This is a genomic window from Streptomyces lienomycini (assembly GCF_027947595.1).
In the GTDB taxonomy this organism is placed as follows: domain Bacteria; phylum Actinomycetota; class Actinomycetes; order Streptomycetales; family Streptomycetaceae; genus Streptomyces; species Streptomyces lienomycini.
In genome coordinates this window covers 1,936,247-2,048,691 of the sequence record NZ_CP116257.1, presented here as the reverse complement: position 1 = coordinate 2,048,691, position 112,445 = coordinate 1,936,247, and the positions used below count along the sequence as shown (strand labels likewise).

The 112,445-nt window shown below is 71.6% G+C and carries 107 protein-coding genes, 3 pseudogenes and 1 riboswitch (2 of these 111 running past the window's edge); of the genes and pseudogenes, 49 read left to right on the top strand and 61 right to left on the bottom strand.

Going from position 1 to position 112,445, the window contains the following annotated elements; genetic code table 11:
* The 11 genes in view from BJ961_RS09480 to BJ961_RS09430 are tightly spaced (at most 7 nt apart) and all read left to right on the top strand, a layout consistent with a single transcriptional unit that may run on beyond the window.
* Positions 1-382, top strand: partial view of a glycosyltransferase gene (locus tag BJ961_RS09480; RefSeq protein WP_271320864.1) — the 3' end only. 860 nt of this gene lie to the left of the window's left edge; only the last 382 of its 1,242 coding nucleotides appear in the window; its start codon lies beyond the left edge, outside the window; its stop codon occupies positions 380-382.
* The gene (locus tag BJ961_RS09475) at positions 379-1,614 is read left to right on the top strand and encodes a class I SAM-dependent methyltransferase (protein WP_271320863.1); all 1,236 of its coding nucleotides are present in this window, start codon (positions 379-381) and stop codon (positions 1,612-1,614) included. Before BJ961_RS09480 ends, BJ961_RS09475 begins: the two co-directional genes overlap by 4 nt.
* Positions 1,611-2,420, top strand: coding sequence for a glycosyltransferase family protein (locus tag BJ961_RS09470; RefSeq protein WP_271320862.1), 810 nt, complete (start codon positions 1,611-1,613; stop codon positions 2,418-2,420). The genes BJ961_RS09475 and BJ961_RS09470 overlap by 4 nt, the downstream gene beginning before the upstream one ends.
* Entirely contained in the window at positions 2,417-3,064 is a 648-nt protein-coding gene (locus BJ961_RS09465) for a PIG-L deacetylase family protein (RefSeq protein WP_271320861.1), read from the top strand. Before BJ961_RS09470 ends, BJ961_RS09465 begins: the two co-directional genes overlap by 4 nt.
* Before the next feature lie 3 nt (positions 3,065-3,067).
* Entirely contained in the window at positions 3,068-4,093 is a 1,026-nt protein-coding gene (locus BJ961_RS09460; RefSeq protein ID WP_271320860.1) for an NAD-dependent epimerase/dehydratase family protein, read from the top strand.
* On the top strand, positions 4,081-5,364 hold the full coding sequence (locus BJ961_RS09455) for a DUF4910 domain-containing protein (protein ID WP_271320859.1): 1,284 nt from the start codon (positions 4,081-4,083) through the stop codon (positions 5,362-5,364). Before BJ961_RS09460 ends, BJ961_RS09455 begins: the two co-directional genes overlap by 13 nt.
* Positions 5,365-5,369: 5 nt before the next feature.
* Positions 5,370-6,680, top strand: a complete 1,311-nt coding sequence (locus BJ961_RS09450) for an MATE family efflux transporter (protein ID WP_271320858.1) — start codon at positions 5,370-5,372, stop codon at positions 6,678-6,680.
* Positions 6,677-7,624, top strand: coding sequence for a glycosyltransferase family 2 protein (locus BJ961_RS09445; RefSeq protein ID WP_271320857.1), 948 nt, complete (start codon positions 6,677-6,679; stop codon positions 7,622-7,624). The genes BJ961_RS09450 and BJ961_RS09445 overlap by 4 nt, the downstream gene beginning before the upstream one ends.
* Complete coding sequence (locus tag BJ961_RS09440; protein WP_271320856.1) at positions 7,621-8,862, top strand: polysaccharide pyruvyl transferase family protein; 1,242 nt, start codon at positions 7,621-7,623, stop codon at positions 8,860-8,862. The genes BJ961_RS09445 and BJ961_RS09440 overlap by 4 nt, the downstream gene beginning before the upstream one ends.
* Positions 8,859-9,410: a dTDP-4-dehydrorhamnose 3,5-epimerase gene (gene rfbC / locus BJ961_RS09435; RefSeq protein ID WP_271320855.1), complete on the top strand. Its 552-nt coding sequence runs from the start codon at positions 8,859-8,861 to the stop codon at positions 9,408-9,410. The genes BJ961_RS09440 and rfbC overlap by 4 nt, the downstream gene beginning before the upstream one ends.
* A gap of 7 nt (positions 9,411-9,417) precedes the next feature.
* A complete protein-coding gene (locus BJ961_RS09430) occupies positions 9,418-10,770 on the top strand; it encodes a glutamate-1-semialdehyde 2,1-aminomutase (RefSeq protein WP_271320854.1) in 1,353 nt (450 codons plus the stop codon).
* Positions 10,771-10,782: 12 nt separating this feature from the next.
* Here BJ961_RS09430 and BJ961_RS09425 read toward each other — a convergent pair whose 3' ends face one another.
* The 7 genes from BJ961_RS09425 to BJ961_RS09395 form a co-directional block, all read right to left on the bottom strand.
* Positions 10,783-11,457: a phosphatase PAP2 family protein gene (locus tag BJ961_RS09425; RefSeq protein ID WP_271320853.1), complete on the bottom strand. Its 675-nt coding sequence runs from the start codon at positions 11,455-11,457 to the stop codon at positions 10,783-10,785.
* Between the two features lie 173 nt (positions 11,458-11,630).
* A complete protein-coding gene (locus BJ961_RS09420; RefSeq protein ID WP_271320852.1) occupies positions 11,631-12,137 on the bottom strand; it encodes a nuclear transport factor 2 family protein in 507 nt (168 codons plus the stop codon).
* On the bottom strand, positions 12,134-13,600 hold the full coding sequence (locus BJ961_RS09415; protein WP_271320851.1) for an FAD-dependent oxidoreductase: 1,467 nt from the start codon (positions 13,598-13,600) through the stop codon (positions 12,134-12,136). Before BJ961_RS09415 ends, BJ961_RS09420 begins: the two co-directional genes overlap by 4 nt.
* Positions 13,593-14,426 (bottom strand): SDR family NAD(P)-dependent oxidoreductase, encoded by an 834-nt coding sequence (locus BJ961_RS09410; protein WP_271320850.1) that lies wholly within the window; start codon positions 14,424-14,426, stop codon positions 13,593-13,595. Before BJ961_RS09410 ends, BJ961_RS09415 begins: the two co-directional genes overlap by 8 nt.
* Positions 14,427-14,569: 143 nt before the next feature.
* Positions 14,570-15,385: an SDR family NAD(P)-dependent oxidoreductase gene (locus tag BJ961_RS09405; RefSeq protein WP_271320849.1), complete on the bottom strand. Its 816-nt coding sequence runs from the start codon at positions 15,383-15,385 to the stop codon at positions 14,570-14,572.
* Positions 15,382-16,725, bottom strand: a complete 1,344-nt coding sequence (locus BJ961_RS09400) for an MFS transporter (RefSeq protein ID WP_271320848.1) — start codon at positions 16,723-16,725, stop codon at positions 15,382-15,384. Before BJ961_RS09400 ends, BJ961_RS09405 begins: the two co-directional genes overlap by 4 nt.
* A gap of 71 nt (positions 16,726-16,796) precedes the next feature.
* Positions 16,797-17,252, bottom strand: coding sequence for a nuclear transport factor 2 family protein (locus BJ961_RS09395; RefSeq protein WP_271320847.1), 456 nt, complete (start codon positions 17,250-17,252; stop codon positions 16,797-16,799).
* 209 nt (positions 17,253-17,461) lie between these two features.
* Here BJ961_RS09395 and BJ961_RS09390 point away from each other — a divergent pair, with 209 nt between their 5' ends.
* Positions 17,462-18,124 carry an IclR family transcriptional regulator gene (locus tag BJ961_RS09390; RefSeq protein ID WP_328661532.1) on the top strand — a complete coding sequence of 221 codons (663 nt, stop codon included), beginning with the start codon at positions 17,462-17,464 and terminating at the stop codon, positions 18,122-18,124.
* A gap of 20 nt (positions 18,125-18,144) precedes the next feature.
* Here BJ961_RS09390 and BJ961_RS09385 read toward each other — a convergent pair whose 3' ends face one another.
* Positions 18,145-18,816, bottom strand: coding sequence for an IclR family transcriptional regulator (locus tag BJ961_RS09385; protein WP_271320845.1), 672 nt, complete (start codon positions 18,814-18,816; stop codon positions 18,145-18,147).
* Positions 18,817-19,166: 350 nt separating this feature from the next.
* Between BJ961_RS09385 and BJ961_RS09380 the strand changes: the two genes are divergently transcribed.
* The 5 genes from BJ961_RS09380 to BJ961_RS09360 are packed head-to-tail and all read left to right on the top strand — an operon-like array spanning position 19,167 to position 23,884.
* The gene (locus tag BJ961_RS09380) at positions 19,167-20,369 is read left to right on the top strand and encodes a homogentisate 1,2-dioxygenase (protein WP_271320844.1); all 1,203 of its coding nucleotides are present in this window, start codon (positions 19,167-19,169) and stop codon (positions 20,367-20,369) included.
* A complete protein-coding gene (locus BJ961_RS09375; protein ID WP_381157117.1) occupies positions 20,366-21,283 on the top strand; it encodes a hypothetical protein in 918 nt (305 codons plus the stop codon). Before BJ961_RS09380 ends, BJ961_RS09375 begins: the two co-directional genes overlap by 4 nt.
* Entirely contained in the window at positions 21,280-22,485 is a 1,206-nt protein-coding gene (fahA, locus tag BJ961_RS09370) for a fumarylacetoacetase (protein WP_271320843.1), read from the top strand. Before BJ961_RS09375 ends, fahA begins: the two co-directional genes overlap by 4 nt.
* Positions 22,485-23,237, top strand: a complete 753-nt coding sequence (locus tag BJ961_RS09365; RefSeq protein WP_271320842.1) for a CoA transferase subunit A — start codon at positions 22,485-22,487, stop codon at positions 23,235-23,237. The genes fahA and BJ961_RS09365 overlap by 1 nt, the downstream gene beginning before the upstream one ends.
* Complete coding sequence (locus tag BJ961_RS09360) at positions 23,234-23,884, top strand: CoA transferase subunit B (protein WP_271320841.1); 651 nt, start codon at positions 23,234-23,236, stop codon at positions 23,882-23,884. The genes BJ961_RS09365 and BJ961_RS09360 overlap by 4 nt, the downstream gene beginning before the upstream one ends.
* Before the next feature lie 38 nt (positions 23,885-23,922).
* Here BJ961_RS09360 and BJ961_RS09355 read toward each other — a convergent pair whose 3' ends face one another.
* Positions 23,923-25,485 (bottom strand): MFS transporter, encoded by a 1,563-nt coding sequence (locus tag BJ961_RS09355; protein ID WP_271417004.1) that lies wholly within the window; start codon positions 25,483-25,485, stop codon positions 23,923-23,925.
* 190 nt (positions 25,486-25,675) lie between these two features.
* Here BJ961_RS09355 and BJ961_RS09350 point away from each other — a divergent pair, with 190 nt between their 5' ends.
* Positions 25,676-26,668 carry an Lrp/AsnC family transcriptional regulator gene (locus BJ961_RS09350; RefSeq protein ID WP_271320840.1) on the top strand — a complete coding sequence of 331 codons (993 nt, stop codon included), beginning with the start codon at positions 25,676-25,678 and terminating at the stop codon, positions 26,666-26,668.
* Between the two features lie 36 nt (positions 26,669-26,704).
* On the opposite strand, the gene BJ961_RS09345 is transcribed toward BJ961_RS09350, so the two are convergent.
* A complete protein-coding gene (locus BJ961_RS09345) occupies positions 26,705-27,418 on the bottom strand; it encodes an SDR family NAD(P)-dependent oxidoreductase (RefSeq protein ID WP_271320839.1) in 714 nt (237 codons plus the stop codon).
* Positions 27,419-27,573: 155 nt separating this feature from the next.
* Between BJ961_RS09345 and BJ961_RS09340 the strand changes: the two genes are divergently transcribed.
* The gene (locus tag BJ961_RS09340) at positions 27,574-28,206 is read left to right on the top strand and encodes a TetR/AcrR family transcriptional regulator (protein WP_271320838.1); all 633 of its coding nucleotides are present in this window, start codon (positions 27,574-27,576) and stop codon (positions 28,204-28,206) included.
* Between the two features lie 40 nt (positions 28,207-28,246).
* Here the strand turns inward: BJ961_RS09340 and BJ961_RS09335 are convergent, their stop codons facing one another.
* Complete coding sequence (locus BJ961_RS09335; RefSeq protein ID WP_271320837.1) at positions 28,247-29,305, bottom strand: hypothetical protein; 1,059 nt, start codon at positions 29,303-29,305, stop codon at positions 28,247-28,249.
* Between the two features lie 171 nt (positions 29,306-29,476).
* Here BJ961_RS09335 and BJ961_RS09330 point away from each other — a divergent pair, with 171 nt between their 5' ends.
* Positions 29,477-30,112, top strand: a complete 636-nt coding sequence (locus tag BJ961_RS09330; protein ID WP_271320836.1) for a TetR/AcrR family transcriptional regulator — start codon at positions 29,477-29,479, stop codon at positions 30,110-30,112.
* 62 nt (positions 30,113-30,174) lie between these two features.
* Here BJ961_RS09330 and BJ961_RS09325 read toward each other — a convergent pair whose 3' ends face one another.
* Positions 30,175-31,053 (bottom strand): helix-turn-helix transcriptional regulator, encoded by an 879-nt coding sequence (locus BJ961_RS09325; protein WP_271320835.1) that lies wholly within the window; start codon positions 31,051-31,053, stop codon positions 30,175-30,177.
* 282 nt (positions 31,054-31,335) lie between these two features.
* Here BJ961_RS09325 and BJ961_RS09320 point away from each other — a divergent pair, with 282 nt between their 5' ends.
* Together BJ961_RS09320 and BJ961_RS09315 are read left to right on the top strand one after the other, a co-directional pair.
* The gene (locus BJ961_RS09320) at positions 31,336-32,193 is read left to right on the top strand and encodes an SDR family NAD(P)-dependent oxidoreductase (RefSeq protein WP_271320834.1); all 858 of its coding nucleotides are present in this window, start codon (positions 31,336-31,338) and stop codon (positions 32,191-32,193) included.
* Positions 32,194-32,292: 99 nt separating this feature from the next.
* Positions 32,293-33,120, top strand: a complete 828-nt coding sequence (locus BJ961_RS09315) for a FadR/GntR family transcriptional regulator (protein WP_271320833.1) — start codon at positions 32,293-32,295, stop codon at positions 33,118-33,120.
* A 134-nt stretch (positions 33,121-33,254) separates the two neighbouring features.
* On the opposite strand, the gene BJ961_RS09310 is transcribed toward BJ961_RS09315, so the two are convergent.
* Entirely contained in the window at positions 33,255-33,479 is a 225-nt protein-coding gene (locus tag BJ961_RS09310; protein ID WP_271320832.1) for a hypothetical protein, read from the bottom strand.
* On the opposite strand from BJ961_RS09310, the gene BJ961_RS09305 reads away from it, so the two are divergent.
* From BJ961_RS09305 to manD, 4 genes are read left to right on the top strand one after another with little or no spacing between them, the layout of a single operon-like run.
* On the top strand, positions 33,478-34,653 hold the full coding sequence (locus BJ961_RS09305; RefSeq protein ID WP_271320831.1) for an ABC transporter substrate-binding protein: 1,176 nt from the start codon (positions 33,478-33,480) through the stop codon (positions 34,651-34,653). The genes BJ961_RS09310 and BJ961_RS09305 overlap by 2 nt on opposite strands.
* Positions 34,653-35,612, top strand: coding sequence for a carbohydrate ABC transporter permease (locus BJ961_RS09300; protein ID WP_271320830.1), 960 nt, complete (start codon positions 34,653-34,655; stop codon positions 35,610-35,612). The genes BJ961_RS09305 and BJ961_RS09300 overlap by 1 nt, the downstream gene beginning before the upstream one ends.
* A complete protein-coding gene (locus tag BJ961_RS09295) occupies positions 35,609-36,478 on the top strand; it encodes a carbohydrate ABC transporter permease (protein WP_271320829.1) in 870 nt (289 codons plus the stop codon). Before BJ961_RS09300 ends, BJ961_RS09295 begins: the two co-directional genes overlap by 4 nt.
* Before the next feature lie 46 nt (positions 36,479-36,524).
* Entirely contained in the window at positions 36,525-37,739 is a 1,215-nt protein-coding gene (gene manD, locus BJ961_RS09290; protein WP_271320828.1) for a D-mannonate dehydratase ManD, read from the top strand.
* A 73-nt stretch (positions 37,740-37,812) separates the two neighbouring features.
* Here manD and BJ961_RS09285 read toward each other — a convergent pair whose 3' ends face one another.
* From BJ961_RS09285 to BJ961_RS09265, 4 genes are all read right to left on the bottom strand, one after another.
* The gene (locus tag BJ961_RS09285) at positions 37,813-38,298 is read right to left on the bottom strand and encodes a rhodanese-like domain-containing protein (RefSeq protein ID WP_271320827.1); all 486 of its coding nucleotides are present in this window, start codon (positions 38,296-38,298) and stop codon (positions 37,813-37,815) included.
* A 148-nt stretch (positions 38,299-38,446) separates the two neighbouring features.
* Complete coding sequence (locus BJ961_RS09280) at positions 38,447-39,211, bottom strand: helix-turn-helix domain-containing protein (protein ID WP_333782078.1); 765 nt, start codon at positions 39,209-39,211, stop codon at positions 38,447-38,449.
* Positions 39,212-39,638: 427 nt separating this feature from the next.
* On the bottom strand, positions 39,639-40,658 hold the full coding sequence (locus tag BJ961_RS09270; protein ID WP_271320826.1) for a hemolysin family protein: 1,020 nt from the start codon (positions 40,656-40,658) through the stop codon (positions 39,639-39,641).
* Positions 40,655-41,992, bottom strand: coding sequence for a hemolysin family protein (locus BJ961_RS09265; RefSeq protein ID WP_271320825.1), 1,338 nt, complete (start codon positions 41,990-41,992; stop codon positions 40,655-40,657). The genes BJ961_RS09270 and BJ961_RS09265 overlap by 4 nt, the downstream gene beginning before the upstream one ends.
* 382 nt (positions 41,993-42,374) lie before the next feature.
* On the opposite strand from BJ961_RS09265, the gene BJ961_RS09260 reads away from it, so the two are divergent.
* Positions 42,375-42,593 (top strand): hypothetical protein, encoded by a 219-nt coding sequence (locus BJ961_RS09260; RefSeq protein ID WP_271320824.1) that lies wholly within the window; start codon positions 42,375-42,377, stop codon positions 42,591-42,593.
* A 98-nt stretch (positions 42,594-42,691) separates the two neighbouring features.
* Positions 42,692-43,678: a sporulation protein gene (locus tag BJ961_RS09255; protein WP_271320823.1), complete on the top strand. Its 987-nt coding sequence runs from the start codon at positions 42,692-42,694 to the stop codon at positions 43,676-43,678.
* A 12-nt stretch (positions 43,679-43,690) separates the two neighbouring features.
* On the opposite strand, the gene BJ961_RS09250 is transcribed toward BJ961_RS09255, so the two are convergent.
* The 3 genes from BJ961_RS09250 to BJ961_RS09240 form a co-directional block, all read right to left on the bottom strand.
* Positions 43,691-45,067, bottom strand: coding sequence for an LCP family protein (locus tag BJ961_RS09250; protein WP_456300676.1), 1,377 nt, complete (start codon positions 45,065-45,067; stop codon positions 43,691-43,693).
* A 118-nt stretch (positions 45,068-45,185) separates the two neighbouring features.
* A complete protein-coding gene (locus BJ961_RS09245; RefSeq protein ID WP_271320821.1) occupies positions 45,186-46,118 on the bottom strand; it encodes a M56 family metallopeptidase in 933 nt (310 codons plus the stop codon).
* 6 nt (positions 46,119-46,124) lie between these two features.
* Complete coding sequence (locus tag BJ961_RS09240; RefSeq protein ID WP_271320820.1) at positions 46,125-46,511, bottom strand: BlaI/MecI/CopY family transcriptional regulator; 387 nt, start codon at positions 46,509-46,511, stop codon at positions 46,125-46,127.
* 149 nt (positions 46,512-46,660) lie between these two features.
* On the opposite strand from BJ961_RS09240, the gene BJ961_RS09235 reads away from it, so the two are divergent.
* On the top strand, positions 46,661-46,927 hold the full coding sequence (locus BJ961_RS09235) for a GlsB/YeaQ/YmgE family stress response membrane protein (RefSeq protein WP_271320819.1): 267 nt from the start codon (positions 46,661-46,663) through the stop codon (positions 46,925-46,927).
* A gap of 34 nt (positions 46,928-46,961) precedes the next feature.
* Here BJ961_RS09235 and BJ961_RS09230 read toward each other — a convergent pair whose 3' ends face one another.
* The 4 genes from BJ961_RS09230 to BJ961_RS09215 form a co-directional block, all read right to left on the bottom strand.
* Positions 46,962-47,453, bottom strand: coding sequence for a hypothetical protein (locus BJ961_RS09230; RefSeq protein WP_271320818.1), 492 nt, complete (start codon positions 47,451-47,453; stop codon positions 46,962-46,964).
* Between the two features lie 22 nt (positions 47,454-47,475).
* Entirely contained in the window at positions 47,476-48,618 is a 1,143-nt protein-coding gene (locus BJ961_RS09225; RefSeq protein WP_271320817.1) for a ferritin-like domain-containing protein, read from the bottom strand.
* A 75-nt stretch (positions 48,619-48,693) separates the two neighbouring features.
* Complete coding sequence (locus BJ961_RS09220; RefSeq protein WP_271320816.1) at positions 48,694-50,607, bottom strand: GMC family oxidoreductase; 1,914 nt, start codon at positions 50,605-50,607, stop codon at positions 48,694-48,696.
* Between the two features lie 544 nt (positions 50,608-51,151).
* Positions 51,152-52,579 carry a non-reducing end alpha-L-arabinofuranosidase family hydrolase gene (locus tag BJ961_RS09215; RefSeq protein ID WP_271320815.1) on the bottom strand — a complete coding sequence of 476 codons (1,428 nt, stop codon included), beginning with the start codon at positions 52,577-52,579 and terminating at the stop codon, positions 51,152-51,154.
* Between the two features lie 494 nt (positions 52,580-53,073).
* Here BJ961_RS09215 and BJ961_RS09210 point away from each other — a divergent pair, with 494 nt between their 5' ends.
* The 8 genes and pseudogenes from BJ961_RS09210 (at position 53,074) to BJ961_RS09180 (ending at position 62,951) form a co-directional block, all read left to right on the top strand.
* Entirely contained in the window at positions 53,074-54,507 is a 1,434-nt protein-coding gene (locus tag BJ961_RS09210) for an endo-1,4-beta-xylanase (protein ID WP_271320814.1), read from the top strand.
* Positions 54,508-54,833: 326 nt separating this feature from the next.
* Complete coding sequence (locus BJ961_RS35975; protein WP_328659670.1) at positions 54,834-55,034, top strand: transcriptional regulator; 201 nt, start codon at positions 54,834-54,836, stop codon at positions 55,032-55,034.
* 5 nt (positions 55,035-55,039) lie between these two features.
* Positions 55,040-55,332: pseudogene (locus BJ961_RS35970) on the top strand (hypothetical protein); the annotation flags it as partial.
* Positions 55,333-55,347: 15 nt separating this feature from the next.
* On the top strand, positions 55,348-56,871 hold the full coding sequence (locus BJ961_RS09200; RefSeq protein WP_333782100.1) for a gamma-glutamyltransferase: 1,524 nt from the start codon (positions 55,348-55,350) through the stop codon (positions 56,869-56,871).
* Between the two features lie 965 nt (positions 56,872-57,836).
* On the top strand, positions 57,837-59,147 hold the full coding sequence (locus BJ961_RS09195; RefSeq protein WP_271320811.1) for a helix-turn-helix domain-containing protein: 1,311 nt from the start codon (positions 57,837-57,839) through the stop codon (positions 59,145-59,147).
* Entirely contained in the window at positions 59,144-59,896 is a 753-nt protein-coding gene (locus BJ961_RS09190) for a toll/interleukin-1 receptor domain-containing protein (RefSeq protein WP_271320810.1), read from the top strand. Before BJ961_RS09195 ends, BJ961_RS09190 begins: the two co-directional genes overlap by 4 nt.
* On the top strand, positions 59,893-61,887 hold the full coding sequence (locus tag BJ961_RS09185; RefSeq protein ID WP_271320809.1) for a hypothetical protein: 1,995 nt from the start codon (positions 59,893-59,895) through the stop codon (positions 61,885-61,887). Before BJ961_RS09190 ends, BJ961_RS09185 begins: the two co-directional genes overlap by 4 nt.
* A complete protein-coding gene (locus BJ961_RS09180; RefSeq protein ID WP_271320808.1) occupies positions 61,884-62,951 on the top strand; it encodes a hypothetical protein in 1,068 nt (355 codons plus the stop codon). The genes BJ961_RS09185 and BJ961_RS09180 overlap by 4 nt, the downstream gene beginning before the upstream one ends.
* Before the next feature lie 362 nt (positions 62,952-63,313).
* On the opposite strand, the pseudogene BJ961_RS09175 reads toward BJ961_RS09180, so the two are convergent.
* From BJ961_RS09175 to BJ961_RS09160, 4 genes and pseudogenes are all read right to left on the bottom strand, one after another.
* Positions 63,314-63,469 (bottom strand): annotated as a pseudogene (locus tag BJ961_RS09175) (type II toxin-antitoxin system death-on-curing family toxin); the annotation flags it as partial.
* Between the two features lie 300 nt (positions 63,470-63,769).
* Positions 63,770-64,384, bottom strand: a complete 615-nt coding sequence (locus tag BJ961_RS09170; RefSeq protein ID WP_271320807.1) for a TetR/AcrR family transcriptional regulator — start codon at positions 64,382-64,384, stop codon at positions 63,770-63,772.
* Between the two features lie 156 nt (positions 64,385-64,540).
* Entirely contained in the window at positions 64,541-65,932 is a 1,392-nt protein-coding gene (locus BJ961_RS09165; protein ID WP_271320806.1) for an amidase, read from the bottom strand.
* Positions 65,919-66,125: a hypothetical protein gene (locus tag BJ961_RS09160; RefSeq protein WP_271320805.1), complete on the bottom strand. Its 207-nt coding sequence runs from the start codon at positions 66,123-66,125 to the stop codon at positions 65,919-65,921. Before BJ961_RS09160 ends, BJ961_RS09165 begins: the two co-directional genes overlap by 14 nt.
* A 148-nt stretch (positions 66,126-66,273) precedes the next feature.
* Between BJ961_RS09160 and BJ961_RS09155 the strand changes: the two genes are divergently transcribed.
* The 3 genes and pseudogenes from BJ961_RS09155 to BJ961_RS09145 form a co-directional block, all read left to right on the top strand.
* Positions 66,274-67,599, top strand: a complete 1,326-nt coding sequence (locus tag BJ961_RS09155) for an MFS transporter (RefSeq protein ID WP_271320804.1) — start codon at positions 66,274-66,276, stop codon at positions 67,597-67,599.
* A 65-nt stretch (positions 67,600-67,664) separates the two neighbouring features.
* Positions 67,665-68,543: an MBL fold metallo-hydrolase gene (locus BJ961_RS09150; RefSeq protein WP_271320803.1), complete on the top strand. Its 879-nt coding sequence runs from the start codon at positions 67,665-67,667 to the stop codon at positions 68,541-68,543.
* Between the two features lie 43 nt (positions 68,544-68,586).
* Positions 68,587-68,724: pseudogene (locus tag BJ961_RS09145) on the top strand (acyl-CoA desaturase); the annotation flags it as partial.
* Between the two features lie 700 nt (positions 68,725-69,424).
* On the opposite strand, the gene BJ961_RS09140 reads toward BJ961_RS09145, so the two are convergent.
* From BJ961_RS09140 to BJ961_RS09125, 4 genes are all read right to left on the bottom strand, one after another.
* On the bottom strand, positions 69,425-69,817 hold the full coding sequence (locus tag BJ961_RS09140) for a type II toxin-antitoxin system death-on-curing family toxin (RefSeq protein WP_271320802.1): 393 nt from the start codon (positions 69,815-69,817) through the stop codon (positions 69,425-69,427).
* On the bottom strand, positions 69,814-70,008 hold the full coding sequence (locus BJ961_RS09135; protein WP_007445201.1) for a ribbon-helix-helix protein, CopG family: 195 nt from the start codon (positions 70,006-70,008) through the stop codon (positions 69,814-69,816). The genes BJ961_RS09140 and BJ961_RS09135 overlap by 4 nt, the downstream gene beginning before the upstream one ends.
* A 267-nt stretch (positions 70,009-70,275) precedes the next feature.
* Positions 70,276-71,652, bottom strand: coding sequence for a class I SAM-dependent RNA methyltransferase (locus BJ961_RS09130; RefSeq protein ID WP_271320801.1), 1,377 nt, complete (start codon positions 71,650-71,652; stop codon positions 70,276-70,278).
* A gap of 60 nt (positions 71,653-71,712) precedes the next feature.
* A complete protein-coding gene (locus BJ961_RS09125; protein ID WP_271320800.1) occupies positions 71,713-73,785 on the bottom strand; it encodes an APC family permease in 2,073 nt (690 codons plus the stop codon).
* 529 nt (positions 73,786-74,314) lie between these two features.
* On the opposite strand from BJ961_RS09125, the gene BJ961_RS09120 reads away from it, so the two are divergent.
* Both BJ961_RS09120 and BJ961_RS09115 read left to right on the top strand, forming a co-directional pair.
* Positions 74,315-74,986 carry a potassium channel family protein gene (locus tag BJ961_RS09120; RefSeq protein ID WP_271320799.1) on the top strand — a complete coding sequence of 224 codons (672 nt, stop codon included), beginning with the start codon at positions 74,315-74,317 and terminating at the stop codon, positions 74,984-74,986.
* Complete coding sequence (locus BJ961_RS09115) at positions 74,986-75,666, top strand: potassium channel family protein (protein WP_031035218.1); 681 nt, start codon at positions 74,986-74,988, stop codon at positions 75,664-75,666. Before BJ961_RS09120 ends, BJ961_RS09115 begins: the two co-directional genes overlap by 1 nt.
* A 132-nt stretch (positions 75,667-75,798) precedes the next feature.
* On the opposite strand, the gene BJ961_RS09110 is transcribed toward BJ961_RS09115, so the two are convergent.
* From BJ961_RS09110 to BJ961_RS09075, 8 genes are all read right to left on the bottom strand, one after another.
* Positions 75,799-76,608, bottom strand: coding sequence for a DUF3159 domain-containing protein (locus BJ961_RS09110; protein WP_271320798.1), 810 nt, complete (start codon positions 76,606-76,608; stop codon positions 75,799-75,801).
* A gap of 3 nt (positions 76,609-76,611) precedes the next feature.
* Entirely contained in the window at positions 76,612-77,010 is a 399-nt protein-coding gene (locus BJ961_RS09105; protein ID WP_271320797.1) for an OB-fold nucleic acid binding domain-containing protein, read from the bottom strand.
* A 62-nt stretch (positions 77,011-77,072) separates the two neighbouring features.
* Complete coding sequence (locus BJ961_RS09100; protein WP_271320796.1) at positions 77,073-77,756, bottom strand: response regulator; 684 nt, start codon at positions 77,754-77,756, stop codon at positions 77,073-77,075.
* Entirely contained in the window at positions 77,753-80,299 is a 2,547-nt protein-coding gene (locus tag BJ961_RS09095) for a sensor histidine kinase (protein ID WP_271320795.1), read from the bottom strand. Before BJ961_RS09095 ends, BJ961_RS09100 begins: the two co-directional genes overlap by 4 nt.
* A 121-nt stretch (positions 80,300-80,420) precedes the next feature.
* Complete coding sequence (locus BJ961_RS09090; protein ID WP_271320794.1) at positions 80,421-81,113, bottom strand: ABC transporter ATP-binding protein; 693 nt, start codon at positions 81,111-81,113, stop codon at positions 80,421-80,423.
* A 205-nt stretch (positions 81,114-81,318) separates the two neighbouring features.
* The gene (locus BJ961_RS09085) at positions 81,319-82,071 is read right to left on the bottom strand and encodes a DUF3710 domain-containing protein (RefSeq protein ID WP_271320793.1); all 753 of its coding nucleotides are present in this window, start codon (positions 82,069-82,071) and stop codon (positions 81,319-81,321) included.
* 1 nt (position 82,072) lies between these two features.
* The gene (gene dut, locus BJ961_RS09080; protein ID WP_271320792.1) at positions 82,073-82,624 is read right to left on the bottom strand and encodes a dUTP diphosphatase; all 552 of its coding nucleotides are present in this window, start codon (positions 82,622-82,624) and stop codon (positions 82,073-82,075) included.
* Positions 82,621-83,205 (bottom strand): PaaI family thioesterase, encoded by a 585-nt coding sequence (locus BJ961_RS09075; protein ID WP_271320791.1) that lies wholly within the window; start codon positions 83,203-83,205, stop codon positions 82,621-82,623. The genes dut and BJ961_RS09075 overlap by 4 nt, the downstream gene beginning before the upstream one ends.
* A gap of 57 nt (positions 83,206-83,262) precedes the next feature.
* On the opposite strand from BJ961_RS09075, the gene BJ961_RS09070 reads away from it, so the two are divergent.
* Positions 83,263-83,727: a DUF3093 domain-containing protein gene (locus BJ961_RS09070; protein ID WP_271320790.1), complete on the top strand. Its 465-nt coding sequence runs from the start codon at positions 83,263-83,265 to the stop codon at positions 83,725-83,727.
* A gap of 31 nt (positions 83,728-83,758) precedes the next feature.
* Here BJ961_RS09070 and BJ961_RS09065 read toward each other — a convergent pair whose 3' ends face one another.
* The 4 genes from BJ961_RS09065 to BJ961_RS09050 form a co-directional block, all read right to left on the bottom strand.
* The gene (locus BJ961_RS09065) at positions 83,759-84,712 is read right to left on the bottom strand and encodes a hypothetical protein (RefSeq protein ID WP_271320789.1); all 954 of its coding nucleotides are present in this window, start codon (positions 84,710-84,712) and stop codon (positions 83,759-83,761) included.
* A gap of 13 nt (positions 84,713-84,725) precedes the next feature.
* The gene (locus BJ961_RS09060) at positions 84,726-85,022 is read right to left on the bottom strand and encodes a DUF4193 domain-containing protein (protein WP_003993510.1); all 297 of its coding nucleotides are present in this window, start codon (positions 85,020-85,022) and stop codon (positions 84,726-84,728) included.
* 405 nt (positions 85,023-85,427) lie between these two features.
* Positions 85,428-86,672 (bottom strand): sensor histidine kinase, encoded by a 1,245-nt coding sequence (locus BJ961_RS09055; protein ID WP_271320788.1) that lies wholly within the window; start codon positions 86,670-86,672, stop codon positions 85,428-85,430.
* Between the two features lie 6 nt (positions 86,673-86,678).
* Positions 86,679-87,332: a response regulator transcription factor gene (locus BJ961_RS09050; RefSeq protein WP_271320787.1), complete on the bottom strand. Its 654-nt coding sequence runs from the start codon at positions 87,330-87,332 to the stop codon at positions 86,679-86,681.
* Positions 87,333-87,758: 426 nt separating this feature from the next.
* Here BJ961_RS09050 and BJ961_RS09045 point away from each other — a divergent pair, with 426 nt between their 5' ends.
* Positions 87,759-87,932: a hypothetical protein gene (locus tag BJ961_RS09045; RefSeq protein WP_179235413.1), complete on the top strand. Its 174-nt coding sequence runs from the start codon at positions 87,759-87,761 to the stop codon at positions 87,930-87,932.
* A 99-nt stretch (positions 87,933-88,031) separates the two neighbouring features.
* On the opposite strand, the gene BJ961_RS09040 is transcribed toward BJ961_RS09045, so the two are convergent.
* Together BJ961_RS09040 and BJ961_RS09035 are read right to left on the bottom strand one after the other, a co-directional pair.
* Entirely contained in the window at positions 88,032-88,850 is an 819-nt protein-coding gene (locus BJ961_RS09040) for an inositol monophosphatase family protein (RefSeq protein ID WP_271320786.1), read from the bottom strand.
* A gap of 11 nt (positions 88,851-88,861) precedes the next feature.
* Positions 88,862-89,989 (bottom strand): ferrochelatase, encoded by a 1,128-nt coding sequence (locus BJ961_RS09035; protein WP_271320785.1) that lies wholly within the window; start codon positions 89,987-89,989, stop codon positions 88,862-88,864.
* A gap of 162 nt (positions 89,990-90,151) precedes the next feature.
* On the opposite strand from BJ961_RS09035, the gene BJ961_RS09030 reads away from it, so the two are divergent.
* Positions 90,152-91,420: an MFS transporter gene (locus BJ961_RS09030; protein ID WP_271320784.1), complete on the top strand. Its 1,269-nt coding sequence runs from the start codon at positions 90,152-90,154 to the stop codon at positions 91,418-91,420.
* Positions 91,350-92,699, top strand: coding sequence for a D-arabinono-1,4-lactone oxidase (locus BJ961_RS09025; RefSeq protein ID WP_271320783.1), 1,350 nt, complete (start codon positions 91,350-91,352; stop codon positions 92,697-92,699). The genes BJ961_RS09030 and BJ961_RS09025 overlap by 71 nt, the downstream gene beginning before the upstream one ends.
* Here the strand turns inward: BJ961_RS09025 and BJ961_RS09020 are convergent.
* Positions 92,623-93,495, bottom strand: a complete 873-nt coding sequence (locus BJ961_RS09020; RefSeq protein ID WP_271320782.1) for a hypothetical protein — start codon at positions 93,493-93,495, stop codon at positions 92,623-92,625. The two genes, BJ961_RS09025 and BJ961_RS09020, sit on opposite strands and share 77 nt — an antisense overlap.
* 472 nt (positions 93,496-93,967) lie before the next feature.
* Here BJ961_RS09020 and sepH point away from each other — a divergent pair, with 472 nt between their 5' ends.
* Positions 93,968-95,026, top strand: coding sequence for a septation protein SepH (gene sepH, locus BJ961_RS09015; RefSeq protein ID WP_271320781.1), 1,059 nt, complete (start codon positions 93,968-93,970; stop codon positions 95,024-95,026).
* A gap of 75 nt (positions 95,027-95,101) precedes the next feature.
* On the opposite strand, the gene BJ961_RS09010 is transcribed toward sepH, so the two are convergent.
* A complete protein-coding gene (locus BJ961_RS09010; protein ID WP_271320780.1) occupies positions 95,102-95,953 on the bottom strand; it encodes a sulfurtransferase in 852 nt (283 codons plus the stop codon).
* Positions 95,954-96,195: 242 nt separating this feature from the next.
* On the opposite strand from BJ961_RS09010, the gene BJ961_RS09005 reads away from it, so the two are divergent.
* Positions 96,196-96,999 carry a VOC family protein gene (locus BJ961_RS09005; RefSeq protein ID WP_271320779.1) on the top strand — a complete coding sequence of 268 codons (804 nt, stop codon included), beginning with the start codon at positions 96,196-96,198 and terminating at the stop codon, positions 96,997-96,999.
* Between the two features lie 30 nt (positions 97,000-97,029).
* On the opposite strand, the gene BJ961_RS09000 is transcribed toward BJ961_RS09005, so the two are convergent.
* The 9 genes from BJ961_RS09000 to BJ961_RS08960 all read right to left on the bottom strand — a co-directional run bounded on the left by BJ961_RS09000 (position 97,030) and on the right by BJ961_RS08960 (position 108,445).
* Positions 97,030-99,603, bottom strand: coding sequence for an ABC transporter permease (locus BJ961_RS09000; RefSeq protein WP_271320778.1), 2,574 nt, complete (start codon positions 99,601-99,603; stop codon positions 97,030-97,032).
* A complete protein-coding gene (locus tag BJ961_RS08995) occupies positions 99,600-100,367 on the bottom strand; it encodes an ABC transporter ATP-binding protein (protein WP_271320777.1) in 768 nt (255 codons plus the stop codon). Before BJ961_RS08995 ends, BJ961_RS09000 begins: the two co-directional genes overlap by 4 nt.
* Positions 100,368-100,390: 23 nt before the next feature.
* Entirely contained in the window at positions 100,391-100,822 is a 432-nt protein-coding gene (locus tag BJ961_RS08990) for a hypothetical protein (RefSeq protein WP_271320776.1), read from the bottom strand.
* 170 nt (positions 100,823-100,992) lie between these two features.
* A complete protein-coding gene (locus tag BJ961_RS08985; RefSeq protein ID WP_271320775.1) occupies positions 100,993-101,667 on the bottom strand; it encodes a response regulator in 675 nt (224 codons plus the stop codon).
* Entirely contained in the window at positions 101,667-102,929 is a 1,263-nt protein-coding gene (locus tag BJ961_RS08980) for a sensor histidine kinase (RefSeq protein ID WP_271320774.1), read from the bottom strand. Before BJ961_RS08980 ends, BJ961_RS08985 begins: the two co-directional genes overlap by 1 nt.
* A gap of 95 nt (positions 102,930-103,024) precedes the next feature.
* Entirely contained in the window at positions 103,025-103,675 is a 651-nt protein-coding gene (locus tag BJ961_RS08975; protein ID WP_153177578.1) for a thymidine kinase, read from the bottom strand.
* Positions 103,676-103,717: 42 nt separating this feature from the next.
* Complete coding sequence (locus tag BJ961_RS08970; RefSeq protein ID WP_271320773.1) at positions 103,718-104,911, bottom strand: alkaline phosphatase family protein; 1,194 nt, start codon at positions 104,909-104,911, stop codon at positions 103,718-103,720.
* Positions 104,911-105,507, bottom strand: coding sequence for a DUF5998 family protein (locus BJ961_RS08965; RefSeq protein WP_271320772.1), 597 nt, complete (start codon positions 105,505-105,507; stop codon positions 104,911-104,913). The genes BJ961_RS08970 and BJ961_RS08965 overlap by 1 nt, the downstream gene beginning before the upstream one ends.
* A 118-nt stretch (positions 105,508-105,625) precedes the next feature.
* Complete coding sequence (locus tag BJ961_RS08960) at positions 105,626-108,445, bottom strand: bifunctional acetate--CoA ligase family protein/GNAT family N-acetyltransferase (protein ID WP_271320771.1); 2,820 nt, start codon at positions 108,443-108,445, stop codon at positions 105,626-105,628.
* Between the two features lie 203 nt (positions 108,446-108,648).
* Between BJ961_RS08960 and BJ961_RS08955 the strand changes: the two genes are divergently transcribed.
* On the top strand, positions 108,649-108,930 hold the full coding sequence (locus BJ961_RS08955; protein ID WP_003973180.1) for an HPr family phosphocarrier protein: 282 nt from the start codon (positions 108,649-108,651) through the stop codon (positions 108,928-108,930).
* 149 nt (positions 108,931-109,079) lie between these two features.
* Here the strand turns inward: BJ961_RS08955 and BJ961_RS08950 are convergent, their stop codons facing one another.
* The 4 genes from BJ961_RS08950 to BJ961_RS08935 all read right to left on the bottom strand — a co-directional run.
* Positions 109,080-109,775 carry a GntR family transcriptional regulator gene (locus BJ961_RS08950; RefSeq protein ID WP_271320770.1) on the bottom strand — a complete coding sequence of 232 codons (696 nt, stop codon included), beginning with the start codon at positions 109,773-109,775 and terminating at the stop codon, positions 109,080-109,082.
* Between the two features lie 146 nt (positions 109,776-109,921).
* Positions 109,922-110,686, bottom strand: coding sequence for a M23 family metallopeptidase (locus tag BJ961_RS08945; RefSeq protein WP_271320769.1), 765 nt, complete (start codon positions 110,684-110,686; stop codon positions 109,922-109,924).
* A 12-nt stretch (positions 110,687-110,698) separates the two neighbouring features.
* Positions 110,699-110,863, bottom strand: a riboswitch (cyclic di-AMP (ydaO/yuaA leader).
* Between the two features lie 191 nt (positions 110,864-111,054).
* Positions 111,055-112,443: a M16 family metallopeptidase gene (locus BJ961_RS08940; protein ID WP_271320768.1), complete on the bottom strand. Its 1,389-nt coding sequence runs from the start codon at positions 112,441-112,443 to the stop codon at positions 111,055-111,057.
* Positions 112,440-112,445, bottom strand: partial view of a M16 family metallopeptidase gene (locus BJ961_RS08935; protein WP_271320767.1) — the 3' end only. Its footprint extends 1,383 nt past the window's final position; the window shows 6 of its 1,389 coding nt (coding positions 1,384-1,389); its start codon lies beyond the right edge, outside the window; it ends in the stop codon at positions 112,440-112,442. Before BJ961_RS08935 ends, BJ961_RS08940 begins: the two co-directional genes overlap by 4 nt.

Below are 112,445 nucleotides of genomic sequence, written 5' to 3'. Positions count from 1 at the left end.
GCGGTCGGTGGCCGTGGTGGCTCCCTCGACGTGGCTGGAGGCGTTCGGCCTGGTGGTCGTGGAGGCGATGGCGGCGGAGGTCCCGGCCGTCGCCGCCGGTCACGGCGCCTTCGTCGAACTGGTCGAGGACGGGGTGAGCGGGCTGCTGCACCGGCCGGGCGAGGCCGCCTCGCTCGCGGCCTGTCTGCGCCGGATCACGGCCGCTCCCGGCCTCGGCCGGGAGATGGGAGAGGCGGCCCGGCGCCGTTACGAGCGGGACTTCAGCCCGGCCGTCGGGCTGGAGCGTCTCGTGGAGGGGTACCGCACCGCGATCGCGGGGCGGTCGGCCATGGCTCGCGGCGGGGACACCCGCGTGGGCAGGGGGGATGGGGACAGCACATGACACGATGCCGACTCTGCGGCTCCGATGCGATGGCGAGCGTCGTCGACCTGGGGGCGACGCCGCCGTGCGAGAGTTTCCTCGCCGCGGACCAACTGGACCGGCCGGAGCCGACATACCCGCTGCACCTGCGGGTCTGCACCGACTGCTGGCTCGCGCAGATACCGCCGCTGATCACGCCGGAGGAGACCTTCACGCAGTACGCGTACTTCTCCTCCTACTCGACGTCCTGGGTGGAGCACGCGCGTACGTTCGTCACCGACGCCGTGGACCGGCTGGGCCTGGACTCCGACGCCTTCGTGGTCGAGGTGGCGAGCAACGACGGCTACCTGCTGAAGCACCTGGTGGACCGCGGGGTGCGCTGCCTGGGCGTCGAGCCGTCGGTGAACGTGGGGGCGGCGGCGCGGGAGGCGGGGGTGCCGACGCTCACCGCGTTCCTGGACCCGGCGACCGGCTCGGCCGTCCGCGCGGAGCACGGACCTGCCGACCTGGTCGTGGCCAACAACGTGTACGCGCACATACCCGACGTCGTCGGCTTCACCGAGGGCCTGCGCGCCCTGGTCGCCGACGACGGCTGGGTCTCCGTCGAGGTGCAGCACCTGCTGACCCTGATCGAGGAGAACCAGTACGACACGATCTACCACGAGCACTTCCAGTACTACACGGTCGCGTCCGCGGCCCGGGCGCTGGCGAGCGGCGGGCTCACCCTCGTGGACGTCGAACTGCTGCCCACGCACGGCGGTTCCATCCGGCTGTGGGCCCGTCCGGCCGGGGCGGCCGGCGAGCCGAGCGCCCGGGTGGCCGAGGTGCTGGACCGGGAGAAGGCCGCCGGGCTCCAGGAGCTGACCGGGTACGCCGAGTTCTCCGCCCGGGTGGCCAAGGTGCGCCGGGACCTGCTGCGGTTCCTTGTCGAGGCGGCCGAGCGCGGCGAGACGGTGGTCGGCTACGGCGCCCCGGGCAAGGGCAACACCCTGCTCAACCACTGCGGCGTCCGGCCGGACCTGCTCGCGTACACGGTCGACCGCAACCCGTACAAGCACGGCAGGTTCACCCCGGGCACCCGCATCCCGATCCTGCCGCCCGAGCGCATCGCCGCCGACCGGCCGGACTACGTGCTCGTCCTCCCGTGGAACCTGCGGGCCGAGCTGGTCGAGCAGCTGTCCTTCGTGCACGACTGGGGCGGCCGGCTGGTCTTTCCCGTGCCGAACCTGAGCATCGTCGAGGGGAAGTCATGAAGGTCGTACTGTTCTGCGGCGGTTACGGGATGCGCATGCGCAGCGGCGCATCCGACGACGTGCCCAAGCCGATGGCGATGGTCGGCCCGCGCCCGCTGATCTGGCACGTCATGCGCTACTACGCGCACTTCGGGCACCGGGAGTTCATCCTGTGCCTCGGCTACGGGGCGCACCACATCAAGGACTTCTTCCTCAACTACGAGGAGACGACGTCCAACGACTTCGTCCTGCGCGGCGGACGGACCGAGCTGCTGTCGACCGACATCTCGGACTGGACGATCACCTTCGCGCAGACTGGCATCGAGTCGCCGATCGGGGAACGGCTGCGCCGGGTGCGCCACCACCTGGACGGCGACGAGATGTTCCTCGCCAACTACGCCGACGTGCTCACCGACGCCCCGCTGCCGACGATGATCGACAACTTCGCCCGGCGCGACGCCGGCGCGTCGATGATGGTGGTGCCGCCGCAGTCCTCGTTCCACTGCGTGGACCTGGGCGAGGACGGGCTGGTGGGAGGCATCACCGCGGTGAGCGAACTGCCGCTGTGGGAGAACGGCGGCTACTTCGTGCTCCGCCAGGAGGTCTTCGACCACATACCGGAGGACGGCGACCTGGTCGCCGACGGCTGCGCCCAACTCGCCAAGCGGGGGCGGCTGGTGGCGCACCAGCACCGGGGCTTCTGGAAGCCGACCGACACCGTGAAGGAGCGGGCCGCGCTCGACGCCGCCTACACCCGCGGCGAGCGCCCGTGGGCCGTGTGGGAGCGGGACGGCGCGGCGGCGCACCCGGCCGGGGTACGGGCGTGATCCGGCTCGGGGCCGGGAGCCCGGAGCGGATCGTCGCGGTGGGCGCGCACTGCGACGACATCGCCATCGGCGCGGGCGGCACCCTGCTGGCGATGTGCCGGGCGCGGCCGGGGCTGCGCGTCGACGCGCTGGTGCTGTCCGGCGGGGGCGGCGAGCGGGAGCGGGAGGAGCGGGCCGCGCTCGCCGCCTTCTGCCCGGGCGCCGACCTGCGGCTGACCGTGCTGAAGCTGCCGGACGGCCGGGTGCCCGCGCACTGGGAGGAGGCCAAGGGCGCGGTCGAGGAGCTGCGGGCGCGCAGCGAGCCGGACCTCGTGCTGGCGCCGCGCACCGACGACGCCCACCAGGACCACCGCTGCCTGGCGAAGCTGATGACCACCGCGTTCCGCGACCATCTCGTCCTGGGCTACGAGATCGTCAAGTGGGACGGCGACCTGGGCCGCCCGACGGCGTACCAGCCGCTGTCCGCCGAGATCGCGGAGCGCAAGGTGCGGCTGCTGCAGGAGCACTACCCCTCGCAGCGGCACCGGCCCTGGTACGACCGGGAGGCCTTCCTCGGCCTCGCCCGGATCCGCGGGATCGAAAGCCACGAGCGCTACGCCGAGGCGTTCGCCGTCACCAAACTCATGCTCGACCTGGAGGGATGAACCTTGCGCGTACTGCTGACCGGACACCAGGGCTACCTGGGCACCGTGATGGCCCCGGTGCTCGCGGCCGCCGGACACGAGGTCGTCGGTCTCGACGCCGGCCTGTTCGCCGACTGCGTCCTGGGTCCGACGCCCGCGGACCCCCCGGGGCAGCGGGTGGACCTGCGCGACCTCACGGCCGAGCACGTGGCCGGGGTGGACGCGGTGATCCACCTGGCCGCGCTCTCCAACGACCCGCTGGGATCGCTGGCACCCGAGCTGACCTACGACATCAACCACCACGCGTCCGTGCGTCTGGCCCGGCTGGCCCGCGACGCAGGGGTGCAGCGTTTCCTGTACGCGTCGACCTGCTCGGTCTACGGGGCCGCCGGTGGTGGCGACCTGGTGGGCGAGGACGCGCCGCTGCGTCCGGTGACGCCGTACGCGGAGTCCAAGGTGCGGGTGGAGGACGACCTGCACGCGCTGTCCGACGGCGACTTCAGCCCGGTGTACATGCGCAACGCCACGGCCTTCGGGTACTCGCCCCGGTTGCGTGCCGACATCGTGCTCAACAACCTGGTGGGCCACGCGCTCCTGTCCGGCGAGGTGCTGGTGCTCTCCGACGGCACGCCGTGGCGCCCGCTGGTGCACGCCGCCGACATCGCGCGGGCCTTCGCGGCGGCGCTGGTGGCACCGCGGGAGGCGGTGCACGACCGGGCGTTCAACATCGGCAGCGAGGTCAACAACGTCACGGTCGCCGAGATCGCCGAGGAGGTCGCCGCGGCGGTCGCCGGTTCGAAGGTGGTGATCACCGGGGAGACCGGTGCGGACCCGCGGTCCTACCGGGTGGACTTCTCCCGGTTCCGCGCCGCGATCCCCGGCTTCGACTGCGAGTGGACGGTGAAGCAGGGCGCGCTCGAACTCGCCGACGCCTATCGGAAGCACGGGCTGACCCGGGAGGACTTCGAGCGGCGCTTCACCCGCCTCGCCGTGCTGCGCGCGGCCTCCGAGTCCGGCGCCGTCGACGACACCCTGCGGTGGCGCCGGTGACCCGGGCGGGCGAGGAGATGCACGCCCTGGTGGAGCGGATGTACCCGCTGTGCCGGAGCATCACCGGCGACGGGGTGCGCGCCACCCTGGACATCGTCGGCGAGTACCTTCCGCTGCGGGTGCACGAGGTGCCGACCGGGACGCAGGTGCTCGACTGGACGGTGCCGCAGGAGTGGAACATCCGGGACGCGTACATCGCCGACGGGTCCGGCCGCCGGGTCGTCGACTTCGCCGAGTCGAGCCTCCATGTGCTCGGCTACAGCGTGCCGGTGTCGGCGACGATGCCCCTGTCGGAGCTGCGCCCGCACCTGCACACCCTGCCGGACCACCCGTCCTGGGTGCCGTACCGCACCAGCTACTACAAGCCGGAGTGGGGTTTCTGCCTGGCGCAGGAGACCCTGGACGCGCTGCCGGACGGCGAGTACGAGGTGTGCGTCGACTCCACCCTCGCCGACGGCCACCTCACCTACGCCGAGCACGTGGTCCCCGGGCAGGTCCCCGACGAGGTGCTCGTCTCCTGCCACGTCTGCCATCCCTCGCTGGCCAACGACAACCTGGCCGGCATCGCGGTGGCCGTCTTCCTGGCCCGGGCCCTGGCGGAGCAGCAGCCGTACTACACCTACCGGTTCGTCTTCGCGCCGGGCACCATCGGGGCGATCACCTGGCTGGCCCGCAACAGGGAGCGGGTGGAGCGGGTCAAGCACGGCCTGGTGCTGGCCTGCGCGGGCGACCCGGGCCCGCTGACGTACAAGCAGAGCCGGCACGGCGACGCGGAGATCGACCGGGTGCTGCGGCATGTGCTCACCGCCTCCGAACGGCCGCACCGCGTCGCCGGGTTCACCCCGTACGGCTATGACGAGCGGCAGTACTGCTCGCCCGGGTTCGACCTCGGCGTGGGCTCGCTCACCCGGACGCCCTACGCCGGTTATCCCGAGTACCACACCTCGGCGGACAACCTGGACTTCGTCTCCCCCGAGGCGATGGCGGACACGCTCGCCGTCTGCCGCGAGGCGTTCGCCGTCCTCGACCGCAACCGGCGCTACGTCAATCAGAGCCCGTACGGGGAACCGCAGTTGGGGCGGCGCGGGTTGTACGACCCGCTCGGCGGGCGCAGCGACGCGAAGCAGGCGCAGCTGGCCATGCTGTGGGTGCTCAACCTCTCGGACGGCGCGCACAGCCTGCTGGACGTCGCCGACCGGTCGGGGCTGCCGTTCGACACCGTCGCCGACGCGGCCGGCGCCCTGCACGGCGCCGGGCTGATCAAGGCGTGACGCCGATGACCACCGGGGAGGAGCAGACGGCGCCCGCGGCGAACCGGCCGGGACCCGGCCGGCGGACCGGCACCCGGGGCATCGTCGGCAGGCTGTCCTGGGGGCTGGCCGACCAGGCGGCCTCCAGCCTGTCCAACTTCGTGGTGGGAATCTACGTGGCCCGCTCGCTGGGGCTGACCGCGTTCGGCGCGTTCAGCCTGGCCTGGGTGACCTACGGCGTGGTGCTGAACGTCTCCCGCGGCCTGGCCACCGACCCGCTCGTGGTGCGCTTCAGCGGCGTGCCGGAGGCCTCCTGGCGCGGGGCGGTGGCGCGGTCGTCGGGTACCGCGCTCGTCGTCGGTGCCGTCATCGGCGCCGTGTGCCTGGCCGCCGGGCTGGGGGTGGGCGGCGACGTGGGGCCCGCGTTCGCCGGACTCGGTGTCATGTTGCCGGGGCTGCTGCTGCAGGACGCCTGGCGGTACGCGTTCTTCGCCGCCGGTGACGGCCGCAAGGCGTTCGTGAACGACGTCGTGTGGGGCGTGGCCCTCGTCCCGGCCATGGTGGTGGCGGCCCAGGTGGGCAGCGTGGCCGCCTTCATCCTCGCCTGGGGCTCGTCCGCCGCGGTGGCCGCCGTGTACGGCTGCGTCCAGTCCCGCATCCGGCCCCGGCCGGCCGAGGCGCGCGAGTGGCTGCGCGACCACCGCGACCTGGGCACCCGGTACCTGGTCGAGAACGTCGGCCTCAGCGGCGCGAGCCAGTTGCGGGCGTACGGGCTCGGCGCGATCGTCGGGGTCGGCGCCGTGGGCGAGGTCCGGGGCGCCGAACTCCTGCTGGGCCCGTTCCTCGCCGTGCTGATGGGGCTGTCGCTGGTCACCGTCCCGGAGGCGGCGCGGGTGCTGCGGCAGGCCCCGGAGCGGCTGGGCAGGTTCTGCCTGCTCCTCGGCGGCGGGCAGACCGTCGCCGCGCTGCTGTGGGGCGCGGCGCTGCTGCTGATGCCGGACCGGCTCGGCGAGCTCGTCCTCGGTGACGTCTGGAGCGGTGCCTCCGCACTCATCGTGCCGGTCACGCTCAGTGTCGCGGCCGCCGGCCTGGGCACCGGCGCGGCCGGCGGCCTGCGCGCCCTCGCCGCGGCCCGGCGCAGCCTGCGCTGCCAGCTGTTCGCCTCCGCCTGCTACGTCGGCGGCGGGCTCGGCGGGGCCGTCGCGGGCGGCACGATCGGCTCGGCCTGGGGCGTCGCGGCCGCGTCCCTGTGCGGCTCGGCCGTGTGGTGGCTGCAACTGCGGGCGGCCCTGCGCGAGCGTCACCACCATCCGATTCCTGAAGCGAGGAACCCATGACCCCCCACCCCCGGCTGAGTATCGGCCTGCCCGTCTACAACGGCGAGGAGTACCTGGCCGAGTCGTTCGACGCCCTGCTCGGCCAGACCTACGAGGACTTCGAACTGGTCGTCTGCGACAACGCGTCCACCGACGGGACCCAGGACATCTGCCGCCGGTACGCCGCGAAGGACTCGCGCGTCCGGTACCTCCGGCTGCCCCGGAACATCGGCGCCGCACCGAACCACAACCACGTGTTCACCGAGTGCCGCGGCGAACTGTTCAAGTGGGCCTCGCACGACGACCTGTACGCCCGGGACCTGCTGCGGCGCTGCGTCGAGGCCCTGGACGAGCGTCCGGAGGTGGTCCTCGCGCACTCCGGCCAGGCGGTCATCGACGGCGACGGCAAGGTGAAGGTCCCCTACGAGTACGGGCTCGCCACCGACTCGCCGCACGCGCCGGAGCGCTTCCGCAGCCTGCTGTTCGAGCCCGGCGGCGACGACTTCTACGGGGTGATGCGGGCCGACGTGCTGCGCCGGGTGAAGCCGCACGACAGCTACCACCACGCCGACCGCACCTTCGTCGCCGAGATCACCCTGCACGGGCCCTTCCACCAGGTGCCGGAGCTGCTGTACTTTCGCCGCGACCACCCCACCCGGGCCGAACGGGCCAACCCCTCCAAACGCTCCCGCTGCGTCAACCTGGACCCGCGCCGGGCGGGCCCGCTGCACCCGACACCCCGACTGCTCGCCGAGTACGTCTGGGGGTTCGTCGCGGCGGTCCGGCGGGCGCCGCTGTCCGCGGCCGACCGGCGCGCGTGCTACGGCCACCTGGCCGCGTGGATGACCAGCCGGGCCCGGCCCGGTGCCGGCGAGCGGGTCGAGGACCGCGCTCCGGTCGACCCCGACCGACTCACCGTCTCCGTCGACGACCTCGTCGCCGGCCGCCAGGGAAAGCAGGCATGACCTCCATGCACGAGAAGCCTTTACGCGTCGGGGTGTTCGGCCTCTTCGGCGCCGGCAACAGCGGCAACGACGGGTCGCTCGAAGCCGTGCTCGACCATCTCCGGGCCGCTCGCCCCGACGCGGTCCTGGACGCGATGTGCGGCGGCCCCGAGACCGTCGCGACCCGGTACGGGGTTCCCGCGACGCGGCTGAACTGGTACCGCGGGGAGTACCGGACCGCGTCGCGTGCGGGTGCGATCGCGGCCAAGGGGCTGGGCAAACTCGTCGACGTCTACCGCACCGCCGCCTGGGTGCGCGGACACGACGCGGTGATCGTGCCGGGCACCGGCGTCCTGGAGACGACGCTGCCGCTGCGGCCCTGGGGCTTTCCGTACTCGCTGTTCCTGCTCTGCCTGACGGGCCGGCTGTTCGGCACCCGGGTCGCGCTGGTCAGCGTCGGCGCCGGCCCCATCGGCAACCGGTCGACCCGGGTCCTGACCCGCTGGTCGACACGGCTCGCCGCGTACCGGTCCTACCGGGACACCCAGTCGCGCGACGCGATGCGGGCGATGGGCGTGAACACCGCGCGGGACGAGGTCTACGCGGACCTCGTGTTCGCCCTGCCCGCGGCGTCCGCCGTCGAGCCCTCGGAGTCGCGGGGCCCGGTCTGCGTCGGCGTCATGGACTTCCACGGGAGCAACGACGAGCGGGCCGTGGCCGAGGAGATCCACGGGCGCTACCTCGACGGGACGACGCGGTTCGTCCGCGCGCTGGTCGAGGAGGGCAGGCCGGTCCGGCTGCTCACCGGCGACGAGCTGGACCGGCCGGTGGCCGCCGCGATCGTCGACGCGGTGGGCTCGCCGCTGGTCACCGTCGCCGAGGCGGCCTCGCTGGCCGACCTGATGAAGGAGACGGCGTGTGCCGACGCCGTGGTGGCGACCCGGTACCACAACCTGGTCTGCGCCCTGAAGGTCGGCACGCCGACCCTCGCCCTCAGCTACTCGGCGAAGAGCGACGCGCTGATGGCCGAGATGGGGATGGGCGCGTTCTGCCACCCGGCCCGCGAGGCCGACGCCGACCGGCTGCTCGAACAGTTCCGCGAGCTGGAGCGGCGGTCGGGCCGGGTGCGGCGCACCCTCTCCGAGCGGAACGTGGCCGTCACCCGGCGCGTGGAGGAGCAGTTCGCCGCCCTGGCCACGTCGCTGTTCCCCGAGCCGACCGACCACGCCCACGGCCCCGCCCGGCAGGAGACTCCATGAAGGCGACCGAAGTCCCGGAGATCTCCGGCGCGTACCTGTTCGAGCCGACGCCGTTCGCCGACGAACGCGGCTTCTTCTCCCGCACCTTCGACGCCGACGTGGTTTGCTCGGTGGGCCTGGACCCGCACGCCTTCGTCCAGGACAGCGTCTCGCGCTCGGTGCGGGGCGTGCTGCGGGGCCTGCACCTGCGCTCCGGCACCGGCGAGGCCAAGCTGGTGCGGTGCTCGTACGGGCGGATCTTCGACGTCGTCGTGGACCTGCGGGCGGACTCCCCGACCTACCTGGGCCGGGCCTTCTTCGAGCTGTCCGACCAGACGCAGGCGACCCTGTACATCCCGGCGGGCTGCGCGCACGGCTTCCAGGCGCTGACGGAGACCGCCGACACCTCGTACCGGATCGACCGCCCGCACGATCCGTCCGAGGACGTGACGATCGCCTTCGACGACCCGGAGCTGGCCATCCCCTGGCCGCTGCCGGTGACGACGGCGTCCGGGCGGGACCGGAAGGCGCCGAGCCTCGCCGAGGTCCTGAAGCACAGGGAGGGCTGAGGCCGCCGTGGACACCGAAGCGACCCAAGTGACCCGCGGGGCCGACGGGTTGGATCTGCCCCGCTCGCGGGCGCTCAACGAGCGGCTGCACGCCCTGGTGCCCGGAGGCGCGCACACCTACGCCAAGGGCGACGACCAGTACCCCGAGGGCCTGGCCCCGGTCATCAGCCACGGCCGCGGCGCCCACGTGTGGGACGTCGACGGCAACCGCTACGTCGAGTACGGCTCCGGCCTGCGCTCGGTCAGCCTCGGTCACGCGCACCCCCGCGTGACCGAGGCGGTGCGGCGCGAACTGGACCGCGGCAGCAACTTCGTCCGGCCCTCCGTCGTGGAGGTCGAGGCCGCGGAACGCTTCTTGACCACGGTGCCGACCGCGGAGATGGTGAAGTTCGCGAAGAACGGCTCCGACGTCACCACCGCCGCGGTGCGCCTCGCCCGTGCCGTCACCGGCCGACCGCGGGTGGCCGTCTGCGCGGACCATCCGTTCTTCTCCGTCGACGACTGGTTCATCGGCACCACCCCGATGTCCGCCGGCATCCCGGCGGCGATCACCGACCTCACCGTGTCCTTCCCGTACGGGGACCTGGCCGCCGCGGAGGATCTGCTCACCCGGCACCGGGACGAGGTCGCCTGCCTGGTCCTGGAGCCCGCCGCCCACACCGAGCCGCCCCCCGGCTACCTCTCCGGCCTGCGCGAACTGGCCGACCGGCACGGCTGCGTCCTGGTCTTCGACGAGATGATCACCGGTCTGCGCTGGTCCGAGGCGGGTGCGCAGGGCCTGTACGGCGTCGTCCCCGACCTCTCCACGTTCGGCAAGGCGCTGGGCAACGGGTTCGCCGTCTCGGCGCTGGCCGGGCGCCGCGAGCTGATGGAGTGGGGCGGGCTGCGGCACTCCGGTGACCGGGTGTTCCTGCTGTCCACGACACACGGGGCGGAGACCCACTCGCTGGCGGCCGCGATGGCCGTGCAGAGCACCTACGTGGAGGAGGGCGTCACGGCCCGGCTGCACGCTCTCGGCGAGCGGCTGGCCGCCGGTGTCCGCGAGGCGGCGGCGAGCATGGGTGTCGGCGACCACGTCGTCGTCCGGGGCCGGGCCAGCAACCTGGTCTTCGCCACCCTCGACGGCGCCGGGCGGCCCTCGCAGCCGTACCGCACGCTGTTCCTGCGTCAGCTCCTCGCGGGCGGGGTGCTGGCCCCGTCGTTCGTGGTGAGCGGCGCGCTCGAGGACGCGGACATCGATCACACGGTCGACGTGGTGGCCCAGGCGTGCGCGGTGTACCGGAAGGCGCTGGACGCCGGTGATCCCACGCCGTGGGTGGCCGGGCGGCCGGTGAAGCCGGTGTTCCGCCGCCGAGCGTGAGGTGAGGACCCGTCAGCGGTACTCGGACTGACGGGTGTCGGCCGTCCGGCGGGCCGCGCGTTCCGCTCTCCGGCCGGCCATACGGCCGGCCGTCCGGTCCGCCGTCCGGTCGACCAGCCGGGCGGCGGCGGGTACCAGCGCCAGCGCGGTGCACAGACCGCCGAGCGTGTCGGTCGGGTAGTGCGAGCCCAGGGCGACCTGCGCCCAGCCCATCGTGCCCCCGGCGACCAGCGCCGCGCCCAGCACGAGCGAGGTGCCGGCCGCCGTGCCGAGGCGGAGGCGGCTGGCCGCGAGCAGGGCCGCCACGAGGGCGAACGCGGTGAGGAAGGCGGTGTGGCCGCTCGGGTAGGCCAGGTTCCCGTCGTGGATGGTGCGCCCGGCCAGCGGTTTGACCGCTCGCGTCGCCCCCACGCTCAGGCCCACCCCGACGACGAGGAGCACCGCCGCGCGAGGTCGCCGCAGCAGCAGGCAGCCCGCCACGGCGCCCCCGACCAGCAGCACCGCTCCCACGGGCTCGCCCAGGAAGTCCGTGGCCCGGGCGACGTGCAGCCACGGCGCCCCCACCCCGTCCACCCGCGTCTGCACCCACACGTCCACCGCGCCGGGCCCGCCGTGGCCGGCGTACACCACCCCGACCACGACGACGACCAGCGCCGCGAGGACCGCGATCAGTCCTAAGAGGCCCACCGTCCCCTACCTGGCGGCGTGGCCGACGAAGGCGGTCCGGTACGGCTCTCCCGCGATGCCCGACGTCAGATTCACCTTGACACCTCTCCCAGCGGCTTCCCGACGAAGCCCGGCGACTTCCGTGGCGTGCGTGCCCGGAACGTCCCGTCCGCCCCCGCCTTGTCGTCCCGACGCTACACGGCGCCGCGGTGTCCCCGGCCGTACACGGGGTCCGACCTGTCGCGCCTGGAAGCGACCCAGGCGGGGTCGAGGCCGTCGGTCATGCGGACGGTCCGGGACTCGTCGAACACGACGACCCGGTCGGCGATGCCCCAGGAACCGTCGCGCCGCTCGAACCGGTCGACGTACCGGCACCGGATGATGGCGAGGTCCTGCTCCCCGCCGGGTTCGGCGGGCGCCTGCCGCAGGAAGCACAGGCAGTACGACTCGACGTCGGCGCTGTGCTCCCCGGTGAACTCCACGAGCACGTTGGAGACGAAGTGCTGGGAGGAGTCGATGGTGCGGTGGCGGTCTCGGATGTCCTCGACGAGCCCGGCGGCGCCGCCCGTGTAGCCGCCGTGGACGTCGACCGCGTCGTCGAAGTAGCAGGCGGCGACGGCGTCGTGGTCCAGCCGGTCCACCGCCCTGGCGTACCGGAACAGGACGCCCTGGATCTCGAAGCGGTCGTCGGCGCGGCTCATGCGGGGACCTCCTCGGCCCGGGGGGACGGTTCGGCCGCGCGGGCCGCCGCCTCGCGTCCGGCGACCCGGCCGAGTACCAGCGCGTGGGCGACGGAGTTGCCGCCGCCGACGTAGCGTTCGCCGAGGATGCCGCCGGCGGCCTCACCGGCCGCGTACAGGCCCGGCAGGGCCCGGCCGTCGGTGCGCAGCACTCTGGTCCGGGCGTCCACCTCGAGGCCGGTGTGGGTGCAGACCAGTTCGGCGGGGAGCATCCGCACCGCGTGGAACGGTCCGGCTGCGATCGGCGCGAGGTGCGGGTCGGCGCCCTTGGCCGCGAGCGACTCGTGGCGCAGGAAGTCCTCGTCGACGCCCTCGGCGAAGAGCCGGTTGAAACGCGTGACGCTCGCGACCAGGTGGTCCGCGGGCACGTCCATCAGGTCCGCGAGTTCCTCGAGGGTGTCGGCGCGCAGGACGACGCCCTTGGCGACCTCCTCCAGGATCCGGTCGGCGTCCCAGTCGGCGTAGCCGGGGGGCAGCGAGGCGCGGGCGTGGTCGTCGAACACGGACCAGACCCAGCCGCCGTGGTCCTTGAGGATGCCGGGGCTGACCGCGTAGGGGGCGTCCTCGTCCATGCAACGGCGGCCGTCGAGGCCGATGTTGACGCGTGAGGCGGGCGGGAAACCGCTCTGCCAGTGGTGTTGGCGCTGGAACTCGGCGGTGACCAGGAGCAGGCCCCAGCCCTGGCCGAACAGCGCCAGGTCGTGCCGTTCGGCGATGCCGACGTGGTCGCCCCGCGAGCCGGGCGCGGCCACCACGAAGAGCGCGTCGCCGGCGGTGTCGGCGTCGGGAAGGAACCGGCGGACCAGTTCCGCGTCGGCCGCCAGGCCGCCGCTGGCGATGACGACGGCGGCCGCGGTGGCCTCCTCGCCGCCCAGGACGACGCCGCGGACGGCGCCGTCCCGGACCAGCAGGTCCTCCACCCGGCTGCCGAGGGCCAGGTCGACCTGGAGCCGGGCGCGGGCCCGGTCGAGCACCTGGACCAGCCCGTAACCCTGGTCCTTGGGCACGTGGCCCCGCCAGACGTCCTCCACCCCGGCCCGGGTCAGGCCCGGCTCGTGGGCGCTGCGCGAGACCTGCGCGGGTATCTCGACGCCCAGTTCGAGCAGCCACTCCACGACGGAGCTGGACTCCTCGCAGAACATCCGGACCGGGCCGGGGCGGACCCGCCAGCCGTTCAGGTCCATGTAGTGCTGGAACATGCGCCGCGGCGAGTCCTCGACCCCGAGGCTCTCCTGGACGCTGGTGGCCGAGGCGGTCAGCAGTCCGGCGGAGAGCTGGGTGGACCCGCCGATCTCGTCCTCGGCCTCCAGCAGCAGCACACGCGCGCCGGCCTGCGCGGCGGCGACCGAGGCCGCCAGGCCGGCGCCTCCGGCGCCGACCACGATGACGTCGTAGTCGTTCTCCACGGTGCGGGCCTCAGACATGCTGCGAACCGCCGTCCACCGGGATGCTGGTGCCGGTGATGTACCGGGCGCTGTCCGAGAGCAGGAAGTACAGGGCGCCGAACACCTCCATGGGGGCGCCGATCCGGCGCAGCGGGACGGTGGTGAGCGCCCGGTCCATCGCGGCCCGGTCCTCGCGGATCCAGCGGGTCATCTCGGTGTCGATGTAGCCCGGGGCGATGGAGTTCACCCGGATGTTGTCGGGGCCCAGCTCGACGGCCATGCAGGTGGTGAGGTGCCGTACGGCGGCCTTCGAGGAGTTGTACGTGGCCCGGGTCGGCCGTGCGCGCACGGCGGCGACCGAGGCCATGTTGACGATGGCGCCGCCGCCGACGGTGCGGAAGTGCCGGGCGGCCGCCTGCCCGCCGTACACGACTCCGTTGACGTTCACGCCGTAGGTGAGGGCGAGTTGCTGGGGCGTGATGTCGGTGAACTCGGCCTGCGGGAAGACGCCGGCGTTGTTGACCCACAGGTCGAGCCGGCCGAACTCGCGCAGCGCGGTGGCGACCAGGGTGTCGCCGGCGGCCGGGTCGGTGACGTCGGCGCCGACGCCGACCACGCGGCCCGCGCCGCTGGTACCGGCGAGGTTGGCGTTGATCTTCTCGGCGACGGTGGCCATCTCCTCCTGGTCGAGGTCGCCGCCGACGCCGTTGACGCCTCGGCGTGCCAGCTCCTCGAGGAAGAGGGCGCCCATGCCGCGGCCGGCGCCGGTCACGACGACGGTGCGGCCGACCAGTTCCGGGTTGATCGCGGGCAGGGCGTCGTAGTTGACGCGGCCGGGGTTTCCGTCGGGTGCCTGGGTGGTCATGGGAGCTCCTTCGGGTGCGGGGTGCGTGGGGTGCGTGGGGTGCGTGGGGTGCGTGGGGTCTGCTCCGTGGGCGTGGTCCGTGTGGCGTGTGTGGTGGCGCTGGGTTCGTACGGTGTCGACGCCGGGCAAGGCGTCTACGGCGTCTACGGCTTCTCCGCGAGTCCCGCGAGGATGCGGTGGTAGAGCCCGCCGGAGGTCAGCCCGCCGTCGACGACGACTTCCTCGCCGGTGACGTACGCGGCGTCGTCGGAGAGCAGGAACGCGACCACGCGCGCGATCTCCTGCGGGGTCGCGAGCCGGCCCGCCGGGACCGACCGCACGCTCTCGTCCACGAAGGACGTGTCGGGGGCCTGGTGGAGCAGCGGGGTGGCGGTGAGGCCGGGGTGCAGTGAGTTGACGCGGACGCCGAGCGCGGCGAGTTCGAGCGCGCCGACCTTCGACAGTCCGCGGACGCCCCACTTGCTGGTGCCGTAGGTGGCGGAGAAGTAGCCGACCATGCCGGCGATGGAGGAGACGTTCACGACCGCGGCGCCGCCGTCCTCCGCTCCCCGGGCGAGCGCGGGGGTGAGGGTCTTGAGGCCGTAGAAGACGCTGGACAGGTTGATGTCCATGACGCGCCGCCACTGTTCGACGGTGGTGTCGGCGATGCCCGCGCGCAGGCTGACGCCGGCGTTGTTGACCAGGCCGTGGAGCGGCCCGGCGGCCTCCACCTCCCGCGCGAGCGCGGCCCAGGAGTCGGCGTCGGCGACGTCGAGGCGGACGGACCGCCCCGAGCCGCCGGCCGCCGCGAGTTCGGGGACGAGCGCCTCGGCGGCGTCCACGTCGATGTCGGCGACCCAGACGTGGGCGCCCTCGGCGGCGAGGGCGAGGCAGTCGGCCCGGCCCAGGCCCCCGGCGGCGCCGGTGACCACGACCGAACAGTCTTCGAACCTGCGTCGTCCGACCGGTGCGCGGCTCACAGTTGCAGCTCCTTTCCGCGGGTCTCCTTGAGGAAGAAGGTGGCGCCGAAGGTCATGACGGCGGTCGCGATGAGGTAACCCGCCGGTGCGAGGTTGTTGTCGGTGACGTTGATCAGCAGCGTGGCGATGAAGGGGGCCGTGCCGCCGAGCGCCATGTTGGTGACGTTGTTGCTCATCGCGATGCCGGTGTAGCGGTAGCGGGCCCGGAAGATCTCGGCGTACGCCGCGAACGAGACGCCGTTGACCAGTCCGATGAAGAAGTTGAGCGAGCACTGGGCGACGACCGCGGCCACCGGACCGCCGTCGCGCATCACCATGAAGGCCGGGAGCGCGATGACCGCCGTGACGCCGCTGCCGAAGAAGAACACGGGGCGGCGGCCGATGCGGTCGCCCACGTAACCGGCGATGGGAAGGCTGATCACCGCGGTGACCATGGCGATGCACGTGGAGGTGAAGGCGAAGTCGGCCGAGCGGCCGCCCTCGGTCTGGAGGTAGCTGGCGGCGTACACGCCGGACACGTAGTAGCCGCCGACGATCAGCGCCCCGAGGAGGATGACCAGCACGATCTGGCGCCAGGCGTGGGCGAACACGTCGGCCACGGGGTACTTGGCCACCTCGACGGAGTCGCTCTCCTGAACGGCCTCGAACTGCTCGGTCTCCGGCAGCTGGCTGCGGATGTAGAGGCCGATCAGGCCGATCACCAGGCTGAGCAGGAAGGGGATGCGCCAGGCCCAGTCGTGCAGGGTCTCCTCGCTGACGGCCGAGGTCAGCACCAGGGCGACCAGCGAGGCGACGAGCGAGCCGAGATACGTGCCGGTGTTGACGAACGAGGTGTGGAACGCCCGGCGGTGGGCCGGGGCGTGTTCGGCCACGAACGCGTTGGCGCCGCCGAGTTCGCCGCCGGCCGCGAAGCCCTGGACACAGCGGCACAGCACCAGCAGGCACGTCGCCCAGAGGCCGAGCGTGGCGTACGAGGGGATCAGCCCGATGCCGGTGGTGGCGACGGCCATCAGCAGGATGGTCCAGGTGAGCGCCTTCTTGCGGCCGTACTTGTCGCCCATGTGGCCGAACAGGATGCCGCCGGGTGCCCGGAGGAAGAAGGCCACCGCGAAGGCGGCGAAGGTCGAGAGCAGTGCCGTGTTCGGGTTGCTCTCGACGAAGAAGTGCGTCGCGAGCAGGGTGGCCATGTAGCCGTAGATGCCGAAGTCGTAGTACTCGACGACGGTCCCGAGGATCGCCGCCCGGATGACCTTCAGGGTGGACGTGGGTTTCGCACCGGTTGCGGAGGAAGCCTTCGTCTGTTGGTTCGTCGGCGTCGGGTCGGCTGCCAGGTCTGCCATGAATCGCTCCTTAGGACGCGCGGAAGCGGAAGTTCGAGCGGTGTGTGTCATGGGCGGGCACCGCCTCGGCGTCAGGCCCGGGTGTCGAGGGGGGCGTCGTCGCGGCGTACGACACGGGTGGCGACGCGCCAGCCCTCGCCGTCGTGGACGACCCGGTCGGTGAGGCTGGTGAACCGCTCGGTGTGCGGTGTCCCGCCCGCGGGCGTCGCGACGATCTGCAGATAGGCCTCCACCCGCAGCGTTCCGTCCCCGTCGTCGCCCGTCACCGCCACGTTGCTGACCACGTGCCGGCGCACCGTGCGGTCTGCGGCGCAGCCCGCGGCGAACCGCTCCGCGAACGCGGTCAGCGCGGCGGTGCCGGTCACCGGTGCCGGATAGGTGGGTGAGGCGAAGCTGCCGTCCGGGGTGAAGGTCGCTGCCCATGCCCCGGCACGGCCGCCGTCGATGAGGTGGCTCTGGAGGTGGTACAGCTGGTGGATTTCGGCCAGCCGGGCACTGGCGACAGGCCCGGGCACGTTGGGGTTCATGCGGGGATCCGTTCGGCTCGTGGTCCAGCTCCGGCGGTCGTCCGAACGGCCGGAGTGGAGAGCTTGCCGCACATCATGATCATGTGCGATATTCGCACGGCCTGTGCTAATAATGAATGGGAGCATAGGTAGCTGGCTGAAACCCGTCAAGGGATGAATTCGTGACCCCACCCTCGCTCACCTGGTCGGCCCCCGAGCTGGACGCAGGCATGTCCAAGACGCTCCACCACGGACTGCTGATCCTCAGAGTCCTCTCGGAGCATCCGCTGGGCCTGACCGTCAGCGAACTGGCGGAGGCCGTCTCCGTGCACCGCACGGTCGCGCACCGCCTGGTGCGGACCCTGGAGGCGCATCAGCTGTGCCGCCGCGACCACCAGCGCCGGATCGTCCTCGGCACCGGTCTGGTGTCCCTGGCCGAACCCGTGCAGCAGGATCTGCGGACCCTGGCCCGCCCGGTCCTGGACGAGCTGGCCGAGACCACCGGGGCCACCGCGCACCTGCTGGTCCGGGACGGCGCGGCGCAGATGCGGGCGCTCATGGTGGTGGAGCCGCGCGGCGCCCTCGTCCACGTGTCCTTCCGGCCCGGTCAGACCCATTCCATCGAACGCGGCTCAGGCGGCATCGCCCTGCTCGCCCACGGCCCGCACCGCGAGGGGGAGCGCGCCGAGGTCACCGAGGCCCGCGCCAACGGGTACGCGGTCACCGAGGGCGAGGTCATCCCCGCCGTGACCGGCATCTCCGCCGCCGTCCCCGCGCGCGACGGCACGGCTTCGGCCAGCATCGGCATCTCGGTCTTCGAGTACACCGACCTCGGCCGGCTCGGCGCCACGGTCGCCCGCGCGGCGAAGGGCCTGGGCGAGCTGCTCGACTGAACGCCCCCGCCCTTGCCCCGTCAGGCGCGACCGAGCCGGGCGAGCCGGGTGGCCGCCTCGCGCACCAGCTCACCGAGCCGGGCGATGTCGACCTGCTCCATGGCGACCACGCCGACCGAGCCGCCGAGCAGGTGCGGCACCTCGAATCCCGCGGCCACCCCGACGGCGCCGTGCTGGAGTTCCCCGGCGGTGACGCTGTACCCGTCGTCCCGGGCCCGTCCCACGGCCTCGGAGTCGTTTGCCGCCGCCGGCCGGAGCGCCAGGATGGCGATGCCGTTGGCGCCCCTGGTCAGCGGGTGGCTCGCGCCGATGCGGTAGCCGACCTGGAGGATCGTCTGCCGGGCGGGTTCCGCGGACAGCACGGGGACGCACTCGTCGTCGCCCTGCGCCAGGGAGAGGAAGGCGGCCACCCCGGCGGCGTCGGCGAGTTCCTGGAGGACCGGTCCGGCCGCGCGGATCAACTGGGGTTGGAAACGGCTCGCGAAGACCACCGCCCCGGCCCCCAGCCTGATCTTCTTCCCCACGCCCCGGGTCACCAGCGCGTGCTGCTCCAGCGTGTCGACGATGCGGTACGCGGTCGCCCGGTCGGTGCCGAGCCGCGCGGCGATCTCCGCGACCGCGAGTCCCTCCGGGGCGAGGGAGATGAGGCTCAGGGCGCGGAGGCCGCGGTCCAGACTCTGCAAGGTGGGCACGCCGGCTTCCTCCTGTGTTCGCTGCGGGGGCGCACTGCGCCGCGGCTCCGGGCAGGGAGTACGGGCACTCGAAGGTTAGCCACCTCCCCCGTCCGGCGGGCCGGCCGGTCAGGGCGCGGCAGCCCTTGACCGCGTTCCGGACTCGAACTATGTTGCAGAGAAGTTGCGGACACCGCACAAGTTTGTGCGCCAGGCGCACAAGTCCCGGCACAGAGTCACCGGTCGCGCCGTGCGGCCCGCAGCCCTTCCCCGCTCCCCACACCTGCCCGGCACCTGCCCCGGCGCCGCCGACGGCCGCCGTCCCGGGTGTGCGGCGACAGGGACGAACTGCCGACAGGAGATGGACAGGCATGCCGTACTACCGCATGGCGGGGAACGTCCCCCCGAAGCGCCACACCCAGCACCGCGCCCCCGACGGATCGCTGTACTTCGAGGAGCTGATGGGCGAGGAGGGCTTCTCGTCCGACTCCTCTCTCCTCTACCACGTGCACATCCCGTCCTCGATCGCCGAGTTCCGCACCTGGGAGCTGCCGGACCAGTCACTCGTCCCGAACCACCCCCTGACACCGCGCCATCTCTTCACGCACCAGTTGTTTCCCGACGGCGCTTCGGGGATCGACGCGGTCACCGGGCGGCGGCTGCTGCTGGGCAACGGCGACGTCAGGCTCTCCTATGTCCTCGCCGACACGGCCAGCCCCTACTACCGCAACGCGATCGGCGACGAGTGCCTCTACGTCGAGGCCGGAACGGCGCGGGTCGAGACCGTCTTCGGGGACCTGCCGGTGGGCGAGGGCGACTACGTCGTCGTCCCGCGCGCGACGACGTACCGGATCGTCCCGGACGGGCCGTTGCGGCTGTACGCCATCGAGGCGAACTCCCACATCACGCCCGCCAGGCGCTACCTCTCGCGTTACGGGCAGCTCCTGGAGCACGCCCCCTTCTGCGAACGGGACCTGCGCGGCCCCGAGGCCCCGAGGATCGTCGAGGGGCGGGACGTCGAGGTGTACATCAAGCACCGCGGCAGCGGTCCGGGCGGGATCGCGGGCACGGTGCACACGCTGCCCCACCACCCCTTCGACGTCGTCGGCTGGGACGGCTGCCTGTACCCCTACGTCTTCAGCATCCGCGACTTCGAGCCCCTGACGGGCCGGGTCCACCAGCCGCCGCCGGCGCACCAGGTCTTCGAGGGCGCCAACTTCGTCGTCTGCAACTTCGTGCCGCGCAAGGTCGACTACCACCCGCTCGCCATCCCGGTGCCGTACTACCACTCGAACGTGGACTCGGACGAGGTGATGTTCTACTGCGGCGGTGACTACGAGGCCCGCAAGGGCTCCGGCATCGGGCAGGGCTCGATCAGCCTGCACCCCGGCGGCCACCCGCACGGGCCGCAGCCCGGAGCCTACGAGCGCGCCATCGGGGCGGAGTTCTTCGACGAGCTGGCCGTCATGGTGGACACCTTCCGCCCGCTGGAACTCGGTGAGGCGGCTCGCGACTGCGACGACGGTGTCTACGCCTACTCCTGGGCCAAGGGCGGCAACGGAGCGGCGAAGTGACAGCCGACAGCCCCGGCCCCGGCCCCGGTCCCGATCCCGGTCCCGGGACGATCCCGCCGCGCCTCTTCGCCTCGTTCTGTGACGACGCCGCGGTGTTCCCGCCCGGTGACATGCCGCTGGCCGCGGCGGTGCCGGCGCACGTCGGGCACCGCTCCGCCGCCCACGCGCCGCTCGTCGGACCCCTCGTGCTGCCGGGGGCCCGACTGGCCGAGCTGGCGGAGCTGACGGCCGGCCGCCCCGCCGACCATGTGGAGATCGCGGTCACGGTGCCCTCTCCCGACGAGGCGGCGACAGCCCTCGCGTCGGCCGGCGCGGTGCCGGGGGCCCGACTGCGCGTCCTCGAGGTCGCCGTTCCCGACGGCATGCCCGCCGCGGAGGTCGTGCCCCGGCTGTCCGCCGCCCTGCGCCCCCTCACCACGGGTGACCCGGCCGGAGTGACCGTGTACGTGGAGGTGCCGCGCGACGAGCGTCGTGCCGAGCTGATCGGCCGCCTGGCCGACTCCCCCTGCCTCGCGAAGTTCCGCACCGGCGGGACACGGGCCGACCTGTATCCGGACGAGAGGGAACTCGCCCACGCCGTACTCCTCGCGGTACGCGCGAAGGTCGCGTTCAAGGCCACGGCGGGGCTGCACCACGCGGTGCGCAACACCGACCCGCGGACCCGGTCCGAGCAGCACGGCCACCTCAACCTGCTCGCGGCCACCGGAGCCGCGCTGGACGGCGCCACCGAGGAGGAGACAGCGGCGGTCCTCGCCGAACGCGACGCGCCCGCGGTCGCCGCCCTCGTCGCCGCACTGTCCCCCGAAGTCCGCCAAGCCTTCCGCTCGTTCGGCACCTGTTCCATCGCCGAGCCGGTCACGGAGCTCGCGGCTCTCGGCCTGCTCGCCCCCGACCTGACCAAGGACCTCCTGTGACCGCATCCCCCACCGTCCGCCTCGCCGTACCCCCGGACGACCTGTTCGGCATCCACAACCTGCCGTACGGGGTGTACTCGCTGCCCGGCCGGGAGCCCCGCGTCGGCACCCGCTACGGCGAGCACGTCGTCGACCTCGCCCTGCTGCTGGGCGACGACACGTTCGCGAGTGGGTCGCTGAACCCGTTCATGGCCCAGGGCCACGCCCGCTGGGCCGAGGTGCGCGCCGCGCTCACCACCGCCCTGAGCGGGGACGTGCCCCGCGACGCGGTCCACGCGGCCGCCGACGTGAGCCTGCGTCTGCCGTTCGAGGTGGCCGACTACGTCGACTTCTACGCCTCCGAGTACCACGCGGCGAACCTCGGGCGGCTGTTCCGCCCGGACAACCCCGAGCCGCTCATGCCGAACTGGAAGCACCTCCCGGTCGGCTACCACGGCCGGGCGGCCTCGGTCGTGGTCTCCGGAACCGACATCGTCCGCCCCGCCGGACAGCGCAAGAGCCCGAACGACCCGGCACCGGTGTTCGGACCGTCGGTACGGCTCGACATCGAGGCCGAACTCGGTTTCGTGGTCGGCACCGGCAGCGCTCTCGGCGAGCCCGTCGCGGTCGAGCGGGCGGAGGAGCACCTCTTCGGCGTCGTCCTCTTCAACGACTGGTCCGCGCGGGACATCCAGGCGTGGGAGTACGTGCCGCTCGGCCCCAACCTGGGCAAGTCGTTCGCCTCGACCGTCTCGCCGTGGGTCGTGCCGCTGTCGGCCCTGCGGGAGGCGAAGGTCCCCACCCCGGTCCAGGAGCCCGCGGTCCTGCCCTACCTCGCCCTCGACCGGCCCTGGGGCCTGGACATCGACCTGGAGGTCGAGTGGAACGGGCAGGTGGTGTCGCGGCCGCCGTACTCCGCCATGTACTGGTCGCCGGCGCAGATGCTGGCCCACCTCACGGTCAACGGAGCGCCCACGCGCACCGGTGACCTGTTCGCCTCGGGCACCGTCTCGGGGCCCGCCAAGGAGCAGCGCGGCGCTTTCATCGAGCTGACCTGGGGCGGTGCGGAGCCGGTGACGGTCGCCGGGCAGGAGCGGACGTTCCTGGAGGACGGTGACGAGGTGGTGCTGCGGGCCACCGCTCCAGGACCGGGCGGCACCCGCATCGGCTTCGGCGAGGCGCGGGGCCGCGTCGTCGCCGCGCGGCACGGCGGGGAGGTCTGATGGACAAGGTGGTCGCCTCCGCCGACGCGGCGGTCCAGGACATCCGCTCCGGGGCGACCCTGGCGGTGGGCGGCTTCGGCCTGTGCGGCATCCCCGCCGTACTGATCGACGCCGTACTCCGCTCGGGCGCCGACCGGCTCGAAGTCGTCTCCAACAACGCCGGCGTCGACGACTGGGGGCTCGGTCTCCTGCTCGGCGCCGGCCGCATCCGCCGGATCGTGGCGTCCTACGTGGGAGAGAACAAGGAGTTCGCCCGGCAGTACCTCGCCGGTGAACTGGAGGTCGAACTCACCCCGCAGGGCACGCTCGCCGAGCGGCTCCGGGCCGGCGGCTCGGGCATCCCCGCGTTCTTCACCGCCACCGGTGTCGGCACCCAGGTGGCCGACGGCGGCCTGCCCTGGAAGTACGACGGCGCGGGCGGCGTCGAGATCGCTTCGCCGGCCAAGCAGACCCAGGAGTTCGACGGCCGCGCCTATGTGCTGGAGCGTGCCGTCGTGGCCGATGCGGCGCTGGTGCGGGCCGCACGCGGGGACCGGCACGGCAACCTCGTGTTCGACAAGGCCGCCCGGAACTTCAACCCGGTGGCCGCCATGGCGGGCCGGGTCTGCGTCGCGGAGGTCGAGGAACTGGTCGAACCCGGTGAACTCGACCCCGATCAGGTGCATCTGCCCGGCGTCTACGTACACCGTGTCGTGGCCCTGTCGCCGGAGCAGGCGGCGGGCAAGCGGATCGAGAAGAGGACGGTGCGATGAGCTGGACCCGCGAGCAGATGGCGGCCCGCGCCGCGGCGGAGCTGTCCGACGGGGACTACGTCAACCTCGGCATCGGTCTGCCGACCCTGGTGCCCAACTACATTCCCGAGGGCGTGGAGTTGGTGCTCCAGTCCGAGAACGGCATCCTCGGCACCGGCCCCTACCCGGCCGAGGACGAGGTCGATCCCGACCTGATCAACGCGGGCAAGGAGACCGTCACCGTCCGCGCCGGTGCCTCGTTCTTCGACTCCGCTACCAGCTTCGGCATGATCCGGGGCGGCAAGATCGACGCCGCGGTGCTGGGCGCCATGCAGGTGTCGGCGAAGGGTGACATCGCGAACTGGATGATCCCCGGCAAGATGGTCAAGGGCATGGGCGGCGCCATGGACCTGGTCCACGGCGCCGCCCGCGTCATCGTTCTCATGGAGCACCTCGCCAAGGACGGCTCGTACAAGATCCTCGACGAGTGCTCGCTCCCCTACACCGGACGCGGTGTCGTCCAGCGCGTCATCACCGATCTCGCCGTCCTCGACGTCACCCCCGGCGGACTGCGCCTCGTCGAACTCGCCCCGGGGGTCACCCTGGAGGAACTGCGCGCCAAGACGGAACCCGCCGTGGAAGTCGGCGTCGCACCGCGGCTCGGCTAGGGAGGGAGTGCGGCCCGTCGCGGAGGGGGCTGCCCCCGTCAGGCGGGTGAGCCCGTGCCGACTTCGCGCCGGTCCGCACCGCCGGGCACCTGCGCGGCTGGTTCGCCGGCGACGCTCACCGTGCGCCCGCGTCCCAGGCCGGGGCGGAGGAGGACGAAGGCGAGCACCGCCGCCAGGAACGTGAGGCCCGCCGAGACGATCAGGCACAGGCGCATGCCGTCGAGGAAGGCGTCACCGACCGCGCCCCAGACCTGGCCGGCCCTCGGTCCGAGGGTCATCGAGCCCACCGCTCCGAGCCCGGCGTCCCGCGTCGCGTCGGTGACCTGGTCGGCCAGCGGGCCGTTCACGCCCGCGTCGGCGAGGTGGCCGGGGAGGGAGGAGACGGCACGGCCGGTGAGGAGGGCGCCGAGCACGGCGGGGCCGAGCGCTCCACCGACCTGGCGGAAGGCGTTGTTGCCGGCGGCCGCCATCCCGGCCAGCGGGTGCGGCACGGAGGCGACGGCGGTGGCCGTCATCGGCGTCGTCACCAGCCCCATGCCGAGCCCCAGCAGGAACAGCCGCCAGGACAGCGAGCCGAAGGAGGTACCGGCGTCGGCGCCGAGCAGGGTGAGCATGGCCGCGGTCATCATGAGCAGACCCGTGGTGATCATGAGCCGCGGTGAGAGCCGGTGCATGACGCGCCCGGCGACACCGCTGACGACCAGCGCGGCCCCGGTGATCACGAGCAGCCGCCAGGCGGTGCCGAGCGTGTCGAGCCGCTGGACCATGCCGAAGTAGAGGCTCAGCACGAAGAAGAAGCCGATCATGCCCAGGAACATGATCATGGCGACGAGGGTCGTGGCGGTGAAGCCCGGACTGCGGAAGAGCGCGAGGTCGAGCATCGGGTGGGCGGAGCGCCGCTCGGTGAGGACGAAGAGGGCCCCGCTGACGACGGCGACGGCGAGCGCGGCGACGACCTGGATGTCGCCGAAGGAACCGGCGCCTCCCTCGATGACGCCGTAGACGAGGGCGCTGATGGCGAGCGCGGCGGTGATCTGCCCGGGCCAGTCGAGCCGCCCGGCGCGGGGCGCGCGGGACTCGGGCAGGACCCGCAGCGATATGCCGACGGCGACGAGGGCGACGGGCAGCGGTACGAGGAAGATCCAGCGCCAGCTGACGTGGCTGAGGATCGTCCCGGCGAGCACACCGCCGACGGCGAGCGCGCCCAGCAGGCACATCGCCCAGATCCCGATGAACTTCCCGCGTTCCCGGTGGTCGGGTACGGCGTGGCTGATGAGGGCCAGTGTGGTGGGCAGCAGCGCGGCGGCGCCGAGCCCGGACAGCGCCTGCCCGGTCCACAGTTGGCCGATCGAGTGGGCGGTGAGCGACGTGGCCGCGCCGACGGCGGAGAGCACCAGCCCGGCGACGAAGACCTTGCGCCGGCCGTGCACGTCGCCGAAGACCCCGGCGGTGAGGATGAAGGCCGCCATCGGCAGCACGAAGGCGTCCGACACCCAGGCGAGCTGCGAGGTGGTCGTGGACAGCGCCGACTGGATGGCGGTCAGGCTCACCGAGACGCTGGTCACCGGCAGGTAGGCGACGAAGACCCCGAGGCAGGCCATGACGATGGTCGCACCGCGATGCGGCGCGGCTGAGGGCGGTGACTGGGACAACACAACTCCTTCGCGGCGCCGGGGCCCGGCGCGGGGAACAGACGATCGAGTCTCCACCGCCGTCGACATTTCCATGAAACCCGGAGCACGGGAACGGAGGAAACCTGCGCCTCAAGGCAGATCAGCCCATAATTGCTCCATGCTCGACACCCTGGACAGCCATATCCTCCATGCGCTGCACATCACACCCCGGGCGCCGTTCCGGCTGGTCGGAGAGGTGGTGGGAGCCTCGGAACAGACCGTCGCGCGCCGCTACCGGACCATGCGCCGCACCGGGACGGTGCGGGTGGTGGGCCTCGTCGACCCGGCGGTGCAGGGCCTGGCGGCGAGCGTGGTCCGGATCTCGCTGCGCCCCGACCGGATCGACGCGTGCGCCGAGGCGCTGACACGGCTTCCCGAGGTCTCCTTCGCGCACATCTCCTTCGGCGGCTCGGAGATCGTGTGCTCGATGGCGACACCCCACGAGGGGCGGATGCCGGAAGTGCTGCGCCAACTCGCCCGCACCCCGGGGGTCCTGGAGATCGACACCCGGATGACGCTGCACACCTACTCCCCGCCGGGCGCCGACTGGAGGCGGCTCGGCCCTTCGCTCCCCGAGGAGGCGGTGCGGTCCCTGCGCGCGCACCACCCGCCCGCGACGACACCGCAGGGCCCGCCGGTCGAACCGCACGAGGAGGACGCCGCGCTGCTCGCCGCGCTCGCCGAGGACGGCCGGGCGAGCCAGGCCACGCTCGCCGACCGCACCGGTTGGACCACGGGACGGGTCGCGCGACGACTGGAGGTGCTGGAGCGCTCGGGCACCCTGTTCTACGACGTGGACCTGGCCCTGGAGAAACTGGGCTACCCCTTCAGCGCCGCGGTCTGGCTGAACACCTCCCCCGCACGACTGCACGAAACGGGCTCGGCCGTGGCCGCGCTCCCCCGGGTCGTCTTCGCCTGTGCCACGACCGGGGACCAGAACCTGATGGCGATCGTCATGTGCACGGACACCACGGACTTCTACGACTGGCTCAGCCGCCACCTGGCGACCGTGCCCGGGGTCACCGGATACACGGTCAGCGTCCGCCTGCGCACCCTCAAGAAGGCCGCCTCGCTCGTCTACCAGGGACGCCTGATCGCACCGCCCCGGTGAGGGGCGGCTGCGCGGCAGGCGGACCGGCGGCGTGCTTCAGGGCTGCGGGTGAAGCTGCTCGATCCGGTCGCGCCTGGTGTACATGTCCCAGTACTGCTCGGCGAGTTCGTCGGGGTCGACGACCGGGAACCCACCGGTCGATCCCGAGGTCCCGGCCCCGGCGAGAAGTGCGCTCATCTCGCTGCGGGCGATCGTCGCGCCGACGGAGAGGGTCCCGGCGTAGATGCCCGCGCCGGCGAGTTCGCCGTGGAGGGAGTAGAGGTAGTTGCGGGCGGCGGCGCCGAGGGGAGCGGGCCCGCTCAGTCCCGGCACGGGGTGGACGGCCGTGACGCCGGTGGTCAGGAGGAAGGCGCCGTCTCCCCGCTCGGTCCATTCCGGCAGCATCGCGCGCACCACCTCCACGGGCGTCAGCAGGAACAGGGACAGGCCCTTCTCCAGCACGGCGGCGTCCGTCCGGGCGGCCGGGGTGAGGCTCTGCTCGGTGCTGAACGGCCCGTACTCGATCACGTCGATACGGCCGAAGCGCTCGCGGATGCTGTCGATCAGCGCCGACACCTCGGCGGGCCGGCCCAGGTCGGCGGTGAAACCGGCCGCTTCGATGCCGTCCGCGGCCAACTGCTCGGCAAGGGCGTCCACACGTTCGCGGCGCCGCGCCACCAGGGCGACGCGCATGCCCTCGCGGCCGAAGCGGCGGGCGACGGAGGCGCCGAGGCCGGTGCCCGCCCCGAAGACGGCGATCACTTTGGACATGGGGGAAGCTCCTTACTCCAGCCGTCCATGAAATTGACCAAGGGGTCAACTTATGGCCTCACCGTAACACTCAAATTGACCCCTGGGTCAAGTTATGCTGTCGGGCGGGACGCGGCGAGACCGGGCGCCGGGCCAGGACCAGGAGGAACCAGCACATGCGAGCCGACGCGCGACGGAACGCGGAGAAGCTGCGAGCAGCCGCCGCCGAACTGTTCCAGGAGCGCGGCCTGCACGTGCCGCTCAAGGAGATCGCCAGGCGGGCCGGCGTGAGCCATGGCACGCTCTACAACCTCTTCGGCACGCGTGAGGCCCTCATCGACGAGGTGGTGGCCGACCGTGCCACGCGCCGCCTGAACGAGGTCGCCCAGCAGGCCCTTGCCATCGACGACGCCTGGGACGGGTTCGCGCACTACGTCGAGAAGCTCTGCGAACTCCAGGCGACCGACCCCGCCGTCGCCGACGTGGTCGGTGGGCGCTGTCCGGGCGCGGAGCGACTGATGGCCGTCTGCGGCCAGAGCATGGACGCGGCACGGCGGATCGTCGGGAGGGCCCACGAAGCCGGCGTCCTGCGCCCCGACTTCACCGATGCGGACCTGGTGTTCGCCTTCGCCGCCAACAACCTGCTGGCCCGCGCCACCGCCGCGGCCGCCCCGAACGCCTGGCGCCGCCAGGTCGCCTACCTCCTGGACGGGCTGCGCACCGAGGCCGCCCGCACGCCCCTGCCCGCGAGCCGGCTGACGCGCCGTCAGGTCGAGGACGCCCTCGGGGGACTGCCCGGCAAGGGGTGAACCGACCGAGCGGCGCGACCGGGCCGCGCCGCCTCGGTCGTCACCCTGCCGCGGTCGGGCCGGAGCCGGGGCGGTTCCGGCTGCGGCCGTACTTCGCGAGCGTGTGGAAGGCGGCCTTGGGCTCCCAGGGCAGGCCGGGGTACGCGGTTCCGGTGCGGCCCCCGTCGAGGACCTTGACCACGCCGAAGGACGCCTTGTCGAAGTCACGGTCGTCGTCGGCGCCCGCGTGCGGGAGGTCGTAGCGGGCGAAGGTGTTGACGAAGGCCGCGTCGACGGCGGACTCGTCCATGGCGTCGATGAGTTCACGCAGGTAGTCGGCCTGTTCCCGTTCGTCCCGGGCCACGGGGCTGGTGAACCGCACCGGACGGGCACGGTCGTCCCAGGCGATGACGGCGTCTCCCCGGCCGCCGACGTCGGCGGCCCCGCGGTAGGTGGTGCAGCCGAACTCCGTGACGGCGGCCGGCTTGCCGTGTGCGGTCAACGCCCGCAGGCCGTCGGCGAGCCGGTCGGCGGTCTGCGCGTCGCGGTAGCCGGCATCGGTGGCGACGAGGTCGAACGGGGTCCAGTCGACGCCCTCGAACGGCAGGGAGGCGTACCCGACGCGTCCACCGAACCGGGCGCGTACCGCCGCGACCGCCTCACCGAGGAAGGCGTTGACCCGGGCCGGCAAGCCGGGCAGTGCGGCCCGCAACCGCTGGGGGTCGGCGAGGACGGCGGCCCGTTCCTCGAAGGTGTCGCCGGGGAGCATGCCGACGGTGAAGAGGGAGATCTCCGATCCGGTGAGGAAGACGACCTCGGCACCGTCACGTCGTAGCCGTTCGGCGCGTTCGGCGCCGTCGGCGAGGAAGTCGAGGAGTTCTCCGGTGGTGAGGCCGTTGGTGAACGGCGAGTACCAGACCTCCAGTTGGACTTCCGCCGCGTGGCGCGCGGCCGTTTCGAGCCGGTCGCGGATGCCGCCGGTGACCCGTACGGCGTCACAGCCCAGCTCCTCGCGGACGATCCGCATCTCGCGGCGGACGACGGCGGGGTCGAAGGGTTCGCGGGTGGTGGTTCCCGCGGTGGTGAAACCGGTGTCGTAGGTGATGCCGAAGGTGCGCACGACGGTGCTCTCCTCACGATGTACGGTACACGCCGTACCGTATTAGGTACTCACCGTACCTTGTGAGCGGCGGACGAAGGGACGCACGGGACGCCGGAAAGTACGCTGCGTACCGTAGGTCCAGATGTGCGGCGCGAGAGAGGACGGCCGGTGGCGCGAGCCCGGAAGGAAGTGCGACGGACCCCGGCGACGCGGCGACGCGGGGCCGAGCTGGAGGAGGCCATCCTGCGAGCGGCCGCCGATGTGCTGACGGAGTCCGGCGTCCCGGCGCTGACGATGGACGAGGTGGCCCGGCGGGCCGGGACGAACAAGAACACGCTGTACCGGCGCTGGCCCCACCGCGTCGCGCTCGGCGTGGCGGCGTACCGCCGGCTGGCCGCGACCGGGACCGTGCTGCCGGACACCGGCTCGCTGCGCGGCGACACCCTGGAGATGCTGCGGCGCGCGAACAGCACCTGGTCGTCACCGTACGGGGAGATCCTGCGCGGTCTGATCGCGGCGGCCGGCAGCACTCCCGAGCTGCTGGCCGAACTGCGTGACCCGGCGGCGGAGAGCGCGCACGAGGCGGCGTGGCTGACCCTCCTCGGGCGGGCGGTCGCCCGCGGAGACGCCGCACCCGAGGCACTGCACCCCCGAGTCGCGTACACGCCCATGGCGCTGCTGCGCAACGAGTACGTGACGCTCGGGGTCCCGACTGTGCCCGACGCCGTCCTCGCCGAGATCGTCGACGAGGTCTTCCTGCCCCTGGTCCGTGGACGGAGCCCGCGCGGGAGCGCATCGGCCCCGCAGGGCCCGCGCCAGTCGTGATCATGCGCCGGGGCGGAGGCCGCGAGGCGGCGCCCCGGGGTGTCACGCCTGGTGTGCGCGGTTCAGTCGCGCGGCTGCCTGGGAGCCGGCGAAGGCCCCGCCAGCGTCCATGAGGCCAGCAGGCCCAGCGCCTCGGCGGACGCCGACCGAGGTGCGGCGGTGTAGAGGAACAGGGTGGTCTCGCCGTCGCCGGGGAGCGAGAGGGTTTCGTACTCCACGGTGAGGTCACCGACCAGGGGGTGCCGGAGCCGCTTGGAACCATGGGTGCGCTGGTGCACGCGGTGCTGCTGCCACCAGCGGTCGAAGTCGTCGCTCCGCTTCCTCAGCTCCGTGATGAGCGCCTGTGTGGCCTGCCGGTCCGATTCGCGCACCGCGTCCAGACGCAGGTTCTCCACCGCGGCGCGGGCCTGGACGTCCCAGTCGACGAAGAGGTCGCGCGCGTCCTGATCGAGGAAGAGCCAGCGGGTGTAGTTGCGCTCGACGGCAGGCATGGCGTCGAAGTCCGCGAACAGGGCTCTGGCCATCCGGTTCGCCCCCAGGACTGCGGACTGCCGCCCCAGGACGAGGGCGGGGACAGCGGTGTCCAGGGAATCCAGCAGCCGGTGGAGCCCGGGGCGCAGACGCTGGACGCCGGGTGTGCGCGACGCGGGGCGGGTGGCGGTGACGCCGACGAGGTCCCTGAGATGGGCAAGGCCCGCCTCGTCCAGTCCCAGGGCCTGCCCGACGGCTTCGACCACGGCAGGGGACGGGTTGACGGAGCGGCCCTGTTCGAGGCGGGCGTAGTAGTCGGCGGACACACCCGCCAGGCGGGCGACTTCCTCCCGCCGCAGGCCGGGCACGCGCCGGACCCGCCCGTCCGGCGGCAGCCCGGCGTGCTCGGGATCGCACTGGGCGCGGGAGCGCTTGAGGAAGTCCGCCAGCTCACGGTTGGTGGGGGTCATGAGAGCAGTCTGTCCCGCCGAGAACGACGACGGCCTCCCCAGGGGAGGTCTGTCGGTCCTACTTCCGCGAGACATAGGCCGCGCAGGGCCCGCCCTGGCGTCCGGAACCGCTCCCGCGCGGTCCACGATCGAGTCAGCGCCGGATCAGCGGCCCGGCCCGGCGTCCCGTCGCGGCGTCCGCGCCGGCTACGGCTCCACCGCGCTGCGGCATCAGCGATGTCTACGGCATGTGAAGCATTCAAGACATCTACGGACAAGACATCTACGGAAGAGGGAACCCCCATGTCTGCCACCACCACTCCCCCCACCTGGTTCGTCACCGGCGCCTCCCGCGGCATCGGGCTGGAGCTGGTCCGGCAGCTGCTCGCCCGGGGCAGCAACGTCGCCGCCACCACCCGCTCCGCCGAGCGCCTGGTGAACGCGCTGGGCAGCACCGCCGACACCGGCCGGCTCCTCGCACTGACCGTGGACCTGACGGACGAGGCCGAGGTCAGGAGCGCCGTCGACCGGACCACCGAGCGATTCGGCCGACTCGACGTCGTCGTCAACAACGCGGGCTACGGCTACCTCGCGGCCGTCGAGGAGACCAGCGCCACGGCCGTACGGGACATGCTCGACGTCCAGGTCGGCGGGGTGTGGAACGTGCTGCGCGCGGCGCTGCCGGTCCTGCGTGAACAGCGCGCGGGCCGCGTCATCAACGTCTCCTCGATCCTGGGCCTGACCACGATGCCCGGCTGGGCCCTGTACTGCGCGGGCAAGTTCGCGCTCGAGGGGCTGAGCGAGGCGCTCGCCGCCGAGGTCGCGGAGTTCGGCATCAAGGTCACCGTCGTCGAGCCCGGTTACTTCCGCACCTCCTTCCTCACCTCGGACTCGCTGGTCCTGCCCGGCGAGACCACGGAGCACTACCCGGCCGTGCGGGCCATGGTGGAGGATCACCTCAAGCTCCAGGGCCACCAGCTCGGCGACCCGGTCAAGGGGGCCGCCGCCATCATCGAGCACGCCGGAATCGAGGACGGCCCCCTGCGCCAACTGCTGGGCTCCGACGCGCACGCCTTCGCCACCGCCAAGGTCGACGCCCTGCGGGCGAACCTCGACGCCACCGCCGCCTCCGCCCCCGCCACCGACTTCCCCAAGGGCTGAGCCGCCGGGACGCCGGGCCGTCCCGGCGTCCCACCGGACGTCCGGGAGCTCCTGCCCCGCGGCGCGATCGAGCCGTCGGGACAGTTGTACGCTGCGACCATGCAGTCGTCCGCTCCCTCTCCCTCGTCGGATTCCGCGCAGCCGGGTCGTCGCACCGAACCCGCTGAGCGCGGTCTGCTGACGGAGCGGATCGCGCGCCAGTTGGAGCACGAGATCCGCTCCGGTGAGATCGCGGTGGGGGCCAAGCTGCCTTCCGAGCGCGAACTGGCGGCCCAGTTCGGTTCCAGTCGCAATGTCGTGCGCGAGGTGCTGAGGCGGCTGGAGGCGCAACGCCTCATCGAGGTCGCGCCGGGGCGTGGTTCCTTCGTCCGGGAGCAGGGTTCGGGGCAGGCCAGGGAGTACGACTCGCTCTATCGCGCCGGTCGCCCGACGGTCCGTCAACTCATCGAGGCGCGGCTTCCGTTGGAGGTCGAGATGGTCCGGCTGGCGACCGGGCGGGCCACGGACGACGACATCGCCGTGATGCGACGCGCGTGCGAGGCCCTGGAGTCGGCCACGGACGTCGTGGTCAAGGCGCAGGCCGACATGGAGTTCCACGACGCGATCGCGGTGGCGAGCAAGAATCCCGTGCTGCGGATCATGCTGTCGTCGATCAGCGGGATGATGTTCGAGATGATGCTGCGCTCCAACTCGGACCCCTCGATCGGGGAGCCCGGAGTACCGCACCACCCGGAGATCTTCGAGGCGATCGAGGCGGGCGACGAGGACCTCGCGGCGACGCGGATGCGGGAGCACCTCATGCTCGGCCTGCGTACCTACGGGGCGGACCTCGACGTCCAGGTGGACATCATGGCGCGCAACCACATCGAGACCCTGCTGGGGCAGGCGGAGGCCCGGCGGGCGGGCAGCGGCAGAGCGGTCACGTAGCCTCCTCCCGCCTCGACCGGACCGGCCGGGCCGCCCCGGGCCCGGCCGCGTGATCGTTCCGTTGTGCGGATCTTTCCCTCAAGGGCTGTTCGGAAGCGCCGACCTCCTGTTACGGTCCCGTCAGCAAACTGGTCCTACCAGTTGGACCAGTGGTCCGGGAGGCGCAGACACCCGCCGGGGCCCATAGAGACACCCTCCACAGAGACGAGGACGACGATGTCCACGAGCAGTCGGCTGTTGAGCAGGCGCTCCTTCAACAGGCTGGCCGCGGGGACCGCCGCGACGGCCGCCGCGGGCGTGGTGAGCGCCTGTTCGCCGCAGGGCGGCAGCGCCTCGGCCGACAGCCCGTTGCGGATCATGGCGATCAACCACGTGTGGTCGCAGGCGATCAAGCGACGGACGAAGGAGTTCGAGGAGAAGACCGGGCGCCGGGTCTCGATGACCCTGCTCACCGCGGACCAGCTGTCGAGCAGTTACAACGTCAAGCTCAACGCCTCCGGCACCGACGTGGACGTCATGATGGTCCGCGCCCTCCAGGAGCAGCTGCTCTTCGCACACAACGACTGGCTGGCCGACCTCACCGACCGGGTCGAGGGCGACCGGGAGTTCGCCTGGGCGGACTTCCAGAAGGCACCGCGCGAGGCTTCCGTGACGGCCGGCAGGGTGCTGAGCGTCCCGGTGGTGACCGAACGCCCCACGCTGTACTACCGCAAGGACCTCGTCGACGGCCCGCCACGCACCCTGGACGCGCTGATGTCCGGCGCACTGGAACTCACGGACGGGAAGAAGGGGTTCTACGGGTACGTCGGCCGGGGCCAGCGCAGCGGCGCCGTCTCCCAGTGGTCCAGCTTCCTGTACTCGCACGGCGGCGACTTCCTCGTCGACGGCACCTCGGGCATCGGCAGCCGCCAGGCCCTGGCCGCCTACGAGTACTACGGCGATCTGCTCGGCCGGGCCGGCCCGCCCGGCGCCACCAACATGAGCCTCGAACAGGCCATGCCGATCTTCGCGCAGGGCAAGGCCGCCTTCTACATCGACGCCGACGCGATCTACAGCAGCTTCCTCGATCCGAAGGTCGCCACCCAGGGCGTACGGGAGTCCGTCGGCTTCGCACCCTTCCCCGCGGGCCCGGCCGGCGCCAAGCCGCACAACATCCCGTCCTGGAGCCTCGGCATCAACAAGTTCTCCCTGCTGCGCGACGAGGCGTGGGAGTTCATCAGGTGGGCCGCGGGACCCGCCATGTCCGCCGCCCTCCAGTCGGACGGCATCCCCGGCGCCCGCAGCTCCGTCTGGGCCGACCCGCGCACTCTCGCGTCCTTCCCGGCAGACCTCGCCGAGTCGATGCGGGTCAACGCCGAACGCGGGCTCGGCTACGACCGGCCTCGGGTCCTCCAGGTCGGCCGGGCCCGGGACATCGTCGGGCGTCCACTGGTCGCGGGGATTCTCGGCGAGTCCGTACGGCCCGTCGCGCGCGACGCCGACGCGGAGTTCGCCGATTTCCTCGTCCGCGACAACCGCCACAAGGAGTCCTGATGGCCACCACCGAGGTCTCCCCCGCACAGGTCGGCGCCCAGGGACGCCCGGACGCCCGCCGCGGCCGACCGCCGCGCACCTTCGAACAGGCCAACCGGCGCCTCAAATGGGCGATGCTCGCCCCGGCGCTGCTCTTCGTCGGCCTGATGATCGTCTTCCCGCTGGCCTTCACCCTCGACCTCAGTCTGACCGACGCGTTCGGGGCGGTGAACGCGGACAAGCGCCACATCGGTCTGCGGAACTTCCTCGACGCGCTGGGCGACACCCGCCGGTTCTGGCCCGCCGCACGCCGCACCCTGGTCTTCACCGTCGGCGCCGTGGTCCTGGAGACGGTGCTGGGGCTCGCGCTCGCGATGCTCATGCGCAAGCCGTTCCGCTGCATGCGTCTGGTGCGCACCGTCCTGATCATCCCGCTGCTCGCCACCCCCGTCGCGATCGGCGTCCTGTGGCTGCTGATCCTCGATCCCACCAACGGCATCGCCAACCATCTGCTCGCCGGCGTCGGGCTGCCCCGCCAGGAGTTCCTCGGCTCGGTGAGCCAGTCGCTGCCGGTGCTGATGCTCATCGACGTGTGGCAGTGGACCCCGATGATGACGCTGCTCCTGCTCGCGGGGCTGACCACCCTCCCCGAGGAGCCCGAGGAAGCCGCGCTCGTCGACGGCGCCAACGCCTGGCAGCGCTTCCGCCACGTGATCCTGCCGATGCTCGGCCCCACCCTCGCCACGGCTCTGGTCCTGCGCGCCGTCGACGCGCTCAAGACCTTCGACATCCTGTACGCCACCAAGGGCGCGGGCGGGGGCTCCGACTTCGAGGTGGAGACGCTCAACGTCTACGCCTACGGGCTCACCTTCGACTACCAGGAGTACGGCCTGGCCGCCGCCGTCCTGGTGCTGTTCACGTTGTTCATCATCGGTGTCGTGGTCCTGCTGCGCCGCCGCGGCGGAAGGAAGAACGGATGAGCGCCACCGTCACCCCTGCGGCCCGGCCGCCGCTCACGCCCGCCGCCCGGGGGCGCGGGCGCGGGAGGTGGACCTGGCTTCGCGGCACGGCCATCGCCCTGGTCACCCTCGTCTTCGCGCTGCCGCTGGTGTGGATGTTCGCCGCCGCGTTCAAGACCAACGTGCAGGTGACCGACCCGAGCGTGGGGCTCTGGTTCAGGCCCACCCTCGACAACTTCCGCAGCATCGTCGAGGCCGGGCAGATCGTGCGCTCCCTGGGCAACTCCCTGCTGGTCGGGGTGGTGTCCACGGTGCTGTCCGCCGTCATCGCCGTCCCCGCCGCGTGGGCCGTGGGCCGGTTCGGTATGCACCGCACCGGCTCACTGATCCTCGTCGCCCGCATCGTGCCCGCGATCTCCCTGCTCGTGCCCTGGTACTACCTGTTCGCGCAGATGGGACTCGTCGGCTCCTACACGGTCCTCGTGCTCAGCCACATGTTCGTCTCCGTGCCGCTGATCATGTGGGTGATGATCAGTTTCTTCGCGGGTCTCCCGGTCGAACTCGAAGAGGCCGCCCGCACCGACGGCCTGAGCGCGTTCGGCGCCTTCTGGCGCGTCTCGCTGCCCCTGGCCGCGCCCGGCACCGCGACCGCCTCGCTCCTCGCGTTCGTCTTCAGCTGGAACAACTTCATGTTCGCGCTGGTCTTCGCCGACGACCGCACCCAGACGGTGCCCGTGACCCTCTTCAACTTCATCTCGTACGCGAGCACGGACTGGGGCGGTCTCATGGCCGCCGCCACCCTCATCACCGTCCCCGTCGTCATCGCCGCCGTCATCGGCCAGAAGTACCTGGTGGCGGGCCTCACCGCAGGCGCCACCAAGGGCTGAGCAAGCCCAGCCCGCCCTACGCCACCGCACCGGAAAGAGCACACGTATGAAGATCGTCGACGCGAAGGTCGTCGTCACCAGCCCGGGCCGCAACTTCGTCACGCTGAAGCTGACGACCGACGACGGCCTCACCGGCCTCGGCGACGCCACCCTCAACGGCCGGGAACTCGCCGTCGTCAGCTATCTGACCGACCACGTCGTTCCTCTGCTCACCGGCCGCGACCCGCACCGGATCGAGGACACCTGGCAGTACCTGTACCGGGGGGCCTACTGGCGGCGCGGCCCCGTCACCATGGCCGCGATCGCCGCCGTGGACGTGGCGCTGTGGGACATCAAGGCGAAGGCCGCGGGCCTGCCGCTCTACCAGCTCCTCGGCGGCGCCAGCCGTGAGCGCGTCCGCGCCTACGGGCACGCGAACGGCCGCGACATCCCCGAACTCCTCGACTCCGTACGCGCCAGGCTCGCCGAGGGCTACCAGGCGGTGCGCGTCCAGTCGGGCATCCCCGGTCTGAAGGCCGTGTACGGCGTGCACAGCACCGACGACGGCGGTGCGCCCGTCCTGCACCAGCAGGCCCGGCCCCTCGTGGAGGACTGGGACACCGACGCCTACCTGCGCCACACGCCCACCGTCTTCGAGGCGGTCCGTGCGGAGTTCGGCGCCGAGCTGCCGCTGCTCCACGACGCGCACCACCGGCTCACCCCCGTCCAGGCGGCGCGGCTCGGCAGGGACCTGGAACCGTACCGCCCGTTCTGGCTGGAGGACTGCACGCCGGCCGAGAACCAGGAGGCCCTGCGCCTGGTGCGCCGCGGCACCACGACGCCGCTCGCGGTCGGCGAGGTCTTCAACACGGTGCACGACTACCAGACGCTGATCAGCGAGCAGCTGATCGACTACGTCCGTTCCGCGGTCACCCACTTCGGCGGTGTCACGCCGCTGCGCAAACTCCTCGACTTCGCCGCGCAGTTCCAGATCCGGAGCGCGGTGCACGGCCCCGAGGACATCTCCCCGGTGGGCATGGCGGCGGCACTCCACCTGGACCTCGCCGTGCACAACTTCGGGATCCAGGAGTACTCGGGCCACACCCCCCTCACCGACGAGGTCTTCCGGCACGCCTACACGTTCACCGACGGCCACCTCCACCCCGGCGAGGCCCCCGGCATCGGCGTGGAACTGGACGAGGACCTCGCGGCCGCCCACCCCTACGAAGCGGCCTACCTGCCGGTCAACCGACTGCAGGACGGAACCGTGCACGACTGGTGAGTACGCGACGTCGGCACCACCGTGCCCGCTCCGCCGCCGTCGGCCGGCCTGCCGTCCGTCGCCGTCCCTCGCTTCAGCACGCGCAGGAGACGCCCGCGCGCGGGGCGGTCAGGTCGTCCACAGGGCGCTGCTGGACGCCGGTGGCGGAGTCGTGGGCGAAGCCCTCGCGTACCCAGTACTCGAAGCCGCCGAGCATCTCCTTGACCTGGTAGCCGAGGCGGGCGAAGGCCAGCGCCGCGCGGGTCGCGCCGTTGCAGCCGGGACCCCAGCAGTAGGTGACCACGGTCAGGGCCGGGTCGATGAGCCGCGGGGCCAGGTCGGCGATCCGCGCGGTCGGGATGTGCACGGCGCCCGGGATGTGCCCCTGGTCCCAGGCGGCGCTGCCACGGGTGTCGACCACCACGATCCCCGGTTCGCCGGATTCCAGATCGGCGTGGACGTCGGAGACGTCCGCCTCGAAGGCGAGCCGGGCGGCATAGTGGGCGGCGGCCTCGGCGGGCGCGGCAGCGGGCACGCCGAGGACGGCACCGGTGTTCTCGGCGGAAGCGGTGACAGACATGGGGGCACCTCTTGTTCGTGCGGGTCGGAAGGGAGTCCGCGCGCCGTGCCGGGTCCCCGGCACGGCGCGCGAATCCATCCTCGGCCCCCCGCACCCCGCCCCACGAGTGGCATGAATGCCAGAGGTTTCCAAGATTCCGCCAGCCGTCTCAGTGCTCCCCGTCCGCGCGGGGAGGCGCGGGGGCGCGGGTGAACGTCTTGCGGTAGGCCGTCGGCGTCGTCCGCATCCGGCGTGCGAAGTGGTGCCGGTACGTCGCGGTGCTGTCGAAGCCGACCGCGGCGGCGACCTCGTCCACGGTGCCCTCCCCGGACTCGAGCAGCGGCAGGCTGGCAGCCACCCGCTGGGCGATGACCCAGCGCATGGGGCTCACGCCGTTGCGGCGGGTGAAGTGCCTCGCGTACGAGCGCTGCGACATACACGCGGCCCCGGCCAGGGCGGGCACCGACAACGGTGTGCGCAGATGGCGCAGCGCCCAGTCCATGCTCCGCATGACGCCGTCGCCGTCGCCCTCGGGATCGATGCCTCCCACCGCCGCCTCGATGAACTGGGCCTGCCCGCCCTCGCGGTGCGGGGGAACGACGAAGCGACGCGCCACCGCGTTGGCCACGCCGGCACCGTGATCGGCCCGGACCAGGTAGAGGCACAGGTCGATACCGGCCGCGCTGCCCGCGCTGGTGAGGACGTCGCCGTTGTCGACGTACAGCACGTCGGGGTCGACCTCGATCCCGGGATGCCGTTCGGCGAGCGCGCGGGCGTAACGCCAGTGCGTGGTGGCGCGTCGGCCCTCCAGCAGGCCGGTCGCGGCCAGTGCGAACGCCCCCGAGCAGATCGACACCAGGCGGGCCCCCCGCGCATGGGCCCGCAGCAGCGCGTCCACCAGGGCGGGCGAGACGTCCGCCCCGGTCTCGGCCACCCCCGCACGATCACCGTGTCCGCGGCGGCCAGCGCGTCGAGGCCGCACTCGGCGCGCAGGGTGAACCCGCCGACCGCCCGCAGATCCCGGCCGGGCTCCTCGGCGCACACCCGCAGCTCATACCAGGGCAGCTCCCCCAGTTCCGGCCGCGACAGGCCGAAGACCTCCACCACGACGCCCAGTTCGAAGGGCGCCATGCCCTCGAAGGCCAGTACCGCCACCACGTGCCGCTTCGCCATGGCTGAACACTAACGACCCGTGGCATCCGGCCAGGGGGTCATGCACCAGCCGTGCGGACCCACTCGGCCCACACCGTCCTGCCCGGCCCGGCGGACCGCGGGTACCGGCCCCAGCGGGTCGCGAGCGCCACGACGAGGAGCAGCCCTATGCCCGCCGGCGGACACGGGAGTCGTCCACATCCGGGCCGTTATGCGGACTGTGGCTGGAGGTAGCGGGCCAGCAGGTCGTCCAGGCTCACGATGCCGGTGAGCCGCCCCGCGCCGTCGCGGACCACGGCGAGCGACGCCCGGCGCCGGCGCAGGACCTCGATGGCCTCGGCGACCGTGGCGTCCTCCGCCAGTTCCGGCACGGGGCGTGCCAGCGCGCGGGCGCCGGTCGTCCGCCCTCGCGCTCGCGCCACCAGGACGTCGCGGGCGTGCACCGAGCCGAGGATCGCGTCCTCCCGGCGGACCAGCAGCCGGGTGCGGTCGTGCGCGGCGGCCACGCTCAGGATGTGCTCGGCGTCGGCGTCGGCGTGGACCGCGACGATGTCGGCGGCCGGTACCACCAGGTCGCGCACGGGCGTCTCGGGCTCGGTCAGTGACCGGGTCAGCAGGTCGGAGTCGGTCTCGCTGATCAGGCCGAGCCGTTCGGACTCCTCCACGAGGTGGGTGAGCTGCTCCCGGTTGTGGACGGAGGCCAGTTCGTCGCGCGGGGTGACCCGGCAGAGGCGGACCAGGGCGTTGCTGAGCCTGTTGAGGACCCGGATCAGCGGCCGTACGGCGGTCGCGACGGCGCGGAAGGGCGGGGCCAGCAGCATCGCGGAGCGCTCGGGGTGGGCGATGGCCCAGGACTTGGGCGCCATCTCGCCGAGGACCATGTGCAGGAACACCACGACGATCATCGCCACGGCGAAGGCCACGCCGTAGCTGAGCGCGGCGGGCAGGCCCAGCCTGTGCAGCAGCGGGTCCAGTTCGTGGGAGATCGCGGGCTTGGACACGGAGCCCAGTCCCAGGGTGCACACGGTGATGCCGAGCTGGGCGCCGGCCAGCATCAGCGAGAGCTCCCGCATTCCGGCCAGCGCGGCCCTGGCGCCGCGCCGCCCGTCGGCCACGGCCTTCTCCATGCGGTGCCGTTTGGCGGCGACCAGCGCGAACTCGGCCGCGACGAAGAACCCACTGCCGACGAGCAGGAGGACGGTGACGAAGAGTGCCGTCGGGAAACTCATGCCTGCTCCTCCGCCTTCTCGGCCGGCCGCTCGATCCGGATCCGTTCGGGCACGTGCCGGTCGAGGGTGCGTACGTCGATCACGGCGCTGCCACCTCCGCGCAGCTCCACGGTGAGCCGGTCCCCGATCGCCGGGAAGCGGCCGAGCCGGTCGACGATGAGCCCGGCCACGGTTTCGTAGTCGTCCTCCTCGGGCAGCTCGACGCCGGTGGCCTCGGCCACCTCGTCCAGGCGGCGCCCGGCGTCCACCAGCCATCCCCCGCCGTCCGCGACGGCCACCTCGGTGACGGTGTCCGACTCGTCGGCGATGTCTCCCACCAGTTCCTCGGCGATGTCCTCGTAGGTCACGACACCGGCCACGCCTCCGTGCTCGTCCAGGACGACGGCGAACTCGTCGTCCTGCTCGCGCATCCGCCGTACGGCGTCCGGCAGCGGCAGGGTGTCCGGCAGCAGCAGGGGACGCCGGGCCGCCGTCCCGACCGCGGTGGCGGTGGTCTGCCCGGCGGGCAGCCTCATCAGCTCCCGCACCCCCAGTACGCCCGCCACGTCGTCCGGATGGTCGCCGAGTACGGGGTAGTTGGAGTGGCCGTGCCCGGCGATGAGGGTGATGGCCTCGGCGGCCGTGGCGTCCTTGCGGACGAAGACCGCGTCCGCGCGCGGCACCATCACCTCGCGCAGGGTCCGCTCGGAGAACTCCAGGGCGTGGTCGAGCAGTTCGGCCGTGCCGCGGGGCAGCTCTCCCTGTTCGTGGGCCTCGCCGATCAGGTGGCCCAGCTCCTCCAGGGTGGCGCCGTGGTGCAGTTCCTCGACCGGTTCGATGCCGACCCCGCGCAGCAGCTTGTTGGCCGCCCCGTCGAAGATCCGGACGACCGGGCCGACCACCTTCAGGTAGCCCAGCGTGGAACCGGACAGCGCCTTGGCCAGCCGTTCCGGGACGGCGATGGCGAGGTTCTTCGGGGCCAGCTCGCCCAGCACCATCTGCACGACCGTGGCGAGGACGAAGGCGAGGACGACGGAGATGCCGGTGACGGCGCCGTCGGGGACGCCGATGCCGGACAGCACGGGCCGCAGCAGCGCGGAGACGGACGGCTCGGCGATGAAGCCGACCACCAGACCGGTCACCGTGATGCCGAGTTGGGCGCCCGAGAGCATGAACGACAGCCGCTCCAGCACCTTCAGGGCGCGGGCGGCCTTCTTGTCCCCCTTCTCCGCCTCACGGGCGAGGGCCAGCCGGTCGGCCGAGACGTAGGCGAACTCCTGGGCGACGAAGTAGCCGGTACCGGCGGTGAGGACGAACACGGCCAGCACCCCCAGCCAGGCTTCGACGGCACTCATCCGACACCACCCCGCCGTGATCCGTGCTCGGGCGGTGCGGGGCGAAAGGGGCGGGGACCGCACCCCGAAGGGTCCGTCGATCTGGCGGACAAGCTCTGGCTCCCTCACTAGAAGTGCAGACAGAAGAACGATTCTGGTCGAAACCGGGTTCCCGGCCGCCGCGCGCCGGCCCGTGTCGGGCCCGCGGCCCGCCCGTCCCGGCACGCCACCGAGGGCGAGACTCCTCACAAGTGGCATTTGGCCAGGTCAGCAGCACCTTTCGGCCTTTCCGAACGCGGTCGGCCGGAGCGCGCTCCCTGCCTGTCCGACCAACTCTATGCTTCTACTCGTTTGTAGAAACAGGCCTGGGGACGACCCTGGCCGCACCCCCTGGAGACGACACATGGCTTCGATCGATCTGGACAAGGTGCTGGACAAGACGTGGGCGGACAAGAGTCTGCCGGAGATACTCGCCGCCCCGGTCGCGGCACTGAAGGGCGTCTCCGACCGCGACGGCGAACTGCTCGACGAGGCGTTCGGGGTCAAGACGGTGGCGGACCTGGCCGAGTTGAAGTACGTCCGCTGGGCCCAGGCACTCGCCGCTCTCGAAGCCGCCAAGTAGTCCTCCCCGGCAGGGGCCCGGTGCCGTCCGTCCACACCTTCCCGGCCGGACGGCACCACCTCATGGAACACAAGTACGCGTAAGGAGTGGACGCCACGATGGTGTTCAAGCGACTTCTCGGCTCGCTCGGCGTGGGCGCCCCCACGGTCGACACGGTGCTCGATCCGGCTCCCGTCCTGCCCGGCGGCATGCTCGCCGGCGAGGTTCGCCTGCGGGGCGGGCAGGCCGACTTCGACGTCGAGCACATCACCCTCGAACTCGTGGCCCGGGTCGAGGCGGAGCACGAGGACGGGGAGAGCGAGGGCGTCGTCGTCTTCGACCGGTTCACCGTCGGCGGCGGCTTCCGACTCGGGGCGGAGGAAGAGCGCGGGGTACCCTTCCGCGTCACGCTGCCGTGGGAGACGCCGATCACCGAGCTGTACGGACAGCACCTGGGCATCGTGCTCGGCGTGCGCACCGAACTGGCGGTCGCCGGCGCCAGGGACAAGGGCGACCTGGACCAGCTCACCGTCACGGCCCTGCCCGTCCAGGAGGCCGTCCTGGAAGCCTTCGGACAGGTCGGTTTCGGCTTCAGGTCGGCCGACCTGGAGTACGGGCGCATCGCAGGGACGGGCCAGCAGCTGCCGTTCTACCAGGAGATCGAACTCGTCCCCGCTCCTCAGTACGCCCACCGGCTCAACGAGGTCGAGCTGACCTTCCTGGCCGGACCCGGCGGGATCGACGTGGTCCTGGAGGCGGACAAGCGCGGCGGGCTCCTCACCTCCGGCCACGACGCCGTCACCCGCTTCACCGTCGGCCACCACGACGTCCGCGACTGGGCGGCCGAGGTGGACGGCTGGATCCGGCAGCTCGTCGAGCACCACTCGACGTACGGGGCCCCGGCCGCGTACGGACACGGCGCCCCGTACACCGATCACGGACACCACGACGACCACCATCGCTCGGGCCCCGGTGTGGGCACGGCCGTGGCGGCCGGAGCGGCCGGCCTCGCGGTCGGCGTGGTCGGCGGCATGGTCGCCGCGGAAGTCGTGGACGAGGTCGGCGACTTCTTCGAAGGCGACGACGAGGAGGAGGACGAGGGCTGAGGCCCCGCACGCTCAGCGGATGCGTGCGGGATCGAGGTCGGTTCCGACCACGAAGGTCACCATGCCCGAGGCGGCCTCTGCGTCCTGTTCGGCCCGTACGCCGCTCGCTCTGGACGCGAGAACGTCCGCCTGCCGTTCCAGGCCGGGCGGGTGTGTCACCGTACTGCTGCCGCTCTTCGGCGCGTTGCCCGTGCCGACGACGGTGAAGCCCGCCTCGCGCAGCTTCTCGGCGACGGCGGCGGCCCGCCCGGACACCCCGGTGCCGTTGAGGACCCGCACGCGGACGGCGGAGGCGTGGAGCGGGTCCTTCGCGTCCGCCTCCACGCGCTCCTTGTCGATCTCCCGGTCCTCGGCCAGCGCGGTGAACACCTCGGCGGCCTGCGGGTACTGCCACACCACGTTGGCCTTGTCACTGGCCACGTCGGCCTCGCGCGGGTAGTTCGGCACCGTGAGGAAGGTGAGCCGGTCGCTCGGAATGCCCTTGAGCTCGGACGCGAGGCCGGAGAGCGGTTTGATGCCGGCCAGGTCCTGGTCCGTGGTCAGCGACTTGGTGGCCGACTGCAAGAAGCCGTAGAGGGCGCCGGGGCTGGTCAGCTTGGACTGGGCCTTGGCGGCCAGTGCCTCCATGAACTCCTGCTGCCTGCCGATCCGTCCGACGTCCGAACCGTCCCCGATGCTGTAGCGGGCGCGTACGTACCCGAGCGCCTCCTCGTCCTTGACGGTCTGGCAGCCGGCCTCCAGGTCCAGGTGGGCCTTCTCGTCATGGATGGCGTCCTCGGGGCAGACCTCTATGCCGTCGAGTGCGTTGACCATGCCCTTGAAGCCCTGGAAGTCGACGGACATGAAGTGGTCGATGCGCAGTCCGGTGCTGGCTTCCACCGTCTTGATGGTGCAGGCGGCGGCACCGGCCACCTCGCCGCTGGTGCCGCCGGTCGCGAACGCCTCGTTGATCTTGGCGTGGTGCGGTGTGGAGGTCACGCCGTTCCCCTTGTCGCAGGCGGATATCTCCACCCAGGAATCGCGCGGGAACGACACGACCGTGGCCCACTCCCGGTTCGCGGGTATGTGCAGCACCATCAGCGTGTCGGACTGCATGGTGGTCAGGCCCTTGCCGTACTGGGCGTTGTCGCCGTCCCGGCTGTCCGAGCCCACGACCAGGATGTTCTTCGAACCGGGGCTGACCTTCTCGGGTCGCTCGCCCCCGAGCTTGTTGTCGACGTCGGCGGCGTGGATGTTGTCGTCCAGGTCGTGGTAGACCCACGCACCGGCCCCGGCGGCGCCCAGGACCAGCACGGAGCACACCCCGGCACACCACAGCAGGATCCTGCCCCGCCTGGTCAGCCTGGCCGGCCCGCCCAACGAAGCCCGCCGTTTTCCGTTGCCACTCACTGAGGCCCGTTCCTCCGCCCAGTCCGTCCCTCGAACAGGTGAACTCTACATACTTGTAGAAGTTAGCTCTACAGGTATGTAGAACTTGGCGGGAACGTCTGGCCGATCGGTCCGGCGATCAGAGGGGTGTCGCGGAGTTCAGGATGAAGTACATGGTCACGGCGGAGTTCGCCGAAGCCGTCGCCGACACGGCGGTCCCCGCCGCGGCGGCCCACGCCGCCCAGCCCACCGAAGTCGACACCGACGACCAACCGCGCGTCACCGGGGCGGGGCCGAGCAACGCGGCCACCCGGCGAGGCACCGGGCCCGGCGCCGCCATGCCGGCCAGCGTCGGCACCGGAACTCCGCGTGACACCAGCGCGGCCTTCCCGATCGCCTGCGCCACGACCCGGCGGCTCTTCACCGTCCGGGCCGCCTCCTCGTCCGCCCACCGCTCCGCGGCGTACGTCACGGTGGTGCGCAGCGGCCGCAGGAACGGGTTGGCGCGCGAGGCGAGCTGTACGGCCAGCAGGAACCGATGATGACGGTGGGCGAGGTGCGCCCGCTCGTGGGCGAACAGCGCCCGGCGCTCCGCCGACTCCAGGCAGCCCAGCAGGGCGGTGGTCACCACGACCCGGTCACGTCGCCCACCGGGGAGGGCGTACGCGTAGGGGACGTCGTCCGGCAGGACGGCCACCGCCGTGTCCGGCAGTCCGACCAGCGCGCGGTGGGAGCGGCGGCGTACCCGGCCGTGCCGCCACAGCACCCGGCCGCAGGCCAGCAGCACCGCGCCCAGCGCGGGAATCGCCGTCTTGCCGGCCACCTCGTCGTACGGCACCGCCGCCCGCACCTCCGGATCGGACCAGCCGTCGGGCAGCGGGTTGCCCGGCAGCTGCGCCGTGCCGACCACCATGACCAGCGCCAGGCACACCGTGCTGCACAGCGCCATCGCGACGGCCAGAGCGGTGAGCATCCTGGTCGCGGTCCGCGGGTGCAGATGGTGTTCGGCGAGGCGGGCGATCGGCCATGCCGTCAGAGGCAGGACCAGGGGGAGGAAGACGAAGACACCCATGAGGCGTCAGTCTCCCCCCTCGCCGCGGGGGTGGGCCAGCAGCTCGCGCAGCAGCAGTTCGTCGGCCGGGTCCAGAGCCGTGAGGAAGCTGGTCAGCACCGCTTCCCTGTCGTTCTCGGCGTCCAGGACCTTGCGCATCCTGCGCGCCGCCAGACCCGCCTCGTCGGCGACCGGCTTCCAGGTGAAGGAGCGGCCCGCCCGCTCACGGGTGACCACGCCCTTGTCCAGCAGCCGGGTCAGGATCGTGATGACCGTCGTATAGGCGAGATCCTCGCCGAGCCGCTCGTGCACCCGGCCGGCCGTCGCCGGAGCACCGGTCTCCCGCAGCGCCGACAGCACCAGCGCCTCCAGTTCACCCTGCCCCCGCCGCCGGGGACGTCGGCCGTCCGCCACGTCCTGTCTCCCTTCCGCCCGCCGCACCTTCCCGGGCGGACATCGTATAGACGCCCAGCCGGGAACCACATCCTCTACACAACTGTAGAAGATAGGCTGTCCGGGTCCGTACCGTCACGAGAAGAGCAGTGGAAAGGAGCGCCGGAGAGATGAGCATCATCGCCTGGCTGCTACTGGGACTCATCGCCGGAGGCATCGCCAAGTTGCTCCTGCCCGGCCGGGACCCGGGCGGTTGCGTCGGCACGACGGTGATCGGCATAGCCGGCGCCTTCCTGGGCGGCTGGCTGTCCTCCGAGTTCCTGGACCGACCGGTCCAGCGGGAGTTCTTCGACGCGGCGACCTGGGGCTCCGCCATCGTGGGCGCCCTCGTCCTCCTGATCGGCTACCGCCTGCTGTTCGGCAACTCCCGGGACTAGCGGGGCCGGCGGGTGCCGGTGGGGGCAGTGCCGGTCATCGCACTTCCCCCTCCTGGCCGTCCTCGAACACGGGCGGGTTGGCCCACGACCCGTAACCCGGCGCCTTCGCGCCGGCCGGGTGGGCACCGATCGCCCGCCACAGCAGCCCCTCGGTGTAGGCGTCGGGGGAGACGACGAACTGGCTTCCCTCGGGCTGGCTGTCATCCGGGACGGCGGGCTTCGCCCCGCTCCGCCCGGGCGCCGTCCACGCCGCCACATCCACCCGTCCCGCCAGTTCCGGGCCGTACCAGACGCCGACGTACCAGAGCTTGATGATGCTCTTCACCACCGGGTCGGCGGGAACACCGGAGGGATCGGAAGCCATCGCCTGCTGGATCGCATCCGGCCCTTCCTGCTCCACGGCCGTCCTGTAGTACGCCTCCGCCTGACCGGTTCCCCACAGGTCGAACTCGCTGAACCCGGTCACAGTGGCCGAGAACTTCACGAAATCACGCAGCTTCTCTTCTGCGTTCGTCCCTTGCGTCACGATCCCGCCTCCTTCGACGGTCTTAGAGCTCGAATGTCGGGCCGGCGTTCGCCCCTGGATGCCCCGTGAGCGGGTTGCGGACGAGTCGGTTCATGCTGTCGCGCATGCGGAACATCTCCCAGACCGCCTTGAGCAGAAGGTCGGGCTGACCGTTGTAGGCCAGATTGATACTGGTCAGGAACGTGGCGTAGAACTGGTTGAATTCATCGGCCGCCGCCAGGATTTCCGGGTCCGCCACGAGGTCTGCCAGCTTGATGTCCGGCTTCACCGGATAGACGGCGTCCCAGTCGACGTTCAGATCCGGGCCGGAAGGCTCGCCCGGATGATCGCCCTTCTGGTAGTACCTCTCCATTTCCAGCTGCTGGAACCTGTAGTAGTGCGCGAGTTCGTCCTGGCTGTCGAAAATGCCGCCATACAGCCCTTCGCCCTGCTCCGCGACGAGGGTGAGCGCGGCGACCGCGGTGTCGCGGCCGGTCACCTTGATGACATCGCCGCCACCGGAGTAGAAGTACTCGGGAGTCACCTGGCGAGCGGGATCGCCGGTGAAAATCGTCGTCCCTGCCTTACGGGCCTGGTCCTCCAGCTGGTTGATGCCCCGCATGATCTCTTCGTAGAACTCACCGATGCTCAGGAAACGCTGGGTGGGTTCTCCGGGGACGAGGCCGAGGACTGTCCCGGACTCCTCGAGTTCCGCCAGTTTCTCCGGTGGCGGCGTCGCGCCGTCGGACGCCAGGCCAAGGGCCGCCCAGTCCACCGGTACGAACCTGTCTTCCTCGGAGCCCGCCTGCGCGGGCTTCTCGATCTTCAGGAACGTGTCGAGAGCCTCGGGCGAGAACGGCCGGAGATGCACCTCGAAGTAATCGGGGCCGCACGGCAGGCGCGTCGGATAATTCGGCACGAAACCCGGCTTGGTGAGGTCCGGCGTTCCGCCCACGGCGTTCAGGACGTTCGCGACCAGGGTGAGGTGCAGCATCTCCTCGACTGCCACGACCCTGATGACATGCCAGGCGTCCGAGTTCTTTCCCGGATGCAGCGAGTAGAGCGCGGTCAGGTAGGGCGGGAGCGTCGCATGCTCCAGCTGGAGCCCCTTGTAGAGGTATTCGCGCAGCTCGTCGATGGTCTGGATGGTGGAGCCCTGAGCAGACTCTGATTCCGGAACGGACATGTTCCCCCAATCACGGGTGGCGGGCGATGGGCGATGGGCGGGGTCGCGTTCAACCCCCGCCGGTCTGTGAGCCGTCTACCTGCCGACGACGACCGGCGCCTTCGCGGCACGCAGGTGCCTGGCGATGTGGGCCGCACTGCGGAAGGCGAGCGCCGCCATGGTCAGGCTGATGTTGGATGTCCCGATCGAGGGCAGGCTGCCGGGCCCGACCAGGTAGAGGTTCTCGTGGTCCCACGAGTGCTGGGTGTGGTCGACCACGGAGTTCGCCGGGTCGGTCCCCATGATGTGCGTGCCCGCCAGGTGGTTGCCGCCCACGATGTTGTACCACTGGCCGTCGTGCTCGACGGCGCTGTAGCGGTCCTTGTCGTACGCGGTCCTGTCCTCGGCGCCGAGCTTCTCGAAGATCTCGGTCGCGAGCTTGCGGGCGAACGCGGCGCCCCGCATGGTGTACGGCGGGATCTTGAGCGACACGACCGGCTTCATGTTGCCGAGGGCGTCCTTGTACCGGTCGTCCACGGTGACGCTGTTGCTGCTGTCGGGCAGCAGGTCGATCATGAAGGCGAGCAGAAGCTGCCGGGAGATCTGGTTCCCGAGTGTCCTGCGCAACTCCGGCCCGCGCAGGCCCCGCTCGTCCACGAGCTCGACCAGATCCGTGTACGGCGAGCCGGTCGCCCACCCCCAGCCGTCGTTGTGGATGTCCACGCCGAATCCGGCCTGGGTTCCGCGGAATCGCCCGCCGCGCAGGTCGGTGATCCCGCTCGTGCAGGATGTGCCTCGCATCGTGCCGGCCGGCTTGGGCAGCAGGCCCCAGGACAGCAGATACGCGTGGTCCATCAGGTTGCGGCCGATCAGCTTGCTGCGGCTCATGCGCTGCATGTCGGAGGCCAGCATGAGCCGGGCGTTCTCGATGGCGTGCGCGCAGAGGATGTACACGGTGCCCTTCACCGTGTACTCCTCGTACCTCGCGGAGTCGAGCGCCGCGTAGCTCTTGACGGTGATCCCGGTCACCCGTTGGTCATGCTCGTCGATCTCGACCTTGGAGGCGACTGCCTGCGTCACGATCTTGACGTTGCCCTTGCGGAGCGCCTTGGCCAGCGTCTTTCCCGCGTGGTATTTGGCCTGCACGGGGCAGATCGGAACGCAGTTGGTGTTGCCCTGACAGCGCTCGCCCTCTTCCACCTGGTTCGTGCTCACCGCGCCGACCGGGACGAAGCCCTTGCCGCCGTCGTACGCGGCGTTCGGCACGCCGTTACGGGCCTGCGGAAAGCTCCGCACCTGGAGGGTGTATTCGTCGTCCGCCAGGTTGACCCGCATGCCGTCCACGCCCCGGGCGACCGTCTGGTCGAGATAGGACGGCGGCATGCGGTGCATCGGGAACACGTATCCCTTCGGAAAGTGCATTCCCAGGTATGCCTGGTCCTCGACTTCGGCGGCTACGCCCAGTTCGGCCTCAGCCTGCCGGTAGTAGGGTTCCAGGTCGTCATAGCCGAGCGGCCAGTTCAGGCCCTGGCCGTACTTGGTTCGCAGGTCGAAGTCCTCGGGAAGCATGCGCAGCGCTTTGCCCTCCCAGTGCAGGGAGGTGCCGCCGAGGACCCGGGTGAAGGTGGTGTCCGTGCAGTACTCGTCCTCTTGCACGAGGTAGAAGTGGTCCGGGGGTGTGCCCGGACGCACCGGCATGATGTCGGTGCTCCTGGGCATCCGGGCGTTCGGGTTGAACGGGTACGGAGACTGGTTGTCCTTGACGACTGCGCCGTAGAACCGCGACAGGTACGACTCGTACTCCGCGAGGTCCAGGTCCTTGCCGGGGCCGGCTTCGAGGATCAACACCCTGTGGCCCGCCTGGCTCAGCTGCTCGGCGACGATGGAACCCGCCATGCCGCCACCGACGACAACGGCATCCCACTCGCCGTTCGCGGCCTCTGCGGCGCTGGTCTGCGTCGCGGCACCGGCAGGGAAGATCAGTGGGTCTGTATCGTCGTAAGACGTCATGGATACCCCTTGTCGCGTCTGGGGTGGCCTCACCCCGGTGACGATTCCCACCAGCCGCCAGAACGGATGGTGATTGCATGACTCTCGAAGGCCCGCCACTGACACCCACCGGCAAAAGAGAACCGGCTCAGCGTTCGAGTCCGAGCCGGAGACCTGGGCAAGCGCCAACTACGGCCCCTCACCGCGTTGTCGGACCGTCCGCGTACGTCGCGTGCGAGGGCCGCCCTCCGCCTTGCGATTGACCACATCTGACGCCGCTCACTGACTCACTGGGGATCGGGAAGGGCCTCAGCAGGAGGCTTGCATATGTCGCCGTCATTCCGCCCCGCCCCAGTGGGGATCTTGTCGGTAAACCCACCGTTCGGGGGTAATCAGTGGACCCGCTCCAACCTGACGACTGGACAAGTCGGTTGGAATGACAGACAGATGAAGCCCCCGGCGGATGGGCTCTCGACCAGGAACCCCGGCCGCCGCTCGGCCGGGGTCCCTCGAGACGGTGGTGTCGGTCAGCAGGGGGAACCGACTACGCCGTGCATCGGGAAGGTCAGCGCTGCAGCGTGAGGACACCCGGCCGCCACGGCAGCGCGTTGTAGTCCCCGCCCGCGTTCGGGGACTTGCCCTGGTAGAGGAATCGCAGGTTGCAGGGGTCGATGGTCATGGTCTGGTCGGGGTTGTCGCGGACCAGGTCACCGTGGCTGATGTCGTTGGTCCAGGTGGCCCCGCTGTTGGCCTTGCCCGCGAAGGGGCTGCTCTCACTGGCGGCCTGCGGGGTCCACGAGCCACTCGGGCTGGAGGCCGTGAAGGAGCGGAAGTAGCGCCCGTTCGCACCCATCGCCTCGACGATCATGAGGTACTGGTTCTGGTCCTGGACCTTGTAGACCTGTACGCCTTCGAACAGGTTGGCCTTCGTGTCGCTCATGATCGTCGTGTACGAGGAACCGAAGTTGCCCGGGAAGTTCCCGATCGGCATGCTCGCCCGGTAGATCTTGCCGTTGTCACCGGCGAAGAACAGGTACATGTTCTGGCCGTCGGCGATCAGGGTCTGGTCGATCGGACCGGTGTCGGAGCCGGAGATGCTCCCGGTGAACAGCGGCTGCGGAGCGGACCAGCCGTTGGGATTGGTGGGGTCGCTCGACGTGCGGTAGACGAAGGGCCACGAACCCCACTGGTACGCCAGCACCCAGATGTTCTTGGGCGCGAAGTAGAACAGCGTGGGCGCCACCGCGGCCTGGCTCATCGCGTTCTGGCCGGCCGACGCCATGTCCGACCAGTTGGTGAAGGGGCTGAACACCATCGAGCCGTACGACGACCCCGACGACGTCGACCCGTAGACCAGGTGCCTGCCGTTGTGCGTCACCGTGGTGAAGTCCTTCAGCGCGACCCACCCGCTCTTCGGCTGCGCCAGGACACCCGTCGAGGACCACCGGTACGTCGACGGAAGCGCACACGTGCCGTCCGTCGGCGGCGTCCCGGTCAGGCCGGTCCACTCCTGGTTGCCGCCGCCGTTGCACGTCCAGAGCTGCGCGGCCGTACCGTTGGCCGTGCCGGCGCCCGCGGCCTCCAGGCACAGCCCGGACTCCACGCCGACGACCGTGCCGTCGGAATTCACCCGCCACTGCTGGTTCGCACCGCCGGAACAGCTCCAGATCTGCACCCGGGTACCGGCCGTGGTGGCGTGACCCGGAACATCCAGGCACTTGTTGCCGTACACGGTCAACTGGTTGTCGTCCGTCAGCGTCCACTGCTGGTTGGTACCGCCCCAGCAGTCGTAGAGCTGCAGAGACGTGCCGTTGGTCTGGTCGGCGCCCAGTACATCGAGACACCGGTTCGAAGCAACACCGCGTAAGGCGCCACTGCTGGCCGCCTGAGCCCGGGTGGTGCCGACGAGCAGCGCCGCCAACGCGGCCAGGGCAACGACCACGGCGGCGAGCAGCGCGGACGGATGCCTACGGCTCAAACTTCCTCTGTGCATGGGGGCTTCCTCAACCTTCAGTGATTGGCTGGTTCATGACAATGACTGACCAGGCGTGCGTTCGTGATACCGAACAGAGTCCGAAGTGTCGAGCATCCTGAATGATAGGGAGCCGCTGAACGACGTCAATACCTCGCGCATGTGTCGCCATCACTGCCGAAACATTTACGGGCCACCAGCCCCGTGAGCCCGCGCCCTCGCCCACGCCCACGAAGGTCCCCCGCCAGGAGCCGATCGAACAGCAGTCGCCGTCCGCCCGCCCCGCTCCATCGGGAGACCGAAAGTTTCGGACTTCTCCCAGAAACTTTCCCGCGCGGAAGTGTTGACGATGCACCGTCGACACCTCAATCATTCCTGTTTGAGAAACCGGCTACAGCTCGACATTTCGAACAGCACGGTCTTGGGCCATCCGTGCTGACTGAGCCGCCGTCGAGTACCCCGTGCAGTCCCCCGCGCTTCGTTCCTTCCGTGATGTCTACCTTGGAGGCACAGCCATGGGCTCGTACGCCCTTCCCAGATCCGCTGTCCGCCAGAAATCCCGCGCCCTGCTGTTGGCGCTGGTCGTCGGCGTCCTCGGTGTGGTCACCGCACTGGTGGCGCCACCGAGAGCACACGCCGCCGAGAACACGCTCGGCGCCGCGGCGGCGCAGAGCGGCCGCTACTTCGGCACCGCCATCGCCTCGGGCAGGCTGAGCGACTCGACGTACACGTCGATCGCGGCCCGTGAGTTCAACATGGTGACGGCCGAGAACGAGATGAAGATCGACGCCACCGAACCGCAGCGGGGCCAGTTCAACTTCAGCGCCGCCGACCGCGTCTACAACTGGGCGGTGCAGAACGGCAAGCAGGTGCGCGGCCACACCCTGGCCTGGCACTCCCAGCAGCCCGGCTGGATGCAGAGCCTCAGCGGCAGCGCACTGCGCCAGGCGATGATCGACCACATCAACGGCGTGATGGCCCACTACAAGGGCAAGATCGTCCAGTGGGACGTCGTGAACGAGGCCTTCGCCGACGGAAGTTCGGGAGCCCGGCGGGACTCCAACCTGCAACGCAGCGGCAACGACTGGATCGAGGTCGCCTTCCGCACCGCGCGCGCCGCCGACCCGTCCGCCAAGCTCTGCTACAACGACTACAACGTCGAGAACTGGAACTGGGCCAAGACGCAGGCCATGTACAACATGGTGCGGGACTTCAAGCAGCGCGGCGTGCCGATCGACTGCGTCGGCTTCCAGTCGCACTTCAACAGCGGCAGCCCCTACGACAGCAACTTCCGCACCACGCTGCAGAATTTCGCCGCCCTCGGCGTCGACGTGGCCATCACCGAACTCGACATCCAGGGCGCCCCGGCCTCGACCTACGCCAACGTGACCAACGACTGCCTGGCCGTCGCGCGCTGCCTCGGCATCACCGTCTGGGGCGTGCGCGACAGCGACTCCTGGCGATCGGAGCAGACGCCGTTGCTGTTCAACAACAACGGCAGCAAGAAGGCCGCCTACACCGCCGTCCTCGACACACTCAACGGCGGCGACTCCTCGGAGCCCCCCGCGGACGGGGGACAGATCAAGGGCGTCGGTTCGGGCCGCTGCCTGGACGTGCCCGACACCAGCACGGCCGACGGCACCCAGCTCCAGCTGTGGGACTGCCACAGCGGCACCAACCAGCAGTGGGAGTACACCGACGCCGGCGAGCTCAGGGTCTACGGCAACAAGTGCCTGGACGCCGCCGGCACCAGCAACGGCACCAAAGTCCAGCTCTACAGCTGCTGGGGCGGCGACAACCAGAAGTGGCGCCTCAACTCCGACGGATCCATTGTCGGCGCCCAGTCCGGCCTCTGTCTCGACGCCGTCGGAGCCGGCACCGCCAACGGAACCCTGATCCAGCTCTACTCCTGCTCGAACGGCAGCAACCAACGCTGGACCCGCACCTGATGGGACCTGCCACAAACGAAGGGCAGAATCGATAACAGCCTGCGGTACGGCTTCTCCCGCTCCTCCAGGAAATCATCGTTGATGGCCCCGGGTCGCCGCCGCGATGGCGGCGACCTCCGACTCAGGGCCCAGTGTGCGGACAAGGTTCTCGACGTGCCCTCGTCTCGACCGCAGACGGTGCCCGCGCGGATACCGAGGCCCTCGCGCTATACCGGGAGAAGTTCCGGCGACGTCTGCCGGAGTCGCTGGACGAGTTGCACGGCCCGACCCAGGAGGTAGGGGATCTGCCGCTGCACATGGCCTGGTCGGGGATGGCCTCGTACGACATGAGCAAGTCTCGTCAGCGCATGGGCCTGTACCGCACCGTCCTGCATGAGGGCCTGCGTGATGACCTGCCCCGGCACCTCAACCGGAACATGCTCCTCCACCTGTGGCCGGTGCTACGCACTCTCGTCGGCCGCACCGTGTGCGTCGTGTGGGTAGACGCCTTTCCCCAGCTCTCCTCCCGCACCCGGTCAGCCGCGTGACGGACATGCCGGAGCTGCACCCGCGGCTCCTGGCGAATGTGATCGCCCTTGGTTCCCCGTATCCCCTGGTTCTCACTGATGGATACGCCGTGCGGGCCCACCGCCTCGTGAACCGCCCCAGCCAGGACCTCGATGTCGCCACCGAGAACCCAGCCCCATGGCAGCCGACATCGTCGCCACGCTCCTCGTCGGCTTGGAAGTTCACGGTTGAAGGGTGCACGCCCGGGAGACCGCTCCACTGTCCGCCCGCATCCCCGTGGCCGACCCGGCCACCGGGCAGGACTGCGAAGTCAACCTGTGCCAAGGTGATGTCGTGATCCCCGCACACATCGTCGACGAGCCGCCGCTCTCCTACGCCGACAGCTTCGACGTACCGGTCCTGTTCCGTAACGGACCTGCGAGCAAGCCCAAGAGACAGTGGCGCACGGCAAAGCATGAGGCGTGGAGCGCGTCGGACGGGTTCCCGGCAACCGATGGCTGGTACGCCCCGACCACCACGTGGCGAGAGATCATCAAGGCTGCCACCGAGGTCGGCCGGGACGTCACCCCGCACCTGCAGAACCAGCCCCGGTACGCGCACGGGGAACTCGTCGCCCGAGTCTCTCCGTTGTACGCCTACCTCGGCGCCCACGCCGTCACGCCCCGGCATCCCGTACCGGGCGCAAAGGGCCAACGCCTGACCCTGAACCCGGTGTACGAGCACGGCACCGAGCGCACTGCGAAGAACGCCGCTGCCTACCGGCTGGGCATGACGATGACCGAGTGGGCGTGCCGCTCCCTGCTGGGCCTCGGACAGACCCACCACCTCGAACTCGGCGGTCCCATCCCCGCCCTGAGCAACACCTTCAAGGACCCAAGGAGAACGCTGCCCGACCTGTGGGGACGGCACGAGGCGGAAGAGATGTACTGGCTGATCGAGGCCAAGGGCGGCAGCGTCGGCGTCGGTACACTCCGCAAGGGGTGGGCGCAACTGCAAGCCGGCAGTAGAGTCTTCGGTTCCTACAAACACCGCATCGTCCTGGTTGGGGCGTCTGTGCGGCCCGGAGACGACCTCTTCCTCACGATCGACCATGACCTGCACTCCGGCGAGCCGCCCCTCCCCCCGGCCGGATCCGGGGCCGACAGCGCAGCGGTCGGCGTCGGCAGCCTCGAAGACCACCTCGGGGACAGTGACGACGCGCTCATCGGTGCGGCCCGTGCCCAGATGCTCGCTTACCTGGCGCTGCGCTCCGCTCCCGCCTCTCAGTTGCGCACGGTACCGGTACCGGCCGACCGAGCTTCCCGCCACCGGCGTTCGGGGCTCACCACCCCCTTGGAAAACGACGATCTCACCCTCGCCATGCGGGCGGACGCCCGCGGAGCGGCGCTCCACGTTGAGTCGCACACCTTGCGCGCCCAGATCCGCTCCTGGGGGCTCGACGACTTCCTCACCTGCCGCATCCCTGGAACCGAGGTCCACCTCGGCATGTCCAGAAAGCTGTTCGCCGCCTGCGCACGCCTCCACGAAGAAGATCTGGCCATCGCCCAGCGCACCCCGGGACTGCGTGCGGAGGACCAGTCAGCCCTCGACCAGGGACTCAGCGACGAAGACCAGGAAGTGCAACGGCTCACCCAGCGACGGATCTTCCGCGAGCAGCAGGAGGAAGCCCGCCCACGGCTGCGCCCTCTGCTCCGCGACGCCTACGAGCGGGGAACGACGAGTGACTGGAGCGACCTGCTGCGCCGTCCCCAGGAGCCGAAGCTCGACCTGGAGGGCGACGAGGGTCTCCTCGAAGCGGCCACACCGGAAACGTACCTGGCCGTCAGCCGCTACGACCTGCCTGCGGCGCGCTCGTAGTCCGGCCCAGGCGGCGTCCGGAGTGCCGCGTCTGTGAGTGGTCTGCCGTGTGAACGGACACCGGCCGGGGCGCACCAGCGTGGACGTGCGCCCCGACCAGGATCTCCTCGCCACCATCGGGCAGGCGACCGGCTCGGACGATGGCGACTGCTTGGCAGCACAGCATTACCCGGCAGGCCCACGGTCTAGCAGGCTTCGGCAGTCCCGCCCTCGGGCCTGAAGAAGGCAACGACGGCCCTGCGCAGCTGTGTAGCCAACTTGCGGACGTCGCGGAGGTGACTGAGTGCTGCTTCGGCTTCCTTGTACGTCTTGGTCACCCCGCGCAGCGTTCTCGTCACCTTCTCACTCAACTGGACGAGACGATCGAGAAGCTCGATGCATGAGGACACGATGGAGGGGCGGGGTTCTGTAGCCATGCGGTCAGTCTTATCGCCCGTTGGAGGTCTTGTCCGGGCATTGCCCAATGACCAGAGCGCGAGCTTCCGGACCAGCATCAAGTAGGACACCCTCGCCGACGACATTGCGAGGTTCTGGCACGGCACCCCGAGCCCGTTCCTCGAAAACACATGGGCGCGGGCAGACCACGACGGGAGGTGACGCCCGGCAGTTGGAGACGGGACCGGGGCAGGACCGGTACCGGGGCCGGAGTCTCCTCGTGCAGGTCAACGAGCTGACTGGTCCCGGGACAAGTGACGATCGAGAACCAGCAGTTCCGCGCAGAGCGTCGCCCGCACCCGGGCCCCCTACGGAGCCTCACACCGGCGGAGCCGCGTCGATGCGTCCAGTGCGTACGAGAGGCCGCCGTCAAAGGGACAGTGTGACCGGAATTGACTGACGAGGCTTGCCACGCCCTGCCGTCGGAGAAGGAAACGGGAAACAGCGTCGATCGCCTTGTCCGTCCGGGAGTTGGTGCCGCACTCTTCCGTGCAGTACCGCCTCGCGGACGACCGGGTTTGGGAGGTCCCGTGCCACATCAGTCCACCCCGTTCGGCGAGGAACTGAGGAAGCGGCGTCTTGAGGCCGGGCTGAGCCTTACAGACCTCTCCGGTCTCGTGCACTACAGCAAGGCGCAGCTCAGCAAGGTCGAGCGGGGCATCAAGGCACCCAGCCGTGATCTCGCGCGGCTGTGCGACGCCGCACTCGGTGCCGACGGGGCACTGATCGCCCTCAGCACCCCTGCCGCTGTCGATTCACCTGCCGTGTCGGAGCCAGGCCGGGTCGAGGAGGAGAACTGGATGATGCACTTGTCACCGGACGGCCCGAGCTCCTTCGGGCCCGTGGGCCGACGTCAGGTGATGAACGCCGGTGTCGCCTCGCTGATGACCTGGAGGTCGGACGGATCGAGTCCGGCGTCCCCGGCCGCCGGCGCCGGCATGCTGGAAGCCTCACGCCTACTGTTCACGCACTACCGCAGACTCGGTCAGGCCGTGGAACCCGGCCTGCTCCTGCCCGTTCTGATCACGCAGACACACACGCTGCGAGAACTGTCGGCGCAGAGCGACAGCGGCACCAGGCGACACCTGCTGGCGCTCGGTTCCCGATACGCCGAGTATGTGGGCTGGCTGGTGCAGGAGACTGGGAACGAGCATGCGGCGCTGTGGTGGACGCAGCGTGCGGTCGACCTGGCCGCCGCCGGCGGTGATCAGGCACTGGCCGGTTATGCGCTGGTCCGCAGGGCGTTGATCACGCTGTACCGGGAGGACGCCCAGCAGACGATCGCGTTGGCCCGCCGGGCGCAGAGCGGCGTGCTGCCGTCACGGATCCGCGGTCTCGCCGCACAGCGCGAAGCACAGGGCCATGCCCTCGCCGGTGATGCCGACGCCTGTCTCCGTGCCCTGGACCGGGCTCGTACTCTGCTCGCCCGCCGGAACGACGATGCCGGCGGTCCGGTGATCGGCTCCATGCATCTCCCAGATTCGGTCGGCATGGTCACCGGCTGGTGCCTCGTCGATCTCGGGCGGCCGCGCGAGGCGGGCGAGGAACTGGATCGGCAGCTCACTCAGGTCGGCCCCGACGCGGTGCGTACGCAGGTGCGGTACGGCGTACGTCGCGCGCTCGCTTATGCCTCCGCCGGCGAGATCGACCACGCGTGCGCGCTGACGGAGCCACTGCTCGACGGCGTGACGGCGGTCCGCTCGGCGACCGTCACGACCGATCTCCGACGACTTGTCCGGGTGTTGGGCCGCTACCCGGACCATCCACCGGTACGCCGACTGGCCCCGCGGCTCGGCACCTTGTCACGCCCGACCACCCCTTTTGAGGAGTCACCATCATGAGCGAGATCTTCATCAACTACCGCACCGGGGACGGGGAGAAGACCGCGGCCCTGCTCCGACAGGGGCTGTCGCACCGCTTCGGCCCGGGACACGCGTTTCACGCGTCACAGTCCATCGTCCCCGGGGAAAGCTGGCCCGAACGGTTACTGGTCGCCGTACGGCGCAGCTCCGTACTTCTGGCCATCATCGGACCGGACTGGACGAACTTCCGTACCCGGCTGGAGGATCCCGAGGACTGGGTGCGCAAGGAGATCGAGGGGGCTTTCGAATGTGAGGTCCCAGTGGTCCCCGTTCTGGACGGACGCAAAACCAGCCGGCTGAGCAAGGCCGACCTTCCGCCCGCGTTGCGACGGCTCGCCGATCTCCAGTCCATCGCGTTCGACTCCGGTGACACCGACGTATGTGTCGCGCGCATCGGTGATCTGATGGCCGACATGATTCCCGGCCTCGACGACCGGCCCGGGACCGAGGCGGGAATGCCCGCGCCAGGCAACGTGTCCAATTCCAGCGGGACTGTGAACGGTACAGCCGTACAGAGCCGTGACTTCACCGGTGACGTCGGCACGGTCGTCAAGGGCGCCCACGGTCCTGTCCACACCGGGAACGGCAACATCTACTCGCATTCACGTCATGTCTCGGGCGACCGTCACTTCTCGGGTGACGGGACGACGTACTTCGAGGGCGACCACCACGGCGCCATCCAGCACCGGTTCGGTGAACGGGACGGTCACGAGGACAAGGACCGGTGAACCAGCACACCGGCACCTGGGTCCGGGACTCGGGCGTCACGGTCACGGGCTCTGGCGACGTCTACATCGGCACGCAGCTACAGGACTCGGACAAGCCGGCCTTCCGCCGAGTCGCCGAGGACCAACTCCGCCGACTGCGCTACGCACTGGTCTCTCCGCCGCGCATGGGCGAGGCTCGTGCCGTACTCGCCGACTCCGGCACCGTCATCCTGGACGGCGTCCCGGGCAGCGGCCGGTCGGCTGCGGCCCGCGTACTGCTGCACGAACACCACCGGGACAGTGGTGTCTTCCACGAACTCCTGCCTGATGATGAGGAGGAGGATGAGCTCTCCCTCCACGACGCCACTCTGGTCGGGACCGGTGATCAGTTGCTGCTGGACCTGTCCGCCGCGGACGATCACCGCTGGGCCGCAGCCCAGGCCGACCTCCCGGCGCTACGCAAGGCCGTGCACGAGCAGCGGGCCCATCTGGTCGTGGTCATGCCGCACCGCGGCGTACTCGACCCGGACCTGCAGTACTGCCGTGTGGTGCTCGAACGGCCACCCGGTATCGGCGTTCTCCGACGGCACCTGCGCCTGCACGGTGTGCCGCCTGAGCAGTATCTCCGGCCGGACGGCACCGTCACCGGGTTCCTGACGGCGAACAGGCCGATGCGGGAAATCGCGGAATTCGCCGACCTGGTGCGCCGGGCACGCGAGGCCGGTCAGCCCGGGGACGGATTCGGCCAATGGTGCGAGGCCGCCGGGCGGGCGCGGAACGACGGCCGACGGGAAGCCGCCGCGCTCGTCACCAAGCTGCGGGAGGCGCCGCAACGAGCCCTGCTGATCGCCGTATCCATGCTGCACGGGGCGCACGCCGATGTTGTTCACCGCGCGGCCGAGCAACTGCTGAGCACCCTGGGGCCTCCGTCGGAGGGCGACTCGCCGCTGCAGCATCGAGACCTCGCCGAGCGCCTCCTCGAGATCTCGGCCACTGCCGCCCCCAACGGGCAGGTCCGGTTCGAGAAGCTGGACTTCGACTCCGCCGTTCGTGCCCACTTCTGGGACCACATGCCGGATCTCCGCCCCCACCTCGGCCCCTGGGTCGCGAGTGTGGTGGAGCTGAACGACCCGCACGTCGTCACCCTCGTACGCGACGTCCTGGTGGAACGAGTGGCCGGTGAATACCTGCGGACCGGACGTGCGGACGGACTGGGGGCCCTCGTCGAACGCTGGTGCGCCGGTACGACGAGCCGGCCTCGCCTGGAAGCGGCCGTTCATGCGCTCACCCTCGGGCTGGCGGACCCGGTCCACGCCAGGGACTTCCGCCGGCAGATCTACCAGTGGTGCGCGAACCGGCACCTCGATGGGGAGCTCGCGCAGGTGCTGGTTCGCGTCTGTGCCGACGTCCTAGCGACCAGTCATCCGGATCAAGCCCTGGTCAGGCTCCACCACCTGGCCCGACGTGAGCGCGACACGACGCGTGCCAGGCAGGCCCTGTGCGATCTGACGGCGCGCAGCCGCAGGCTGCACCGCGTGCTGCTCGACCGTCTCGCCCGTTCCGACTTCTCCCCCGGCCATCTCCGGATCTTCCTCCAGGCCAGCGACCCCGAACTGTTGACGCTCCGCCCCGGCACCTCGCACGCGCTGGTCGACGAACAGGGCGCGCAGCGCTCCCTGACAACCTGCTGGCACGCCGTACTGACCGAGCTGCCGCCTCAGAAGTGGCAGGACGAAGCACGACGCTGGCTCCACTGGGCGGCCGTCGGCACCGGACCGCACGGCGGGCTCCTGCTCGACCTCCTCGTCAGCGCGGCACAGCGGTGCACGGAGAAGCGGGGCAAGGTCTTCGCTCTGCTGTACGCGTGTGCCCGCGACGCCGAGCGCACCGGTCCGGCGGATGCGGCGCGAGCCGCGGAGATCACCGGTCTGCTGCTCCACAAGATCAGCGCGGCTCAAGGCATCGCTCCGGCCACACCGCCGACGACCTCATCCAGGGGGACTCGACCATGACCACCGCACGGAAAACCACAACCGTCTTCCTCACCGTTCTGAGCGGTCTCCTGCTGACCATCGTCGGTCTGACGCAGCGGTGGCCCGCATGGGCCTGGCCGCTGCTGGCAGTGCTGCTGCTCGTCGTCCCCGCGGCCGTCTTCCGGTTCGCCGCGATGCGCCGCGGCACGGTACCCGTGGCTTTCGAGGAGCAGCTCACGGCCGCCCCCGTAGAACGCACGGAACACCGCGTCAGCCAGGTCCTGCTGCCCAGCAAGTGGGCGGACTACGACTTCGTCTTCTCCGCGACGGTGCGCTGGTGCCTCGTCGACGCTCCCGCGAGCGCACCCGTTCTCAACCCCGCGGGCATCGCCGTCGACGCGGTCCTGAAGCGGGCTCGCGCCATCACCGAGCAACGGGAACCGGTCCGGGCCTCACTCGTCGAGCGGGAACTGTCCGGCGCCCTCAGCCGGATGGTGCCCGAGTCCACCGTGCACCTCCAGGCAATGGCGGAGAACGTCCGTCTCGTCCTGGTGCAGCAGGACCAGGAACGCCTCGACAAGCTCGCCGACGTACGCAAGGACGAGGCGGTCTGGGTGCACCAACGCAAGTACGAGCAGAGCAGGCGACGGTACTTGGGCGAGGACGTCCTCAAGGACACCGGCAGCGCGGTGGTCTGGTGGCTCGCCAGGAACGACGAGCAGGTGGAACGTACGGTGAACGACCTGGCCCTGCTCGCTCAGCTCACCTCGGCGGCCAATGACACCGACATTCCCGAACGGCTTCAGGATCTGATCTCTCAGCAGGCCGACGAGCCGACGACGTCGGACTTTGCCGAGGCGAGACCTCCCTCAGCGCCGCAGGGACGGGAGACAGCCACGGTGCGTCTCTCCGACTTCCTCGACAGCATCGGTTTCACCGACGGAGATGTACGCCGTCCGATGCTCGCGGCACAGATCGCCGGCCTCATCAAGGAGCAGAACTGCCACGAGACCGCCGAGGAGATCCAGCACCACTTCGATCCGCCGGTGTCCCCCGCTCTGGACGACGACGAGGCGCCCGCCTCCGGCTCCCCCCTCGCCTAGGAGATGACACATGGACAGCGAACTGGGCGTACTCGCGGCTCGGGCGCCACCACACTGGTCTCCCTCCTGGTCACCGACTCCTGGACACACGCCCGGGAATTGCGTCGAGCGATGAGGCGGGGACCGGCAGGCGGTGTGCATCGATCCAGGCATCCCCCCGTCGCCGCGTTGGCCCAAAAATCGTCGATCACTACGGCGCCGGGTACGTGACGCCGCGGCAGAGCACCCGGTGAAAGGGCGTCGACACCTTTGACTGGCACCGCCCGGTACTCCCGGACCAGCCAAAGCGGCCAAGTGTGAGTGGAGTTCGACAGCTCGTGAGGGCAGGGCACACGGGTGCCCTGCCCTCATATCGTCGAACGTCAGGGAACGGGGAACCAGGCCGCCAGGCGCTTGGCAATGACCGGTACATCGACGCAGTCCTGCGCGATGTCCTCGACGAACGGACCGGCAACGGGCACGGGCGGCGGGCCGGTACCGACGCTCACGCCGTTGAACCGCAGGAAGACAGGCCAGGCCCATCTCCCGCACGTCGGTCACTTCAGGTAGTCAGGATCTCCGCATCGCTGTCCACCAGCTCCGCCAGGACGTCGTCGTCCTTCAACTCGGCCCGGTCCTGGGCATCACACCCGGTCCGCCTGCTCGATCCGCTACATGGCGGGAAACAGGCCGAGCAACCCACCCGAACAACAGAACCGCAGGCCAGGCACCCTTCCCCGCCGGCTCCAGAATCGCGACGCACTCCACATGATGCGTCATCGGAAGATACCGCTTGGCCTCCACGGCCCAGTGACCAGACCACCCGGCGAGCGAAGTGGTCAGTTGTCGGGTTTCTTCTCCGAGCGCCGGCGGGCGGCGGACGGGGTGGGGCCGGCGCCGGCCTCGATCTGCTGGGCGTACACGGCGTTCGTCACGAGCTCGCGCGCGTATGCGGCGTCCAGTCGGCCAGGGCGGAAGAGGATGCGGTACATGATCGGCGCCACGACACGGTCGATCAGCAGTTCCGTCTCGGGCACCGGCTCCCCCCGCTGCGCCGCACGGGCCAACACGGCGTCGATCTGCTCTGCGGCATACGCCGAACACTGACCGGCATTGGTTCCGTCGGGGTCGCCGAGCAGGGCATCCCGGATGTAGGCGCGCCCGGGCGGCGAGGCCATCTCGTCGAGGAACTGTTCCGCCCACGCGTCGAGATCGGCCCGCAGGCTTCCGAGATCGGCCGGATCCGTTTCCGGGCGCAGTCGTTCGACGGCCACGTCGGACAGGAGTTGCTGCAGGTCGCCCCAGCGACGGTAGATCGTGGAGGGGGTCACGCCCGCCCGAGTGGCCACCATCGGGACGGTGAGCGCGTCACGGCCCGCCTCCCCTACGAGTTCACGTACCGCCGCATGGACGGACTCCTGTACGCGTGCGCTGCGCCCGCCGGGGCGGGCCATGGGCTTGGGACTCATGCGGTTCACTTTAATGCGATTTTGTTGCTTCTAGGCGGTGGCCGGCGTCGGCGACCCGCGGCGCTGCGTGTCCGGGCGCCCGAGCACGGCGGACGCCCCTGCGGCGACGCGACCGCATCATCGCGGAATGTCCGTCTTCCCTCAGGCCGCGAGAGGAGCAAGCCGCCCCGCGCCGCCCGCCGACTCCTCGTAGACCCGGCCCACACGGAGCACCGTCGCGTCGTGGAAGGGGCGTGCCATCAGCTGCATACCTATCGGCAGTCCGGCGCGGTCGTGACCGACCGGCAGGGTGAGGGCCGGGACGCCGGTGATGTTGGCGGGGGCACAGAGGCGGACGTAGCTGTCCGACACAGCCTCGGTCGTGCCGTCGGGCCACTCGACGGCTTCCTGCCCCGCCTCGGTGGCGGTCATCGGCACCGTCGGCGCGGCGAGGACGTCGATTCCGTCGAACATGCGAGCCCAGGCGTCTCGCATCATGGTGCGGGCCCGCTGGGCGCGGAGGTAGTCGCCCGCAGAGGTGAGTTCGCCGGCCTCCAGCAGGATGCGAACGTCCGCCGCGTACAGGTCGGGGGCGGCCCGCAGCGACCGCTCGTGGTAGGCGGTGGCCTCGGGAACCATCAGCCCCCACTGAACGGCCTGGAGGTAACGCGCCATCGGGATCTCGACGTCGACGAGTTCCGCCCCCAGCTCCGCCAGCCGCTCGATCGCGCCGCGTACGGACTCCTCGACCTCGGGCGTGACCCGCTCGAAGTAGTGGTTCCGCGGTACGCCGACCTTCAGTCCTCGCAGGTCGCCTCCCGGGAAGCGGTCCGGCACCGGGCCGGACACGCTCACCGGGTCACGCGGGTCGTGGCCGGCGGTCGCCGACAGCACCAGTGCGACGTCCTGGACGGTGCGGGCGAGCGGGCCCACGTGGTCCAGGGACCAGGACAGCGAGGTCACGCCCGTGCGCGGGACCAGGCCGTAGGTCGGCTTGAGGCCCACCACGCCGTTCAGGGCCGCCGGGACCCGGATGGAACCGCCCGTGTCCGTGCCCATGGCGAACGTCGCCCCGCCGGCGGCGACAGCTACCGCCGAGCCGCCGCTCGACCCGCCCGCGACCCGGCTGTGGTCCCAGGCGTTGTTCGTCTGCGGAGTGGTCAGGCCGTAGGCGAACTCGTGCGTGTGCGTCTTGCCCAGGAGGACGGCCCCGGCGGCGCCGAGCCGTTCGGCCACCCGGCTGTCGCGTTCCGCCACGTGCCCTGCCCGGACGCGCGAGCTCGCCGTGGTGGGCATCCCCTCCGCGTCGATCAGATCCTTGAGCGCCATGGGGATCCCGTGCAGCGGCCCGCGCGGTCCGCTTCCGGAGATCTCCCGTTCGGCGCGGATCGCTGCGGCCCGGGCCGCTTCGGCGGCGACGGTGACATAGGCGCCCAGCCGTCCTTCGACGGCGGCGATACGGGCGAGCACCGATTCGGTGAGTTCGACGGGGGACAGCTCCCGTGCGCGCACCGCACGGGAGGCTTCGGTCAGCGACAGCTCAAACGGTTGCATCGACGTTCCCCTCTCCGGCTCGGTAGGAGGACGCGGGAGGGGTCTCGCCGAAATCGAGCTCGCGCAACGTGCTGATCACGGAGTGGATGTGGTTGGCCGTCATGGCCACTGCTTCGTGTCGGCCGTCCCCGAGGGGGAGCCCCGCCCGCAGCGCCCCTCGGGCTGCCTCCTGGGGGGTGAGTTCGCTGGTCATGGTTTCCTTCCGGATCTGTGTGGCGCGACGGGCCGGGGCTGGTGCAGGACTTCCGACCACCGTAAACGCGAACCGTTTGCTTTAGCCGATCATAGGATCTACGATGCCTTAAAGCAAACCAATCGCTTTTATTACGGGAAGGACCCTCATGCGGAGCGTCCCCGCGGGCCTCGCGCCTCCCCGCACCTCCCCACCCGGACGCCTGCCGTTCGCATTGCACGCCTCGATCCTGATCGCGCTGCTCGCCGCATCCAGCGCACCGACCCCGCTGTACCCCCACTACCAGGCTCAGTGGCAGCTGTCTTCCCTCGACATCACCGTGGTCTTCAGCGCCTACGCTCTGGCGCTCCTGATCGCACTGCTGACGACCGGAACCCTTTCCAACCATGTCGGACGCTGCCCCGTGCTCCTGGGCGCCCTCGCGGTTCAGGTCGCCTCCATGGCACTGTTCGCGACGGCCGGCGGCCTGACCACCCTGATCGGCGCCCGCGTGCTGCAGGGCATCGCGACCGGCGCGGCGACCGGCGCAGCGGGTGCGGCTCTCCGCGACCTGGAAAACCCCGCCCGGCCGGGTCGCCCCGCTCTGGCCAACAGCATCGCGCCGGTGACGGGCATGGCGGCCGGCGTCCTGGCAGCCACCCTCATGGTGCGCTTCGCCCCCGTTCCGACGATCACGGTGTACGCGGCCCTGATCGCCGTGTTCGCCGCGCAGGCCATCGCCCTTGTCTCGACGCCCGAGACCGTCCGCCGCCGTCCCGGAGCACTGCGCTCTACACGGCCCCACCTGGCACTGCCGTCGGCGGCCGCCCACGCTCTCCTGCTCAACGGCGCCGGCGTCGTCGCCGTCTGGGCACTCGGCGGCTTCTACTCGTCCCTGGGACCGGGCTTCACACGGCTCATCTCCCCCGGCGGACCCGAATACGCCGACGGCATGGTCTTCTTCACGCTGACGGCCGTCGCCGCCCCGACGGTGTACTTCACGCGCAGGATGCGTGCCGACGTCTCCGCTCTCCTCGGGAGCTGCGCGGTGATTCCGGCGGCCGTCCTGACCCTGGGTGCCCTCTGGCTCGCCGGCCCCGCACTTCTCTTCGCCGGGGCGGCGCTGGCCGGGTTCGGCTTCGGAGCCGTCTCCCAGGGTGCGCTGCGCGCGGTCGTCGACTCGGTCCCGGCCCGGGAGAAGGGCGGCACGCTCGCCTCCTATCACGTACTCAGCTACCTGGCGATGAGTCTGCCTGCCATCGGCGCCGGCGCCCTCACCGCCGGCTTCGGGCTGCGTGCGGCAGCACTGGCCTGTGCCGGCTGCGTGGCCGTACTGGCGACCGTCGCAGTCGCGACGCTGACCGCGCCGCTGCGCAGTCGGCGCCGGACACCGTCCCCGGACATCCACTCCCGTCCGGCGACGAGCAACTACCCATCCACCTCACCCAACACGCCCACTCCAGACATCTCCGTCCTCGCGACCCGTAACAGGTAAGGAACGTCGCCGTGTTCACCTCATCGCAAACGACCAGGTCCACTCCCCCCGCCTCTTCCTGGACGGTGGGCGACCACACCGTACGACGCATCGACGAAGTGGTCCTGCCCGCCCAGACCGGTCCGTGGCTGCTGCCCGGGGCAACCACCGACCTCGTGAGCCGGACTCCCTGGCTGAGCCCCGAATTCGCCGACGAACAAGGCGTTCTGCGCCTGGCGAGTCACAGCTTCGCCGTCGAGGTGGACGGCATGCGGGTGCTGATGGACACCGGCATCGGAAACGGGAAGCGGCGCGCCAACCCCGCCTGGCACGACCTGAACAGCGACTACGAAGCACGGCTGCGGGCGGCGGGCTTCCCGCCGGAGAGCGTTGACGTCGTGGTCCTGACCCACCTCCACGCCGACCACGTGGGGTGGAACACGCGTGCCGAGGGCGACGCCTGGGTGCCCACGTTCCCGAACGCGCGCTATCTCACCTCACGCACCGAGTGGGACTACTGGGCGGGTGTCGACATGGAGGAGGCGCGACGGCAGATGTTCCGGGACTCGGTCCATCCCGTCCGGGAAGCAGGTCTGTTCGACCTCATCGATGTCGCGGACGAGGGCACCGACGTCGCGCCGGGCATCCGTCTGCTGCCTACCCCCGGCCACACACCGGGGCAGGTAGCGGTGGAACTGAGCAGCCGTGGCGAGACCGCATTGGTCACCGGCGACAGCATCCATCACCCGGTCCAGATGGCGCATCCAGGGCTCTGCAGCTGTGTGGACATCGCTCCCGAACTCGCGGCCAGGACCCGGAACCAGGTGCTCGGCTCCCTGGCCGGTACGTCAACTCTCCTGCTGGGGAGCCACTTCCCGCCGCCGACCGCCGGACACGTGCTACGCGAGGACGGCGGGTACCGGCTGGTCCCGGCTCCCTCAGGGGTCACGCCCATCGGCGGCTGAAGCGGATCGGAACACCCGGGACATGCCGCGCACAGAGTCGGTCAGCGAGGTGTCCGGACGGATCGCCGGAGCGGGCATCGGAATGGGGTACGGCTGGTGGCAGGACAAGCACACCCGTCATCACGCCAACCCCGACAACGAGGGCCTCGACCCCGACGTCGCCCCCGACCTGCTGGTCTGGTTCAGCGGTCCTCGATGTCGACCAACAGCCCGTCTGTCACCGGTCCGGCACGGGTCCGCGCGCCACACGCACCGGAGACTGCCGTCCATCAGGATGCGGCGACACCCGAAGAAGTGGCCGACGCCTGGGCGGACTACGAACACGGGACTCAGACAGTGGAAGGAGAACTTCGACAGGGTCAGCCATGACGACAACGAACGACATGATCTACAGCGTCCTGGACAACAACCTGTGACGACGCGCGCGGTGCGCTGCTCTCGCTCCTGGGAATGCTCATCGTCAGAGCCGGGGTCGCGGCGATCGGCTGACTTCGGCCTGCCACGTGGTGGCGTGGAGGTTCACGACCGCGACCGTAGACCCGGTCCAGGCCGCCGCCGCGTCGGCCGTCGAGGAACGCCTCTTGCGGCACGGCCCGGACAGCCGAGCTCCGGTGAGCCGGTGCCCGGCTCACAGCGGCATGGGATGGTGGCGGGTACGCCGCTCGGTGCGGTGGCCTGCCCGGGCTCGGGGGCTACGGCTCCGCTCGACAGTGCGCACTCGGACCAGACGGTCTTGCCGGGACCGACCCGGTCGCGGACACGCCGTGCTCGGTCTCGCCCGCCTGCACAACCTCCTCCAAGCCGCATAGACGCACCATCGCCTCCGCTCCTTGGCAGTCTCGGCATACCTGAAGATCGATCACAGGACACGACGTCGAACGTCAGGGAATCGGAAACCAGGCCGCCAGACGCTTGGCAATGACCGGTACATCGACGTTGTCCTGCGCGACTTCCTCGACGAACGGGCCGGCAACGGCGACGGGCGGCGGGACGGTACTGGCGCTGACGCCGTTGAACCGCAGGAAGACACGCATGGCGAGCCAGGCGGTGCGCTTGTTGCCGTCGATCAACGCGTGATTGCGGGCGACGGAGTGCAGCAGGGCCGCTGCCTTCTCGTGCAACATGGGGTACAACTCGGCTCCGAACACGTTCGTCCGGGGCCGCTCGATCGCCGACACCAGAAGACCCATGTCACGCACGCTGTGCTCGGTACCGTTGACCGCGCGGGCGATGGCCAGGATCTCGTCGATCTGGACGTAGCGCACGTTCGTCACTTCAGGTAGTCCAGAATCTCCGCATCGCTGTCCATCAACTCCGCCAGGACGTCGTCAACCTTCAGCTCGGCCCGGTCCTGGGCATCACGGATGGCCTCGATGGCAAGCTCCTGCTTGCTGCGACCCTCACGACGAGCCCGCTCGGTGAGCTTCGCGTCGAGGTCGTCGGGGAGCCGGAGTGTCATCGCCATACACCAGATGATACCTGGCCGGTATCACATGGCGCGGTCGAGTCGCGTTCTAGCAACGTGCGGCCGAAGATGGTGGCTCGCAGCGGGGAGGTGCAGCAGTGACTCCCGCTTCGAGCGTCATCCGAGCGTCAAGATTCTCCGAACATCCCTCTATATGCGTCGCCCATGCAGGCACCTCGCTCACGAAACCGCTGGTCAGCAAGGCGCAAAGACCGCTGTCCGGAGGGAAACAGGTCGAGCAACCCGTCCCGACGGCAAAAGTGCAGGTCAGGACCCCTTGCCCGCGGGCTCCAGAATCGCCACGCACTCCACATGATGCGTCATCGGAAACAGATCGAACACCCGCAGCATCCGCACCCGGTACCCCCCGTCCCGGAAGTACCCCAGGTCCCGGGCCAGCGCGGCGGGGTCGCAGGCCACGTAGGCGATTCGGCGGGCGCCCAGGGACGAGAGGTGCTCGACCGTCTTGCGGCCCGCGCCCGCGCGGGGCGGGTCCAGGACGATGAGGTCGACCTCGTCGATGCCCGTGCGGGGCAGGACCGCCTCCACCTTGCCCTGTTCGACGCGGACCCGGTCGAAGGCGGCGAGGTTGTGGCGGGCGTCCTCGACGGCGCGTTTGCCGGACTCGATGCCGAGGACCGCGCCCTGGTCGCCGACCCGGTCGGCCAGGGCGCCGGCGAAGAGGCCGACGCCGCAGTAGAGGTCGAGGGCCATGTCGCCCTTGCGGGGCAGCAGGCCCTGCATGACTGCCGTGACCAGGGTGTCGGCGGCCTTCGGGTGGACCTGCCAGAAGCCTCCGGAGCCGACCCGGTAGGTGCGGCCGTCGGCGCGCTCGCGGACGAAGGGGCGGCCGTGGACGCGGTGGACGCCGCCGTCCTTCTCGCCGACGCGCATGACCGAGACCGGGCGGTCCAGTTCGACGATGGGCAGGCGGGCGCCGGGCCGCGGGGTCAGGATGACCTGGCGGTCCTGGGAGCCGGTGGCCGCGATCGCCTCGACGGACTCCATGCCCGTCCAGTCCCGCGCCTCGATGCCCAGCTCGCTGACGCCCTCCGCGGCGATCATGCAGTGGTCGATCGGCTGGACCTCGTGGGAGCGGTGCTTGCGCAGGCCCGCGTGGCCCTCCGCGTCCACCGCGTACTGCACGCGCGTGCGCCAGGACGGCACCTGTCCGGCGGGCACCTTGTCGCCCTCGGCCGGCATCACCGTGCCGTCCCAGCCGGCCTCCTCGGGGGTGAGGCCCGCCAGGCGCTTGAGCTGCTCGGTGACGACCTCGCCCTTCAGGCGGCGCTGCGCGCCCGGCTTGGCGTGCTGCCAGTCGCAGCCGCCGCAGCGGCCGGGGCCCGCGAAGGGGCAGGGGGCCTCGATGCGGTCCTTGGAGGCGTCCAGGATCTCGACCGCGTCGGCGCGCAGGAAGCGGGCGCCCTCCTCGCCCTCCGTCACCCGGGCCACGACCCGCTCACCCGGCAGCGCGTGCCGGACGAACAGCACCTGCCCCTCGGACGTACGGGCGATGCAGTGGCCGCCGTGGGCGACGGGGCCGATCTCGACCTCGTACTCCTCCCCCACCAGCGACACCGGCTCCGCGGCCGACTGCGGCACCGCTCGCGACTCCGCCTGCGACTTCTTCGGTTCTGCCTGCATGGCGGGGTGACTCCAGAGAACGGGGGCGACAGGGACGACAAAGAACAACAGCCGTCCAGTCTACGTGGACGACGAGGAGTCCTTCGTACGGTCCTGGGGCTGGTGGTGGGCCGGGCCGCGCCGGACCGCGCCGGGGGCGCTCCAGTTCTGGCGTTTGCGGGCCCGGCGCCTGGCGGCCTCCGAGGACTCCAGCTGGTACGGGACGGACGTCACCATGACGCCCGGCGTGAACAGCAGGCGGCCCTTGAGGCGCAGGGCGCTCTGGTTGTGCAGCAGGTGCTCGTACCAGTGGCCCACGACGTACTCGGGGATGATGACCGAGACCGCGTCGCGCGGGGACTCCTTGCGCAGGCTCTTGACGTACTCGATGACCGGCCGGGTGATCTCCCGGTACGGCGAGTCCAGCACCTTCAGGGGGACGGCGATGCCGCGCCGTTCCCACTCCTCGCGCAGGGCCTTGGTCTCGACCGGGTCGACGTTGACGCTGAGCGCCTCCAGGCTGTCGGAGCGCATCAGCTTGGCGTAGGCGAGGGCCCGGAGCGTGGGACGGTGGATCTTGGAGATCAGTACCACCGAGTGGACGCGGGACGGGCGCACCATGTCGTCGCTCTGCGCCTCCTCGGGGTCCTCGGGGGCGGCGATCTCCTCGGCGACGCGGTCGTAGTGCTTGCGGATCGCCGTCATCGTGGCGAAGAAGATGCACATGCCGAGCAGGGCGACCCAGGCTCCGTGCGTGAACTTCGTGGCCAGGACCACGACCAGCACCAGTCCGGTGAAGAACGCGCCGAAGGCGTTGATCGCGCGCGAGCGGATCATGTGGCGGCGCTTGGCCTGGTCCCGTTCGCCGGCGAGGTTGCGGTTCCAGTGCCGGACCATGCCGATCTGGCTGAGCGTGAAGGAGACGAAGACGCCGACGATGTAGAGCTGGATCAGCCGGGTCGAGTCGGCGCCGTAGACGACGACCAGGAGCACGGCGGCGCCCGCGAGGAGCACGATGCCGTTGGAGAAGGCCAGGCGGTCGCCGCGGGTGTGCAGCTGGCGCGGCAGGTAGCGGTCCTGGGCGAGGATCGAGCCGAGCAGCGGGAAGCCGTTGTAGGCGGTGTTGGCGGCCAGGAAGAGGACCAGGGCGGTGGCGGCGGCCAGGATGACGAACAGGAAGCTGCCCTCGCCGAAGACCGCCTCGGCGACCTGCGAGATCACCGGGTGCTGGACGTAGTCCGCGCCGACCGCGACGCCGTTGTGGAAGAGGTCGGTGGCCGGGTTCTCCGACATGCGGACGTCGGTGGCGGCGGCGAGCGCGATGATGCCGCAGAACATGGTGACGGCGAGCAGGCCCATCATCGCGAGAGTGTTGCCCGCGTTCTTCGACTTGGGCTTGCGGAAGGCCGGGACGCCGTTGGAGATCGCCTCGACTCCGGTGAGCGCGGCGCAGCCGGAGGAGAAGGCGCGCAGCAGGAGGAAGATCAGGGCGAAGCCGGCCAGGCCGCCGTGCTCCGGTTTGATCTCGAAGTCCGCGGTCGGGGCGCGCATGCTGTCGCCCAGGACCAGGCCGCGGAACGCGCCCCACACGATCATGATGAAGACGCCCGCGACGAACACGTACGTCGGGATGGCGAACAGCGTGCCCGACTCCCTGACCCCGCGCAGGTTCATCAGCGTCAGCAGCAGGATCACGGCGACCGCGCACAGGACCTTGTGCTCGACGACGAAGGGGACGGCCGAGCCGAGGTTCTCGATGCCGGAGGAGATGGAGACGGCGACGGTCAGGACGTAGTCGACCAGCAGGGCGCTGGCCACGGTCAGACCGGCCTTCGGCCCCAGGTTGGTGGTGGCCACCTCGTAGTCGCCGCCGCCGCTCGGGTAGGCGTGCACGTTCTGCCGGTAGGAGGCGACGACGGTGAACATCAGGACCACGACCGCGACCGCGATCCAGGGGCTGAAGTGGTACGCCGACACGCCCGCGATGGACAGGACGAGCAGCACCTCGCCGGGCGCGTACGCCACGGAAGACAGCGGGTCGGACGCGAAGACGGGGAGGGCGATGCGCTTCGGCAGGAGCGTCTCGCCCAGCCGGTCGCTGCGCAGTGCGCGCCCGATCAGGATCCGCTTGGGCACGTCGGTCAGTTTGGACACAACAGAGGATCGTATGCGTTCGAACGGGCGCCCGCCCACCCGCCACCCCCGATCCGCCCCCAGTCTGCTCTACGGGTGAATTCGCGGGGCGGGGCGGCTGGGGATTCCGCAGGTGACGGGGTTCGCATGTCTATATGACTGCCTACTCGACAAGCCGTGCCCGTTCACCGCCCGCCGCCGCCCCTGGAGGTCCCATGCACCTGAGCGCAGAGCTGATCGGCGGCGCCGTCGCGCTCCTCGGTCTCGGAATCCTGACGCTCGCCAGCATTCGCAGCATCTGCCGCCGGGGGTCGTCGGCCGGAGGGTGAGACGGCTCCTGCGGGCCTGGGAGGCTTGCCGATACGTTGGGTCCGGACGGAGGGAACCCGCCTTCCCGGGCCCCTGGCGGCGTCATGGCCGGGTGCACCGGCATGATGTTCCCCTGCGGCCCGCACCACGGCCGCGACGTGTCGCCAGGCGAGCCGAAAGAGAGACATGAGCACGACATCCACTAAGGCCGGCGGGCCCGCAGGAAGCGCGGTGTGAGGCGATGCACATTGTCATCATGGGCTGCGGGCGCGTGGGCTCCGCGCTCGCCCAGACCCTGGAACAGCAGGGGCACACGGTCGCCGTGATCGACCGGGACCCCACCGCCTTCCGCCGCCTCGGCTCCTCGTTCGGCGGCCGCCGCGTCACCGGCATCGGTTTCGACCAGGACACTTTGCGCGAGGCGGGCATCGAGGAGGCCGGTGCCTTCGCGGCCGTCTCCAGCGGCGACAACTCGAACATCATCGCCGCCCGCGTGGCCCGCGAGATGTTCGGCGTGGACAACGTCGCGGCCCGCATCTACGACCCCCGCCGCGCCGAGGTCTACCAGCGCCTGGGCATCCCCACCGTGGCCACGGTCCGCTGGACGGCGGACCAGATGCTGCGCCGGCTGCTGCCCTCGGGTGCCGAGCCGCTGTGGCGCGACCCCACCGGGGGCGTCCAGCTCGCCGAGGTGCACACGTCCTCCGCATGGGTCGGCCACAAGATCAGCCGGCTCCAGGAGGAGACGGGCGTGCGGGTGGCCTTCGTCACCCGGCTCGGGGAGGCGATCCTGCCCTCCTCGCAGACCGTCCTGCAGGAGGGTGACCTCGTGCACGTGATGATGCGCACCGACGAGGTCCACAAGGTCGAGGCGGCGTTCGCCAAGGGTCCCGAAGAGGAGGGCGGTCACTGATGAGGGTCGCCATTGCCGGAGCCGGCGCGGTCGGCCGTTCCATCGCGGGCGAGCTGCTGGAGAACGGCCACGAGGTGCTGCTCATCGACAAGGCGCCGACCGCGATCTCGGTCGAGCGGGTTCCGATGGCGGAGTGGCTGCTCGCCGACGCGTGCGAGATCACGTCCCTGGACGAGGCGGCGCTCCAGCGCTGCAACGTCGTCATCGCCGCGACGGGCGACGACAAGGTCAACCTGGTCGTGTCCCTGCTGGCCAAGACGGAGTACGGCGTTCCGCGGGTTGTGGCCCGGGTGAACAACCCGAAGAACGAGTGGCTCTTCAACGAGTCCTGGGGGGTGGACGTCGCCGTCTCCACCCCGCGGCTGATGTCGGCCCTGGTGGAGGAGGCGGTGAGCGTCGGCGATCTGGTCCGGCTGCTGCGCTTCAGCCACGGCGACGCCAACCTGGTCGAGCTGACGCTGCCGGAGGAGTCGGCCCTGGCCGGTACCCAGGTCGGCGACGTCCAGTGGCCGGAGGACACCTCTCTGGTGACGATCATCCGCGGCACCCGGGTGCTGACGCCGTCCCGGGAGGACTCCCTGGAGGCGGGTGACGAGCTGCTGTTCGTCGCCGCGCAGGCCCGCGAGGAGCAGTTGGAGGACCTGCTGTCGGCCCGGCGGCGGCCCGACGGCACGGTCTGAGCGAGGCGGCACGACGCGGTACGGCGGTGGGGCGCCCGGTGGTCTCCGGGCGCCCCACCGCCGTACCGCCCCGCCCGTCCGGCTCGTCCCGTCCGGTCCACTCGTCCCGTCCGGCTCGTCCCGTCCGGTGCGTCAGGCCTTGCGGTGTCTGCCGCCGCGCAGGTCCGCGGCGTCCCCGTCGGCCTCGGGCGACCCCGGCAGGGTCCCGTCGGCCTCCTGAGCGCGCCGTTCCCGCTCGGCCTTCTCCGCCTTCTCGGCCTCCTCCGCCGCCTCCATCTCAGCGAACACGTCGATGGGCGCCGGGGCCTTGGCCAGGAAGACCCAGGTCAGCCAGACGGCGAGCAGGAAGGGCGGGATCTTCAGGGTGACCAGGACCCAGCCGAGCTGCTCGGTGTCCGCCCACCAGTACAGCGGGAAGAGGATCGCGCTCTTGGCGAGCAGGATCAGACCCCACGCGTAGCTGGCCTTGGTGTACGCCTTCTTGCGGCCCGGGTTGCGGGTGCGCCAGGAGAGGTTCTCCTTGAAGACCGGGCCGAGGATCAGGCCGATCAGCGGCACTCCGGCCAGCGACGTGACGATGTACGCGAGCGCCAGGCCCAGGGTGTAGAGCATGCCCGGCAGATAGAAGTTCTTGGCGTTGTCGGTCATCATCGCGAAGACCACGCCGAAGGCGACACCGAAGACCCCGCTGAACGCGTGCTTGACGGTGTCCTTCATCACGAGCCGGACGACGACCAGCACCACCGACACGGCCAGTGCCGCGATCGCCGACATGTGCAGGTCGTTGTTGAGCGTGAAGATGGTGACGAAGAGCAGGCCCGGCAGGACCGTCTCGATCATGCCCCGCACGCCGCCGAACGCCTCGAACAGCGCTGCCTCGGTCACCGCCCGGGCGTCGTCCGCCTCTGTCGTCTCTTCGGTCGGCTTGTCGAGCGACGTCACCGGCTACTCCCGTCCGAGGGGTCTCAGTTCGTATTTCGGGTTGAAGAGCACCCGGCGGCCGTGGCTCATGGAGATCCGGCCCGATGCGATGAGCTTGCGCCCCGGCTCTATGCCCACGATGGAGCGTCTGCCCAGCCACACCACGTCCAGGGCGGCGGAACCGTCGAACAGCTCGGCCTCCAGGGCCGGGACGCCGGCACGCGGCCGCAGGGTGACCGTGCGCAAGGTACCAGTAACCGAGACGACCTGCCGGTCCTGGCAGTCGCAGATGCGGGTGCAGCCGGCGGTGTCGGTGTCCTCGCGCAGTTCCTCCGACTCCAGGTCCTCCTGGGACGAGGAGAGCCGGTCGAACATGCGCCGGAACCGGCCCACCGGCTTGTCGGAACGCGGAGCAGAACTCATATCTGAAGCGTACCGGGGCCCGCCGACACCCATGCACCCCTCTCGGGACGGGATGGCGAGGCTCACTTCTCGAAGCGGTATCCCATCCCCGGCTCGGTGATGAAGTGCCGCGGGTGCGCGGGGTCCGCCTCCAGTTTGCGGCGCAGCTGGGCCATGTAGACCCGCAGGTAGTTCGTCTCCGTCCCGTAGGACGGCCCCCACACCTCCTGCAGCAGCTGCTTCTGGCTCACCAGGCGCCCCGTGTGGCGCACCAGCACCTCCAGCAGATGCCACTCGGTGGGTGTCAGGCGTACGTCCCGCCCGCCCCGGTTGACCTTCTTGGCCGCCAGGTCGACGGTGAACTCCGCGGTGTCCACGACCACCTCGTCCTCGCCCCCGGGGACCGGCTCGGACCGGCGGACGGCGGCGCGCAGCCGGGCCAGCAGCTCGTCCATGCCGAAGGGCTTGGTGACGTAGTCGTCGGCGCCCGCGTCGAGCGCCTCGACCTTCTCGTCGGAGGAGTGCCGGGCGGACAGCACCAGGATCGGCACCCGGGTCCACCCCCGCAGCCCCTTGATCACGTCGACGCCGTCCATGTCGGGCAGGCCCAGGTCCAGCACCACGACGTCGGGGTGCCGGGCGGCGGCGAGCTGGAGGGCGGTGGCGCCGTCGTGGGCGGCGTCGACCTCGTAGTGCCGTGCCTTGAGGTTGATCACGAGGGCCCGCACGATCTGCGGTTCGTCGTCGATCACGAGCACCCGGGTCATTGGGCGGCCTGCCTTTCCGCTGTCGCGAGGTGGGGTGTCGCCGCGGACGGTCCCGCCGCGCGGAGGGTGAGAACCATGGTGAGGCCGCCCCCGGGGGTGTCCTCGGCGTTCAGCGTGCCGCCCATCGCCTCGGCGAAGCCCCGGGCCACGGCCAGGCCGAGGCCGACACCGGCCCCGCGCGGGGCGTCGCCGTACCGCTGGAAGGGCTCGAAGATGCGGTCCTTGGCCTCGTCCGGCACTCCCGGCCCCCGGTCGACGACCCGTACCTCGACGCGGTCCGCGAGGGCGCTGGCGGCGACCAGGACGGTCCGCCCGGCGGGGCTGTACTTCACGGCGTTCTCCACCAGGTTGGCCATCGCCCGCTCCAGGAGCCCGGCGTCGACGGCGACCATGGGCAGCGTCTCCGGGATGTCCAGCTCCGCGCTGCCCTCGGGCACCCCGCCGAGCGCCATCGGCGCCACCTCGTCGACGTCGATCTCGCGGATCAGCGGGGTGACGGTGCCGGTCTGGAGGCGGGACATGTCGAGCAGGTTGCCCACGAGGTGGTCGAGGCGGTCGGCGCCCTCCTCGATGCCCTCCAGCAGCTCCGCCCGGTCCTCCTCGGACCAGGCCACGTCGTCGGACCTGAGGCTGGTCACCGACGCCTTGATGCCGGCCAGCGGGGTGCGCAGGTCGTGGCTGACGGCGGCCAGGAGCGCGGTGCGGATGCGGTTGCCCTCGGCGAGCGTCCGGGCCCGGTCGGCCTCCTCGCGCAGGCGGCGCCGGTCCAGTACGACGGCGGCCTGGGCGGCGAAGGCGGCCAGCACCCTGCGGTCCTCGGCGGGCAGGACCCGGCCGGTCAGCGCGAGGGCCATGTGGTCGCCGACCGGCATGTCCACGTCCGCGTCCTCCGGGCGTTCCACCGGCGGTCCCGATCCGACGCGCCCGGCGCAGGTCCAGGGCGCCACGTCGCCCTCCCGCTCCAGCAGGGCGGCCGACTCCATGGCGAAGGTCTCGCGCACCCGTTCCAACAGGGTCTCCAGGCTGGTCTCGCCGCGCAGGACGTCGCCGGCCAGGAAGGAGAGGATCTCCGACTCGGCGCGCAGCCGGGCGGCCTGGTGGGTTCGGCGGGCGGCGACGTCGACCACCGAGGCGACGGAGAGCGCGACACCGACGAATATGGCGAGCGCAAGCATGTTCCGGGGGTCGGCGATGGTGATCCGGTTGACGGGCGGCGTGAAGAACCAGTTCAGCAGCAGCGACCCGACCGCCGCCGAGGCGAGCGCCGGGTACAGCCCGCCGAGCAGGGCGGCGGCGACGGTGAGCGCGAGGTAGAGCAGGACGTCGTTGGCGAGCCCGAGGTGGACGGCGCTGAGCAGCAGGGTCAGCAGCACCGGTCCGCCCAGGCCCGCGAACCAGCCCCAGACGATCCGGGAACGGCCGAGCCGCGCCCCCCTGGCCACCGGCAGCCCGCGCCCCTTGGCGACCTCCTCGTGGGTCACGATGTGGACGTCCAGGTCCGGGCCGGACTCGCGGGCGACCGTGGCGCCGACGCCGGGACCGAAGACGTACTGCCAGGCCTTGCGGCGCGAGGAGCCGAGGACGATCTGGGTGGCGTTGACGCCGCGGGCGAAGTCGAGCAGGGCGGCGGGTATGTCCTCGCCCAGGACGTGGTGGAAGGTGCCGCCGAGGTCCTCCACCAGGGTGCGCTGGACCGCCAGCTCCTTCGGGGAGGCCGAGGTCAGTCCGTCGCTGCGGGCTATGTAGACGGCGAGCACCTCGCCGCCGGCGCCCTTCTCGGCGAGGCGGGCGGCCCGGCGTATCAGCGTCCGGCCCTCGGGGCCGCCGGTCAGGCCGACCACGATGCGTTCGCGCGAGCCCCAGATCCTGGAGACCCGGTGTTCGCTGCGGTACTGCTGGAGGTACTCGTCGGCCCGGTCCGCCACCCACAGCAGGGCCAGCTCGCGCAGGGCGGTGAGGTTGCCGGGGCGGAAGTAGTTGGACAGGGCCGCGTCGACCTTGTCCGGCTGGTAGATGTTGCCGTGGGCCATGCGCCGGCGCAGCGCCTGCGGGGACATGTCGACCAGTTCGATCTGGTCCGCGCGGCGCACCACCTCGTCCGGCACGGTCTCCCGCTGCCGTACGCCGGTGATCGACTCGACCACGTCGCCGAGTGACTCCAGGTGCTGGATGTTGACGGTCGAGACGACGTCGATCCCGGCGGCGAGCAGTTCCTCGACGTCCTGCCAGCGCTTGGCGTTGCGCACGCCGGGGACGTTGGTGTGGGCCAGCTCGTCGACCAGGGCCACCCGGGGGGCGCGGGCGAGGACCGCGTCGAGGTCCAGTTCGGTGAAGGCCGCGCCGCGGTACTCGACCTCGCGGCGCGGCACCCGCTCCAGGCCGCGGAGCATCACCTCGGTGCGCGAGCGGCCGTGGTGCTCGACGAGGGCGACCACGCAGTCGGTGCCCCGTTCGACGCGGCGGTGCGCCTCGGACAGCATCGCGTACGTCTTGCCGACGCCCGGTGCCGCACCGAGGTAGATCCGAAGCTTGCCGCGTCCCATGGCCTCATTGTCTTCCGGTCGGCGCTGATTGCGCAGCGTCGACCCTACGACCCACAATCGCGGCAAAAGGGGCGGGGGTGGGGATGCCGGTCGTCCTTGACAAAACCCTGACGCCGGGGCGTCACTGCTCGACGATCTCCCCGTCCCGCAGTTCCAGCACCCGGTCGGCGAGGTCGAGCAGGGTGGCGTCGTGGGTGGCGACCAGGGCGGTGACCTGCTCGCTGCGTACGACGGCCCGCAGCAGTTCCATCACGGAGTGCCCGGTCTCGGCGTCCAGCTGGCCGGTGGGTTCGTCGGCGACGAGCAGGGCGGGGTTGTTGGCGAGGGCGCGGGCGATGGCGACGCGCTGCTGCTGGCCGCCGGACAGCTCGCCGGGCCGCTGGGCGGCGTGGTCGGCCAGGCCGACGAGGGAGAGGAGCAGTTCGACGCGTTCCTCGCGTTCGCGCGGGGCGGCCCGGCGCAGCCGCAGCGGCACGCCCACGTTCTCGGCGGCCGTGAGGATCGGGACGAGCCCGAAGGACTGGAAGACGAAGCCGACCCGGTCCCGGCGCAGGGCGAGCAGCCCGTCCTCGTCCAGCTCCGCGAGGTCCCGGCCGTCGACCTCGACCCGGCCCGCGTCGGGCACGTCGAGCCCGCCGACGACGTTGAGCAGCGTGGTCTTCCCCGATCCCGACCGCCCCTTGAGGGCGACCAGTTCCCCGCGCGGCACCTCGAAGGAGACCCCCCGCAGGGCGTGTACGGCGGCGCTTCCCCGCCCGTACGACTTCCGCACGTCCTCGACGCGCACCATGGCCTCCGTGACCACCTGGCTCATGTGCCCTCCCCCGTCGTGCTCGGTGAACCGGCGCCAGTATCACCGGCGGCGGCGGACGGATCAACGGCCGGGGGTCGATCAGGCCGTACGCAGGGCCGATCGGGCCGCACGCCCCTGCCGACCGGCAGCACGAAGGGCCGCGTCCTCCTGGGGACGCGGCCCTCGTGGCGCACGCGTACGGCCGGCGGCCGTACCGGGTCCTCGCCTACCGCACCTCGGTGATCTCCGGCCCGCGCTGGAGCTGGCCCATGCCGCCGGCGAAGCGGGAGCCCTCCTCCTGCTGCACGCCCTCGGGGACCATCTGGGCGTCGTTGGGCAGCTTGAGGACGATCGGGTCGCGGGGGGCCATCGGGCCCTCGCCGCGGACGACGACCGTGTCCCGGAAGATCTGCTCCAGCAGACCGGCGGCCTGCGGCTGCACCGCGCCCTGGCCCGAGATCACACCGCGCAGGAACCAGCGGGGCCCGTCGACGCCGACGAACCGCACGACCTGGAAGCCGCCCGTCCCGTCCGGCAGCTGCACCGGGACCTGCGCCCGCAGCTCCCAGCCCAGGGGGCCCTCGACCTCGTCGATGATGCCGCCCTGCTGGGTGATGCCGGAGCCGATCTCCTCGCGCACCTCGCCCCAGATGCCCTCGCGCTTGGGTGCGGCGAAGCCCTGGAGCTGGATGGCGCTGTCGCGCAGCACGACGGTCGCGGCGACGATCGCGTCGCCCGCGACCTCCACCCGCAGTTCCATGCCGTCGACGCCGGGGATGAACAGGCCGCCCAGGTCCACCCGGCCCTCGGCCGGGTCGCGGACCTCGGTGCTGTCCCACGGCCCGTCGGGCCGCGGTTCGGGCTCGAGCCGCACGCGTTCGCGCTCTTCGTCCGCCCCGGTGTCGACGCTGTCGACGACCTGCTCGGTCTCGCCGGCCGCGTCCTCGGCGGCGTCGTTCTTCTTGCGACGTCCGAACACGTCACTGTCCTTCCCGGTCGGATACGACCGAAGCGTATCGATTCCCACCCGTCGGGCCGCCTTCGGCGACCTGACCGCTTGTGCCGCTTGCACGGTCCAACCCGGCGTGGCCGCCGGTGGACCCGAAGCCCCCCTCGGCCCGCGCCGAGTCGGGAAGCTCCGCGACCTGGCGGAAGCGGACCCTCTCGACCTGCTGGACGACCAGTTGGGCAATCCGGTCGAAGCGCTCGAACCGCACGCTCTCGCGCGGGTCGAGATTCACCACGATCACCTTGATCTCCCCACGGTACCCGGCATCAATCGTCCCCGGGGCATTCACGAGGGCGACTCCGCAACGGGCGGCAAGACCGGAACGTGGGTGCACGAAGGCCGCGTACCCCTCGGGGAGCGCCACAGACACGCCCGTGGGCAGTACGGCCCGTTCGCCGGGGGCCAGCTCGCGGTCGACGGTCGTGCGCAGGTCGGCTCCGGCGTCGCCGGGCCGCGCGTACGTCGGGAGCGGTACGTCGGGGTCGACGCGGCGGATCAGCACCTCGAGGTCGGCGCGGCTCACGGGTTCACCTCGAAGGCGCGGGCGCGGCGGACCTGGTCGGGGTCGTCCATGGCGGCGCGGATCTCCTCGTCGCGGCCGTTCTGGACGAAGTGCTCGACCTTGACCTCGACGAAGAGGGCGTCGGCGCGGACGGCGACGGGGCCGTCGGGGCCGCCGATGCGGCCGGTGGCGGTGGAGTAGATCTTCCGGCCGGCGACCGCGGTGACCTCGGCCTCCAGGTACAGCGTCGTGTCGACGGGTACCGGCAGCCGGAAGTCGGTCTCGAGCCGTCCGGTCACGGCGATCGTGCGCAGCAGCCAGTTCAGCGAGCCCAGCGTCTCGTCCAGGGCGCTGGCCAGCACGCCGCCGTGCGCCAGGCCGGGGGCCCCCTGGTGGGCGGGGCGGACGGTGAACTCGGCGGTGATCGAGACGCCTTCGCCCGCCCGCGCCTGGAGGTGCAGTCCGTGGGGCTGGTCGCCGCCGCAGCCGAAACACTGGCCGTAGTGGGCGCCGAGCAGCTCCCCGGGGGCGGGGGCTTCGGGGTGCCGGACGGGTTTCACGGCGTCGACGGGGGGCTGAAGACCTGGGGAAGTACCACTCACAGGCGCAGACCTTACCCGCGCGTCGGCCGAACACCGCTACCGTGCCAAGCTTGGTTCATGCAGCTCTCCACGGCCCCGTACGAAGAACGCCTCACCGCGCCCCGCTCCTGGTGGCTGGTCTCCTTCCTGGTGGGGCTCGCGTTCGCGCTGGTCCTGCTGCCCTTCGGCACGCTGCCCATGCTGGGCGGCCTGGCGGGCGGTACGGCGGTGGCGGCGGTGGCGGCCAGCTCGTACGGGGCCGTGCGCATCCGTGTCGTGGGCGACTCGCTGATCGCGGGCGAGGCGAAGGTGCCGGTCACGGCGCTGGGCGAGGCGGAGATCCTGGACCCGGAGGAGGCCCGTGCCTGGCGCACGTACAAGGCCGACACCCGGGCCTTCCTGCTGCTGCGCGCCTACATCCCGCGGGCCGTGCGCGTGATCGTCACGGACCCCGAGGACCCGACGCCGTACCTGTACCTGTCGACGCGCGAGCCGGAGCGGCTGATCGAGGCCCTGACGGCGGCGAAGGCGGCCGCCGCGTAGCGCGAGATCGCGGCCCGGGGGTGCTTGCGGGTCAGCGGCCTTCTTTGCCGAAGCTTTCCCCGCGGCCGGCCGGCCCGCGGCCGATTCCCTTGGCGATCTCGCCCATGTCCAGGGCGTCCTGCGGCCGCTCCAGGGCGGGCAGGTCGTCCAGGGCGCTCCAGGGGACCTGGTGCCGCCGCAGGTCGGTGCGGATTCTGGCCGCGAGCTTTCTGGTGTCGCGGCGGTTCATGACCGCGCCCACGGCCGCGCCGACCATGAAGGGCATCAGGTTCGGCAGGTCGCGCACCATCCGCTTCATGATCTGCTGGCGCAGCTGGCGCTTCATGTGGCTGTTCATCGCCGAGCCGAGGGTCGACGGCTTGGACACGTCGACGCCGCGTTCGTCCGACCAGGAGTTCAGGTAGGCGGTGCTGCGCTGCGCGAGGCCGCCGGGCGGGCGGACGCCGTAGACCTCGTGGAGTTCGGCGATCAGCTTGAGCTCGATCGCGGCGACGCCGGTGATCTCGGCGGCCAGTTCGGTGGGCATCGCGGGCGGTACGGGCAGCATCGCGGCCGCTCCGACGCCCGCTCCCACGGTGGCCGTGCCCTTGGCGGCGCCGGCCACGAGGCGGTCGGCGAGCTCTTCGGGTCCGAGGCCGGGGAACTGTCCGCGGAGCGTCGCCAGGTCCCGTACGGGCACGCGCGGGGCGAGGTCGATGACCCGGTCGGCGAGGTGCGCCAGGGCGGCCCTGGCGCGGGCGCCGCCGTTGCGGACGCCGTTTCCGGCCTTCTCGCGGAACGCCGCTGCCCGGCGCCGGGCAGCGGGTGCCGGCGGCCGCGCGGTCGCCGGGAGGTCACTCCGGTCGGCCACTGGTTCGAGCGGGGCCTTCCCCATGTCGGTCGGGCCCCGCTCGTCGTCACGCGCGCTGTACGGACCGTCGGACGGTCCTTGGTCCGCTCCCCGTCCGGGGAAGCGGCGCTTCCAGGGAGGGGTCGAGCCGGTCACGGCCGACCCCGCCTCAGTCGCAGTCGCGGCAGATCGGCTGGCCGTTCTTCTCCCGGGCCAGCTGGCTGCGGTGGTGTACCAGGAAGCAGCTCATGCAGGTGAACTCGTCCTGCTGCTTCGGCAGTACGCGGACGGCCAGTTCCTCGTTCGAGAGGTCGGCGCCGGGAAGTTCGAGGCCTTCCGCGGCCTCGAACTCGTCGACGTCGACGGCCGAGGCGGACTTGTCGTTCCGCCTCGCCTTCAGCTCTTCGAGGCTGTCCGAGTCGACGTCGTCGTCGGTCTTGCGTGGAGTGTCGTAATCGGTTGCCATGGTCGCTCTCCCCCTCTGGGTGTCTGCGGTGTCTTCAGCGCACGTAACGCGTGAGAGGCCGGACTTGTGCCCGACCTGAGGCGGAGATTTTGCCTCACATCAAGGTCTGTTACTCAATCGACACCCAACCGGACTCCTCAAGAGTGATCGGCTTGGATGGCGATGGGGACCGTACACGGTCCGAATGCCGCACTTCAAAGGCGTCTCACCGTGTACTTCCCGTGATCAGGACCCCTGAAAACCAGGATTTTCCCGGCTTATCGACAGGGTGCATGATCACGGAGAGTGGGGGACGGGATTGCTTTCGCTGTGATCGATCACACACGCGACTCCCGGCTCATTGGCCTGGAAATTCCGCTCAAAGCGAACGCCCTCGGGTCTCGGTGAGATGTCGGGGTCATGATCTCAGACCGGCAGCGCGACCCGCATCACGAGCCCCCCGCCCTCGCGCGGCTGCGCGTAGATGTGCCCACCGTGCGCCCGGGCCACGGAGCGGGCGATGGACAGACCGAGCCCGACGCCCTTGTCGCTGCCCGTGCGCTCGGTGCGCAGCCGCCGGAACGGCTCGAAGAGGTTGTCCACCTCGTACGCCGGCACGACGGGGCCGGTGTTGGTGACCACCAGGACCGCCTGTCCGTTCTCGACGGCGGTGGCGACCTCGACCCAGCCCTGTTCGGCCACGTTGTAGCGCACGGCGTTCTGGACCAGGTTCAGGGCGATCCGCTCCAGCAGGACGCCGTTGCCCTGGACCACGGCCGCCTCACGCGTGCCGCGGATCTCCACGCCCTTGCTCTCGGCCTCGGCGTGCACCTGGTCGATGGCCTGGCCGGCCACCTCGGCGAGGTCCACCGGCTTGCGCTCGACGATCTGGTTGTCGCTGCGGGCGAGCAGCAGCAGTCCCTCGACGAGTTGCTCGCTGCGTTCGTTGGTGGCCAGCAGCGTCTTGCCGAGCTGCTGGAGCTCCACCGGGGCGTTCGGGTCGGACAGGTGCACTTCCAGGAGGGTGCGGTTGATCGCCAGCGGCGTGCGCAGCTCGTGGGAGGCGTTGCCGACGAAGCGCTGCTGGGCCGTGAAGGCCCGCTGCAGCCGCTCCAGCATGTCGTCGAAGGTGTCGGCCAGCTCCTTCAGCTCGTCGTCCGGACCGTCCAGCTCGATCCGGCGGGAGAGGTCGGAGCCCGCCACCGCGCGCGCGGTGCGGGTGATCCGGCCCAGCGGCGACAGGACGCGTCCGGCCATCGCGTAGCCGAAGGCGAAGGCGATCACGGCCAGGCCGAGCAGCGCCAGCAGGGAGCGGCTGAGCAGGTTGTCCAGGGCGACCTTGCGCTGGTGGTCCATGCAGTCGCTGATCGCCGCGTTGAAGTCGGACAGCGACAGGTTGCCGTTGTCGACCACGGGACAGGTGCTGCTGGAGACCTTGAGGTCGGTGAAGTCGACGATCTTGTACAGCGGTTCGTTGCCGGTGCGCACGGCCTGGGCGGCGAGCAGGTAGATGATCGACAGCAGCAGGATGCCGGCGATCAGGAACATGCCGCCGTACAGCAGCGTGAGCCGTATCCGGATGGTGGGGCGCAGCCAGGGCAGGGGTGTGGCCGAGCGGGGGTCCCAGGTGGGCTTGGGGGGCGCCCCGGGGGGCGCCGGTGTCGTCGCCACGGCCGGTCAGATCCGGTAGCCGGAGCCGGGCACGGTGACGATGACGGGCGGCTCGCCCAGTTTGCGGCGCAGGGTCATGACGGTCACGCGCACGACGTTGGTGAACGGGTCGGTGTTCTCGTCCCAGGCCTTCTCCAGGAGCTGCTCGGCCGAGACCACGGCGCCCTCGCTGCGCATGAGGACCTCGAGGACCGCGAACTCCTTGGGGGCGAGCTGCACCTCCGTGCCGTCGCGGAAGACCTCGCGGCGGTTCGGGTCGAGCTTGATCCCGGCGCGCTCCAGGACGGGCGGCAGGGGCACGCTGGTACGACGGCCCAGGGCACGGACGCGGGCGATCAGCTCGCTGAACGCGAAGGGCTTGGGCAGGTAGTCGTCGGCGCCGATCTCCAGGCCCTCGACCCGGTCGCTGACGTCGCCGGAGGCCGTGAGCATGAGCACGCGCGTGGCCATGCCCAGCTCGACGATCTTGCGGCACACGTCGTCGCCGTGCACGAGGGGGAGGTCGCGGTCGAGGACGACCACGTCGTAGTCGTTGACGCCGATGCGCTCCAGGGCGGCCGCACCGTCGTACACGACGTCGACGGCCATGGCCTCCCGGCGCAGTCCGGTGGCCACCGCATCGGCGAGCAGCTGCTCGTCCTCGACGACGAGTACGCGCACGTCGCTTGTCCTTCCTGTGTCCACCCGCGTAGCGCCGGTCGGGCGCACGGGGGCGGGGGCTGGTGGGTGTGTTGCCTCCATCCTGCCCTTTTCGGCCATAAGTCGGCTGTAAGACGGGTGCGGGGCCGGTGCCGAAGAAGGACGGGCAGAGGCCGCCGAAGCGGGAATGCCAGATTTTCTCGCGCGGTTGAGGTTTCCGCGGAGGGGAGCTGGGGGAGGACGGCTTTACACCCCGCGATCACGCTCTGCCTGTACCGCGTTACCGCGCGGTACGTCGCGGTCCGCTTCCGCAGAGCGGGCGTGGGTGTCCGGCACCGTCGCCGCCCGGCAGGGCAGCGCTGGGCACTCCACCGGAGACGTGATCGTCCCTTCCGATCGGCACACCCCCGTGCCAACGACCCACGACCCAGGACGAGGGGGCGCAGCATGGACGCTTTCACCGCAGGACTTCTGCAGCGCATAAAGACGACCGAGTCCGACCTGTCCCGGGCCCGCGACGAGGGCGACGAGTTCCTTGTCGAGGTGGAACTGGGCGAGCTCGACGATCTGCGCCGTCTCGCTGCCGAGCACGGTGTGGAGGTCAGCGCGACCAGCGCCTGATCGGCCCGCGCATGACGAGGCCCCGGCGGGATCCAGCGCCGGGGCCTCGTCATGCGCGCTGCCGTCCGGCGGGCACCGCCCGCCGGACCCTCCGGGGGCCTACGCGCCGAAGTCCGCCAGCAGGCGCTGGAGCGGTTCGAAGACGGCCGGGGTGGCGGCGACGGCCAGGTCGCCGCCCGGGCGTTCACCGGGCCGTCCACCGGTCACCGCGCCCGCCTCCCGGGCGATCAGGTCACCCGCCGCGAGGTCCCAGGGGTGCAGACCGCGCTCGTAGTAGCCGTCGAGCCGTCCGGCGGCCACGTCGCACAGGTCGATCGCGGCCGAGCCGCCGCGCCGGATGTCCCGCACCAGCGGAATGAGCCTGCGCGCGATCTCGGCCTGCTCCGCGCGGACGTCGGCGACGTAGTTGAAGCCGGTGGAGACCAGCGCCTGATCCAGCGGGGCCGCGGCCCGGCAGGCGAGCCTGCGCTCGCCCTCCCAGGCCCCCGTCGCCCAGGCACCACCGCCCAGCAGCGCGTGGTAGGACTCGCCGCGCATCGGGGCCACGACGACCCCGGCCACCCGCTCGCCGTCCTGCTCCGCGGCGATGGAGACCGCCCAGGTGGGCAGTCCGTAAAGGTAGTTGACCGTGCCGTCGAGCGGGTCGATGACCCAGCGGACCCCGCTGGTGCCCTCCGCGGCGGAGCCCTCCTCACCGAGGAGGCCGTCGTCGGGGCGGCGGTCCGCGATCAGCCCGGTGATCAGCTTCTCCGCCGCGATGTCCATCTCGGTGACCACGTCGATCGGGCTGGACTTGGTGGCGGCGACCGCGAGGTCGGCCGGGCGGCCGTCCCGCAGCAGCTCGCCCGCGCGCCGGGCGGCCTCCTGGGCGATCCTCAGCAGCTCGGCGTGGAGCGGGTCGGGCGTCACGTCGGTCACTTGGCGGTTCCTCACGCGTAGGGGCTGTCGGCGCCCGCGGCGGCGGGCCGGGGGGCACGGGCGGGGCAGCAGCCGACCGGGCACAGGTTGTGGCTCGCGCCCAGGGTGCCGAGGGCGCACGGCGCGACGTCCTGCCCGCGCTCGCTTGAGGCCCTCTCCAGGACGAGGTCGCGGACCGCGGCGGCGAACCGGGGGTCGGCTCCCACGGTGGCCGAGCGGCGCACCGGCAGTCCCAGCTCCTCCGCCTTGGCGGTGGCCTCCGTGTCGAGGTCGTACAGGACCTCCATGTGGTCGGAGACGAACCCGATGGGGGCCATCACGACGGCCGGGACACCGGCCGCGTGCCGCTCCTCCAGGTGGTCGCAGATGTCGGGCTCCAGCCACGGGATGTGCGGGGCGCCCGAGCGCGACTGGTAGACGAGCTGCCAGGGGTGGTCGACACCGGTGCGCTCGCGGACGGCGTCGGCGACGAGCCGCGCCACGTCCAGGTGCTCGCGCACGTACGCGCCGCCGTCGCCGTGCTCCTCCACCGGACCGGAGGCGGCGGCGGCGGCCGTGGGGATCGAGTGGGTGCAGAACGCGATGTGCGCCCCGTCCCGGACCTCCTGCGGCAGCTCGGCCAGGGACCGGACGACGCCGTCGATCATGGGCTCGACGAAGCCCGGGTGGTTGAAGTAGTGCCGGAGCTTGTCGATCTTCGGCAGGTCCAGCCCCTCGGACTCCAGGGCGGCGAGCGCGTCCGCGAGGTTCTCGCGGTACTGCCGGCAGCCCGAGTACGAGGCGTAGGCGCTGGTGGCCAGGACCAGGATGCGGCGGCGGCCGTCGCGGACCATGTCGCGCAGGGTGTCCGTCAGGTACGGCGCCCAGTTGCGGTTGCCCCAGTAGACCGGCAGGTCCAGGCCGTGCTCGGCGAAGTCCTCGCGGAGGGCGTCCAGCAGGGCGCGGTTCTGGTCGTTGATGGGGCTGACCCCGCCGAAGAGGAAGTAGTGCCGGCCGACTTCCTTGAGGCGTTCCTTGGGGATGCCGCGCCCTCGGGTCACGTTCTCCAGGAACGGGACCACGTCGTCCGGGCCCTCGGGGCCGCCGAACGAGAGCAGGAGCAGGGCGTCATAGGGGCTGGCATCGAGCACGTCTGGCATGTCTCGATCCTGCCACCCGGCACCGACAGCGGCGAAGCGGTGGGTGCCGCTCCCGCGTCCGGCCAGGTCCGCGGGGGTGTTGCGGGGCGTTTCCACGAGTAAGCTGTATCAGCTGCGTTCGCACCTTACCCAGTCTTCACTGAGCCGCCCTCGGAGACCTCGTTGGCCAGTCCCTACCGCGCCCTGTTCGCCGCCCCCGGCACCAAGGGCTTCTCCGCCGCGGGCTTCCTCGGCCGGATGCCGCTGTCGATGATGGGCATCGGCGTGGTGACGATGATCTCGCAGCTCACGGGGCGGTACGGACTGGCCGGTGCGCTGTCGGCGACCATCGCGCTCGCCGCGGCCGCGGCCGGGCCGCAGGTCTCCCGCCTGGTGGACCGGTACGGCCAGCGGCGGGTGCTGCGCCCGGCGACGCTGGTCTCGCTGGCCGCGGCCGCGGTACTGCTGCCCGCGGCCCACTACGGGTGGCCGGACTGGGTGCTGTTCGTCGCCTGTGTCGGCATCGGCTGCGTGCCGAGCCTCGGCGCGATGGTCCGGTCCCGCTGGGCGGCCCTGTACCGCGGCACGCCGCAACTGCACACGGCGTACTCCTTCGAGTCCGTGGTGGACGAGGTCTGCTTCATCTTCGGCCCGATCATCTCCATCGGGCTGTCCACGGCCTGGTTCCCGGAGGCCGGGCCGCTGCTCGCCGCCTGCTTCCTGGCGACGGGCGTCTTCTGGCTGACCTCGCAGCGCGCCACCGAGCCGGAGCCGCACCCGCGCGAGCAGCAGGGCGGCGGCACCGCACTGCGCTCCCGGGGGCTGCGGGTCCTGGTCGGCACGTTCGCGGCCACGGGAGCGATCTTCGGGGCCATCGACGTCGTCACCGTGGCCTTCGCCGAGGAGGAGGGGCACAAGGCCGCCGCCAGCCTCGTACTCGCCCTGTACGCGGCGGGATCGTGCACGGCGGCCATGATCTTCGGGCTGCTGCGCTTCGCCGGACCGCCCGAGCGCCGCTGGCTGCTGGGTGTCTGCGCGATGGCCGTGAGTATGATCCCACTCCTACTGGTCGGAAACCTGCTGTTTCTGGCCGCGGCACTGTTCGTTGCGGGTCTGTCCATCGCTCCCACGATGATCACGACGATGTCCCTCATCGAAGAGCACGTACCACGCACGCAGCTCACCGAGGGCATGACCTGGGTGAGTACCGGACTCGCGGTCGGGGTCGCGCTCGGCTCCTCCGCGGGCGGCTGGGTGATCGACACCTCCGGGGCGCGTGCCGGGTACGGGGTTCCGGCGGTGGCCGGCGCCGTCGCGGTCGCGGTCGGTTTCCTCGGGTACCGCCGGCTCAAGCGGCCGGATCCGCGTCGGGGAGGGACCGTTGAGCAGCACACGCACGGCGAGCGGCAGGACGAACGGACGGCCGGGCGGCCGGAACGGCACGTGGCGTAACTGGGGCGGCAACGTCTCCGCCCGCCCCGCGCGGGAGGTCACTCCGGCCTCCGTCGACGAACTGGCCGGAGCCGTTCGCAGGGCGGCCGAGGACGGGCTGCGGGTCAAGGCGGTCGGCACCGGGCACTCCTTCACGTCCATAGCCGCGACGGACGGTGTATTGATCCGCCCTCAACTGTTGACGGGCATCCGCGGCATCGACCGCGACGCCATGACCGTCACGGTCGAGGCCGGCACCCCGCTCAAGAGGCTCAACATGGCGCTCGCGCGTGAGGGCCTGTCGCTGACGAACATGGGCGACATCATGGAGCAGACGGTCTCCGGGGCCACCAGCACCGGCACCCACGGCACGGGCCGGGACTCGGCCTCCGTCGCCGCCCAGATCCGGGGCTTGGAACTGGTCACGGCGGACGGGACGGTGCTCACCTGCTCCGAGCACGAGAACCCCGAGGTGTTCGCCGCCGCCCGGATCGGCCTCGGCGCGCTGGGCGTGGTCACCGCGATCACCTTCGCCGTCGAGCCGATCTTCCTGCTCACGGCCCGCGAGGAGCCGATGCCCTTCGACCGGGTCCTGGCCGAGTTCGACGAACTGTGGTCGGAGAACGAGCACTTCGAGTTCTACTGGTTCCCGCACACCGGCAGCACCAACACCAAGCGGAACAACCGCAGCGCCGGACCGGAGCAGCCGGTGGGCCGGCTCCAGGGCTGGCTCGACGACGAGTTCCTCTCCAACGGCGTCTTCCAGGCGGCCAACTGGGTCGGCCGCGCGGCGCCCGCCACCATCCCGGCGATCGCACGGATCTCCAGCCGGGCACTCTCCGCGCGGACGTACACGGACACTCCTTACAAGGTCTTCACGTCTCCGCGCCGGGTGCGGTTCCTGGAGATGGAGTACGCCGTTCCGCGCGAGGCCGTCGTCGAGACGCTGCGCGAACTGCGGGCGATGGTCGACCGGTCGCGGCTGCGCATCAGCTTCCCGGTCGAGGTGCGCACGGCCCCGGCCGACGACATCACCCTGTCCACCGCGTCGGGCCGCGACAGCGCGTACATCGCCGTCCACATGTTCCGGGGCACTCCCTACCAGGCGTACTTCACCGCCGCCGAGCGCGTCTTCACCGCGCACGAGGGCCGGCCGCACTGGGGCAAGCTGCACACCCGGGACGCCGAGTACTTCTCCCGGGTGTATCCGCGCTTCGGCGAGTTCACGGCGCTGCGGGACCGTCTTGACCCTGACCGTCTGTTCCTGAACGACTACTTGCGCCGGGTTCTGGGGCCGTAGCGGAGCCGTCCGGGTCGGGGGTGCCGGTGTCCGCGGAGCCCCCGCCGCCGGAGGCTTCCGGGGTGGGCGTCGGGTCGGCCGTCGTACCGCCGCCCTCGGTGGCGCCGCCGTCCGGCGACGTGCCGGTGCCACCGGTTCCGTCCGGCGTTCTGGAGGGGGCGGGGTCCGGGGCGGCGCTCCCCGAGCCGGATCCGTCCGGGGCGGCGGAACCGCCCGGGTCCCGGTCGCCCCGCGAGTCGCCGGGGTCGCCCGGCTTCCCCGGGTCCTCCGACTCCCCCGTGTCCCCCGCGGACTTGTTGTGGCCGGTGAAGGCACTGCCCACGGTGGTGCTGCGGCCGCCGCTCAGGTTCTGGCCGGAGGCGACCTCGTACACGGTGATCCCGGCCATGGTGACGCCGAAGACCAGCGCCGCCGCGACCAGCGGACGCCTCCAGCCGGTGGCACGCGCGCGGTAGACGGTGCCCCGGGTGAACTCGCCCGGGGCCGACGCCGCTACCGCGACCGCCGAGGCCGCGGCCGGCCCGGTCCGGACGGCGCCGACGGTGCGCTTCACCCGGAGCTGCTCGCCGGTGCGCCTGAAGAAGTGCTGGAGGACCGAGCCCCCGCAGGTGGCGACGACACTGATCAGGCCGGCGCCGACGATCGTGCCGTACACGCCGAAGGAGGAGGCGAGTTTGGCGGCCACCACCGCGGCCAGGGCGCTGCCGGCGACCTGGGGCACGCTCAGGTCGATGCGCCTGGACTCCCCCTTCGTACGCACGTCCGCCCCATCCGCGTCATCGGACTTTTCACGCATCCTCGGACCTTGCCTGCCTTTACCGCACGGGATCGATCAACTGCACGAGAAAGGGACGTGCGGACGAAACCATTAGTTCCGTTTCTGGTGATTGCGTGAAGTACGCCACGTCCAAGATCGGGAGAATCCCGCCGGGGGCGGCCGGGCACCCCCTCTTGCCGGAAGTCGGGCGGCGTGCCCATCCACGCAGGTGGCCCGAATGGAGTACTGTTGCGAGCCCTGGGACCGGCTTCCCGACAGGGGGTCCGGAACCTTGAAGGATCGCCGGGAGGGGGCCAGTTGCACAGGGTGACGCAGTTGGTCACTTAGCGTTGCGAACAGGTAACCGTGCCATAACGGCGATCCAGGGCCCGTGCCCGACACGCCGGGCAACTCGGCAAGGTTGTGGCAGGCTGCACCCGGGCAGGCCACACTCGACAGAGCGGAAGCAGCGACGCACGTGACGTCGGCAGGCACCACCCGGGAGGTCCCCATGCCCGAACTGCGTGTCGTGGCCGTCTCGAATGACGGCACACGGCTGGTGCTGAAGGCTGCGGACAGCACGGAGTACACGCTTCCGATCGACGAGCGGCTCCGCGCCGCCGTCCGCGGCGACCGTCCCCGCCTCGGCCAGATCGAGATCGAGGTGGAGAGTCATCTCCGCCCCCGCGACATCCAGGCGCGTATACGAGCCGGCGCGACCGCGGAAGAGGTCGCCCAGATGGCCGGCATCCCCGTCGACCGCGTACGGCGCTTCGAGGGCCCCGTGCTCGCCGAGTGCGCCTTCATGGCCGAGCGGGCCCGCAAGACGCCCGTCCGCCGCCCCGGCGAGAACTCCGGGCCGCCCCTCGGCGAGGCCGTGCAGGAGCGGCTGCTGCTGCGCGGCGCCGACAAGGACACCGTCCAGTGGGACTCCTGGCGCCGCGACGACGGCACCTGGGAAGTGCTGCTGGTCTACCTGGTCGCGGGTGAACCGCACTCGGCGAGCTGGACGTACGACCCGCCGCGGCGGCTCGTCCAGGCCGTCGACGCGGAGGCGCGTGCGCTGATCGGCGAGTCCGACGACCTCGCCGCGCCCGAGCCCAGCTTCCCGTTCGTGCCGCGCATCGCGCGGCTGCCGCGCGACCGGCCGCTGGACCGCACCCTCGACCGGGAGCAGCGGGAGCGGCCGAGTCTGCCGCCGCCGCCCTCCGATCCGGCCGACGACACCGCGGCCACCGCCTCGGTCGAACGCGAACGCGACTCGCTCACCAGCCTGCTGGAGGCCGTACCGAGCTTCCGGGGCGACCTGGTGGTGCCCGAGCGCGCCCCGGAACCGGTGGAGGAGCCCAGCGAGGAGCCCGAGGTGGAGGAGCCCCCCGCCCCGGCGGCGTCGGCCGGTTCCGCCTACGCCGATGTACTCATGCCGCGCTCGGTGGCCAGCCACCGCGACCGCCTCACCGGTTCCACCGACCGCCAGGCCGAGGCCGACGGCGTCCGGCCGGGTCGCCGCGCCGCGGTGCCGAGCTGGGACGAGATCGTGTTCGGCACCCGGCGGAAGAAGCAGGAGTAGTCGGTCCCACCGCCGCACGACGTGCACGAGTCGGGGCCGCACCCGGACGGGTGCGGCCCCGACTCGTGCACGGGCCTACCGCGGGTCCGGCCCCACCGCGACCGGTCGGCCGGGGTCCGACGACCACTGCGACCACGAGCCGACGTACAGCGCCGCCGGGATGCCGGCCACCGCCAGCGCGAGCACCTCGTGGGCGCCCGACACGCCCGAGCCGCAGTACACACCGACCTCGCCGTCCTCCGCGGCACCCAGGGCCGTGAAACGCGCCCGGAGTTCCCGGGCGGGCAGGAAGCGGCCGTCCGGCGCCACGTTGTCGGTCGTGGGCGCGGACACGGCGCCCGGGATGTGGCCGCCGACCCGATCGATCGGCTCCACCTCTCCCCGGTACCGCTCCCCCGCGCGGGCGTCGAACAGCACTCCCGAACGGGCGACCGCGGCGGCCCCGTCCGCGTCCAGCAGCCCCGCCGCACCCGGCTCCGGCGCGAAGTCGCCCTCCGCGGGCGTCGGCACGTCCGTCGACAGCGGCGCCTCCCAGACCGGCAACCCGCCGTCGAGGACCCGCACGTTCGGGTGACCCGTCCAGCGCAGCAGCCACCAGGCGCGGGCCGCCGCCCACCCCTGCCCGCCGTCGTAGACGACGACCGGCCGCCCGGACGACACGCCCGCCCGACGCATCGACGCGCCGAACTCCGCCACGTCCGGCAGCGGATGCCGGCCACCGGCGCCGGGCGCGGAGGCCAGCTCCCCGTCCAGGTCGACGTAGACGGCACCCGGGAGATGCCCGGCCGCGTACTCGGCCCGGCCGTCGAACGGCGGGGCACCGGCGGCCTTCGCCGTGCTCAGCTGCCAGCGGACGTCCAGCAGCACGGGCGGGTGGGCGCCCGCCAGTTCGTCGACGAGTTCGGATGCGGAGATGATGGCGTTCATGGCCCCATCCTGACGTACCGAGTGGCCGAGGCGTCGATGTCGGGCTACTCTGCCCGCCGGACAGTACCGATCACGACGCGTACGGGTTCGGACACATCCTGTACTGACCCGCCGGGCGGGCTGCCCCACGTGAGCGAGCACACCCGAAGCACGCACCGGGGTCCGGTGCCGGCAGCGGTCGCGCGGGCCCGTCGGAGCGGAAGCGGACGCACGGCCCGCGAAGGGCCGAGAAGAGAGTGACGATGACCGACGCACGGGGATCGGACAGCCGGATCGGCGAGACGCCCGCCCGGCGTACGCCCGGCACGCCCTGCTGGGTGAGTCTGATGGTGCACGGACCGGCCGCCACGCACGACTTCTACGGTGCCCTGTTCGGCTGGGAGTTCCGGCCCGGCCCCCAGCAACTCGGTCCCTACGCGCGGGCGCTGCTCGACGGGCGCGAGGTGGCAGGCATCGGGCAGCTCCCCCCGGACCGGCAACTGCCCACCGCCTGGACGCCCTACTTCGCCTCGGACGACGTCGACCGGACCGCCGAAACGGTGCGCTCGTGCGGTGGGACGGTCGGCGTCGGCCCCCTGGACGCCGCCGAGGCCGGCCGCATGGCCCTCGGCTCCGATCCCTCGGGCGCCGTCTTCGGCATCTGGCAGGCGGCCGCGCACCTCGGCACGGCGATCGCCGGTGTCCCGGGCACACCGGCGTGGAACGAGCTGCTGACGTACGAGACGGCGAACGTCGCGAAGTTCTACGAGACGGTGTTCGGCTTCGACGTGGTCCCGGAGGCCCCCACCGACCGCGACCGCGTGACGCTCCGTCTCGACGGCCGCCCCGTCGCCGGCGTCCACGGTGTCGCCGACGCCCTGCCGCGCGACCGGGGGCCGCACTGGACGACGTACTTCGAGGTGGCCGACACGGACGAGTCCCTGCGGCGGCTCGTCGCCCTGGGCGGGCACGTCCTCGCACCGGCCCGGGACACGCCCCACGGCCGGGTGGCCGAGGTGGCGGATCCGGAGGGGGCGCGGTTCTCCCTGTTGTGCGGCCGGCGGTGAGGCGTCGAGTCCGCCGCGCCCGCCCCCCGGCTACTCGCTCCGGGCCACGGCGACCGTCGGCGAGGTCCGGGAGGCGCTGAGCGCGGGCAGTGTTCCCGCGGCGGCGGTCAGCAGGACGAGGGCGGCGAAGACCGCCGCGAGCTGCCCGGCCGGCACGCTGAACGGGGCGCTGGTCTGAGCGACACGGACCACCAGCCAGGAGTACGGCACGCCGAGGGCCAGCCCCAGGACTCCGCCCAGGACGCCGTACAGCGCGCACTCCACCGTGACCATGCGGTGCACGGCCGCCCCGCTGAGCCCGAGGGCACGCAACAGCCCGAACTCACGCCCCCGCTCAACGACGGTGAGCCCCGCCGTGGTCGCCACTCCGACGACCGCCACCAGGACCGTCAGCCCCAGGACCAGGATCACCGTCGTGGCCGTCGTCTCCAGGTCGTCCGACTCCCCGGCCCGGCCGCCCGCGGCCTCGGCGATGACGCGGCCCTCGCCGCGCTCCGGGCCGGTCAACGTGTCGGTGACGGCCCGCTGCGCGCGTGTCCGCCCCCGAACGCCGTCCTCCGAGGCGTCGGCGGTGACCGCGGTGGGCGCCGCGTCCACTCCCAGGCGGGTGAGATCCGCGGCGGGGACGAAGAAGTTCCCTCCGTAGGGACCGGCTCCGGGCAGCGTCGCCGCCACGGTGAGCTGGACGGGTCGGCCCCCGTACGTGAGCGTCACGCGGTCGCCGGCCCGGACGCCGAGCCGGTGGGCGTGGTCGGCGTCCACGACGACGTGGCCGGGTTCGAGGTGGTCGAGGGAGCCGGTACGGGCGGTCAGGCTCACGCCGGAGCGGACGCCGCCGAGGTCGAGGTCGGAGATCGTCGCGCCGCGCGTGCCCTCGACGACCTCCACCGCGCGGAACGCGGTCACGTCGGAGAGCTCGGGGTGCGAGGCCAGATCGGCGGCCAGCGACCGGTCCAGGGTCTCGCTGTCCCTCGCGTACAGGCGGAAGTCGGCGGGTGCCTCCACCGCCTGCCGGTACCGTTCGTAGGCGTTCAGGGAGGCGAGGCAGGTCAGGGCCGAGCCGACCAGGCAGACGCCGAGGGCGACGACGACCGATACGGAGGCCGCCCTGCCCGGCGCTCCCCCGACGCCCGCGACCGCGAGCCGGCCGGCGGCACCGGTGCGGCGCAGTGGCACGGCGACGGCCGACAGCACCGGCCGGACCAGCCGGGGGCCGAGGGCGATCAGGGCCAGGAAGGCCAACCCGCCCGAGAGCACCACGCCGGTCAGCGCCCCGAACCGGTCGTACCCGGTGTCGCCCGGCTGGGGCAGCCCGGAGTACTGCTGCCGGGCGAGCAGCGCGGCGCCCGCCGCACACAGCAGGCCGAGCAGGGTCCGCCCGACGCCGCTCCCCGCGCCCTCTCCGGACGCCGCGCTCCGCAGGGCGTGCAGCGGGGAGACCCGTGAGGCGGTCAGGGACGGGGCCAGAACCGCCAGGACCGCCAGCAGTCCGGTGCCGAGAACGGTGAGAACGGCCTCCGCCGGCGGGAGGCGGGACGGGGCGAACAGCTCGTGCCCGAACCGTCCGGCGACCGGGGGGACGAGGCGCCCGCAGCCCCAGGCCGCCAGTACCCCGGCCACGCCGGCCAGCAGGCCGACCACCGCCCCTTCGACGACGAGCGCGGCGGCGAGTCGCCGCGAGGTCGCCCCGATGGCACGCAGCAGCGCCAACTGGCGCACGCGTCTGGCGAAGACGATGCGGAAGGTGGACGTCGCGACGAGAACGGCCGCGCCGACGGCGACGACGAGGAAGACGGTGACCAGCTCAAGGGTGTCCTTCGCCTCCGCCACCGCCTCGCGGGCCTCCTCCTTCCGCACCGCGTCCCCGGAGCGCACCAGCGCTCCGGGCACCGCCTGCCGGATCCGCTCCGTCAGCTCCGCGACGCGTCCGTCGGTGCGGAGGTCGGTACCGACGTCGGTGCGGACATCGATGCGGGAGTACGCCGACACGCCGAGCAGCCGCCCGAGTTCGGGGCCGGGGGCGTACCCCGTGGGCTCGGCGTCGTTCGTGGCGGTGCTGCGGACGACGCCGCTGACCTCGACCGTCACCCGTCGGGTGCCTTCGCCGTCGGGTTCGGGCCGGAGCAATGTGAGCGACGATCCGGGAGCGAGACCGTACTCCCGCGCGGCCTGCGTGTTGACGGCGAGCAGGCCCGGTCCGCCGGGGTAGGTGCCGTCGAGCAGCCGGACCTTGGCCAGGGCTCCCGTGCCCGGGTCCGCGGACAGGCCGAGGTAGCGTTCGACGGCGCTGCCGTCCAGCGGGGAGCCGCCCTCCATCCGGCCGACGGCCTCGGTGACCCCGGGCGTCCTGCGGACCGCGCGCAGGCCTGCCTCGCCGAGGTCCTTGCCGTCGCCGCCGGGCGTGACCACCAGCGACACCGTTTCGGGGGTCCCGCGGAACTTCTCGACGACGGTCGCGGTGACGATCTGCTGGGCCATGACGGCCCCGAAGACGACGAACGCCGCGATCAGCAGCGACAGTCCGGTCGCCGTGAACCGGCCGGGCCGCCTCAGGAGTTCCGCCACCTGGGAGCCGAGGACGGTCGCACGCCACGGGGTGCTCATGCCCGCCTCCCCGCGGTGTCGGAGGGGAGGGCGGCGCCCCGCACGCGGGGTGTGGTGTGCTCGTCCTTCACGACGCGTCCGTCCTCGAGTGTGAGCACCCGGTCCGCGTACCGCGCGGCCGCCGGGTCATGGGTGACCATGACGACCGTCTGGCCGAGGTCGTCGACGGACCGGCGCAGCATGGTGAGGACTTCGGCGCCGGCCCGGGAGTCGAGGTTGCCGGTGGGTTCGTCGGCGAAGACCACGGCGGGCCGGGCCACCAGCGCCCGGGCCACGGCGACCCGCTGCTGCTGCCCGCCGGACAGCTCGGCCGGGCGGTGGGCCGCCCGGTGGGCGATGCCCAGGACTTCGCAGAGGTGGTCCACGAAGTCGTGGTCCGGGCGCCCGCCGGACATGGTGACGGGCAGCACGATGTTCTCGTGGGCGGTCAGCTGGGGCAGCAGGTTGAACGACTGGAAGACGAACCCGATCCGCTCCCGGCGCACCCGGGTCAGCTGCCGGTCGGACAGCCCGGTGAGCTCCGTTCCGTCCAGGACGATGCTGCCGGAGGTGACGGTGTCGAGTCCGGCGGCGCAGTGCATCAGGGTGGACTTCCCCGAACCCGAGGGGCCGACGACGGCGGTGAACCGGGCACGCCGGACACCGACGGACACCCCGTCCAGGGCCCGCACCTCGGCGGTGCCCTGACGGTAGGTCTTCACCAGGGCGGTGGTGGTGATGACGTCGTCGGGTGTGCGGCTGCGGACGGCGGTGCGGACAGCCATGGCGGCGGCTCTCGCGATCCGGGTCAGGAGCCGAGCGGCGGCATGGAGAGGGTGACCCCCGAGTCCGAGCAGTGTCCCCGTGCCTCGTCCTGGAGGTTCTCCACGTCCTTCGCGGACGGCGCTTCGGGGGACTTCTGGGCGGTCGCGAGCGCCCACCCCTCGTACTGGGAGATCTTGGCTCCGAGGTAGCCGTCCTTCATCTTCGCGCGGCGCGTGTCGCCGGTCTTCCGCCACCACTTCTCCGCGTCGGGCGCGGGAGCGGTGGAGATCTCCTCGGCCTCGGTGACGATGCTCTGCGCCAGCCGGCAGTCCTCGGCGGACGCCTGGCTGACCTCGTCGCGGCCCTGCCACCAGAAGGCGGCCCCGGCGGCCAGGGCGGCGACGACCACGGCCGAGGCCGCGCTGAGGACGAGGCGGTTGCGCTTGCGGTTCCGGGTGGTGGGCGTGGCGTTCATCGGGTCCTCCAGTGGCTTCTCGGCCGCGTTCGGCGGCAGTGAGAAGTCTGGAGTTCGGCGGCCCCGCGGAGATCGGCCATGAATCGGAGATCGGCCGCGGCGGATCTGGGGCGCCGGGCGGGGCCGCGTCTGCGCCCCCGGGTGCAGGAGCCCAGGGCGCTTCTGCACCCTCAGGGGGAGGGCCGGACCAGCCCGGACTCGTAGGCGAACGCGACGGCCTGGGCGCGGTCCCGCAGGTGCAGTTTCGCCATGAGGTTGCCCAGGTGCGTCTTCACCGTGGCCTGCGCGACGTACAGGTCGGCCGCGATCTCGGCGTTGGACAGCCCCCGGGCGACCAGGGCGAGTACGTCCCGTTCGCGGGCGGTGAGGGAGTCCAGCCGTTCGGCCTGGCCGTTCGTCGGTGCCAGCCGGTCCGAGACCCGGTCCAGGAGCAGCCGGGTGATGCGCGGCGCCACCACCGACTCCCCGGCGGCCAGGACGCGGATGGCGTTCACGACCTCCGTGGCCGGGGCGTTCTTCAGCAGGAAGCCGCCCGCCCCGGCGCGCAGCGCCGCGAACGCGTCCTCGTCGTTGTCGAAGGTGGTCAGCACCAGCACGCCCGGCGGGTTCTCCCGCCGCATCAGCTGCTCGGTGGCCTGGATGCCGTCCATGACGGGCATCCGGATGTCCATGATGACGACGTCCGCCTCGACCCTGTGCAGCAGGTCGAGCGCGTCCGCCCCGTTCTCCGCCTCACCGACGACCTCGATGTCGTCCTGGCCCGCCAGCACCATCGAGAACCCGGCCCGGATCAGCGGCTGGTCGTCCACCACGGCCACCCGGATCGGTCCGCCTGCCTGCGTCATCACCGCGTCCTTGTCGGTATCGAGGCACGTACGTGCCATCCGCTGCCGAGCCGGGGGCCGGCCTCGAAGCTGCCGCCGACGAGCTCCACCCGTTCCCGCATGCCCACGAGCCCGTTGCCTCCGGAGTGCCCGCCGACGCCGCGGCCGGCGAGGGTGCCCGCTCCGTCGTCGACCACACCGATCAGCAGCGTGCCGTGTTCCTCCTCGAGCCGGATGTCGACCCCGGCCCCCGCTCCGGCGTGGCGGAGCACGTTGGTGAGGCACTCCTGGACGATCCGGAAGGCCGTCATCTCCTCCGCCGGTGCCAGCCGTCCCTCGCCGACCTCGACCGACACGTCCACGGTCAGCCCGGCGGTCCGTGCGCGTTCGGCGACGACCTCGATCTCGTCGAGGGTGATCAGGCGCCGTGGCGAGCCGTCGGCTGCGGAGTCCGGGGCGCCCGGGTCCGAGCCGCCGGAGTCCTGGTTGCCCTCGCGCAGCACGCGGACGATGCGGTGCATGTCGTCGATCGCGTCCCGGCCCGTGGCGGCGATCGTCTTCAGCGCGGACTCCGCCATGTCCGGCGACTTGCGCAGCACGGACCCGGCACCGTCGGCCTGGAGGATCATCACGGCCAGGCTGTGCGCCACGACGTCGTGCAGCTCACGGGCGATCTCGGCCCGCTCCCTGGTCGCGGCCAGCCGGATCCGCTGCTCCTGCTCCCGCTCGGCGTGCCAGGCGCGGGCGGTCTGGCTCTCGGCGTAGAGGCGTCGCGTGTGCAGGGCGAAGGCCGTCAGCCAGACCGTCAGTGTCAGTCCCCAGTAGACGCCCAGCGCTTCGAGATCGACGAACGGCTCGATGCCGAGGGTCGGCGCCCCCACCGTGCCGGCCGCCGTGGCCAGCAGCACCGCGGCGCCGGCGGCATACGGCATCCAGGTGGTCCGGGAATGGTGGACGACCGACATCATGGCGAACAGCACGGCGACGTCGTACGCGGCGGGCGCCGAGGCCAGCGGCGGGTCGGGCAGGTCGTACAGGAGGAGTTGGGCGACGCCCAGCGCCAGGACGACCGCCATCACGGTGCCGGGGTGCCGTCTGCGGGCCAGCAGGCACAGGGCCATCAGCGCGCCCAGCAGCAGGTCGTACGCGCCGTCGTAGTAGTTCGCCGCGGCCAGGACCACCAGCGCGACGCCCAGGTCGCAGGCCCGGGCGACGGCACGTCCGTACCGGACGGACAGCGCCATCCAGGCGGACGGGACCGACGCCGTCCTCTCCTCGGTCAACCGTCGCACCCTTCTCCTGCGGCAGCAGCCCCCACCGCGTGGCCGTCCGCCTTCAAGTTACCCGCTGCCGCGAGAACTTGACGAAGCATCACGCGTCAACCGGACGACACCGGCAGCACGTCGGGCGACAGCGCCGCCGCGCGGGCCGTCGCCGCGGTCGTACGGCGCCGGTGATGGCGGCGGCACAGCACCTCGTAGCCGATCTCGTCGGGAGACTGGGCGACGTCGCCGACGACCACCTGGGCGCCCTCGACGACCATGACGCCGCCCACGGTGCGGGCGTTGTGCGTGGCGCGGGCTCCGCACCAGCACAGGGCCTCCACCTGGAGCACCTCGACGCGGTCGGCGAGTTCGACCAGGCGCTGGGAGCCGGGGAAGAGCTTGGAGCGGAAGTCGGTGGTGATGCCGAAGGCGTACACGTCGACGTCGAGGTCGTCGACCACGCGCGCGAGCTGGTCGATCTGGTCCGGCGCGAGGAACTGCGCCTCGTCCGCGATCACGTAGTCCACCCGGCCGCCCTGGGAGAGGTGGTCGACGACGTGGGCGTAGAGGTCCTGGCCGTCCCCGACCTCCACGGCGTCGGTGACGAGGCCGAGGCGGGAGGAGAGCTTGCCCTCGCCCGCGCGGTCGTCACGGGTGAAGATCATGCCGGCCAGTCCGCGCGCCGAGCGGTTGTGCTCGATCTGGAGAGCCAGTGTCGACTTCCCGCAGTCCATCGTTCCGGAGAAGAACACCAGCTCGGGCATGAGGGGTTGAGCACCTTTCGGCAGCGAGGGGGGCGGGAGCGGTCAGGAGCGTACTTCGAGCAGCGGGACGAGCTGCTCGGCAGGGGTCATCGAACCGTGATTGCCGACCATCGCCGACTCCTTGGGTTCGCGCTCGGAGGCGATGAGCAGGACGTCGTCGCGCGCGGCGGCGACCACGTCGCCGATGCGCTCGTGGACCCGGTCGTCGATGCGGGGACCGAACCAGCCCGCGGCGATCGCCTCGTCCCGGGACGCCACCCAGAACTGCTCGCCGAGCACCTCGCGCCAGCAGGTCAGCACGTCGTTCCGGGCGCCGGGGACGGCGTAGACGTGCCGGGCGCGGCCCTCGCCGCCGAGGAGGGCGACGCCCGCCTTCAGCTCCCAGTCCTCGTCGAAGTCGATGCGGTGGTCCTCGTCGAAGGGCACGTCGATCATGCCGTGGTCGGCGGTGACGTACAGGGCGCTGCGCGGCGGCAGTTGCTCGGCGAGGCGCTGGACGAGCCGGTCGACGTGGCCGAGCTGCCCGCGCCAGGTGTCGGAGTCGACGCCGAAGCGGTGTCCGGCGCCGTCGACCTCGGCGTAGTACGTGTAGACGAGGGCGCGGTCGGCGCGGGCCAGCTGCTCGGCGGCGCAGTCCATGCGGTCCTCGCCGGACAGGCGTCCGTGGAACTCGCCGCCGCTGAGCGCGACCTTGGTCAGCGGGGTGTTCGCGAAGGTGGGCGAGGAGACCTGGGCGGCGTGCACGCCCGCCTCGTGGGCGAGGCCGAAGACGGTGGGGTACGGCTGCCAGGGGCCCGGTGCGGTCCACGGCTGCCAGCGCAGCTGGTTCATCAGCGCGCCGGTGTCCGGATTGCGCACGGTGTAGCCGGGCAGGCCGTGGGCGCCCGGCGGCAGGCCGGTGCCGACGGAGGCGAGGGAGGTCGCCGTGGTCGCCGGGTAGCCGGCGGTGATCGGACGTCCGGTGCCGCCCCGCGAGCTCTCCAGGAGGGAGCTGAGGAAGGGGGCGTCGTCCGGGTGCGCGCGCAGTTGCTCCCAGCCGAGGCCGTCGATGAGGAAGACGCAGTTGCGGTCGGCGGGGGTCAGTTCGGTGATGCCCGCGGTCATGCCGGGGACGCCGAGGCCGGCGGCCAGGGTGGGCAGCAGGTCGGCGAGCGAACCCGTGCCGTACTCGGGTACGGGGGCGGAGTCGACGGGGAGCGGTTCCGGGTGGGTGTCCCAGGCGGTGTACTGCGCCATCAGCGTGTGGAGTCCGCGGTCGCCTCGGAGAGGGCCTGGGCGAAGGCGAGCGCCTGGCGCACCGTCTCGGGGCCGTCCCCGGCCTCGCTGACGCGCAGGCTGAGGTCGTCGGCCGTGGAGCTGCCCGTGTAGCCGTGGTCGGCCTCGCAGTTGGGGTCGCCGCAGGCGGCGGGCTCCAGGTCGAGGCGGGAGACGGCGCCCCAGCCGATGGTGAGCACGATCTCGCGGGGCAGCGTGCCCGGCTTGTACTTCTCGGGGTTGGCGACGACGCGGCTGACGACGATGGACGAGATCCGGCCGAGCTTGACGGACTCCGTGGACGTCGTGGCGTACGGCGTCGGGGAGGTGTCGTCGGCGGCCTGCTCGTCGGTGTGGCTGACGATGAAGCGGTTGCCGGTGAGCACCAGCACGGTCACGTGCCGGCGCACCTCGTTCTGGTCGAACGTCGTCTCCTGGTGGACCAGGTACGACCGCACGGGCTCGCCGCCCACGGCGGCCTCCACCGCCTCGGCCACGAGGGCCGGGTAGTAGCCGCTGCGCTCGATCGCCGCTCGCAGCCCCTGGGTCGTCGTACTGGTCTTGGCCATGCCGTCCATCCTACGGGGACCCAATGACTGCGAGGGACGCTCCTGCGGGTACCCGTCCCGGACCGTGCTCGGGCCCTGCTCAGGTCGTCCTCGGGCGGTGCCCGGGTCGCCGCCGGGCCGCGGCGGGTCAGTACGCCGGCAGGGTCCTGGGGCCCAGGTCGTCCCGGGCGGGAGGGGGCGCGAGGCGCACGGAGGCGCCGAGGACGCTCAGGCCGTCCGGGGCGACCACGACCGGTTCGAGGGTGACCGCGACGACCTCCGGATGGTCGTCGACCAGCCGCGAGACCCGCAGCAGCAGCTCCTCCAGGGCGGCGGCGTCGACGGGGGCCGAGCCGCGCCAGCCGAAGAGGAGCGGCGCCGTGCGGATCGAACGGATGAGCGAGGTGGCGTCCCGGTCGGTGACCGGGATCAGCCGGTGCGCCATGTCGCCGAGCAGTTGGGTGGCGGCGCCGGCGAGGCCGAAGGAGAGCACCGCGCCGGCCGCCGGGTCGATGACCGCCCGCACGACCGTGTCGACGCCGCGCGGGGCCATGCCCTGCACCACCGGGCGCAGCTCCGCGGGCCTGCCGAACAGCTCGGTCAATTCGGCGTAGGCCCTGCGCAGTTGCTCCTCGTCCGCGAGGTCGAGGCGTACGCCGCCCAGGTCGGCGCGGTGGCGCAGGTGCGGGGCGGTGGCCTTGAGGGCGACGGGGTAGCCGATGGTCCGCGCGGCGGCCGTAGCGTCGTCTGGGGTGGGGGCGGGCAGGGCGCGGTGGACGTGGACTCCGTACCTGCCGAGCAGGTCGCAGGTCTCCTCGCCGCCGAGGGTGAGCCCCTGCCCGCGCGCGAGGTGCCCCGCTATGCGCTCGGCGGCGCCCTTCTCGTCGATGTCGTCGTACTCCGGGACCTTGCCGGGGTCGGCGGCGTCGCGCCGCCACTGCGCGTAGGCGACGGCTTCGCCGAGAGCGCGGACGGCCCGCTCTGCGGCGGGGTAGGCGGGGATGAGGTGGGTCCCCTCCGGGGCCCGGACGGCGGGCGGCGACTGGGCCGGGGCGGCGGGCAGGGCCTCCTCGGCGGGGCCGGGGGCGGCCTGCGGGGCGGTGCTCGCCGCCGCGGACAGGGCCTGCGCCAGGCCGCCCAGCTCCACGTGGACCACGAGGACCGGCTTGGTGGGGACCGCGGCCGCCGCCGAGCGCAGGGCCTCCGCCAGCGCGGCGTCCCCGGCGGCCCCCTCCCCCACCGTCGGGATGGCGGTGACGACGACCGCGTCGCACGTGTCGTCGGCCAGGGCGCGGGACAGGGCCGCGTGGAAGTCGTCGGCCGAGGCGGCCGTCGTCAGGTCCAGCGGGGGCTGCGGGCGCAGGCCCTCGGACAGGCACGCGTCGTAGGTGAGCAGTCCCAGGGACTCCGAGTTGCCCAGGATGGCCACCCTCGGTCCGGGGGGCAGCGGCTGGCGGGCGAGCAGCAGCCCCGCGTCGACCAGGTCGGTGATGGTGTCGACCCGGATCACGCCGGCCTGCCGCAGCAGCGCGGAGACCGTCGCGTGCGGCAGCCGTGTCGCCCGTACGGCGTGCCCCTGGGGTGCCACGCCGCCGTGCCGGGCGCCCTGCACGACGACCAGGGGCTTGGCGGCCGCGGTCCGCCGGGCCAGGCGGGTGAACTTGCGCGGGTTGCCGATGGACTCCAGGTACATCAGGGCGACGTCGGTCTCCGGGTCGTCGTACCAGTACTGCAGCACGTCGTTGCCGGAGACGTCGGCGCGGTTGCCGGAGGAGACGAAGGTGGAGACGCCGGTGTGGCCGGTGACCCCGCCGCCGCGCCGGTGCAGCCGGGAGAGCAGGGCGATGCCGATGGCGCCGGACTGGGCGAACAGGCCGATCCGGCCGGGGCGCGGCATCTCGGGGGCGAGGGAGGCGTTGAGCCGCACGTCGGGGGAGGTGTTGATGATCCCGAAGGCGTTGGGCCCGATGATCCGCATGCCGTAGGTGCGCGCCTGCCGCACGAGGGCGCGCTGGCGTTCGCGTCCCTCGGGGCCGCTGTCGGCGTAACCGGCGGAGATCACCACCAGTCCCTGCACGCCGTGCTCGCCGCACTCCGCGACGACGTCCGGGACGTGCTCGGCGGGCACGGTGACGACGGCGAGGTCGACGGGCCCGTCGATGTCGCGCACGGAGCGGCACGCCGGGACCCCGTCGAGTTCCTTGCGCTCCTCGGGGAAGGCACTGTTCACGGCGTACAGCCGGCCCGCGTAGCCCGCGTCCCGGATGTTGCCGAGGATGCTGCGGCCGACGCCGCCGGGGGTGCGGCCGGTGCCGACGACGGCGACCGAGCCGGGCTGCAGCAGCCGCTGGACGGAGCGGGCCTCCGCGCGGTGCTCGCGCGCGTACTGCACGGCGAGCGAGCGGTCGGTGGGTTCGAGACCGAACTCCAGGCGGACCACACCGTCCTCGAAGCTCCGCTTCTGGGTGTACCCGGCGTCCATGAACACCTTGATCATTTTGGTGTTGGCGGGCAGCACCTCGGCGGCGAAGCGGCGGATGCCGCGCTCGCGGGCGACGGCGGCGATGTGTTCGAGGAGCGCGGAGGCGACGCCCCGGCCCTGGTGGGCGTCCTGGACGAGGAAGGCGACCTCGGCCTCGTCGGCCGGGGAGGCGGCGGGTGTTCCGCCGGGGCCGATCCGGTCGTAGCGTACGGTGGCGATGAACTCGCCGCCGATGGTGGCCGCGAGTCCCACCCGGTCCACAAAGTCGTGGTGCGTGAAGCGGTGGACGTCCTTGGCGGACAGGCGAGGGTACGGCGCGAAGAAGCGGTAGTACTTCGACTCGTCGGAGACCTGCTCGTAGAAGCTGACCAGGCGCTCGGCGTCATCAACGGTGATGGGGCGGACGCGCGCGGTGCCGCCGTCGCGCAGCACCACGTCGGCTTCCCAGTGGGCGGGGTACTCGTGCCGGTCCGACGAGGTCTGCATGGCCCCCACAGTACGGCTCGCGTACGACAACGGCGCGGGGCAGTCTGTGGGGGACGGGAGCTCGGACCGAGGCCGCGGTCCGACGACCGCACGGGGCGGCACACGGGCCGTCCCGGGAACGCTTCACGTGTGGGAAACTGGTCTAGACAAGACTGGTCTAGACAACTTCAAACCCCCTCTGAACACCTGAAGGGCAGCATCACATGGCTGAGCGCCGCGTCAACGTCGGCTGGGCCGAGGGTCTCCACGCCCGCCCCGCCTCCATCTTCGTCCGAGCCGCCACGGCCACAGGCGTCCCGGTGACGATCGCCAAGGCCGACGGTTCCCCCGTCAACGCGGCCTCCATGCTGGCCGTCCTCGGCCTCGGCGCCCAGGGCGGCGAGGAGATCGTGCTCGCCTCCGACGCCGAGGGCGCGGAAGCCGCCCTGGAGCGGCTGGCGAAGCTGGTCGCCGAGGGGCTCGAGGAGCTTCCCGAGACCGTCTGACGGACAGCAGCACCGAAAGGCCCGCCGGGAGCACCGGACGGGCCTTTCGCATTTCCTGTCCGGAGCCTCCGCTTTCAGGCGCCGCCCGCATATTCGACGGACTCCGGAAACGCGTCCGGAATTCCTCTCCTTTGTATACGGCGCCCGTGTTACCGCCGCAGTCCGGTCGTGTTTACGGGATGTTGCGCATTCCTCACGCGCTTGGCCCGTCCGTCGCCGGAGGCGAAGCGCAGCCGGTGCGCGGACGCCGAGCGCTCGGTGTGCAGCGCCATCAGCGCACGCGCGCGTTCGCCGTCCCCGCGGGCCACCGCGTCGACGATCGCGCCGTGCTCCGCCCAGTACTCCACCGGACCGGACTGCGCCTCCACCACGTACATCCAGGCGATCTTGTGGTGGAGCTGGGTCAGCAGCGCCGTCAGCGAGGGACTGCCGGTCGCCTGGGCGAGGGTCTCGTGGAACCAGCCGCCCAGGGAGCGCAGGTCCTCCCCGGTGCCCTGCCTGGCCCGCTCCTGCCCCAGCCTGACCAGCCCGCGCAACACCTTGAGGTGGGCCTCGGTGTGCCGCCGGGCGGCCCGGGAGGCGCCGAGCGGCTCCAGCAGCGCACGCGCCTCCAGCAGGTCGGCGGCCTCCCGCTCGGTCGGTTCCGCGACGCACGCGCCCGCGTGTCGCCGGGTCACCACGAAGCCCTCGGCCTCCAGCGTGCGCAGGGCCTCACGGACCGGTACGCGGGAGACGCCGTAACGGCGGGCGAGGAGTTCCTCAGTGAGCCGGCTCCCGCGGCCGTGGACGCCGGTGACGATGTCGTCCCGGATCGCCGTGCACACCGAATGCGCCGGAATACGCATGACCGCCCTCCCTTTCCCCGTCGAACGTCGACTTCCCCCGCGAAACGTCACCGATGAACGCGCACCCGGCGACTGGCGGCCCAGTCAAGCGCCATTAAATGCGAAAAGCCCCGGCTCGTGAAGCCGGGGTCTTTCGGATGCCGTTGTCAGATGTTCACGCCGTGGGAGCGGAGATAGGCGACGGGGTCCATGTCCGAACCGTACTCGGGGCTCGTACGGGCCTCGAAGTGCAGGTGGGGCCCGGTGACGTTGCCGGTGGCGCCGGAGATGCCGATCTGCCGGCCGGGCTCGACCGACTGGCCGACCGAGACGCCGATGGACGACAGGTGCCCGTACTGCGTGTACGTGCCGTCGTGCATCTTGATCACGACCTGGTTGCCGTACGCCCCGCCCCAGCCTGCCTCGACGACGGTGCCGACGCCGACGGCGTGCACGGAGGTGCCGCTGGAGGCGTGGAAGTCGATGCCGGTGTGGCTGCCGGAGGACCACAGAGAACTGCCGGCCTGGTACGCCGTGGAGACGTATGAGGCGGTGATCGGCGCGACGAAGGTGTTGAGGCGCTTGCGCTCCGCCTCACGCGCGGCGCGCTCCTTGGCCTCGTGCGCCTCCTTGGCCGCCTCGGCCGCCCGCTCGCGGGCCGCTTCCCGGGCCGCCTCGCGGGCGGCGGCGTCCGCGGCCGCCTGCTCCTGGGCGACGGCCTGGGCGTCGACCTCGTCGGCTATGGAGTCGCCGATGGTGACGACCGGGGTGAGTCCGCTCTGCTCCACCTCGGGCTCGGCGGCGAGCGCCGGAGCCGCGAGGGTGCCGACGACGCCGGTGGTGGCGAGGGCCGCGACTCCCGCCGCGCGGGCGGTGCTGCGGTGCACCCGGCCTGGACGGCGGTGCTTCCCGGTGGCGCGCGTGAACGCCATGTAGAGGCTTGTCCTTTCCTTCCCTCTCGCCTACCGGGTTAGCTGACGGGTTCGGAGGTGGAAGGTCTCCTACGGACCCCCTCGCTGCACGCGCGGGCGTCCGATTCACCCCAGGGACTGCGATGGGTCCCCGGCTCCCCTGGCTCGCGCCGTACGGGGACTCGGCGATGACTGTCCGGTGCCGCGGGTGCGGCGCACTGCCTGACGAACAGCCCGGATGACGCTAAACGCGGCTGCGTTCAATCCTCAAACGCAACAGGCATTTTGTAGCGCACGCCACAGGGCAGACAGGCGATCACTCTCCCAATCCGGACAAACGGCGGCCCTGGTGACACATCGGTCACCAGGGCCGCCTCACGCGCGTGCCGCTACTCGGCGGCCACCACGGTGACTTCGCCGATGCCGAGGGCCTCGACGGGCTCCCTGATCTGCGCGGCGTCACCGACGAGGACCGTCACGAGGCGGTCCACCGGGAAGGCGTTGACGACCGCCGCGGTGGCCTCCACCGTGCCCGTGGCGGCGAGTTGACGGTAGAGCGTCGCCTGGAAGTCGTCGGGCAGGTGCTGCTCGACCTGGTCGGCGAGCGTGTCCGCCACGGCCGCCGCCGTCTCGTACTTCAGCGGAGCGACGCCCACCAGGTTCTGCACCGCCACATCGCGCTCGGCGTCGGTGAGTCCCTCGGCGGCGAGCTTGCGCAGCACCGTCCACAGGTCGTCGAGCGCGGGGCCGGTGTTGGGGGTGTCGACGGAGCCGCTGATGGCGAGCATCGCGGCGCCCGTGCCGTCCGGCGCGGAACGCAGGACCTGCCCGAACGCCCGGACACCGTAGGTGTAGCCCTTCTCCTCGCGCAGGACACGGTCCAGGCGGGAGGTGAGGGTGCCGCCGAGGCAGTAGGTGCCGAGCACCTGCGCGGGCCAGACGCGGTCGTGCCGGTCGGCGCCGGTGCGGCCGATCAGCAGCTGCGTCTGGACGGCGCCCGGACGGTCGACGATGACGACCCTGCCGCGGTCGTCCGCGGTCACCGGGGGCACGGGGCGCGGTTCGGCGGCCGAGCCGGTCCACGCGCCCAGGGTGGCGCCGAACAGCGCGTCGAGGTCGACGCCGGTGAGGTCGCCGACGACCACGGCGGTGGCCGTGGCGGGGCGGACGTGCCGCTCGTAGAAGGCGCGCACGGCGGCCGAGTCGATGGCCTCGACCGTCTCCTCGGTGCCCTGGCGCGGTCGCGACATGCGCGCGTCGGCGGGGAAAAGCTCCCTGGAGAGTTCCTTGGCGGCCCGGCGGGCGGGGTTGGCCAGCTCGTGCGGGATCTCGTCGAGCCGGTTGCGCACCAGCCGTTCGACCTCGCCGTCCGCGAACGCGGGCGCCCTGAGGGCGTCGGCGAGCAGGCCGAGGGCCTTGGCGAGGCGCGAGGCGGGCACCTCCAGGCTCAGTCTGACGCCGGGGTGGTCGGCGTGCGCGTCCAGGGTGGCGCCGCAGCGCTCCAGCTCGGCCGCGAAGTCCTCGGCGGAGTGCTTGTCGGTGCCCTCGGAGAAGGCGCGCGCCATGATGGTGGCGACGCCGTCGAGTCCGGCCGGCTCGGCGTCCAGCGGGGCGTCCAGGAGCACCTCGACGGCGACGACCTGCTGGCCGGGGCGGTGGCAGCGCAGCACGGTGAGGCCGTTGCCGAGACTGCCGCGCCCGGGGGCGGGGAACGCCCACGGCTTGGGCTCCCCGGCCTGCGGCTGCGCGTGGAATTCCATGGTGGCGAGCTCGGTCACTT

What these genes read in the sequence shown, in the direction of transcription:
- BJ961_RS09410 (WP_271320850.1), bottom strand. Translation starts at nt 14,426, where the DNA reads ATGACCACCCAGGCACCCGACGGAAACCCCGGCCGCGTCAACTACGAC.
- BJ961_RS09285 (WP_271320827.1), bottom strand. Translation starts at nt 38,298, where the DNA reads ATGTCTGTCACCGCTTCCGCCGAGAACACCGGTGCCGTCCTCGGCGTG.
- BJ961_RS09395 (WP_271320847.1), bottom strand. Translation starts at nt 17,252, where the DNA reads ATGAACCCCAACGTGCCCGGGCCTGTCGCCAGTGCCCGGCTGGCCGAA.
- BJ961_RS09355 (WP_271417004.1), bottom strand. Translation starts at nt 25,485, where the DNA reads ATGGCCTGCCTCGGGGTCTTCGTCGCCTACCTGCCGGTGACCAGCGTC.
- BJ961_RS09215 (WP_271320815.1), bottom strand. Translation starts at nt 52,579, where the DNA reads ATGCACAGAGGAAGTTTGAGCCGTAGGCATCCGTCCGCGCTGCTCGCC.
- BJ961_RS09045 (WP_179235413.1), top strand. Translation starts at nt 87,759, where the DNA reads ATGGACGCTTTCACCGCAGGACTTCTGCAGCGCATAAAGACGACCGAG.
- BJ961_RS09440 (WP_271320856.1), top strand. Translation starts at nt 7,621, where the DNA reads ATGACCTCCATGCACGAGAAGCCTTTACGCGTCGGGGTGTTCGGCCTC.
- BJ961_RS09415 (WP_271320851.1), bottom strand. Translation starts at nt 13,600, where the DNA reads ATGTCTGAGGCCCGCACCGTGGAGAACGACTACGACGTCATCGTGGTC.
- BJ961_RS08950 (WP_271320770.1), bottom strand. Translation starts at nt 109,775, where the DNA reads ATGCGTATTCCGGCGCATTCGGTGTGCACGGCGATCCGGGACGACATC.
- BJ961_RS09070 (WP_271320790.1), top strand. Translation starts at nt 83,263, where the DNA reads ATGCAGCTCTCCACGGCCCCGTACGAAGAACGCCTCACCGCGCCCCGC.
- BJ961_RS09105 (WP_271320797.1), bottom strand. Translation starts at nt 77,010, where the DNA reads ATGAGTTCTGCTCCGCGTTCCGACAAGCCGGTGGGCCGGTTCCGGCGC.
- BJ961_RS09090 (WP_271320794.1), bottom strand. Translation starts at nt 81,113, where the DNA reads ATGAGCCAGGTGGTCACGGAGGCCATGGTGCGCGTCGAGGACGTGCGG.
- BJ961_RS09020 (WP_271320782.1), bottom strand. Translation starts at nt 93,495, where the DNA reads ATGCGTGAAAAGTCCGATGACGCGGATGGGGCGGACGTGCGTACGAAG.
- BJ961_RS09210 (WP_271320814.1), top strand. Translation starts at nt 53,074, where the DNA reads ATGGGCTCGTACGCCCTTCCCAGATCCGCTGTCCGCCAGAAATCCCGC.
- BJ961_RS09000 (WP_271320778.1), bottom strand. Translation starts at nt 99,603, where the DNA reads ATGAGCACCCCGTGGCGTGCGACCGTCCTCGGCTCCCAGGTGGCGGAA.
- rfbC (WP_271320855.1), top strand. Translation starts at nt 8,859, where the DNA reads ATGAAGGCGACCGAAGTCCCGGAGATCTCCGGCGCGTACCTGTTCGAG.
- BJ961_RS09445 (WP_271320857.1), top strand. Translation starts at nt 6,677, where the DNA reads ATGACCCCCCACCCCCGGCTGAGTATCGGCCTGCCCGTCTACAACGGC.
- BJ961_RS09130 (WP_271320801.1), bottom strand. Translation starts at nt 71,652, where the DNA reads ATGCAGGCAGAACCGAAGAAGTCGCAGGCGGAGTCGCGAGCGGTGCCG.
- BJ961_RS09180 (WP_271320808.1), top strand. Translation starts at nt 61,884, where the DNA reads ATGACCACCGCACGGAAAACCACAACCGTCTTCCTCACCGTTCTGAGC.
- BJ961_RS09315 (WP_271320833.1), top strand. Translation starts at nt 32,293, where the DNA reads ATGCAGTCGTCCGCTCCCTCTCCCTCGTCGGATTCCGCGCAGCCGGGT.
- BJ961_RS09060 (WP_003993510.1), bottom strand. Translation starts at nt 85,022, where the DNA reads ATGGCAACCGATTACGACACTCCACGCAAGACCGACGACGACGTCGAC.
- BJ961_RS08975 (WP_153177578.1), bottom strand. Translation starts at nt 103,675, where the DNA reads ATGCCCGAGCTGGTGTTCTTCTCCGGAACGATGGACTGCGGGAAGTCG.
- BJ961_RS09340 (WP_271320838.1), top strand. Translation starts at nt 27,574, where the DNA reads ATGCGAGCCGACGCGCGACGGAACGCGGAGAAGCTGCGAGCAGCCGCC.
- BJ961_RS09265 (WP_271320825.1), bottom strand. Translation starts at nt 41,992, where the DNA reads ATGAGTGCCGTCGAAGCCTGGCTGGGGGTGCTGGCCGTGTTCGTCCTC.
- BJ961_RS09170 (WP_271320807.1), bottom strand. Translation starts at nt 64,384, where the DNA reads ATGGCCCGCCCCGGCGGGCGCAGCGCACGCGTACAGGAGTCCGTCCAT.
- BJ961_RS09255 (WP_271320823.1), top strand. Translation starts at nt 42,692, where the DNA reads ATGGTGTTCAAGCGACTTCTCGGCTCGCTCGGCGTGGGCGCCCCCACG.
- BJ961_RS09270 (WP_271320826.1), bottom strand. Translation starts at nt 40,658, where the DNA reads ATGAGTTTCCCGACGGCACTCTTCGTCACCGTCCTCCTGCTCGTCGGC.
- BJ961_RS09010 (WP_271320780.1), bottom strand. Translation starts at nt 95,953, where the DNA reads ATGAACGCCATCATCTCCGCATCCGAACTCGTCGACGAACTGGCGGGC.
- BJ961_RS08965 (WP_271320772.1), bottom strand. Translation starts at nt 105,507, where the DNA reads ATGGACGGCATGGCCAAGACCAGTACGACGACCCAGGGGCTGCGAGCG.
- BJ961_RS35975 (WP_328659670.1), top strand. Translation starts at nt 54,834, where the DNA reads ATGAGCAAGTCTCGTCAGCGCATGGGCCTGTACCGCACCGTCCTGCAT.
- BJ961_RS08990 (WP_271320776.1), bottom strand. Translation starts at nt 100,822, where the DNA reads ATGAACGCCACGCCCACCACCCGGAACCGCAAGCGCAACCGCCTCGTC.
- sepH (WP_271320781.1), top strand. Translation starts at nt 93,968, where the DNA reads ATGCCCGAACTGCGTGTCGTGGCCGTCTCGAATGACGGCACACGGCTG.
- BJ961_RS09035 (WP_271320785.1), bottom strand. Translation starts at nt 89,989, where the DNA reads ATGCCAGACGTGCTCGATGCCAGCCCCTATGACGCCCTGCTCCTGCTC.
- BJ961_RS09155 (WP_271320804.1), top strand. Translation starts at nt 66,274, where the DNA reads ATGCGGAGCGTCCCCGCGGGCCTCGCGCCTCCCCGCACCTCCCCACCC.
- BJ961_RS09100 (WP_271320796.1), bottom strand. Translation starts at nt 77,756, where the DNA reads ATGACCCGGGTGCTCGTGATCGACGACGAACCGCAGATCGTGCGGGCC.
- BJ961_RS09380 (WP_271320844.1), top strand. Translation starts at nt 19,167, where the DNA reads ATGCCGTACTACCGCATGGCGGGGAACGTCCCCCCGAAGCGCCACACC.
- BJ961_RS08960 (WP_271320771.1), bottom strand. Translation starts at nt 108,445, where the DNA reads ATGCAGACCTCGTCGGACCGGCACGAGTACCCCGCCCACTGGGAAGCC.
- BJ961_RS09400 (WP_271320848.1), bottom strand. Translation starts at nt 16,725, where the DNA reads ATGGCAGACCTGGCAGCCGACCCGACGCCGACGAACCAACAGACGAAG.
- BJ961_RS09220 (WP_271320816.1), bottom strand. Translation starts at nt 50,607, where the DNA reads ATGACGTCTTACGACGATACAGACCCACTGATCTTCCCTGCCGGTGCC.
- BJ961_RS09160 (WP_271320805.1), bottom strand. Translation starts at nt 66,125, where the DNA reads ATGACCAGCGAACTCACCCCCCAGGAGGCAGCCCGAGGGGCGCTGCGG.
- BJ961_RS09345 (WP_271320839.1), bottom strand. Translation starts at nt 27,418, where the DNA reads ATGTCCAAAGTGATCGCCGTCTTCGGGGCGGGCACCGGCCTCGGCGCC.
- BJ961_RS08995 (WP_271320777.1), bottom strand. Translation starts at nt 100,367, where the DNA reads ATGGCTGTCCGCACCGCCGTCCGCAGCCGCACACCCGACGACGTCATC.
- BJ961_RS09095 (WP_271320795.1), bottom strand. Translation starts at nt 80,299, where the DNA reads ATGGGACGCGGCAAGCTTCGGATCTACCTCGGTGCGGCACCGGGCGTC.
- manD (WP_271320828.1), top strand. Translation starts at nt 36,525, where the DNA reads ATGAAGATCGTCGACGCGAAGGTCGTCGTCACCAGCCCGGGCCGCAAC.
- BJ961_RS09260 (WP_271320824.1), top strand. Translation starts at nt 42,375, where the DNA reads ATGGCTTCGATCGATCTGGACAAGGTGCTGGACAAGACGTGGGCGGAC.
- BJ961_RS09235 (WP_271320819.1), top strand. Translation starts at nt 46,661, where the DNA reads ATGAGCATCATCGCCTGGCTGCTACTGGGACTCATCGCCGGAGGCATC.
- BJ961_RS09310 (WP_271320832.1), bottom strand. Translation starts at nt 33,479, where the DNA reads ATGATCCGCAACGGGCTGTCGGCCGAGGCGCTGCCGCCCTGCGGCGAA.
- BJ961_RS09470 (WP_271320862.1), top strand. Translation starts at nt 1,611, where the DNA reads ATGAAGGTCGTACTGTTCTGCGGCGGTTACGGGATGCGCATGCGCAGC.
- BJ961_RS09245 (WP_271320821.1), bottom strand. Translation starts at nt 46,118, where the DNA reads ATGGGTGTCTTCGTCTTCCTCCCCCTGGTCCTGCCTCTGACGGCATGG.
- BJ961_RS09115 (WP_031035218.1), top strand. Translation starts at nt 74,986, where the DNA reads ATGAGGGTCGCCATTGCCGGAGCCGGCGCGGTCGGCCGTTCCATCGCG.
- BJ961_RS09295 (WP_271320829.1), top strand. Translation starts at nt 35,609, where the DNA reads ATGAGCGCCACCGTCACCCCTGCGGCCCGGCCGCCGCTCACGCCCGCC.
- BJ961_RS09135 (WP_007445201.1), bottom strand. Translation starts at nt 70,008, where the DNA reads ATGGCGATGACACTCCGGCTCCCCGACGACCTCGACGCGAAGCTCACC.
- BJ961_RS09450 (WP_271320858.1), top strand. Translation starts at nt 5,370, where the DNA reads ATGACCACCGGGGAGGAGCAGACGGCGCCCGCGGCGAACCGGCCGGGA.
- BJ961_RS09305 (WP_271320831.1), top strand. Translation starts at nt 33,478, where the DNA reads ATGGCGATCAACCACGTGTGGTCGCAGGCGATCAAGCGACGGACGAAG.
- BJ961_RS09225 (WP_271320817.1), bottom strand. Translation starts at nt 48,618, where the DNA reads ATGTCCGTTCCGGAATCAGAGTCTGCTCAGGGCTCCACCATCCAGACC.
- BJ961_RS09320 (WP_271320834.1), top strand. Translation starts at nt 31,336, where the DNA reads ATGTCTGCCACCACCACTCCCCCCACCTGGTTCGTCACCGGCGCCTCC.
- BJ961_RS09365 (WP_271320842.1), top strand. Translation starts at nt 22,485, where the DNA reads ATGGACAAGGTGGTCGCCTCCGCCGACGCGGCGGTCCAGGACATCCGC.
- BJ961_RS09420 (WP_271320852.1), bottom strand. Translation starts at nt 12,137, where the DNA reads ATGAGCCGCGCCGACGACCGCTTCGAGATCCAGGGCGTCCTGTTCCGG.
- BJ961_RS09325 (WP_271320835.1), bottom strand. Translation starts at nt 31,053, where the DNA reads ATGACCCCCACCAACCGTGAGCTGGCGGACTTCCTCAAGCGCTCCCGC.
- BJ961_RS08970 (WP_271320773.1), bottom strand. Translation starts at nt 104,911, where the DNA reads ATGGCGCAGTACACCGCCTGGGACACCCACCCGGAACCGCTCCCCGTC.
- BJ961_RS09005 (WP_271320779.1), top strand. Translation starts at nt 96,196, where the DNA reads ATGACCGACGCACGGGGATCGGACAGCCGGATCGGCGAGACGCCCGCC.
- BJ961_RS09390 (WP_328661532.1), top strand. Translation starts at nt 17,462, where the DNA reads ATGTCCAAGACGCTCCACCACGGACTGCTGATCCTCAGAGTCCTCTCG.
- BJ961_RS09190 (WP_271320810.1), top strand. Translation starts at nt 59,144, where the DNA reads ATGAGCGAGATCTTCATCAACTACCGCACCGGGGACGGGGAGAAGACC.
- BJ961_RS09360 (WP_271320841.1), top strand. Translation starts at nt 23,234, where the DNA reads ATGAGCTGGACCCGCGAGCAGATGGCGGCCCGCGCCGCGGCGGAGCTG.
- BJ961_RS08985 (WP_271320775.1), bottom strand. Translation starts at nt 101,667, where the DNA reads ATGACGCAGGCAGGCGGACCGATCCGGGTGGCCGTGGTGGACGACCAG.
- BJ961_RS09120 (WP_271320799.1), top strand. Translation starts at nt 74,315, where the DNA reads ATGCACATTGTCATCATGGGCTGCGGGCGCGTGGGCTCCGCGCTCGCC.
- BJ961_RS09300 (WP_271320830.1), top strand. Translation starts at nt 34,653, where the DNA reads ATGGCCACCACCGAGGTCTCCCCCGCACAGGTCGGCGCCCAGGGACGC.
- BJ961_RS09350 (WP_271320840.1), top strand. Translation starts at nt 25,676, where the DNA reads ATGCTCGACACCCTGGACAGCCATATCCTCCATGCGCTGCACATCACA.
- BJ961_RS08945 (WP_271320769.1), bottom strand. Translation starts at nt 110,686, where the DNA reads ATGGCGTTCACGCGCGCCACCGGGAAGCACCGCCGTCCAGGCCGGGTG.
- BJ961_RS09165 (WP_271320806.1), bottom strand. Translation starts at nt 65,932, where the DNA reads ATGCAACCGTTTGAGCTGTCGCTGACCGAAGCCTCCCGTGCGGTGCGC.
- BJ961_RS08955 (WP_003973180.1), top strand. Translation starts at nt 108,649, where the DNA reads ATGGCTGAGCGCCGCGTCAACGTCGGCTGGGCCGAGGGTCTCCACGCC.
- BJ961_RS09475 (WP_271320863.1), top strand. Translation starts at nt 379, where the DNA reads ATGACACGATGCCGACTCTGCGGCTCCGATGCGATGGCGAGCGTCGTC.